General features: G+C 48.6%; 96 protein-coding genes (2 of these 96 cut by a window edge). 77 read left to right on the plus strand and 19 right to left on the minus strand.

The window, feature by feature from the left end; all coding sequences use genetic code 11:
* The 7 genes from IEX98_RS19625 to IEX98_RS19655 all read left to right on the plus strand — a co-directional run.
* A protein-coding gene (locus IEX98_RS19625; protein WP_188890896.1) for a hypothetical protein crosses the window boundary here: on the plus strand, window positions 1-520 show its 3' end. It extends 905 nt beyond the left edge of the window; 520 of the gene's 1425 nt are visible here — the last part of the coding sequence; the start codon falls outside the window, past its left edge; it ends in the stop codon at window positions 518-520.
* Between the two features lie 31 nt (window positions 521-551).
* A complete protein-coding gene (locus tag IEX98_RS19630) occupies window positions 552-1355 on the plus strand; it encodes a response regulator transcription factor (protein WP_188890897.1) in 804 nt (267 codons plus the stop codon).
* Window positions 1352-2761, plus strand: coding sequence for a sensor histidine kinase (locus IEX98_RS19635; RefSeq protein WP_188890898.1), 1410 nt, complete (start codon window positions 1352-1354; stop codon window positions 2759-2761). Before IEX98_RS19630 ends, IEX98_RS19635 begins: the two co-directional genes overlap by 4 nt.
* A 352-nt stretch (window positions 2762-3113) precedes the next feature.
* Window positions 3114-3935 carry an alpha/beta hydrolase gene (locus IEX98_RS19640; RefSeq protein ID WP_188890899.1) on the plus strand — a complete coding sequence of 274 codons (822 nt, stop codon included), beginning with the start codon at window positions 3114-3116 and terminating at the stop codon, window positions 3933-3935.
* A 141-nt stretch (window positions 3936-4076) separates the two neighbouring features.
* Entirely contained in the window at window positions 4077-5177 is a 1101-nt protein-coding gene (locus tag IEX98_RS19645; RefSeq protein ID WP_229692275.1) for a DUF3048 domain-containing protein, read from the plus strand.
* A 262-nt stretch (window positions 5178-5439) separates the two neighbouring features.
* Window positions 5440-6051, plus strand: a complete 612-nt coding sequence (locus IEX98_RS19650) for a DUF47 domain-containing protein (RefSeq protein ID WP_188890900.1) — start codon at window positions 5440-5442, stop codon at window positions 6049-6051.
* Between the two features lie 30 nt (window positions 6052-6081).
* Window positions 6082-7077 carry an inorganic phosphate transporter gene (locus IEX98_RS19655; protein ID WP_374705366.1) on the plus strand — a complete coding sequence of 332 codons (996 nt, stop codon included), beginning with the start codon at window positions 6082-6084 and terminating at the stop codon, window positions 7075-7077.
* Between the two features lie 920 nt (window positions 7078-7997).
* Here IEX98_RS19655 and IEX98_RS19660 read toward each other — a convergent pair.
* Window positions 7998-8543, minus strand: a complete 546-nt coding sequence (locus tag IEX98_RS19660; protein WP_188890901.1) for a hypothetical protein — start codon at window positions 8541-8543, stop codon at window positions 7998-8000.
* 225 nt (window positions 8544-8768) lie between these two features.
* Here IEX98_RS19660 and IEX98_RS19665 point away from each other — a divergent pair, with 225 nt between their 5' ends.
* The 4 genes from IEX98_RS19665 to rlmD all read left to right on the plus strand — a co-directional run bounded on the left by IEX98_RS19665 (window position 8769) and on the right by rlmD (window position 12483).
* Window positions 8769-9059: a YerC/YecD family TrpR-related protein gene (locus IEX98_RS19665; RefSeq protein ID WP_042167158.1), complete on the plus strand. Its 291-nt coding sequence runs from the start codon at window positions 8769-8771 to the stop codon at window positions 9057-9059.
* Between the two features lie 4 nt (window positions 9060-9063).
* On the plus strand, window positions 9064-9861 hold the full coding sequence (locus IEX98_RS19670) for a sirohydrochlorin chelatase (RefSeq protein ID WP_188890902.1): 798 nt from the start codon (window positions 9064-9066) through the stop codon (window positions 9859-9861).
* A gap of 15 nt (window positions 9862-9876) precedes the next feature.
* Window positions 9877-10791 (plus strand): diacylglycerol kinase, encoded by a 915-nt coding sequence (locus IEX98_RS19675; RefSeq protein ID WP_188890903.1) that lies wholly within the window; start codon window positions 9877-9879, stop codon window positions 10789-10791.
* Window positions 10792-10920: 129 nt separating this feature from the next.
* Window positions 10921-12483: a 23S rRNA (uracil(1939)-C(5))-methyltransferase RlmD gene (gene rlmD, locus IEX98_RS19680; RefSeq protein WP_188890904.1), complete on the plus strand. Its 1563-nt coding sequence runs from the start codon at window positions 10921-10923 to the stop codon at window positions 12481-12483.
* 340 nt (window positions 12484-12823) lie between these two features.
* Here the strand turns inward: rlmD and IEX98_RS19685 are convergent, their stop codons facing one another.
* Entirely contained in the window at window positions 12824-13579 is a 756-nt protein-coding gene (locus IEX98_RS19685) for an SDR family NAD(P)-dependent oxidoreductase (protein WP_188890905.1), read from the minus strand.
* Window positions 13580-13796: 217 nt separating this feature from the next.
* Here IEX98_RS19685 and IEX98_RS19690 point away from each other — a divergent pair, with 217 nt between their 5' ends.
* The 3 genes from IEX98_RS19690 (at window position 13797) to IEX98_RS19700 (ending at window position 16901) form a co-directional block, all read left to right on the plus strand.
* Window positions 13797-14684, plus strand: coding sequence for an AraC family transcriptional regulator (locus IEX98_RS19690; protein WP_188890906.1), 888 nt, complete (start codon window positions 13797-13799; stop codon window positions 14682-14684).
* Window positions 14685-14943: 259 nt separating this feature from the next.
* Entirely contained in the window at window positions 14944-16311 is a 1368-nt protein-coding gene (locus IEX98_RS19695; RefSeq protein WP_188890907.1) for a thioester domain-containing protein, read from the plus strand.
* A gap of 41 nt (window positions 16312-16352) precedes the next feature.
* The gene (locus IEX98_RS19700; protein WP_188890908.1) at window positions 16353-16901 is read left to right on the plus strand and encodes a hypothetical protein; all 549 of its coding nucleotides are present in this window, start codon (window positions 16353-16355) and stop codon (window positions 16899-16901) included.
* Between the two features lie 172 nt (window positions 16902-17073).
* Here IEX98_RS19700 and IEX98_RS19705 read toward each other — a convergent pair whose 3' ends face one another.
* Entirely contained in the window at window positions 17074-17538 is a 465-nt protein-coding gene (locus tag IEX98_RS19705) for a nuclear transport factor 2 family protein (protein ID WP_188890909.1), read from the minus strand.
* A gap of 231 nt (window positions 17539-17769) precedes the next feature.
* Between IEX98_RS19705 and IEX98_RS19710 the strand changes: the two genes are divergently transcribed.
* The 27 genes from IEX98_RS19710 (at window position 17770) to IEX98_RS19835 (ending at window position 48575) form a co-directional block, all read left to right on the plus strand.
* Window positions 17770-18660, plus strand: a complete 891-nt coding sequence (locus IEX98_RS19710) for a helix-turn-helix domain-containing protein (RefSeq protein WP_188890910.1) — start codon at window positions 17770-17772, stop codon at window positions 18658-18660.
* Window positions 18661-18731: 71 nt separating this feature from the next.
* Complete coding sequence (locus IEX98_RS19715) at window positions 18732-19607, plus strand: methyltransferase domain-containing protein (protein WP_188890911.1); 876 nt, start codon at window positions 18732-18734, stop codon at window positions 19605-19607.
* A 105-nt stretch (window positions 19608-19712) separates the two neighbouring features.
* Complete coding sequence (locus tag IEX98_RS19720) at window positions 19713-20117, plus strand: CPCC family cysteine-rich protein (RefSeq protein ID WP_188890912.1); 405 nt, start codon at window positions 19713-19715, stop codon at window positions 20115-20117.
* Between the two features lie 159 nt (window positions 20118-20276).
* On the plus strand, window positions 20277-20693 hold the full coding sequence (locus IEX98_RS19725) for a MerR family transcriptional regulator (protein WP_188890913.1): 417 nt from the start codon (window positions 20277-20279) through the stop codon (window positions 20691-20693).
* Entirely contained in the window at window positions 20690-21202 is a 513-nt protein-coding gene (locus tag IEX98_RS19730; protein ID WP_188890914.1) for a hypothetical protein, read from the plus strand. The genes IEX98_RS19725 and IEX98_RS19730 overlap by 4 nt, the downstream gene beginning before the upstream one ends.
* Before the next feature lie 25 nt (window positions 21203-21227).
* Complete coding sequence (locus IEX98_RS19735; protein ID WP_188890915.1) at window positions 21228-21401, plus strand: hypothetical protein; 174 nt, start codon at window positions 21228-21230, stop codon at window positions 21399-21401.
* A gap of 7 nt (window positions 21402-21408) precedes the next feature.
* On the plus strand, window positions 21409-21948 hold the full coding sequence (locus tag IEX98_RS19740) for a GNAT family N-acetyltransferase (RefSeq protein WP_188890916.1): 540 nt from the start codon (window positions 21409-21411) through the stop codon (window positions 21946-21948).
* Window positions 21949-22208: 260 nt separating this feature from the next.
* Window positions 22209-27176, plus strand: coding sequence for an S-layer homology domain-containing protein (locus IEX98_RS19745; protein WP_188890917.1), 4968 nt, complete (start codon window positions 22209-22211; stop codon window positions 27174-27176).
* A gap of 108 nt (window positions 27177-27284) precedes the next feature.
* Complete coding sequence (locus tag IEX98_RS19750; RefSeq protein ID WP_188890918.1) at window positions 27285-27707, plus strand: NUDIX domain-containing protein; 423 nt, start codon at window positions 27285-27287, stop codon at window positions 27705-27707.
* Window positions 27708-28247: 540 nt separating this feature from the next.
* Window positions 28248-28493 (plus strand): hypothetical protein, encoded by a 246-nt coding sequence (locus IEX98_RS29255; RefSeq protein ID WP_229692276.1) that lies wholly within the window; start codon window positions 28248-28250, stop codon window positions 28491-28493.
* The gene (locus IEX98_RS29260) at window positions 28484-28840 is read left to right on the plus strand and encodes a DUF7832 domain-containing protein (protein WP_445376015.1); all 357 of its coding nucleotides are present in this window, start codon (window positions 28484-28486) and stop codon (window positions 28838-28840) included. The genes IEX98_RS29255 and IEX98_RS29260 overlap by 10 nt, the downstream gene beginning before the upstream one ends.
* Window positions 28841-28913: 73 nt before the next feature.
* Complete coding sequence (locus IEX98_RS19760) at window positions 28914-29849, plus strand: AraC family transcriptional regulator (protein WP_188890919.1); 936 nt, start codon at window positions 28914-28916, stop codon at window positions 29847-29849.
* A complete protein-coding gene (locus IEX98_RS19765) occupies window positions 29846-30418 on the plus strand; it encodes a GNAT family N-acetyltransferase (protein WP_188890920.1) in 573 nt (190 codons plus the stop codon). Before IEX98_RS19760 ends, IEX98_RS19765 begins: the two co-directional genes overlap by 4 nt.
* Window positions 30419-30432: 14 nt before the next feature.
* Window positions 30433-31140, plus strand: coding sequence for a DNA alkylation repair protein (locus tag IEX98_RS19770; RefSeq protein ID WP_188890921.1), 708 nt, complete (start codon window positions 30433-30435; stop codon window positions 31138-31140).
* Between the two features lie 364 nt (window positions 31141-31504).
* Entirely contained in the window at window positions 31505-32788 is a 1284-nt protein-coding gene (locus IEX98_RS19775; protein ID WP_188890922.1) for an ABC transporter substrate-binding protein, read from the plus strand.
* Between the two features lie 111 nt (window positions 32789-32899).
* Window positions 32900-33787: a carbohydrate ABC transporter permease gene (locus IEX98_RS19780; protein ID WP_188890923.1), complete on the plus strand. Its 888-nt coding sequence runs from the start codon at window positions 32900-32902 to the stop codon at window positions 33785-33787.
* A gap of 5 nt (window positions 33788-33792) precedes the next feature.
* The gene (locus tag IEX98_RS19785; protein ID WP_188891021.1) at window positions 33793-34617 is read left to right on the plus strand and encodes a carbohydrate ABC transporter permease; all 825 of its coding nucleotides are present in this window, start codon (window positions 33793-33795) and stop codon (window positions 34615-34617) included.
* Window positions 34618-34654: 37 nt separating this feature from the next.
* Window positions 34655-36472: a cache domain-containing sensor histidine kinase gene (locus tag IEX98_RS19790; RefSeq protein ID WP_188890924.1), complete on the plus strand. Its 1818-nt coding sequence runs from the start codon at window positions 34655-34657 to the stop codon at window positions 36470-36472.
* 2 nt (window positions 36473-36474) lie between these two features.
* Window positions 36475-37245: a response regulator transcription factor gene (locus tag IEX98_RS19795; RefSeq protein WP_188890925.1), complete on the plus strand. Its 771-nt coding sequence runs from the start codon at window positions 36475-36477 to the stop codon at window positions 37243-37245.
* An 11-nt stretch (window positions 37246-37256) separates the two neighbouring features.
* Entirely contained in the window at window positions 37257-39038 is a 1782-nt protein-coding gene (locus IEX98_RS19800; RefSeq protein WP_188890926.1) for a glycoside hydrolase family 35 protein, read from the plus strand.
* Window positions 39039-39065: 27 nt separating this feature from the next.
* A complete protein-coding gene (locus IEX98_RS19805; protein WP_188890927.1) occupies window positions 39066-40214 on the plus strand; it encodes a Gfo/Idh/MocA family protein in 1149 nt (382 codons plus the stop codon).
* A gap of 17 nt (window positions 40215-40231) precedes the next feature.
* Window positions 40232-41389, plus strand: a complete 1158-nt coding sequence (locus IEX98_RS19810) for a trans-sulfuration enzyme family protein (RefSeq protein WP_188890928.1) — start codon at window positions 40232-40234, stop codon at window positions 41387-41389.
* Window positions 41390-41403: 14 nt separating this feature from the next.
* Window positions 41404-43092, plus strand: coding sequence for a DUF4091 domain-containing protein (locus IEX98_RS19815; RefSeq protein WP_188890929.1), 1689 nt, complete (start codon window positions 41404-41406; stop codon window positions 43090-43092).
* 197 nt (window positions 43093-43289) lie between these two features.
* A complete protein-coding gene (locus tag IEX98_RS19820; protein ID WP_188890930.1) occupies window positions 43290-44303 on the plus strand; it encodes an aldo/keto reductase in 1014 nt (337 codons plus the stop codon).
* A 128-nt stretch (window positions 44304-44431) separates the two neighbouring features.
* A complete protein-coding gene (locus IEX98_RS19825; RefSeq protein WP_188890931.1) occupies window positions 44432-44845 on the plus strand; it encodes a MerR family transcriptional regulator in 414 nt (137 codons plus the stop codon).
* Window positions 44846-44882: 37 nt separating this feature from the next.
* Window positions 44883-45284: an RDD family protein gene (locus IEX98_RS29570; protein ID WP_188890932.1), complete on the plus strand. Its 402-nt coding sequence runs from the start codon at window positions 44883-44885 to the stop codon at window positions 45282-45284.
* 186 nt (window positions 45285-45470) lie between these two features.
* The gene (locus tag IEX98_RS19835; RefSeq protein ID WP_308421812.1) at window positions 45471-48575 is read left to right on the plus strand and encodes an ATP-binding protein; all 3105 of its coding nucleotides are present in this window, start codon (window positions 45471-45473) and stop codon (window positions 48573-48575) included.
* 66 nt (window positions 48576-48641) lie between these two features.
* Here IEX98_RS19835 and IEX98_RS19840 read toward each other — a convergent pair whose 3' ends face one another.
* The gene (locus IEX98_RS19840) at window positions 48642-49130 is read right to left on the minus strand and encodes a DedA family protein (RefSeq protein WP_188890933.1); all 489 of its coding nucleotides are present in this window, start codon (window positions 49128-49130) and stop codon (window positions 48642-48644) included.
* A 268-nt stretch (window positions 49131-49398) separates the two neighbouring features.
* Here IEX98_RS19840 and IEX98_RS19845 point away from each other — a divergent pair, with 268 nt between their 5' ends.
* The 4 genes from IEX98_RS19845 (at window position 49399) to IEX98_RS19860 (ending at window position 52194) form a co-directional block, all read left to right on the plus strand.
* Window positions 49399-49950: a hypothetical protein gene (locus IEX98_RS19845; RefSeq protein ID WP_188890934.1), complete on the plus strand. Its 552-nt coding sequence runs from the start codon at window positions 49399-49401 to the stop codon at window positions 49948-49950.
* A gap of 148 nt (window positions 49951-50098) precedes the next feature.
* The gene (locus IEX98_RS19850) at window positions 50099-50599 is read left to right on the plus strand and encodes a hypothetical protein (protein WP_188890935.1); all 501 of its coding nucleotides are present in this window, start codon (window positions 50099-50101) and stop codon (window positions 50597-50599) included.
* Between the two features lie 24 nt (window positions 50600-50623).
* On the plus strand, window positions 50624-51196 hold the full coding sequence (locus IEX98_RS19855) for a hypothetical protein (RefSeq protein ID WP_188890936.1): 573 nt from the start codon (window positions 50624-50626) through the stop codon (window positions 51194-51196).
* A gap of 131 nt (window positions 51197-51327) precedes the next feature.
* A complete protein-coding gene (locus tag IEX98_RS19860; RefSeq protein ID WP_188890937.1) occupies window positions 51328-52194 on the plus strand; it encodes a phosphotransferase in 867 nt (288 codons plus the stop codon).
* Window positions 52195-52285: 91 nt separating this feature from the next.
* Here IEX98_RS19860 and IEX98_RS19865 read toward each other — a convergent pair whose 3' ends face one another.
* Window positions 52286-53023, minus strand: a complete 738-nt coding sequence (locus IEX98_RS19865) for a GNAT family N-acetyltransferase (RefSeq protein ID WP_188890938.1) — start codon at window positions 53021-53023, stop codon at window positions 52286-52288.
* A gap of 219 nt (window positions 53024-53242) precedes the next feature.
* Here IEX98_RS19865 and IEX98_RS19870 point away from each other — a divergent pair, with 219 nt between their 5' ends.
* From IEX98_RS19870 to IEX98_RS19905, 8 genes are all read left to right on the plus strand, one after another.
* A complete protein-coding gene (locus IEX98_RS19870) occupies window positions 53243-55210 on the plus strand; it encodes a serine hydrolase domain-containing protein (RefSeq protein WP_188890939.1) in 1968 nt (655 codons plus the stop codon).
* A 54-nt stretch (window positions 55211-55264) separates the two neighbouring features.
* Entirely contained in the window at window positions 55265-55939 is a 675-nt protein-coding gene (locus tag IEX98_RS19875) for a response regulator transcription factor (protein WP_188890940.1), read from the plus strand.
* Window positions 55936-57288 carry a HAMP domain-containing sensor histidine kinase gene (locus IEX98_RS19880; RefSeq protein ID WP_188890941.1) on the plus strand — a complete coding sequence of 451 codons (1353 nt, stop codon included), beginning with the start codon at window positions 55936-55938 and terminating at the stop codon, window positions 57286-57288. Before IEX98_RS19875 ends, IEX98_RS19880 begins: the two co-directional genes overlap by 4 nt.
* 270 nt (window positions 57289-57558) lie before the next feature.
* Complete coding sequence (locus IEX98_RS19885; RefSeq protein ID WP_188891023.1) at window positions 57559-58236, plus strand: response regulator transcription factor; 678 nt, start codon at window positions 57559-57561, stop codon at window positions 58234-58236.
* A complete protein-coding gene (locus IEX98_RS19890) occupies window positions 58233-59984 on the plus strand; it encodes a sensor histidine kinase (RefSeq protein ID WP_188890942.1) in 1752 nt (583 codons plus the stop codon). Before IEX98_RS19885 ends, IEX98_RS19890 begins: the two co-directional genes overlap by 4 nt.
* Window positions 59977-60504 (plus strand): hypothetical protein, encoded by a 528-nt coding sequence (locus IEX98_RS19895; protein WP_188890943.1) that lies wholly within the window; start codon window positions 59977-59979, stop codon window positions 60502-60504. The genes IEX98_RS19890 and IEX98_RS19895 overlap by 8 nt, the downstream gene beginning before the upstream one ends.
* Before the next feature lie 421 nt (window positions 60505-60925).
* Window positions 60926-61327, plus strand: a complete 402-nt coding sequence (locus IEX98_RS19900; RefSeq protein ID WP_188890944.1) for an iron chaperone — start codon at window positions 60926-60928, stop codon at window positions 61325-61327.
* 168 nt (window positions 61328-61495) lie between these two features.
* Window positions 61496-64564 (plus strand): discoidin domain-containing protein, encoded by a 3069-nt coding sequence (locus tag IEX98_RS19905; RefSeq protein ID WP_229692278.1) that lies wholly within the window; start codon window positions 61496-61498, stop codon window positions 64562-64564.
* A 66-nt stretch (window positions 64565-64630) separates the two neighbouring features.
* On the opposite strand, the gene IEX98_RS19910 is transcribed toward IEX98_RS19905, so the two are convergent.
* Both IEX98_RS19910 and IEX98_RS19915 read right to left on the minus strand, forming a co-directional pair.
* Window positions 64631-68575 carry a glycosyl hydrolase family 18 protein gene (locus IEX98_RS19910; protein ID WP_229692279.1) on the minus strand — a complete coding sequence of 1315 codons (3945 nt, stop codon included), beginning with the start codon at window positions 68573-68575 and terminating at the stop codon, window positions 64631-64633.
* A 286-nt stretch (window positions 68576-68861) separates the two neighbouring features.
* A complete protein-coding gene (locus IEX98_RS19915; RefSeq protein WP_188890945.1) occupies window positions 68862-69824 on the minus strand; it encodes a LysR family transcriptional regulator in 963 nt (320 codons plus the stop codon).
* A gap of 207 nt (window positions 69825-70031) precedes the next feature.
* Here IEX98_RS19915 and IEX98_RS19920 point away from each other — a divergent pair, with 207 nt between their 5' ends.
* Window positions 70032-71258, plus strand: a complete 1227-nt coding sequence (locus IEX98_RS19920; protein WP_188890946.1) for an APC family permease — start codon at window positions 70032-70034, stop codon at window positions 71256-71258.
* A 74-nt stretch (window positions 71259-71332) separates the two neighbouring features.
* Window positions 71333-71860, plus strand: coding sequence for an orotate phosphoribosyltransferase (gene pyrE / locus IEX98_RS19925; protein ID WP_188890947.1), 528 nt, complete (start codon window positions 71333-71335; stop codon window positions 71858-71860).
* 125 nt (window positions 71861-71985) lie between these two features.
* On the opposite strand, the gene IEX98_RS19930 is transcribed toward pyrE, so the two are convergent.
* Together IEX98_RS19930 and IEX98_RS19935 are read right to left on the minus strand one after the other, a co-directional pair.
* Entirely contained in the window at window positions 71986-72273 is a 288-nt protein-coding gene (locus tag IEX98_RS19930; protein WP_188890948.1) for a hypothetical protein, read from the minus strand.
* 1191 nt (window positions 72274-73464) lie between these two features.
* Window positions 73465-74331 (minus strand): helix-turn-helix domain-containing protein, encoded by an 867-nt coding sequence (locus tag IEX98_RS19935; protein WP_188890949.1) that lies wholly within the window; start codon window positions 74329-74331, stop codon window positions 73465-73467.
* A gap of 200 nt (window positions 74332-74531) precedes the next feature.
* On the opposite strand from IEX98_RS19935, the gene IEX98_RS19940 reads away from it, so the two are divergent.
* Together IEX98_RS19940 and IEX98_RS19945 are read left to right on the plus strand one after the other, a co-directional pair.
* Window positions 74532-76850, plus strand: coding sequence for a glycoside hydrolase family 95 protein (locus IEX98_RS19940; protein WP_308421813.1), 2319 nt, complete (start codon window positions 74532-74534; stop codon window positions 76848-76850).
* A gap of 182 nt (window positions 76851-77032) precedes the next feature.
* Entirely contained in the window at window positions 77033-80098 is a 3066-nt protein-coding gene (locus IEX98_RS19945) for a CBM35 domain-containing protein (protein ID WP_188890951.1), read from the plus strand.
* Between the two features lie 83 nt (window positions 80099-80181).
* Here the strand turns inward: IEX98_RS19945 and IEX98_RS19950 are convergent, their stop codons facing one another.
* Window positions 80182-81927 (minus strand): sensor histidine kinase, encoded by a 1746-nt coding sequence (locus IEX98_RS19950; protein ID WP_188890952.1) that lies wholly within the window; start codon window positions 81925-81927, stop codon window positions 80182-80184.
* A 17-nt stretch (window positions 81928-81944) separates the two neighbouring features.
* Window positions 81945-83537: a response regulator gene (locus IEX98_RS19955; protein ID WP_188890953.1), complete on the minus strand. Its 1593-nt coding sequence runs from the start codon at window positions 83535-83537 to the stop codon at window positions 81945-81947.
* A gap of 211 nt (window positions 83538-83748) precedes the next feature.
* Here IEX98_RS19955 and IEX98_RS19960 point away from each other — a divergent pair, with 211 nt between their 5' ends.
* The 11 genes from IEX98_RS19960 (at window position 83749) to IEX98_RS20010 (ending at window position 98017) form a co-directional block, all read left to right on the plus strand.
* Complete coding sequence (locus IEX98_RS19960) at window positions 83749-84732, plus strand: ABC transporter permease (protein WP_052350648.1); 984 nt, start codon at window positions 83749-83751, stop codon at window positions 84730-84732.
* A 26-nt stretch (window positions 84733-84758) separates the two neighbouring features.
* Window positions 84759-85646, plus strand: coding sequence for a carbohydrate ABC transporter permease (locus tag IEX98_RS19965; protein ID WP_188890954.1), 888 nt, complete (start codon window positions 84759-84761; stop codon window positions 85644-85646).
* 109 nt (window positions 85647-85755) lie between these two features.
* Window positions 85756-87387, plus strand: coding sequence for an ABC transporter substrate-binding protein (locus IEX98_RS19970; RefSeq protein WP_188890955.1), 1632 nt, complete (start codon window positions 85756-85758; stop codon window positions 87385-87387).
* Window positions 87388-87503: 116 nt separating this feature from the next.
* The gene (locus IEX98_RS19975; protein ID WP_188890956.1) at window positions 87504-89558 is read left to right on the plus strand and encodes an alpha-galactosidase; all 2055 of its coding nucleotides are present in this window, start codon (window positions 87504-87506) and stop codon (window positions 89556-89558) included.
* Between the two features lie 213 nt (window positions 89559-89771).
* A complete protein-coding gene (locus IEX98_RS19980) occupies window positions 89772-91487 on the plus strand; it encodes a sensor histidine kinase (RefSeq protein WP_188890957.1) in 1716 nt (571 codons plus the stop codon).
* Between the two features lie 2 nt (window positions 91488-91489).
* A complete protein-coding gene (locus tag IEX98_RS19985; protein ID WP_188890958.1) occupies window positions 91490-92548 on the plus strand; it encodes a response regulator transcription factor in 1059 nt (352 codons plus the stop codon).
* A 201-nt stretch (window positions 92549-92749) separates the two neighbouring features.
* Window positions 92750-94402 carry an extracellular solute-binding protein gene (locus IEX98_RS19990; protein ID WP_188890959.1) on the plus strand — a complete coding sequence of 551 codons (1653 nt, stop codon included), beginning with the start codon at window positions 92750-92752 and terminating at the stop codon, window positions 94400-94402.
* 73 nt (window positions 94403-94475) lie between these two features.
* The gene (locus tag IEX98_RS19995) at window positions 94476-95375 is read left to right on the plus strand and encodes an ABC transporter permease (protein ID WP_188890960.1); all 900 of its coding nucleotides are present in this window, start codon (window positions 94476-94478) and stop codon (window positions 95373-95375) included.
* 15 nt (window positions 95376-95390) lie between these two features.
* A complete protein-coding gene (locus IEX98_RS20000; protein ID WP_188890961.1) occupies window positions 95391-96275 on the plus strand; it encodes a carbohydrate ABC transporter permease in 885 nt (294 codons plus the stop codon).
* Window positions 96276-96323: 48 nt separating this feature from the next.
* Window positions 96324-97634: an alpha-glucosidase/alpha-galactosidase gene (locus IEX98_RS20005; protein WP_188890962.1), complete on the plus strand. Its 1311-nt coding sequence runs from the start codon at window positions 96324-96326 to the stop codon at window positions 97632-97634.
* A gap of 173 nt (window positions 97635-97807) precedes the next feature.
* Window positions 97808-98017 (plus strand): hypothetical protein, encoded by a 210-nt coding sequence (locus IEX98_RS20010; RefSeq protein ID WP_188890963.1) that lies wholly within the window; start codon window positions 97808-97810, stop codon window positions 98015-98017.
* A gap of 23 nt (window positions 98018-98040) precedes the next feature.
* Here the strand turns inward: IEX98_RS20010 and IEX98_RS20015 are convergent, their stop codons facing one another.
* On the minus strand, window positions 98041-98538 hold the full coding sequence (locus IEX98_RS20015; protein WP_188890964.1) for a DinB family protein: 498 nt from the start codon (window positions 98536-98538) through the stop codon (window positions 98041-98043).
* A gap of 181 nt (window positions 98539-98719) precedes the next feature.
* Complete coding sequence (locus IEX98_RS20020) at window positions 98720-98959, minus strand: alpha/beta fold hydrolase (protein ID WP_308421814.1); 240 nt, start codon at window positions 98957-98959, stop codon at window positions 98720-98722.
* 589 nt (window positions 98960-99548) lie between these two features.
* Between IEX98_RS20020 and IEX98_RS29265 the strand changes: the two genes are divergently transcribed.
* Window positions 99549-99860: a LysR substrate-binding domain-containing protein gene (locus IEX98_RS29265; protein WP_229692291.1), complete on the plus strand. Its 312-nt coding sequence runs from the start codon at window positions 99549-99551 to the stop codon at window positions 99858-99860.
* Between the two features lie 35 nt (window positions 99861-99895).
* Here IEX98_RS29265 and IEX98_RS20030 read toward each other — a convergent pair whose 3' ends face one another.
* From IEX98_RS20030 to IEX98_RS20050, 5 genes are all read right to left on the minus strand, one after another.
* A complete protein-coding gene (locus tag IEX98_RS20030; protein ID WP_229692280.1) occupies window positions 99896-101671 on the minus strand; it encodes an ABC transporter substrate-binding protein in 1776 nt (591 codons plus the stop codon).
* 193 nt (window positions 101672-101864) lie between these two features.
* Complete coding sequence (locus tag IEX98_RS20035; RefSeq protein WP_188890965.1) at window positions 101865-104789, minus strand: S-layer homology domain-containing protein; 2925 nt, start codon at window positions 104787-104789, stop codon at window positions 101865-101867.
* A gap of 103 nt (window positions 104790-104892) precedes the next feature.
* Window positions 104893-105846, minus strand: coding sequence for a DNA-3-methyladenine glycosylase family protein (locus tag IEX98_RS20040; protein WP_188890966.1), 954 nt, complete (start codon window positions 105844-105846; stop codon window positions 104893-104895).
* Window positions 105847-105964: 118 nt separating this feature from the next.
* Window positions 105965-106768 (minus strand): CPBP family intramembrane glutamic endopeptidase, encoded by an 804-nt coding sequence (locus IEX98_RS20045; RefSeq protein WP_188890967.1) that lies wholly within the window; start codon window positions 106766-106768, stop codon window positions 105965-105967.
* Window positions 106765-107292 (minus strand): PadR family transcriptional regulator, encoded by a 528-nt coding sequence (locus tag IEX98_RS20050; protein WP_188890968.1) that lies wholly within the window; start codon window positions 107290-107292, stop codon window positions 106765-106767. The genes IEX98_RS20045 and IEX98_RS20050 overlap by 4 nt, the downstream gene beginning before the upstream one ends.
* 151 nt (window positions 107293-107443) lie before the next feature.
* Here IEX98_RS20050 and IEX98_RS20055 point away from each other — a divergent pair, with 151 nt between their 5' ends.
* Window positions 107444-107791: a hypothetical protein gene (locus tag IEX98_RS20055; protein ID WP_188890969.1), complete on the plus strand. Its 348-nt coding sequence runs from the start codon at window positions 107444-107446 to the stop codon at window positions 107789-107791.
* 75 nt (window positions 107792-107866) lie between these two features.
* Here IEX98_RS20055 and ahlS read toward each other — a convergent pair whose 3' ends face one another.
* On the minus strand, window positions 107867-108715 hold the full coding sequence (gene ahlS, locus IEX98_RS20060) for an AhlS family quorum-quenching N-acyl homoserine lactonase (RefSeq protein ID WP_188890970.1): 849 nt from the start codon (window positions 108713-108715) through the stop codon (window positions 107867-107869).
* 125 nt (window positions 108716-108840) lie between these two features.
* On the opposite strand from ahlS, the gene IEX98_RS20065 reads away from it, so the two are divergent.
* From IEX98_RS20065 to IEX98_RS20095, 7 genes are all read left to right on the plus strand, one after another.
* Window positions 108841-109236: a winged helix-turn-helix transcriptional regulator gene (locus IEX98_RS20065; protein ID WP_188890971.1), complete on the plus strand. Its 396-nt coding sequence runs from the start codon at window positions 108841-108843 to the stop codon at window positions 109234-109236.
* Window positions 109237-109505: 269 nt separating this feature from the next.
* Window positions 109506-110402 (plus strand): carbohydrate ABC transporter permease, encoded by an 897-nt coding sequence (locus tag IEX98_RS20070; RefSeq protein WP_229692281.1) that lies wholly within the window; start codon window positions 109506-109508, stop codon window positions 110400-110402.
* The gene (locus IEX98_RS20075) at window positions 110399-111271 is read left to right on the plus strand and encodes a carbohydrate ABC transporter permease (RefSeq protein ID WP_188890972.1); all 873 of its coding nucleotides are present in this window, start codon (window positions 110399-110401) and stop codon (window positions 111269-111271) included. The genes IEX98_RS20070 and IEX98_RS20075 overlap by 4 nt, the downstream gene beginning before the upstream one ends.
* 47 nt (window positions 111272-111318) lie before the next feature.
* Window positions 111319-112662: an ABC transporter substrate-binding protein gene (locus IEX98_RS20080; protein WP_188890973.1), complete on the plus strand. Its 1344-nt coding sequence runs from the start codon at window positions 111319-111321 to the stop codon at window positions 112660-112662.
* Between the two features lie 125 nt (window positions 112663-112787).
* Window positions 112788-113783, plus strand: coding sequence for a LacI family DNA-binding transcriptional regulator (locus IEX98_RS20085; RefSeq protein ID WP_188890974.1), 996 nt, complete (start codon window positions 112788-112790; stop codon window positions 113781-113783).
* 214 nt (window positions 113784-113997) lie between these two features.
* Entirely contained in the window at window positions 113998-114921 is a 924-nt protein-coding gene (locus IEX98_RS20090; protein WP_188890975.1) for a carbohydrate ABC transporter permease, read from the plus strand.
* 16 nt (window positions 114922-114937) lie between these two features.
* Window positions 114938-115343, plus strand: partial view of a carbohydrate ABC transporter permease gene (locus IEX98_RS20095; protein WP_229692282.1) — the 5' portion only. The gene runs 446 nt beyond the window's last position; the window shows 406 of its 852 coding nt (coding positions 1-406); it begins with the start codon at window positions 114938-114940; its stop codon lies off the right edge, out of view.

A 115343-nucleotide genomic window follows, 5' to 3' on the forward strand; every position in this document is an offset into this window, starting at 1 on the left:
GGATATAAACGGCGATGGAATTATCGAACTGATGCTTCCGAGACCGGCACCTGGTCAAGATGATTTATCTTATGCCGAAACGAAATGGATTAACGAATGGATGCAATGGGATGGTAAAGATGCCTTCCATAAGATGCTGGAGGAATATAGCGACTACAGCTACCAAATGCGTTTCCAAATTCCAAAGGCGTGGATGGGTCACTATACTGTCCGCGCTCCGGATAAAGGGGATAGCTACGCGATTGCTGCTTTTGAATATTGGAACGAGGAACAAGCCTATAAGGCAAAGCTGGCTGACATCTATGCGATCCCTCTTAAGAAACGGGAGGCATTCGAAGCGGACTGGAAGGCGAAGGGGCGAAGCTATTCCGTTCTGAAAGTAAAAGACGGCTTAGTCTATGCCGCCTCATTCGCAGACCCGCCGGAATCGATGTCCGAAGCGGATAAAGCAGTCTTTCTGACGATGAGGCTGGAGGACGGAAAGGCTGGCGAGTTGTTGCGAGTAATGGAAGAAGACTAGTTGTTCGATATAAACAAAAAGCAGGTGTGTCATGCGAATCTTATTGCTGGAGGACGAGGAAGCAATCCGCGGCTTCGTACGCATTAACTTAAAACGCAACGATATGGACGTCATTGAGGCAGATCATGGGGAGGCGGCTCTGGCATTGGCGGCAAATGAAGGGCCGTTCGATATTGCCCTGCTGGATGTCATGCTGCCGACAATTAGCGGTTTTGAGGTGTGTGAGCAGCTGCGCCGCCTTTATCCCGGCATGGGCATTATTATGTTGACGGCCAAATCCCAGGAAGAGGATAAAATATACGGACTGGAGCTGGGAGCTGACGATTATGTTCAAAAACCGTTCAGTCCGGGGGAATTAATCGCGAGAATAAAATCGCTTTATCGGAGAATGAAGCCTGTGGAAAGCTCTACGGCGGTTGTCCCGCTGGAAGGGGCAACAGAAGAAGGTCAGGCCAAGCCCACTGCCTTGCTGCCAGGGGCGGATACGGCTGCCGAGACGGCAGCGGCAGCGGTTCAAGCCGATAATGAACTTGTTCGCGGGCGCTTCCGGCTCACGTTTGCCGACCGCAAGCTGTGGAAGCATGAGGATGAAATCATCCTGACTCCGACGGAATGGACGCTGGTTAAGCTGCTGATGGAGCGGCAAGGCCGGAATGTGAGCAGGGATGACATTTTGACCGAGGTATGGGGACGCTATTATGTAGGCGACTTGAAGGTCGTCGATGTGAATATTCGCCGGATACGGCAAAAAATCGAGGACAATCCATCAGAGCCGGTCTTCATCGAGACGGTATGGGGACTTGGCTATCGATGGAATCGGAGCGATCGTCCATGAACAGCCTGAAAACAAGAATCGTATGGAGCTACCTGCTTCTAATCGTTCTCGTTGTATGTGTGCTTGGAGGCTTGTTCCTGACTTTAATATGGAATTATTACTATGGGAGCGCGCAAAGTTCGGTGAAGCAAAGGGCGATATATGCGCTGACGCAGCATAGCCGTTCGTTGGCTTCGTTGAAGGTTCACGACCAAGCTGATTATATGCTGCAATATATGGCTGAAGGAGATGTTCGCCTCCAGCTTCTCGACAATAATGGCAAAGTGGCTATCGACTCTGACGGTTTTGCCGAACAGGTGCAATATACGACCCCTGATGTGAAAACGGCGATGGACGGCTATAATGGCACTTGGCAGGGAGAGGACCCTTATTACAGGGAACGGGTAACCTCGGTTACGATTCCCATCTATAACGATACAAGAGTCGTCTCGCTGCTCCGCTATTCAGCTTCGGTCGAGCGGATTGACGATATGGTCACGCGGTTGACGCAGATGACCGCCATCGTCGGGGCTGGAGTCGTTCTGTTGTTTCTGGGTCTTAGTCTGTGGATGACGCAGCGGATCGTTCGTCCGATTCAGGAGCTAACGCGTGCGGCGCGTTATATGGCTGACGGAGATTGGACACGCCGCGCGGTCAAACGCAACAATGACGAAATCGGACAACTCGCCGAGACGTTTAACGTGATGGTCGTGGAGCTGAACAAGCGGGAAAAGCTGAAGAATGATTTCATCTCTTCAATCTCGCATGAGCTGAGAACACCGCTTACCTCGATTAAAGGATGGAGCGAGACGTTGAAGGGGAGCGAATCGGCGGTTGACGAGGAGACTTCGCTTGGGTTGAACATCATCAGCCGTGAAACGGATCGGTTGACAGGGCTGGTCGAGGATTTGCTCGACTTCTCGAAGCTGGCGGCAGGGAATATCGAGCTGCAGCCGGAAGTGCTCGATTTGAATAGTCCAGTGAGGGAAATGGTCCATCAGCTTGGGGTACGCGAGGAACAAACTGGCGTGAAGCTGATCGCAACCTTTGGCAAAAGTCCGATCTTCGTCTACGGGGATGCGAATCGCTTGAAGCAGGTCATTATTAATTTGATCGATAATGCATTCAAATTTACTTCAAGCGGAGGGTCAGTCCGAATCGCTACGACTACGTTTACCGATAAGGAAAACGAGAAGGCGTATGCGCAATTGACCGTTGCAGATACCGGAAGCGGGATTAGCGGGGAAGACTTGCCTCATGTAACGGAGAAGTTCTATAAGGCGAACACGGGACATGGAGGAAGCGGGCTGGGACTTGCAATATGCAAAGAAATCGCCGAGCTCCACGGCGGCGAATTGTTGATAGACAGCGAACGCGGAGCCGGAACGATCGTAACGGTAAAGCTGCCGGTTGTGAAAGAAGATTAACTTATTGGTTCGGTAAAGCTGGGACATGCTATTCTTTGTAGAACAGCATATCCCGGTTAATCATCACGTACAATACCGCGATGATTGCGCCGGCAATGAGCATGACGGACAGCCAATGATGGGTCAGCCACTCGATCCATAGGGGCATAAGACAGGTCACTCCTTTTCTTACAGGATAGGTGTGGCTTTAGTATGTCCAAAGTAAGAAATCTTGATCGACCTGTTGACAGCAGGTTTAGAGGAATGCTATTATGAGGTCAATTAATCATAGTATTCGGGTAGGAATTATAAATATTCACAGGCAGCATTAGTTTAGTTACCCACGGGTTGCGGGCTACGGGAGGTTATCGGAATGGAAAAACAATTGATACTGCGTCATGACGGTCTGGAGCTGGCAGCTACGCTTCATTATCCGAAGGACGGCGCTGGCAAAGAAAATGCCAAAAAACAAGCAATCATTATCAGCCATGGCTTCGTAGGCAGCCGCGTCGGTGTCGACCGGTTGTTCGTGAAGACAGCTAGAGCGTTGGCAGCCGAAGGCTCTTATGTTCTCCGCTTTGATTATGGCGGCTGCGGCGAAAGCAATGGAGATTATGGCGCGCTTGGATTTGAGAGTATGATCGACCAGACGCGTACCGCCATTGATTATATCTCCTCGATGGATTGCGTAGACCCGCAGCGGATCGTGCTTCTCGGTCATAGTCTGGGCGGCGCGATTGCCCTTATGACTGCTGTAAGGGACAGAAGGGTGAAACGGCTTATTTTATGGTCGCCCGTCGCCTATCCGTTTAACGATATCGTCCGCATTGTCGGCCGTGCCGGCTACGACGAAGCTGTTCAGCAAGGCGATACGGATTACTCGGGTTTTACACTTCAACCTGTATTCTTCGACTCGCTGCTGCAGCATCAGCCGTTCCAAGCCGCTACGAAATTTGGAGGCGAGGTACTTCTTGTACACGGTACAAGCGACGAACTTATTCCAGTGGATTACAGCTTCCTGTACCAGAAGGTGTTCTGGACGCGCAGCGAAGGACTCTGCGACAAAGAAATTATTTTTCAAGCGAATCACACGTACTCGAACCGCAAGCATCAGGAGGAAGCAATTCGGGTAAGCTCGAACTGGCTGGCTGGACTCGACCGGCAGCATCAGGAATGGCATCATTGGAGCATTTAATAAAAGCGAGACGGCGGTGCCAGCAGGCGCTGCTGTTTTTTTTGTCTCGTGTAGCAGACAATTATTTCTAAATGTGATTAAATGATAAATAGAATTAAAGCGCTACCGCGTGAATATGACGAATATAAGGCGGGAGAATGAATGAACAATCGAATGCAAGTTCTACGCAGGCTGACATCAGGAGCAGTAGTGGCTGCGATGATGGTATTGCTGCTCGCGGCATGCGGCCAAGGCGGCAAAGCTCCGAATCCGGATGTAGAAGTGACTGCAGATCCGACAGAGGCTCCAACGCCGGAATTGACACCTTCGCATCCTTTTACCGCTCCATTAACGGGTCTAGGCCGAGATACGGAAGCGGGCTCTCGTCCCATTGCGGTTATGATCAACAATTTGAAGCCTGCCCGTCCGCAGTCGGGATTAACCAATGCCGACATCGTATGGGAAGTGCTTGCAGAAGGCGGCATAACGCGGCTAATCGCGATTTTCCAAAGCACGGACAAGCTTACGGAATCCATTGGACCGATCCGCAGTATACGTCCTTATCTGATCGATATCGGAGAAAGCTATGGCGCAGTTCTTGCTCACGCAGGCGGGAGCAATGACGCCTATGCAATTTTGCAGCAGCAGAAGAAGCCTTATCTCGATGAAATCTCGAACGCAGGAAGCTATTTCTGGCGAAGCAAGGAGAGAAAAGCTCCGCATAACCTTTATTCCGATTTGGAGAAGCTTCGGAACGGTGCAGATAAGCGCGGTTATGCTAGCGACCGTTCGGTTCCTGTCTATACGTTCATTCCGAGCAGTCAGGACGGAGCCATTCCAGTATCAGCGGCAGCAAGCGCGGGTACAGATGCGACAAGTATTGAGATTGGCTTTACTTTGAAAAATTATAAAGTATCTTACGCTTATGATGCAGAAAGCGGTTTGTACCAGCGCTCCATCAATGGCGAGCCGCATATCGATATGAACAATAACGAGCAATTGAAAGCTGCTAATCTTGTTGTCTTAGGGGCAAGGCATAAAACGCTCGATAATGTGGGCCGGCTTGAAGTAGATCTCCATGCAGGAGGTTCTGCCATGCTGTTCCAGCAAGGCAAAGCGATCTCATGCGAATGGGTGCGCAGCAGCGACAATATGATTCGCATTCTGAAGGATGGAGCCGAGCTGCCATTTGTACCGGGCGTGACGTATTTCCATGTGGTGCCGAATACGCCGACTTTTGAGGATCATATCGTTTTTGGGTAAAATGATGCCATAACGGAAACACTCTTAACAGGTGAAGAGTGTTTCCAATTTGACGGGTTGGCGTTTCAACACGTCAATAGGAAAAAGCTGTAAGCACGCTCCTTCCGGGGCGTGTTTTTAATTTTTTGTAATGAAAAACGAAAAAAATAAAAGTTTTCATAAATCCTTTACATTCCCTTAACAAAACTAAAGTAAACTATGTTAAGATTATCTGGGCTCATTTCATGAAGCCTCAACATCCAGTCAGGTAAAGGGGATTACGATGTTTAAGAAAAAAGACATTTTCTTTAAAACGTTTGAGGAAATGGCAGACACCTTGGTTGAAGCAGTACAGTATTTTTCTAACGGTGTTTCTGACCTGTCGGATGTGACAGCTTTCGCTAAGGCGATGAAAGAATACGAAAGCAAATGCGACGTATACGTCCACACCATTCTCAAAGAACTGAACAAGACGTTCATTACCCCGATTGAGCGGGAAGATATAATGGCGCTCACGACGTCTCTCGACGATGTTCTCGACGGCATTGAAGCTTGCGCTTCGCGCTTCGAAATGTACTACGTTCATGAAAAGGACGAGTATATCACGTTGTTTGGCGATATTTTACTGCGCTCTGCAAATCAAATCAAAAAGGCAATCTACTTGCTGACGGAGAAAAAACTGCTTGCGATTCGCGAACCGAATATTGCGATTAACGAGCTGGAGAACCAAGCGGACGATTTGCTGCGCGTTGCGGTTAAGAGTCTGTTTGCGAATGTGAAAGATCCGATTGAACTGATTAAACGGAAAGAAATCTACGAAATGCTGGAGCAAACGACCGATTATTGCGAAGACGTAGCGAACACGTTGGAATCGATCATTATGCGCAACAGCTAACCAGATAGTAGAGAGTAGGAGTCAATTCAAATGGATTTAATGGTTCTATGTGTAGTCGTTATTCTTGCGCTGGGCTTTGACTTCATCAACGGCTTTCACGACACGGCAAATGCGATTGCTACGTCGGTATCGACGCGGGCGTTAAAGCCGCGCGTCGCCATTATGATGGCGGCTGTCATGAACTTTGTAGGCGCTTTGACCTTTACTGGCGTAGCGAAAACAATCGGCAGCGGCGTCGCCAATCCGGCTGAGCTTACCAACGGCGTTGAGATCGTCATTGCCGCACTAGTGTCCGCCATTGTATGGAATCTCATCACTTGGTGGTTCGGTATTCCTTCTTCCTCTTCCCATGCATTGATCGGCTCGCTTGCCGGAGCCGTTATTGCCGGAGCAGGTACGGACTCGATTAACAGCAGCGGATTGCTCGATATCGTCAAAGCGCTGCTAATATCTCCGCTTATCGCGTTTGCGGCAGGCTTTATCATCATGTGGATTCTGAAACGGATTTTTGCCCGTTCCAGCCCGCATCAGGTGAATAAAGGCTTCCGCTTCGGTCAGATCATCACAGCTGCATTCCAGTCGTTCTCGCACGGAACGAACGATGCGCAAAAGGCGATGGGTATCATCACTTTTGCATTGGTAGCAGCAGGGATTCAAGAAACGATGGACGTTCCGCTGTGGGTTAAGCTGTCCGCTGCGCTTGCAATGGCGCTGGGCACTTCGGTCGGCGGATGGAAAATCATTAAAACGATGGGCACGAAGATTTTCAAAATCGAGCCGATCAATGGCTTTGCCGCCGATATTGGCTCGGCCGCCGTTATTTTAACCGCGACATTGATTCATTTGCCGGTAAGTACGACGCATGTTATTACGTCTTCGATTCTGGGCGTGGGCAGTGCGAAACGCTTCTCCAGCGTTCGCTGGTCGGTCGCTGGCCGTATCTTCGTCGCTTGGATTATTACGATTCCGATTACTGTCTTTATGGCTTATGCTGTTTATTGGGTTATCGATAATGTGTTTTATTAATAGCTGATTGGAGGCTGCCGGGAGTTCCGGCAGTCTCTTTTATTTGTGGACTGCGTGGCTTGGGGGGCGCTGTGCGTTCCAAGTGAGCTGTGCGTTCCAAGTGAGCTGTGAGTTCTAGGTAGACTGCGCTTTTTTGGGCTGCTGCCAGTTCCGGGGTCGCTGCGCGTTTTGGTTCATGCCGTCGTTCTTGATTCCATTTTTCCCATCGCTTACACGATGATTAATGGATAGAACCTTCGAAAAGTCGTCCTGAACTCAAAACGCTCCGCTTACCCTAAGCGCACACAACAGAAGACCACACAAGAAGTACCGAACAGAACCAACCATAAAAAGCAGGACAATAGAACGCTACGGGCAATCCCAGATCCAACTGATACAGCATATATAATGTACAGCCTAGACACACCAACACCCAGCCAGCAGATCCAGCAAACCCAGCAAACCCAACAGATCCAGCAGATCCAGCAAACCCAGCAAACCCAGCAAACCCAGCAAACCCAGCAAACCCAGCAAGGACACCCAACACAATGAACACAACAGGTCATACAGGAAATACCAGCATATCGATACCCAACAGGGATAGGACAGATAGCACACGTTTCGCGAGTTGACTACAGCGAACCGTCTTCGCTAATTAGCGAAGAGAGGTTCGCAGATTTTACTTAAAAACGTACAGAGCAGGGCAGTGCTTGAGCATTAGCGAAGAGAATTTCGCTGTTGGAGAAGCAAGGTTCTCGAAGAGCGAAGTTTAGTTCGCTGTAGCCCTTTCCGCCATCAGTTTGCGTGGGCGCAGCGAATTTTGATTCGCTGTTTTGCGAATCAGGTTCGTTATGGGGATTGCCCATCATGCGAGTGGAAGAAGAAAAACGAAAAGACGCAAGCCAGTTGGCTTGCGTCCTTCATCGCGGAGCAGACGATTGTTACAGCTTCTTCTTCACTGACTTCCGTTTGCGCTGTCCCTTTGGGGCACCAGTACGTTTGCGTCTGCGCTTGCGCTTCTTTGGAATAAATTCATCGGACTCGTCGGAATCATCACTCGATTTCTTGAAGGAGCCCATCAGCACTTTGACCATCGGCGCCATTTGTGACACAGTGGACACGACCTTCTGCACCTTGGTGACGGTATTCAGGATGCCGTCGATGCCGCCGAGGCGGTCGACAAAGCCCTTGATGTCACCCAGCTTATCGAGGGAGAAGAGCCCCCCTTTTGCAGGAGCTTCGGTCTTTTCGACCAGTTCGGCGGCCGTTGCCGGAACGACGACGGGTGCCAGCGATTCCTGTATTTGAGCAGCCGAAGCGGGCGGGTCAATCTCCTGGGTCACGCCGAACGTCTTGGAGAGGCTTGATAAGCCTTCGCTCTTGTTGGTCAGCGCCTGGCGGTGATGGCCGCCGTGAGGCGAGTGCGGCGGATAGTAGTGCTGCGGATAACCGCCGCCGTTGTTGTTGCGGTAGTTCACGCGGATCACAACCCTTTTCTCATTGTATGTTCTGCTTAATAGCAGTCTATGGGATAGGCGAACATACGGATTGGACGATTGTCACGGGTCATGAATAAAAAATCGGGATAGCAGCCCTGTCTCCCTGATAAGAGACTCTTCCGTCCTGTAAAGCGTCGAAACGGTAATGCTTGAAAAAATGCCCTAAAAAAGTTACAATGTGAGCAATAACTTATAGGAAAGTAGTGGATTTGCATGCAGCTTAAAAAGCTTAACGATAAAGCGATCGACCAGTTGTTCGAAGCGGTACTAACGTTGAAATCGGTGGAGGAATGTTACGTCTTTTTTGACGATCTATGCACAATCAACGAAATCCAGTCGCTGTCTCAGCGGCTTGAGGTTGCGCGCATGCTCGGCAAAGGCAGCACCTACAACCAGATCGAGGCGGAAACCGGCGCTAGTACGGCTACGATCTCGCGGGTGAAGCGTTGTTTGAATTACGGCAACGACGGGTATAAAATGGCACTAGAGCGTTTGGGACGATAAAACCATGAAGCCTGGCATACTTGTTATTAGCCATGGCTCGCGGGAAGCGGAGTGGGTAAAGCTTGTAGATGAAGCGGTGGCTGCCGCCGTTTCAATGCCTTCTCTCACCGGTGTGCCGGTTTATTCGTCGTTTCTCGAAATTGTAGAGGGACGGCTCATACAAGACGGCATCGATGCGCTGGAAGCGCAAGGTGTAACGGAACTGTTCGTGCTTCCGTTATTTGTCTCGTCCGGCAGTACGCATGTTGATGAGATCGGGCAAGCCTTCGGACAGCCGCCGATATCGGAGCTGGAAGGTGACCTGGGAACCTTCCGCGTAATGCAAGCCAATATTCATATCGGTCAACCGATCGATGAGGACGAAGAAATTGTGGAACTGCTGCTGTCGAATATATGGCCTTTATCCGCATCTGCGGACCGTGAGACGCTGCTGTTAATCGGCCATGGCAGCAAGGAACCAGTATTTCACGAGCGATGGCAGCAAGGGCTGAACCGGCTTGCGGAACGGCTGCGAGAGCTTGGCGGCTTCGCACATGCGGCGACAGCCATGCTGCTGCCGGATCAGGCTGCGGAACGTATGAGGGAGCTTCAACAGAAAAGACCGGATGAAGCGGTAATTGTTGTGCCGCTATTTTTGAGTAAAGGATATTTTACGAATACCGTCATTCCGAAACGGCTGTCCGGACTGGACTATCGCTATAACGGTGAAGCGATGCTGCCGCATCCCGCTGTTGCGCGTTGGATAGAGAGACGGATTTCTACCTGGCTCGAGCAGCTTGGGGCAACGAAACGGTATTCGTAGTGGGGGCTTTATTTTATGGTGAATAAAAGAGCGAGATTAATTTATAACCCGACATCGGGACGGGAAGAGATGAAGCGCCGGCTGCCGGATATTCTGCAAAAGCTAGATCAGGCGGGTATAGAAGCGAGCTGCCATGCGACAACAGGCGAAGGCGACGCGACACTAGCGGCTGCTGAAGCCGTAGAGCGTGGTTACGACATGATTATAGCGGCCGGAGGTGATGGCACGCTTTATGAAGTCATCAATGGTTTGGCGGAAAAGCCTAACTTGCCGCCGCTCGGCATTTTGCCTTTAGGCACGACGAATGATTTTGCCCGCGCGATGGGAATCCCCCGGCATTGGGAATATGCCTGCGATCTGATCATTCAGCAGTATACGCGGCCGATCGATGTGGGGAAGGCAAATAATCGTTATTTCATTAATATTGCCGGCGGCGGATCGCTGACGGAGCTGACTTATGACGTTCCAAGCAAGCTGAAGACGATGATCGGGCAGTTGGCCTATTATATGAAGGGGCTGGAGAAAATGACCCGTCTTCGCCCGACGCAGCTTAGCTTCGAGGCGGCAGGCGTTGGGGGATTTGACGGGGAGTTTATGCTGTTCCTCATCTGCAACAGCAATTCGGTTGGCGGGTTTGAGAAGCTCGCACCGGATTCCAAGGTGGATGACGGATTATTTGATGTCATTTTGCTGAAAAAATGCAATTTGGCGGAATTTATCCGGCTAGCGACGATGGCGCTGCGTGGCGAGCATTTGAATGATTCGCATTTCATTCATTTTCGGACGAGTGAGTTGAAGGTAACGACACCTGATTATGTACAGATTAATCTGGACGGGGAATATGGCGGCCGACTGCCGTTTACATTCTCGGTGTTGCCGTCGCACTTGCAGATCTTCACCGATGAGACAGGCATATCGACGTACCGTTAATTGAGCGTGATGAATAAACCTTTGTAGGCAGGCTGCGCCGGGTGGCGATTGGCTGCTTATGGAGGTTTATTTCTTTTTGGAGATGGATTACACTAGAGGGATAAAGCATGAGGAACGGAGATTGTTGGGATGAACAGAAGAGGCAATAATGGCAGAGGACAAGCAGGCGGCGGAGCTCGAAGACAGACGGGGAGCGGCGGCAGAGCTGGTGTCGGGAACGGAACCGGGAATAAGAGCGGGACGAATGTAAAGGACAAAATCCGTGAAGATGCGCCGTTTCAGAAAAATGAAGAGGTAACGGTCGATATTATCGGATTGACCCATGACGGCGAAGGTGTCGGACGAGCGGACGGATTTACCTTGTTCATCCAAGGTGCTTTGCCTGGCGAACGAGTGCGGGCGAAAGTCATGAAAGTGAAGAAACAATATGGCTACGCTCGGCTAGAGGAGCTGCTGACGGAGAGCAGCGACCGTGTTGAGCCGCCTTGCGATATTTTCGACAAGTGCGGGGGCTGCCAGCTGCAGCACTTCGATTACCCGGCTCAGTTGGAGTGGAAAAGACAGCATGTGATCGATTCATTGGAGCGGATCGGCAAGCTGCAGGTAGCGGGAGGAAAAGCTGCTGCTGCGGGTGGTGAAGATCGCGCATCTAGCGAGGGAATAATCGTGCATCCTACCGTGGGAATGGCAGAGCCTTGGCGCTACCGGAATAAAGCGCAGGTGCCTGTTGGTGCAAGCGGCGGAGCTGGCGGCGAACTGATCGCTGGCTTTTATGCGCGAGGCAGTCATCGGATTATTGATATGGACGACTGTCTGATTCAGCATGACCGCAATGACGAGGTCGTGCGTGTCGTGAAGACGATCGGTCGAGACCTTGGTGTATCGGCTTATGATGAAGAAAGCGGAAAAGGACTGCTTCGCCATGTGATGGCGCGGACAGGTTTTATCACCGGTGAAATTATGGTTGTGCTTGTCACAAACGGTACGAAGCTTCCGCAGGCGGAGGAATGGATCAAGCGAATCCGTGAGGCGCTTCCGGCTGTGAAGAGTATTGTGCAGAATGTGAACAAGAAGGATACGAACGTCGTTTTTGGCGACGAGACGCGTGTATTATGGGGCAGTGAGGTCATCTATGATGAGCTCGACGGCATCCGTTTCGCAATCTCCGCACGATCATTCTACCAGGTGAACCCGGCGCAAACGGTAGAGCTGTACCGCAAAGCAGTAGAGTACGCGGGACTGACTGGCACGGAGTCAGTTATCGATGCTTATTGCGGAATCGGCACGATTTCGTTGTTCCTAGCGCGCCAAGCAGGTCATGTGTACGGTGTTGAGATTGTGCCGGAAGCGATTGAGGATGCGAAGCGAAATGCGGAGCTGAACGGCATCGCAAACGCTGCGTTCGAAGCAGGTCCGGCGGAGGTTGTCATTCCTCGCTGGCGCAAGGAAGGCATCGTCGCCGATGTCATCGTCGTTGACCCCCCGCGCAAGGGCTGTGATCCGGCGCTGCTTGATACGATTCTGGCAATGAAGCCGGAGCGCGTCGTCTACGTGAGCTGCAACCCGTCGACGCTAGCGCGTGATCTGCGCGTGCTGGAGGACGGCGGTTACCGGACGGCGGAAGTGACGCCGGTCGATATGTTCCCGTGGACCGTTCATGTGGAGAGCTGTGTGTTGCTCATAAGAGAATAGCAAGAGCCGCATTTACCTGCATAAAAGTCGAGGTCATTACGCCTGATGAAACATTCCTGGCGCTCACCGATAACGGAACAAAGATGCTGGATAACTCGCTTGTCCCAGTCGCCTATGAAGCCGGGAAAAGGCAAGCGCAATATGAAAGCAACCGGATTCGTGGCTTCTGGAGTCATTGAGAGCCCAGCGATGCAATGTCGAGTAGATGGCGTCATAATGTAAAATAGCGGCGTAGGGGCAGTTCCCTTACGCCGCTATTTTTCTGGATTAATTCATATACTTTCCAACCAATTGGGTACCACAGCTTGATGATTGTTATCGGTTTTTCATAGGGAGGCTCTTAAAGCAAATGTCCGCCGGACACTTCAATATCCTGGGCTGTAACCCAGCCGAAATCGTTGGACAATACGTTCACAATGACCTTCGCCATATCTTCGGGCTGGCCGATTCTGCCAAATACAGATTGCTCAGCCAGCGGCTGAATGAATTCAGGATGTTTATCGAATACGCCATCGCCAAAATTGCTGTGTGTAGGACCAGGCGAAATGGCGTTGACCCGAATTTGCCGAGGTGCAAGTTCTTTGGCGATGTAGCGAGTCCAAGTTGAAAATGCTGCTTTTAACGAGCCATAGGCGGAGTAGCCAGGGAATGATTGGTTCTTGGACGAACTCGTGGTATTTATGATGGCTCCGCCATCATCCATGAATTCGACTAGTTGCTGTGTCAAAAAAATCGGTCCTTTGAAGTTCGTATTCAGAATCTTGTCGAAGTACTCTTCGCTCATTTCATTGAACATCATTGGCCCACCGACACCGCCATTATTCACTAAGTAATCAAAGGTTGTTCTGTTCCAAATGTCTTTGAGGCTCTGTTTCACTTCTACAACAAAAGCTTCGAAGGTTGATAGTTGAGTCAAATCCAGCTTTAGTGCCACTGCCCGAACTCCTTGATTGTTCTCAATTTCCTTAGCGACAGCTTCTGCCCTGTCTTTATAGGAATTATAGGTGAGAATGACGCTAATTCCGCGCTTGCCAAGCTCAAGAGCCGTCGCTTTTCCAATGCCGTTACTTCCGCCAGTTATAATAGCTATTTTCATAAGATCCTCCTTAATGATGTGTTCGATCTGATTTAATTTTAGTCGCATCTGCTGAAACAATATAGATCTAATAATGCCTTTTGATTGCCTAAAAGCGCCGCATTATTTTTCTGTGAACCTGGATTGTTCTTTATTTATGCTATATGTAGATCCTAAAAATGCCAGGGTGCTTCAGAGTTATGTTGAGGGGTAAGAAGTCATATGATAAAATAAGTACATGAATAAAGTCCTCGATGAAATCATTGATTTAATGAAAGGCGCAGGTACGCGACAAATTGAAACTGGAGTACCGGGGCTAAGTAAGATTAAGGGAGACATTCCGGCACATCAACTCGCAGCACTCTACGAGCCGATGATAGGCTTTACGGTTCAAGGAACAAAAATCCTTTCAATCGGGGAGCGTAGCATTAACCTGAATGGGCCATCCTATTTCGTGTTACCGGTACATGTTCCTGCAACGGCGAGTGTACATCCAGACCGCGATGGTCGTCCTTACATGTCCCTTGGTCTTAAGTTGAATCAGAATGTTCTTCAGAGTTTGTTAAGAGATCTTCCTGACAATTTAATACCAACCGCTTCAGAGCATTTCGTAGCTTGTGAAATGGATGTTGAATTGATGGAGGCATGGCTGCGCTTATTGCGATTATCGAAAACAACAAGAGATATTCCAGCTCTTGCACCGGTTTATGAGCGTGAAATCCTTTATCGCGTCCTAATGGGACCACAAGGATGGCATCTGAGGCAATTTGGTCTGCGGGAAAGCAATTTATCCAAGATTTCTCAGGTTGTAAATTGGTTTCGTAATAATTTTACGAAGCCAGTAGACATTGGCGAGATGGCATCGAAATCGGGTATGGCTATTAATACCTTTCATCGTCAGTTTAAAAGGGCAACGGGGTTAAGTCCTATTCAATTTCAAAAGCAATTAAGGCTCTTGGAGGCAAGAAACCTTATTGCATTCGAGGGCTATCCAGTTGCCAGTGCCGCATATCAAGTTGGCTATCAGAGTCCCTCACAGTTTAATCGAGAATACTCCCGCTTCTTCGGTTTATCTCCTGCTCGGGACACAGATAATCTAAGACGAATAGAAAGCATGAGGGATTAGATAGTTGGCTTCTTTTTTATACACTCCACACATGTGGAGAGTGCTGCGAGAACCGTATCATCGTTAGTGGTAAAGCAGAGAATTGAGCTAGGTATTTGGAATCGCGATTATGGCGAAATCCAGATTGTTCATTATATTTGTTAATTATTTTGAATAAAGCATTTAAAAAACATGACATCGATACCGATATAACTAAGAACAGAACACTTTTGAGATGTGTTCTGTTCTTTACTATGATTATAGAAGGGAGAGATCTCAAATGAATAACGTAAAAGTGAAGCTAGCCGTACTTCTAATTATTCTGCTAGGTTCAACATCATTTCAATTTGTCCAAGCAGCTCCTGCAGCCGTAGATAAGTTTGAGGTCGTAGATCATTGGTTTCCTGATGTGCGAATGTATCCTATTATTGTTTTAGCTGAATACAATAACGGAGTTTATGAGCGAAGGCCGAACGGAGCAGGTCTTCCTGCTGGCATTTTAGCTTATTGCTTTGATAGGTCAAGAGAATACCCCCTTACGAACGATCTTTTCGGATATCGTACCGGTGAAGAGTTCTATTCCCCACTTAAAGAAATGAGCAATTACCTTATTAAAGGAAAGGTGATTGATGGGGATAGGATAAGAGCGGTTCTGCTCAATGGTTTTCCGACGAAAAGTGTCGCAGACTTGCAAGCGACTACGGGCATTACCGGTTTGGACGAAGACATGGCCCTTTGGGCTACGCAATATGCCATTTGGCATTACACGAATGGAGCGGATTTGAATGAGTGGCGCAACCAGTATTATCCGCCAACACTAGCGGGAGAGGATTTGTATAATTACTACATCAGTCTAGATCCTATAGGGCCAACGTATACAGAAACGGATGTAGATGTATTTGATCAGAAATTATCATTTGATGCCAATGATAACCTTGTTGTATCGGTATCCTATAGAGCAACAGAAAAGAATTATGATGGAACTGTTATTTTGCCATCAGTCCAGCTTGATAGTGCTACGGCAGCTAGATATCCGAATGCGACTGTAGTTGAATCAACCTACAACAATGTAAGACCTGACAGCAGCACGATCACGATTACAGTCGCTAACGGCGATTATGATGCTTCGGCTTCAAAAGTAGATATTGGACTTCAATTTATGATGCGTCAATCGGTCAACGATGTGTTCATCACTTCGTCAGCAAGATATGTCGATGACACTCAAGATTTAGGTGCGGTCGCAGTCCATGTATTGGACGTGCAAAAAAATGTGCTGTTAAACTTTAATATTCCCGTGCAGTCAACACCGACGCCGACGCCAAAAGATGAACCAGAACGGGTAGAAGAAGCAACGCCAATGCCAATGCCAACGCCAACGCCGACGCCTAAAGAAGAACCTACGCCAATGCCAACAGAAGAACCAAAGCCGGTAGAGGAGCCAACACCAACGCCAGCGCCAGCAGAAGAACCAAAGCCAGTAGAAGAGCCAACACCAACACCATCTGAACCGACAATTGAAAAGGAAAAAATAAAAGTCCTTCCTAAAACAGGAGAGGCAAGTAAGGATTTATTTTATGCTGTAGGGACGGTATTTATTGCCGCCGCTTTATGGCTATTAAGAAGAAGAGACAGCGCGGGTAAAGGTTGAGAGTTTCACCACTTTGAAAAGCGAAAGGAAGGGATCTAAACATGAAAGAACCATCCGAACAGCTTATTGAAATGCTAGGTCATCCTTACAATCCCAAGAGTGTCCAAGCTTTGCTGCAGTCATTCGGCGTCAAACGAATGCCAAAGCCAAACAGTTATTTCAACGACGATATTATCTGGTCTCCGAAATCATCGATACGCATAGATATTTATCGCCCGCCAAAAATAAATGATTTGACTGGACTCCAATATACAAATCAAGATGAATGGATTATTGGTGCCATACATTTTCTCGCGCCTGGGTCGGATGACAGAATTAAAGCTCCGTTTCCCGGAAACCTTCCCAAGGGAATCACAATGAGCTCAACACCAGATGATTCAATAGAAGCATATGATAGACCTCAATTGGATGAACAATGCGAGTGGCCTGGATTTTCCGGTCGAATCTTAGCATGGCGCAAGCCGGGCATAAATATTGCAATTAAATATGAGGACAGTGAGACTGGCAGCAGGATGATAAGCTACCAAGCTTGTTTAATTGGCTGTATAGGTGCTTGGCGAAACGATAATCCGGAGGTTTTTGCTCCTTAATTTTAGGTTCGAAAAGTGAAGAAGCGATAGGAGATAGAGGCTCTGCGCGGTAAATATTTTACTCACCTCTATTGAGTCGAGTGGAAGCAGGTATTGTACCTGCCTCCACTCGATTTTTTTCATAGGGGAAACGGAAGGTTAATCGATCTTGGCGTCTTAGGGCAAAATAGTTTTAGCTATTTAGAGGCTTAGTCTCAACCCAGGCAACCTTGAGATCTCTTCCTTTGAAAAACCATACGTTATTGATTTTAATGAATTCGTCGTAATAACGGATAGCGGCTACCATCAAATTTTTGTTATCGCCGTCGATCGTTAAATGCTCGGCGAAGCAATAGGTGATCCCAGTTGCAGTATCGCCAGATAAGGTAATCTTGCTTTGACCATTGAAGTGCATGGTGGAAGTATACGTATTTAAATTTTCGAAAATAGGAGCTAATTCCTCCCGGCTATTCACGATCTGTGAAGGCTCAGCCTGGCGTTCATCCATATAAACTCTGAACAGCGTATCTTCCGTAAACAGTGCCATTTGACCTTGGGCATCTCTCGTGTCCGCACAAAATGCATAGGCATCAATAAGCTCGCGTATTGCATGACGGTCAGCAATTTCTTCAAGGGATAGTTTTTGTACAGCTTCCATATTATCCTCACCTTTTTTCATCATTTTTATTTGCAGCCGTTTTTTACAAGCTATATGCTGCATCTAACTTATTATCAATCGTAACCGGATTGAGTCCTTAAAGCTTTGTTATGAAGCTCATTTTGTTTGTCAATTCGGGTCATTCTCAATATGGGAGGGTTACCCTGCTGGATGGATTGGATTGCCATAGTGACTTCGTGTTATCTTTGATTCAGATAAGGAGTGAGACGAATGGGGTCCATAATTAGTAAAGCTGTGAAAATGCCTCAGAGTCTGCCCAGTGTTGGCATGCTGAAGATGAAAGGATTATCGGTCATGGGATCATGCGCCTATTCCGATATTAAGACCGGACGAATGTATTTGCAGGAGCATGTTCTGCTGGTTGTTTTGGAAGGGGTCTATATTGTCAGACACGGTGATGAGGAATATCCGGTAAGAAAGAACGAAATGGTGCTTTTACATAAAGGGATCGTCATTGATTATGAGAAGTACGGGGAAGAGGATTCGAGTCATGTATTGGATTACATGATGTTCTTTCTGAAGGATGAGCTGCTTCATGAGTTTATGAAGATATCCAATTTTCCGTCCTCTAAGCTTGAAAAGCCCATCCCAGCTGCTGTGCATTCGGTCAATGAGCGGCTGTTAAGCTATGTTGCATCACTCAAGCCTTATTTTGAACAGCCGGAGGGCGTTCAAGACGAACTCATTAAGCTGAAAATGCTGGAGCTGCTATTTGATATATTGGATGCAGACGAAGGGTTAATGAACCAAATTTTGCAACTGAGACAGCAACGTCCCACAAATATTGTAGAGGTAGTGGAGAAGAATCTGCTAAACCCTGTATCGCTGGAGGACTTGGCCTATTTGTCTGGCAGAAGCTTGTCGACCTTCAAACGGGAATTCCGGAAAATCTACAATGAGCCTGCCTTTCAATGGATTCGGAACCGCCGGCTGGAGAAGGCAAAGGAGCTATTAACCCATTCCGGAATATCCATAACGGATATCAGTTTGGCTACAGGCTTCGAGAACGTCTCGCATTTCTCAAAGGTCTGGAAGAAGAAGTATGGGGTTTCTCCGTCGGCAATGAGGAACCGTAGTGCTGCCGAATTGGTGGAGGGTTAATCGGTCAGACAGTGGTAAAAGACAGCAATAAATTATACATCATTCCATTTGCAAATAAGGGGTGCAGCGTTATGGGGGAATATTATTGGGACACGCAAATTGAATATCTGCGTAATTCCAGAGACTTATTTTACAATGATGATTACATCGAATTTTTAGTGAAGTCCGTTTGGAAAATTGAAGCTCCTGTACATTTGGTTGATTTCGGATGCGGGTATGGCTATTTAGGGTTAAAGCTGCTTCCGCTATTGCCAGAGGGTTCAACGTATACAGATTTAGGCGGTAAGCTTCTGGATGAAGCGCGAGCGATATTCGCTCAACTCCCCTATCAGACAGAATTTCTGCAAGGTGATATTCAGGAGATTGGACTGGAGAGAAAGTATGATCTAGCCATTTGCCATGCCTTTTTACTTCATGTACCGAATCCAAAGATGATATTGCAGAAGATGGTGGATTGCGTTGTGGATACAGGAAAAGTCATTACTTTCGAGCCTCACTGGATAGCAAACGCATCCAACTTTTACTTGCATGGACATGAACAGTCGGATTTTTTTCAGTTAGGATTGCTGCAAAAGCTCTATGAACAAGATGCCGCTCGGTGCTGCAAAGATGGCAACATAGGCATGAAGATACCTGTATATTTGAGTCAATTAGGTTTGAAGGATATCGAATGCAGAGTTTCCGATAAAGTGAATTTTCTTCATCCCCATATGGAGGCCGATAGTAAAAATAGAATGTATAACCGTTTAGCTGAGAGCGGTTATGCAGCGGCTCCTGGTGAGGAGAGGGATGTCTATATTAGCGGTCTTATAGAACGCGTTGCTTCTCAAGAAGAAGCTGTAATTCAGTACGAGAATGAACTGCTGCTTTCGAAGGAATTTCACATTGAATCGTACCTGACGTATGCTTCTAATATGAAGATTACTTTTGGCAGCGTGGTTAGGTAACAAGAAAGGAAGAACATCGATTGCTTAGCTCCTTAGATGAGGGGCTGTTTTTCTTTTAGAAAGGAAAAGTATACTAGTATTAATTATAAATGGGACGGTGGAAGTATGAATGAGATTGCAAGCAGTAACCGAGTTAGTTGTCCTTGTTGCGGATACTTGACACTAGTAGAAAGAGGGGGCTTTGAAATCTGTTGTTTATGTAAGTGGGAAGATGATGGCCAAGATGATCCAGATGCAGATGAAGTACGGGGTGGTTCTTTAACTGAGGCAAGGAATAATTTTAAAGTGAATTATACAATGTATAGCGATGAAAGAAACATTCTGAGTCAGTCAGAAACAGAGATATCGACGAAGAAAGCTCTAATGACTGAATTCGATAAGCTGAAAACGGCTGACGATAATTCAGCTGAACCTATATGGGATAAAATCAATTCTCTTGAAGAGGCACTAGCAGATATCGTCTATGAAAGTGCAATACAATATAGTGACAACGTAGAGAAAAATCAATAAACTTGCTCTAACATGATTGGAAAAGTGGAACGCAGGCTGCCAAAGCCAGACGTTCCGTTTTTTAGCTCATTTAAATTGACAATCGACTTTAGTTACAGTAAGCTGTTTTATATACAGTTAACTGTAACTTATGCAGTTTAGTGTAAACGGAGGTGTGTTATGCAGAGTTATACCGCCAAGCAAGTAGCTGAAGTGCTCCAACAGGATGATCCACGTATGAATTTGCGAACGGTGAGGTATTACACACAAATTGGTATGCTGCCACCCCTGGAACTAGTCGGTAATAAAAGGGTATACACGGACAATCACATCAATTACTTCCGTGCAATTATCACCCTATCAAGAACCGGTGAATCTTTAGCTTCCATTCAAGAAACATTACAGAAGCTTTCAATGGCAGACATTGAAAAAATCAGTCAACAGCTAGCTTTATATGAAACAAGCCGAGTGATTGAAAATGAAACGCTGAAAATAACAGATGATGTCATCCTAACGATAAGTCCCCGGATCTCTGCTGAGTTAAAGCAGAAAGTTATTGATTCCGTCTCACAGGTGTTAAGAGGTGAGAATCAATGAGACTTGATTTTAAGCTAGCTAAATCATTGATGGAGAACGAAGAAGGAATGAACCACATATGGATACAGATTTTTAGGGAAGAAGGGTCTGTTTCTCAAACGAACCAAATAGAGATTCAACTTCCGCAAGGAATATATCGCTCCTGTAATCTTAATGGTTATGCTGAGAATGCTTGGCAACAAATTGTCCTCGACTCCAAGGATAATGAGGTTATATTTGCAATCTTCACCCAAGAAGCAATTGCCTGTGGTGATGTGAACATTTCTGTGACTTTGACATCAGGTGAGAAGATGTTGAACCGAGAAATACCTATACGGTTGGTAAATGAAGATGAGATGGATTTGGTCGAGATTAATGAACAAGTCACAGAACGAGTGAAACAGCTAACTCGCGCAAAAGATACTTCATCAGGTGAAGATACAAATATCATCCTTATTCAACCTAGAGTTCTGGAAATAAGACACAATGATTTCTCTTACCTTGAACAGAAATACCGTGTTGATTGCTAAGAAATCAGTTGGAGGCGGTAGATTCGTGGATAATGAGCAAATTGAATATACGGTAGAATATCAAGATAATTACGGTGTAATGTACTTCGAAAATGTGAAGGCAAATAACGTTGCCGAAGCAAAGATGCAGATTAGTCAAAGACTCCCTGACGTGGTTATTAGGGCGATTACGGTAGTGTCAAAAGAAAATGGAGAATAAACAGCCTATGAATATTTTCAATAAGATTACTACAGATCGGTTAATCATCCGAACACTTGAAATGGCAGACCGGGATGCCTTTTATAATTATCGTTCGATGCCTGAGGTCTACAAGTATCAATCCTGGAAACCAGAGAACATTGGCGACAGTGAAGCGTTTATCCTTGCGAATATGGCTGTTGTCCCAAATACAAGTGATACATGGCTGCAAGTAGCTGTCTGCCTGAAGGATGGTCCGCTTATCGGTGATATCGGCATTCATTTTATGGAAGATGATTTTCAGGCTGAAGTAGGCTATACCTTCGCTCCAGATTTCCAAGGCAAGGGGTATGCCTCCGAGGGAGTTCGGGCTGTGATCGATTACTTGTTTGCCGGACTTGGGAAACATCGAATTACAGGCTCAGTAGATCCGGACAATATGAAGTCGATAAGACTGCTTGAAAATCTGGGCTTTAGAAAAGAAGCTCATTTTATTAAAAGCTATCGAATGAAAGATCAGTGGTATGATGATTGCGTTTATGCTATTTTGGCAGAAGAGTGGAAGTGATCGATGTGAAAATAACCCTCAATTTCGTCTAACGGCGGGATGAGGGTTATTTTTATATCCTTCCGATAGGAAGGGTGCTGCAAGAGAAACTTTATTAAAAGAATATTTTTTGAGTCGTTACTCTTGTTATGAGCAGGAATTCTCTTTTATCTTGTCGAATCTTTGTCGAATGATGCTATAAATTTACATTTTCGAGTTTTTTACAATTGAAAGCGAGGCTAATAAAGATGTATCCATTAATGAAAGAGTTCCCGAGGAAAATGACAGCTTTCATCCTGGTACTGATTTTGGTGTTGTCTTATTTTCCGGTATATCCTGCTGAAGCTGCTCCCCTTGGAACAGTGACGTTTACGTCAGCAGCGGGATTTAGCGGCAGTACGATTACTGCGGGACAGGGAGGCTCAACTGCGATTCCAGGCATGACGCTGCAAATTATAAGCGGTGATGGATACGACTGGACTTATGAACAGCCTTATTCAAGGTACGCTGTCGCTGCAGGTTATGACGATAACCTTTCTGCTAGTTTGATGACGATAAAAAGCAGTAATCCTGCCACCAATTTTGATTTTCAGTCTTTTTTTGTAGCCGATTCGGGTGGTGGACCTATTACAGTAACCGGGTATGATAATGGTATTTCTACCGGATCGGTAAATCTGGATACGACTCAAAACGACTATGAGAATACGTTCTCTCAGAGCAACGGGTTGACGGCATCAATATTTCAAAATGTCGATGAGATCCGCATTACTCCTCAAAATGAGGATATGTGGATTGCCCTAAATGATATACAAATCGGGAGTCCTATTCCTGTGGCACCATTGATTACAAGTCAGCCAAGCAATTCGACGATTTCTGCAGGCGCAAATACGACGTTCTCAGTGACAGCAACGAATGCGACGGGATACCAGTGGCAGGTAAATCAAGGAGCCGGCTTTACGAATATTGCGAATGGCGCATCGTACAGCGGAGCGACGACAGCAACACTCACGATTACGGGAGCAACCGCAGGAATGAATGGCTACCAGTATCGTGTGGTTGCAACCGGAGATGCAACACCTAACGCCTTATCAAACAGCGTGACGCTAACGGTGAACTCGCCGCCGTCGATTACGGCGCAGCCAAGCAGCTCGACGATCTCTGCAGGTGCAAATACGACGTTCGCAGTGACAGCATCGAATGCGACGGGATACCAGTGGCAGGTAAATCAAGGAGCGGGTTTTATGAATATTGCGAATGTCGCTCCGTATAGCGGAGCGACGACAGCAACACTGACGATTACGGGAGCAACCGCAGGAATGAACGGCTACCAGTATCGTGTAGTTGTCACCGGAGCGGCAACACCTAATGCGGTATCGAACAGCGCGACGCTAACGGTGAACTTGCCGCCGTCGATTACGGCGCAGCCAAGCAGCTCGGCGATTTCTACAGGTGCAAATACGACGTTCGCAGTGACAGCAACAAATGCGACTGGATACCAATGGCAAGTGGATCAAGGAGCGGGCTTTATGAATATTGCGAATGGCGCGCCATACAGCGGAGCCACAACGGCAACACTGACGATTACAGGAGCAACCGCAGGAATGAACGGCTACCTATATCGTGTAGTTGTTACTGGAGCGGCAACACCTAACGCAGTGTCGAACAACGCGGCTCTTACGGTAAATTCGCCGCCTTCGATAACGTCGCAGCCAAGTAGCTCGACGATTTCAACAGGCGGAAACACGGCTTTTTCAGTGACAGCAACGAATGCAACTGGATACCAATGGCAAGTGGATCAAGGAGCGGGCTTTATGAATATTGCGAATGGCGCGCCATACAGCGGAGCCACAACGGCAACACTGACGATTACAGGAGCAACCGCAGGAATGAACGGCTACCTATATCGCGTAGTTGTTACTGGAGCGGCAACACCTAACGCAGTGTCGAACAACGCGGCTCTTACGGTAAATTCGCCGCCGTCGATAACGTCGCAGCCAAGCAGCTCGACGATTTCAGCAGGCGGAAACACGGCTTTTTCAGTGACAGCAACCAATGCGACTGGATACCAATGGCAAGTGGATCAAGGAGCGGGCTTTACAAATATTACGAATGGCGCACAATATGGCGGAGCAACGACAGCGACGCTGACGATCACGGGAGCAACGGCAGGAATGAACGGTTATGTGTATCGTGTTATTGCTACTGGAGTTGCAACACCTGCTGCGGTGTCGAACAGTGTGATGCTAACGGTGAACTCACCGCCGTCGATAACGTCGCAGCCAAGCAACTCGACGATTACCGCGGGAGGCAACACGACCTTCTCGGTATCGGCAGCGAATGTTACGGGTTACCAATGGCAGGTGGATCAAGGAGCGGGCTTTACGAATATTTCGAATGGTGCTCCATACAGCGGAGCAACGACAGCAACGCTGACGATAACCGGAGCAAGCGCAGGAATGAGCGGTTATCTGTATCGCGTAGTAGTTACTGGAGCAGCAACACCAGCTGCAACGTCAAACAATGCGGTGCTAACGGTGAACACGCCGCCATCAATTACGAGTCAGCCAAGCAGCTCGACGATTTCAGCAGGCGGAAACACGGCTTTTTCAGTGACAGCAACCAATGCGACTGGTTACCAATGGCAGGTGGATGAAGGAGCGGGCTTTACGAATATTTCGAACGGTGCTCCATATAGCGGAGCAACGACAGCGACGCTGACGATCACGGGAGCAACGGCAGGAATGAACGGCTACCTGTATCGTGTAGTAGTTACTGGAGCAGCAACACCAACTGCAACGTCAAACAATGCGGTGCTAACGGTGAACACGCCGCCATCAATTACGTCGCAGCCAAGCAACTCGACGATTACCGCGGGAGCAAACACAACCTTCTCGGTATCGGCAGCAAATGCTACCGGTTACCAATGGCAGGTGGATGAAGGAGCGGGCTTTACGAATATTTCAAACGGTGCTTCATATAGCGGAGCAACGACAGCAACGCTGACAATCACGGGAGCAACGGCAGGAATGAACGGTTATGTGTATCGTGTTATTGCTACTGGAGTTGCAGCACCTGCTGCGGTGTCGAACAGTGCGACGCTAACGGTGAACACGCCGCCGTCGATAACGTCGCAGCCAAGCAACTCGACGATATCAGCAGGTGCGAACACGACGTTCTCAGTGACAGCAACGAATGCGACTGGATATCAGTGGCAGGTGGATGAAGGAGCGGGCTTTACGAATATTGCGAATGGCGCACCGTACAGCGGAGCGACAACGGCAACGCTGACGATTACGGGAGCAACGGCAGGAATGAACGGCTACCTGTATCGTGTAGTTGCAACCGGAGCAGCAACACCTAACGCGGTGTCAAACAGCGCGACGCTTACGGTAAACACGGTGCCTGATGCGCCGATAGTTACAAGTATCGTTGCAGGAGATAAGCAAGTTCATCTCGTATGGAATTCCGTAGCTGATTCGACCGGATATAAAATCTATCAGAGTGATATTTCCGGCGCTTATGGAGCTGAAGTTGCTACTGTTGGTCACTCGGTTCAACAAAAGGACATTACCGGATTAACAAATGGAACAACTTATTATTTTATAGTGAAAGCAGTCAATTCGGTAGGAGACAGCGATACTTCTAATGAAGTGAGCGCAAAACCAGTGTCGGTTCCTGCAGCACCAACGAATATAACGGCGGTCGCCGGTGACGGGCAAGCAACGATTACATTCCAAGCCCCAGCTAATAATGGCGGTAGTGCCATTACGGGTTATGAAGTTACGGCTTCTCCCGGAAATACAGTAATAACGGGTACTGCAAGTCCGATTACGTTCACGGGCTTGAGCAATGGGACAGTTTATACGTTTACCGTAAAGGCTATTAACGAGGCTGGTAGCGGGGCAGCATCCGGTGAATCCAATGCCGTCACTCCGAAAGTGCCGTCCAACAATAGCAATAGCGGCAGCTCAGGTCCATCGGCTCCGGTAAGTGATGATCAGGATATCGATGCATCTGTTAATGGCAAGGGAGAGCGTATCGGAACAGCGACAACGAAGAAAGTAAACGGGCAAACCGTAACCACAGTTGCTATCGATCAGAAAAAATTGCAAGCCAGACTCGAGTCAGAAGGCATAAAAGCACGAATGATTATTCGTCTTAATGCGAAACCGGATGTCTTTAATATCGAGCTGAATGGTCAAATGATCAAAGATATGGAGAGTAAACGGGGTACTATTGAGATTCAAACAACGGCTTCCAGTTATGTACTTGATGCTGAACAAATTGATTTGGATGCCTTATCCGAGAGACTTGGAAAGCCATCGGCTTTGCAAGACGTGAAAATACGGATTGAAATCGCTGCGCCAACAACGGAAACAATGAGAATCGTGGACATTGCGGCAGCCAAAGAAAATTTTAAACTTGTCGTACCACCTGTTAACTTTACGATCAAAGCCGAATATGCAGGCTCAATTGTTGAAGTATCCAAGTTTAACACTTATGTAGAGCGTTCCATTGCTCTGCCGAATGGAGTAGACGGCAGCAAAATTACAACAGGCGTTGTTATTGAGGCCGATGGTTCAGTTCGGCACGTGCCGACTAAAGTTATCACAAAGGAAAGCAAACACTATGCCGTAATTAACAGCCTTACCAACAGCACATATGCGGTTATCTGGCATCCGCTTGAATTTCAAGATGTAGCGAACCATTGGGCTAAAAATGCAGTCAATAATATGGGATCGCGTATGGTCATTGATGGTGTAGGGGATGGAAAGTTTAATCCAGATCGGGATATTACACGCGCCGAATTTACAGCTATATTGGTTCGGGGATTGGGATTAAAGCTGGAAAGTGAAGTAAGCTCCTTTTCGGATGTGAATGCGTCAGCCTGGTATAGCAGCGCAATTAATACGGCATATGCTTATAAGCTGATTAACGGTTTTGAAGACGGAACCTTCCGTCCTGACGACAAAATCACGCGTGAAGAAGCGACGGTTATCATCGCAAAAGCGATGCAGATTACAGGGTTGAAGCAGAAGCTAAACACGACATCAATAGAAGAAAGCTTGCGTGCATTCACGGATCGAAGCGAAGCTTCAGAATGGGCGAGAAGCAGCATCGCTGATAGCTTGCAAGCGGTTATAATTACCGGCAGAAGCGCTACGGTGCTCGCTCCAAAAGCTCTCATAACAAGAGCTGAGGTAGCTGTTATTATAGAACGTTTGCTTCAAAAATCAGATCTGATATAGTTTATACAAAATGAAGGAGGTTGCCCGTAAAAAGCACATTTGCTTAGTCGGGTAACTTTCTTTTTTTAAAGAGACTAGCGAAGGCCCATTCTAGAGGAGGCAGGCGGCATGTTCATCGTAAACGTAGAAGGTGCAGTCATTCGAGAAGATAAGTGGCTTGTCATTACACGTAGTATGAAAGAAGAGCATGCGGGAGGAACGCTTTCTCTTGTTGGAGGGAAAGTAGAGGTTGAAGGGAACGGACTAGAAATACTAGAACAGACTGTAAAGCGAGAGCTGTACGAAGAGGTCGGTATCGAAATAAAAGATACAGTTACTTTTGTATACAGCTCTTCGTTTGTGACAGAGGATGGAAACAACGTTATAAATATGGTTTTCCTATGCGAATATGATAGAGGCACTGCACATAGCAAGAGTCCCGATGAGGTGGAAGCCGTTCATTGGATGACCTTTGATGAAATCATGAATCATCCCCTAGCGCCACCTTGGACAAAAGAAAGCATAAGAAGAGCGGCGTTGATCGTTACATAACGACAAGCACCAATATGAAAAGTAAAGGTAGTGGCTGTATTGCCACTGCTTTTTTGTATTGAATCCAAAGGAAAACCATGGGAATTGTGGAATATATCTATAAAACCAGTAAACGGAGGTGTTCTAATGGTAAAACGATATTTATATTACTTTGGATGGACGGTTGGATTTTTCTGCGTGCTGTATCTAGCAAACAGGTCTTTTCAGTACTTTGATACGAGATATGAAGCAACATTCAATCTTCCTTATAACTTATGGATCTGGGGTACCATTCCTATTTTAGCGGGTATCTATTTTTCTTTTTACAAAGGTATTCCAAAAGGTGTTGCAATAAACTCTTCTCAGCTTGTTATACTTATTTTAAGCTTTATAGTCTCGATCTACCCTTTTCTAACCTTTTACTTAGGAGTGCCTGTTGTACCGTTTGTTTTTATTGGATTATATAGTTACTATGGATATTTTCTTGTTTCTTTTTTATTTGGTTTTTCTCTCTCCAACACTTTTTTGAAATGGTGATTTTGCAAAATTCGAGGTGATCTGGTGAACAAAATAGAGATCGTATTGACCAAACAGGGAAAGACTTTTAAGGATTACCGGCATTTAACGATTACGGAAGGAAGAGAAATCTGCATTGTTAATTTTATTAAAGGCCGGCTATATCCCGACAAGAAGACGATGAACCCGACCTACGAGTCATATCCCGTCAAGCAGGATGCAATTATGAAGGTGATTTCCCTCCTCAACTGGATGATTTCCAAGCCTATGTTCCGACGGGTATGTTCATAACCTGGTTGGTTAAGAATGATTTGATCAGCAAACAAAGCCGCAAAGAAGATGTGTCTGAAATCGAGCTGGTCAAAAAGAACGAAATGACAGGTGCTCAAATTTATCGTCGAAATTGGGATGGCGTGTTGAGCTCGAAGGAGTTGTCGGATGAAGCAGATGCGTTCGCCCGTGAATATCTCAATATTCACAACGACATCTATACGGCTGTTGATTTCACGAACTTACTGGCCGCTGACTTGCCGACGATTTACCATGTAGAAGATTCCATTGATAACTATCATAAAATAGAGCCGATCATTACGAAGCGCTATCAGGACTGGATGAGTCGCAACAAATCTAATAGTTAAGCTATCCAGACTTTTTATTTTCGATGTATAATTTTGGTAGTCTAATACAAAGGGTAACTGGAGAATGCGATAAATGGATAATAACTATAAGGATAGAATTGAAATCGTCATTCAATACATTAAGGAAAATAGTAGTCAAAAACTCAATCTTGATAGATTGGCTGATGTTTCGAATTTTTCGAAGTATCATTTTACAAGAATATTTACTTCTATAGTTGGTGTGACTCCAGTTGCATTTTTAAATCGAGAGCGTTTACAAAAAGCTGTATATTTGTTAACTGAAACAAACAAGACGATTCTGGATATTTCTATTCAATGCGGTTTCGAGTCGGTATCTACCTTCAATGCGGTTTTTAAAAAGCATTATGGGAAGACCCCAGGTGTCGTTAGAAATCGTATAAGGAAAGATAGCAATATTTCATCCTTTTTTAGCAATAAGCAAGAAGAGTTATTTCCTTATGAGAACTACAATAGAAATGGGAAAAACAATATCTTGCGGAGGGCTTGGGAGAATATGATCACTATTAAGCAGCTTCCAGAATATGAAGTGGCGTACGTTAGGCATGTCGGAAGTTATTTGCATACTTATGTTGCTTGGGATAAGTTAGGACGCTGGGCAAGCGATCAGGGACTTACACCCGAAAACCATCATTTTATCGGAATATCCTTGGATGATGGAAACTTCGTAGAAGAATTAGCTTGTCGATATGATGCTTGTGTGACATTGCCAAGTGGATATGAAAGACAGCAGTCTAATACGCAGGTAGAGTTTAAAACACTATCTGGCGGAATGTATGCTGTATACTCCTACTATGACACCATTGATAAATTCGTTCTCGCCTATCAGAACGTATTCAGCCTTTGGTTGCCGAACAGCGAGTATGATGCCGACGATAGACCATGTCTGGAATTTTGTATGAATGATCCTGCTAAGGATAAGGAAGGGAAATGCAAAGTTGATTTATATGTACCAATCAAAAAAATGAAAATCGAAGCGGTGAAGGCATGATCGTAGAGGCAGTTTTTGTACAGTTTCCGATTCTCCAATCTAATGTTCTGCTATTGAAGAAGATAGAGGATCATCATCTTGACGAAGTGTTCGAAATCTATAACAATGACACTGTATTTGAATACTGCGGCATTATTCCCAAACATAATAAAGACACCGTGAAGAACATGATTGGCCATTTCGAGAGAGACTATAACAAACAGTCCAGAGTGAAGTGGGGGATATTTGTCGTTGCCGAGCCAGAACGGCTGCTGGGCATTATTGAAGCGATGGACTTTAACCAGAAGGTAAATGCCGTGACGATTGGCTATTTTTTATCCGAAGCGCAGTGGGGTAAAGGGATCGCTACGGAAGCATTAAAGATATTACTCCAGTTTTTGTTCGACGATGTCAACGTCAACAGAATTCAGGCTGAGGTGATGCCTGCCAATGAGAATTCCAAGAAGGTATTGCTCAAGAATGGCTTCATTAAAGAAGGAACATTAAGGCAATCCGCACTATGGGCGGGGAAAGGTATTGTCGATTTAGAAATATACAGTATTCTTGAAGAAGACTATGTAAGAGGATAAGGAAGTGTTTAGCAATGGATTTAGAAATGGTCATGCAAGAGCTTGAGGCGCTCGGTAAGGAGCGAACCAAAAAAATTTACGAATCCAATGGCGCACATGAACCGCTTTTTGGTGTGGCTACAGGCCAAATGAAGCCAATCTTCAGAAAAACAAAAATAAACCAGCCGCTGGCAGAGCAGCTTTACGCGACCGGTAATTATGACGCGATGTATTTTGCCGGGATCATCGCAGACCCGAAAGGGATGACGGCAGCGGATTATGACCGTTGGATTGACGGGGCTTATTTTTATATGATATCCGATTATGTCGTTGCCGTTACGTTGGCGGAAGCGGACATTGCGCAGGAAGTAGCGGACAAGTGGATCGCGAGCGGCGAAGAGTTGAAGATGTCGGCGGGCTGGAGCTGCTATTGCTGGCTGTTAGGAAATCGGAAGGATGAAGAGTTTTCCGAAAGCAAGCTGGCGAATATGCTTGAAATGGTGAAGGATACGATTCATGATTCGCCGGAACGGACGAAATATGCAATGAATAATTTTGTATACACGGTAGGGGTTTCCTATGTGAAGCTCCATGATCAGGCGATGCAGACGGCGAAGGAAATAGGTCCGGTAGAGGTTAATCGGGACAAGAAAAAAAGCAGTGTTTTGATCGCATCCGAGCGTATTCAGAAGGCGGTAGATAAAGGGGATATAGGTTTCAAGCGTAAGCATGTAAGATGTTAGATAACATCCCCCCCATTAATACTAACCTTATTGGAGGTTAGTATTTTTTTTGCCTTCACCAGGTATGCCCCTCATCGGTGCAGGTTGAATTTATGCATGTTTATCAACAATACGCACACGCTATCAAAAAGAGTTTAAACAATCTTTAATGTTAGTTTATATAACATAAACATCACGCTAATTTAACGAAATTTTAAAGTTGTGAAAATGTAAACGAAACCAATCTCAGAATCTGGGATCTAAAATTTCCGAAAACAAAATATAGCCAATAAAAACAAAACAAGACCATTTGAACGTTATGTAATTTAACATAATATTGGGTTAGGCAAACAAGGCCGAATTGAAATGGGGAGGAAATAAAGAGATGAAGAAAACAGCAAAGATAACGCTTGTATTATCCATGTGCATGATGTTGTTGGCCGCTTGCGGCGGCAAAGGCAATGATACCAACGCCACGCCAACCGCTTCTCCTGATTCAAGCGAAACCGCTTCCACTGACGGAGAATTGAAAGGTACAATCACGTGGGCTACACACCGTACCGAGCTGGTTGACACGGATCTGAAAAGATACGTAGAAAAGTTTGAAGCGAAATACCCAGGCACCACGGTGAAAATCGAAGGTCTGAAGGATTACGAGCAAACGATTCGTGTACGGATGGCGGGCAATGAATTGCCTGACGTGTTGTCCCTGGTCGAAACGACAAAGGCTGATTTGCCTACCTTTTATGAGCCATTGGACGATCTCGGTCTGAACGACAACATTTACTTCAAGGACTATAACTCCTATGAAGGCAAGCTGTACGGCATTACGCAACAAACGGCGATCAATGGCCTTGTATATAACAAAAAGGCTTTTGAGAAAGCGGGCATTACCGCACCGCCAAAAACATTGGATGAGCTGTTCACCGTTGCAGAGAAGCTGAAGGCGGCAGGCATCGTTCCAATGGCGACGGCCTTCAAAGATGGTTGGACCCTGCAATACTGGACGGATCCGGCTGAATTCATCTACGGAAGCACGAGCCTGCGCAACGATAAGCTCAATACAGACACGCCGTTCACTGTAGACGGACCTTATGGCCAAGGCTTGGGCATTCTTAAGCAGCTCTATGATAAAGGCTACCTGGAGAAAGACATCTACTCCGCAAGCTGGGATCAAACACAGAAGGACATTGCAACTGGCAAAACAGCGATGATGTACATCGGCAACTGGTTCTTCTCCAACCTTATTGCGGCAGGATTGCCGTCTGAGGATATCGGATTCGCTCCGCTTCCTTTTGACAACAGCGGACAGTTCAAAGGCATGATGCGTAATGACTGGGCTTATGCGGTCAGCGCGCAAAGCAAAAACAAGCCGCTTGCTAAAGCTTTCGTTAAATTTATGCTGGAAGAGTCCGGAGACGAAGCGGATCATATGATTATTTCTCCGCTTAAAGATAAGAAGCAGGATCTTCCGCAATTGACGGAGTTTATGAGCTACAATCCTACGATGTTGGAAGCTCAATCTGTAGATACGAAAGTAACGACGGCAGAAAACAAAATGCAATTCAATGTGTTTAAGTTCATCCAAGAATCAACGGTAGGCAACCTTCAAACGGTATTCGATGGCTACAATAAGAAATGGAAAGCAGCCAAAGAAGCTACTAAATAAAGCTGCAGTACTATCAATAGTCTTGCTATGACCGACAAAATGGATGGCTGGTCTCCCCGGATTATCCATTTTGTCGTCCTTATTTTTTATCGGTAAGAGAGGGGAGAGACAATGATCAACAAACTTAGCTACAGTAAGCAAAAAGGCATTCTGATCATTTCGTTTCTAATTGTTCCATTATTGTTACTTTGTTTATTTTCTCTATATCCGGCGGTTTATCTTGTCTATTTAAGCTTTATGAACTGGGATGGGTACAGCCCGGTTAAAACCTTTGCAGGCTTTGCCAATTACAAGGATGTGTTTGCCAACAAAGAGATCTGGCAGGCCTTCTCACATAACTTCGTCTATTTGGGCTGGGGGCTTCTGCAGAACGTAGGCGGTCTGGTATTCGCACTAATGCTCAACTCCAAGCTTCGCGGGCGTAACGGTTATCGGGTTATGCTGTTTATGCCTTATATTATGAACGGCGTTGCCGTCGCTTATATGTTCAACTATGTATTCAATTCCGAATATGGCTCGCTGAATACGTTGTTGCATAGTGTAGGACTTGATTCGCTAGCGATTAGCTGGTTTGGATCTCCCAAAATCGTCAACCATGTTCTAGGCTTCATTACGCTCTGGAAGTTCCTCGGACTTAATATGGTCATTTATTTAGCGGCTTTGCAGTCGGTGCCTTCAGACATTATTGAAGCGGCTCGTATTGATGGAGCATCCCGGATGCAAACGATTTTCCATGTTATTCTTCCTAATATGGTAAGAGTCATTGAATTGAATCTGTTCCTGACGATTATCGGTACGCTGGAAATCTTCGATCTTCCGTTCTTGTTAACGAAAGGCGGACCGCTTGGTGCAAGTGATACGTTCCTTACGAAGACGGTCGAGATGGCATTCAAATTCAATAACTTCGGCATGGCTTCCGCAATGAGCCTTACCTTGATTGCCGCCGTTATTGTCATTTTAAGCGTGCAAAGATTGGTTACCCGGAGGTGGTCAGATTGAGAACAATGCGATTCCAGCCGTTATCATTCCTCAAGCATATCTTTATATGGATCGCCATTGCTGTGATCATTTTCCCGCCTTATGTTCTCGTAATGAACGCGTTCAAGGATAAGCAGGAATTTACACAGACGAGCGTTTTTAAGATGCCGAACAGCTTTCTGAATTTTGATAACTTCATAGATGTACTGCAGCGGGCCCATTTGGACAAAGCGTATATGAATACAATCACGATCATCGTTATTGCGGTTATCGGCAATATTTTGCTCGGAACTATGGTAGCTTTCGTTCTAGGCCGCTTCGATTTCAAGTTGAAAAAGGCGGTAATGGGCGCTTATATCGCGGTGTCGTTTGTTCCGACGATTACGACGCAAGTTGCTACCTTTACAGTGATTAATAATCTGCATCTCTATAACACAATCTGGGCTTCTATCGTTCTGCACTTCGGGACGAATGTTCTGCAGATCTTCATCTACTTGCAATTCATTCGCAATATTCCGAAGGAACTGGATGAGGCTGCAATGATGGAAGGCGCATCTTTGTTCAGAATCTATCGCACCATTATTTTCCCATTGCTTACGCCGGCAACGGCAACGATTGCGATTATTAAGACGATCGATATCTACAACGATATGTTCATTCCTTATCTGTACATGCCATCCAGAAGCTTGGTTGTGGTCTCCACAAGTCTGATGAATTTCTCCTCAGAGCGCAGTACAGAATGGGAGTTAATGTCAGCAGCGATTCTGATGATTATGGTGCCAATCGTTGTTCTTTATTTATTCTTCCAGAAGTACGTGTTTGCCGGAATTGTAAGCGGTGCTGTAAAATAACTGTACTTGCAATCTCGGACAACTAGGGGGAACGGGCATGAGAAAAAGGATTAACGGAAGCGTATTCCAAAGGGTGGCTGAGCGGTCATGGATCATCTTTGCCAACCTGAATATGCAGCAGAAGCTGCTAATCGTATTCCTTTTTCTTGTCTGTCTTCCTGTTGTAATGGTCAGTTATGCATCCTCCTATTACTATTCGCGGTCGATAAAGGACAATACGATCGCTTATGCGACGGAAACGACGACCAAAATGCTGTTGAGGCTCGATGATTATGTGACGGATCTCTATAATATGTCAGCAATGCCGCTCTACAACAAAGAGTTTCTAGAGATGCTGGCCGATCCCAATATCGAGCTGCAAAAAAGCAAATCGATTTATACCTATATCGAGAATTTAAACAAAATTAAGCCGGAGACGATGTCGGTCTACGTTTTTGATAATTACGGCAGAGTGTATTACAACATTAAATCCTTGTCGACTCGTAACAATCTGGATGAGATTAAGGATGTGTGGGCGCAGATTGCCGCGCGTGGCAGCGGTCGGCCCCAGCTTGTCAGCACGAAAGAAATCTCGACGTACCAAGATTCGTATTACGCGTTCTCGGTAATCAGACAGCTTAAGCAGACAACGGATATGAGTCCTATCGGCTATATCGTTTTTGATACGAATATCACTGCGATAAACCGGCAGATGCAGGACTTTGATCAGGTCACCAAAGGGAAGACGATCCTCGTCGATGAGAGCAACATGGTTGTGTTCGATAGTGAGGGCAAGCTGACTACTAAAAATTTGTCGAACGATGAGTCCCTTCGGTTAGCTGCGGCAGACAGAGGTTCTTTTCCGATTGAGGTAGAAGGCAAATCTTATATTTGTACGTATGCCAAGTCCTCTCTGACCAATTGGAAAATGTTCGTCTATATTCCGGTAGAAGAAGCGACGCGGCAGGCGGCGGTAACGCGTAATATTACGCTCATTACGACTGGCGTGTTTGTTACGATCGCTTTATTGTTTGCTATCGCGATTTCCTATGCGCTTACGCGGCCGCTTATCAAGATTAAGACGCTGATGCAGGAAGTGCAAACAGGCAATCTGGATGTGAGCTTTAATCAGAAATATCGGGATGAGGTCGGGATGCTAGGCCGGCATTTCAATATTATGGTCAATCGGGTCAGGGAACTGCTCGAGGAGGTTAAGTGGACGCAAAGCCGTAAGAAGGAAGCCGAATACGCAGCGCTGCAGAGTCAGATCAATCCGCATTTCATCTATAACACGCTTGAAACGATACGAATGAAAGCGGAAATGAATGATGATGAGGAAGTCGCTGACATGACGTTTACGTTAGGGAAGCTGCTTCGCTATGGTGTCAACCATGAGGAACAGCGTGTCACCGTCGGCCAAGAGCTCGGTCATTTGAACAATTATATGCTGCTGCAAAATACGCGATTTGCGAATAAGTTTCAGCTGATTAATGACATTCCGGCTGCAGATTATGACATTCCCTGCATCAAGCTGATGTTCCAGCCGATCGTCGAGAATGCGGTTCATTACGCCTTCAAGAATAGGCTTGGGGAAGGCATGATCCGTCTCTCTGTCCTTCATGAGGGAGAGGATGTCGTCTTTACCGTTGAGGACAACGGAAGCGGAATGGATGCGCAGAGACTCAAGGCGATAAGGGATCATATGGCGGGAACCCGTGAGCTTCCTCCAGGCAAGGGCATTGGACTTCGTAACGTGAATGACCGCATCAAACTCCAATACGGGGAATTGTATGGCTTGCATCTAGAGAGCAGTGAGAGTAAGGGCACCCGAGTTATGATCAGGCTGCCCGACAAGCGGTTGCGGGAGGAGGGGTAGTTATGCTTAAGGTGATGGTTGTGGATGATGAGGAACAGATTCGTCAAGGCATTGTGAAGATTCTAACCCGGTATCAGGGAGAACTGGAAATAGCCGGTCAGCATGCGAATGGTCTTGAAGCGCTGCTTCAAATCTCAAGCATGGAGCCCGGTGATCTGGACCTGATTCTTACCGATATCGAGATGCCGATGATGAACGGGCTTGATTTCATTGCGCAAGCCAAAAGCAAGCTGCCCGATCTTTGTGTCATTATGCTTAGCGGCTACAATGACTTCGAGTACGCGCGCCGGGCGATGAGGGCAGGAGCGACAGATTACTTGCTGAAGCCGATGGACAAGGTGGAAGTGTTCCGGCTGCTTGCCCAATGCGAGGAGAAGAAGCATGCTGCACTCCAGCATAACCAGACGAAAGAAGCTGCGCTGCCAGCCTCAGCGCCCGCAACCGAGAAAACGATCGTAGAACGCATTCGGAAGCTGCTGGGGAAAGAGTACAGCAGAGATATTGATTTGAAATATATTTCTGGCGAAATCGGCCTAAGTTCAAGTTATATAAGCAAGGTATTCAGCCGGGAGACGGGTGAGACGATTACGGATTGCTTAAACGGCATCCGGATTGCGAAAGCCAAGCAGTTTTTGCGGGATCATCCGAATTTGAAAGTATACGAGATTGCTCATAGTGTCGGTTACGGCGATAAAATTTATTTTCAGAAGCTGTTTAAACGAATGGTTGGCGTCACTCCGCTTGAGTATCGCGGGGGTGCGCTGGACGGTTAGGGGAGAGAAGGATGGCTTCTTTTGAAATTCAAGGAAACGAGTTTGTATATGATGGCAAGCCTTTTCGAATCATTAGCGGCGCCATGCATTATTTCCGGATCGTTCCCGAATATTGGGAGGATCGGCTAATTAAGCTGAAAGCTTGCGGTTTTAACACGGTAGAAACCTACATCGCATGGAATCTGCATGAGCCGAAGGAAGGACAATTCCATTTCGAAGGGATTGCCGATCTCGAACGTTTCATCCGATTGGCGGATGAGCTGGGGCTATTCGTTATCGTTCGTCCAAGTCCGTATATTTGTGCGGAATGGGAGTTCGGAGGGCTGCCGTCATGGCTGCTTGCCGATTCGGATATGAGATTGCGCTGCAGTCATCAGCCCTTCCTGGAAAAAGTTGATGCTTACTACGATGTGCTTCTGCCGAAACTGAAGCCACTGTTATGTACTTCCGGTGGTCCAATCATCGCGCTGCAGGTAGAGAATGAATATGGCAGCTATGGGAATGACAAACGCTATTTGGAATACTTGCGGCAAGGCATGATCAACCGGGGGATGGATGTGCTGCTGTTCACCTCAGACGGCTCGGAGGACTATATGCTTCAAGGCGGGACGCTTCCAAGCACGCTGGCTACACTTAATTTCGGCTCCAAGCCGGAGCAGGCTTTCGAGAAGCTGCTTCAAGTTCAGCCGGACAAACCGCTTGTATGTATGGAGTACTGGAATGGATGGTTTGATCATTGGGGAGATGAGCATCATGTCCGGGGTTACGATGATGTGAAGGATGTGCTGGACCGGATTTTGCGTATGGGCGCTTCCGTCAATTTCTACATGTTCCACGGCGGAACCAACTTTGGCTTTTACAACGGGGCCAACCATATTGATTTCTATGAACCGACGGTAACCAGCTACGATTACAATGCGCTATTGTCCGAGTCAGGGGATATTACAGACAAGTACTTGGCAATCCGCGAGGTTATCGCGCAATATGCTGACGTTTCGGACGAACACTTACCGCCGCCTTCGGTGAAGAGGGCTTATGGAGAAGTGCAGCTCACAGAACGGGCCATGCTGTTCCCTTCTTTTGATCAAATAAGCTCACCTATTCAAAGTGTTGTTCCAGAAACGATGGAGCGGCTGGGTCAGGATTACGGATTTATCTGGTATGAGACGGAGCTGTCTGGTCCGCAACCGAACTGTGAAATTATGCTTCAGGACGTTCATGACCGGGCACTGATTTATGTCGACGGAATCTATCAAGGCGTGGTTGAGCGCTGGCATGAGGGCGACCCCATTACGGTTAATGTTCCTCCTTCTGGAGCTAAGCTCGGTATTCTTGTTGAGAACATGGGCAGGATTAACTACGGCGCACGGATGAGAGACGTTAAAGGGATTACCGAAGGTGTGAAGGCAGGAGCTCGCCTATATAATCAATTTTTATTTAACTGGACGATTCGTTGCTTGCCCTTGGACGATCTTTCGGGTATTCAGTATGAGCAAATTTCAGCTGCCACAGATGATAAGGCGTCAGAATATAGCGGATCTCCGGCTTTTTATAAAGGGACCTTTGAAGTGCATGAAGCCGCAGATACATTCCTGAAGCTGGAGGGTTGGGTAAAGGGTGCCGTTTTCGTCAATGGATTTAACCTGGGGCGCTATTGGGAGAAGGGGCCGCAGAAGACGCTTTATGTACCTGGTCCGTTGCTGCGCGAAGGTGGTAACGAGATTGTAATCTTTGAATTGCAGGGGACGAAGAAGCCTGTCGTCAGCCTGCAAGATTATCCGGAGTTAGGTTAACCGTCCGAGTCAGGGGAGAGATCACATATGAAAATCGGAATTATCGGATACGGAACGCGGATGCATTATTTTCTCGATCGGTTGCTCGAGCTTGACCGGGGCGTGTCTGTAGCGGCGGTTGCTGACATTGAGCCGGAGAAAGCGAAAGCCTTGCTGCTCACCAAAGAGATCGAAGAGGATACCGTTCGTTTCTATACGGATGCGGATGAGATGCTGGAGCGGGAGGAACTGGACGGGGTTATGATTGGAACCCGTTGTACGCTTCATGCGGCAATGGCGGCTAAGGTGATGAAACGTAATTTGCCGTTGTTTTTGGAAAAGCCCGTTGGTGTCACAGCGTCAGATTTGGCTCAGCTTCAGCAAGCCGATTCAGAATCCTCCTCAGAGGTGGTCGTTTCATTCCCGCTTAGAAGCACGCCTCTGGCTCAATTGGCCAAAGAGATTATCGATTCAGGGCGGCTGGGTTCAATCGAGCATGTTCAGGCGGTTAATAACGTCCCTTACGGCAGCGTTTATTATCACAGCTGGTACAGGGATGAAGCGGAAGCGCATGGATTGTTCCTGCAGAAGGCAACCCATGACCTTGATTGCTTGAACTATTTGATTGGTCTTCGCCCGATTACGGTTGCGGCTATGGAGTCCAAACGAGTGTTCACAGGCGATAAGCCCGCGCAGCTTCGCTGCGGCGATTGCGGGGAGTTTCATACTTGTCCCGAAAGCCCGTACGTGCTGCAGAAGTTTAGCCAAGAAGAGGTTACAGGTGATCTGTGCGCCTTCGGCGTAGACACGGGCAACCATGATTCTGGCAGCGTGCTTGTCCGATATGAGACCGGGATTCATGCTGTGTATTCGCAAAATTTCTATTCCAGAAAATCAGCAGCTTTACGGGGAGCTAGATTGATTGGATATAAGGGCACACTGGAATTCGACTGGTACCAGGATGAAGTGAAAGTTCATATGCATCATACGCCGAGGGTGGATCGCTACAAGCTGGAGGCAGCCAAGCTGCCGCACTTTGGGGGCGATGCAGCTCTGGCGTTGAATTTTATCGGTGTGATGCAAGGCACAGAAAAGTCGCGCACGCCTCTATCCACAGGAATTTCCAGCGCGCTCATGTGCTTGAAGGCGGAAGCGGCTGCGCAGTCGGATAGCTATCAAACTATAGATCTGACATAAGGAAGGGGTCATGCCAAGTGGGTGAACGACGCATACAGCATTCGCTTGTGACACATGATGAGCACGATGACAGACATTACGGAGCCGTTCATGTTCCGGTCTATGACAGCAGTCTTTTCACGTTCCCTTCCGTCGCCAAGATGGATCGTGCAGATGAGGAAGGCAGCTACACGTATTCACGCGGCAACAACCCTACCGTCAATGAATTGGAGCGCAAGCTGGCTCTGCTGGAAGGCGGGGAGCGGGCGAGATGCTTCGCTACAGGGATGGGGGCGATATCGGCGGCCGTTCTTTCGGTAGTACGTGCCGGGGACCACATCGTATGCGTGAATCAAGTCTATGGGCCTGCAAAGAGACTGATGGGTGAATATTTGCAGCGTTATGGAGTGGAGACCGATTTTGTCGACGGTTCGGATCTGATGGCTATTGAGGCGGCTATTCGTCCTAATACGAAGCTGCTCTATTTGGAAAGTCCTTCAAGCCTGCTGTTCGAGCTGCAAAATCTTAAGGCTTGTGCAGAGTTGGCTCGCAGACAAGGCATTCGGACGATCATCGACAATACGTGGGCTACCCCATGCTATCAGAATCCGTTAAAATACGGCATCGATATGGTAGTCCATTCGCTTACCAAATATGCAGGCGGCCACAGCGATGCGATGGGTGGTGTCGTCATCGGCAGCGAACAATTAATCGGGGAGCTGGACCGCAATGAGCTGGTGCTGCTCGGGGCGGTTATGCAGCCGCAAGTTGCTGCTTTGGTCGTAAGGGGACTAAGAACTTTGCCGCTGCGGATGGAGCGGCATCAGAACGGGGCTATGGCTGTAGCGGCGTATTTGGCGTCTCTGCCTTTCCTTGATCGCGTTCGTTACCCGGGTCTTCCTTCTCATCCGCAGCATCAATTGGCGGAGGAGCAGATGTCCGGTTATGGAGGTTTGCTTTCCTTCGAGGCAGGTTTAGACCGAGAGAAGCTTATTCGATTTATTGATCAGCTGACCTATTTCAGAATCGGCTTTAGCTGGGGAGGCTATGAGAGCCTCGTGTCGCTGCAAGAAAGAATCGTTGATCCTCCTGGTCGTAATGTTCCTGTTGTGAGATTATATATCGGGCTAGAAGAGCCCGGAGATTTAATACGCGATTTAACGGCAGCCTTTCAAAGCGCCGGATTTCATGATTAAAGGGAGCGAAGCGAATGACTCTTGAGGATGGTCTATTCGAAATCCAGTGCTTAAGTTCGCTGGCGAAGGTGTTCCCGGATGAAGAGCTGCGGGAGCCGCGCTGCGGGGAAGGGACTGCCTTGCTGGGCGAAGTCTACTCCTTTCAGGTGGCTTACCGCAGCTTGAAGCAATCAAGACCGTTTCCTATGGAGGTCAGAGTAATTTCTCCAGAACTTAGCGGGCTTATAGCGTTGCGCAGAGTGGGCTTGGCACCATCAGAGCTTCCGGGATATGCAGATGCGGATGAGCATGTGCTGCGAATGAGTCCGGGGTTATATCCGGACCCGTTGTATCCGCTTGAACCGGATAATAGCGTTCAGGTATTTCCGAATCAATGGCGCTCGCTTTGGATCGAAATTGCATTGGATACAAAAGTAAAGCCAGGCATGCATGCCATAGATATTCAGTTCCTCACTCAAGAAGGCGAAGCTGCGGGAAGCGAGAGCTTTAGATTGCATGTTATTCCTGTTCTCTTGCCGGAGCAGGAGCTCATTCACACGGAATGGTTCTATGCCGATTGCCTTGCGACCCAATATGAAACGGAAGTGTTCAGCGAGCCGCATTGGCAGTTGATCGAGTCCTATGCAGCGACGGCTTCCCGTCACGGAGTGAACATGCTGTTGACGCCGTTATTCACCCCGCCTCTCGATACGAAGATCGGGGGAGAGCGGCCGACCGTACAGCTAGTCGATGTGAGCCGCTTGAACGGGATCTATTCCTTCGGATTTGATCGGCTAAAGAGATGGATTGAGATGTGCGACAGGAATGGCATTCGCTATATTGAATTTTCTCACCTGTTCACGCAATGGGGCGCTAAACATGCTCCAAAAATTATCGTGTTGGAAGACGGTAACGAAACTCCTTTATTCGGCTGGCACACGGATGCAACGGGAGAAGAATACGGGCAGTTTCTGGACGCGTTTTTACCCGCATTGATAGCGTTTATACATTCCCACGGTTTGGAGAAGCGCTGCTTCTTCCATGTATCGGATGAGCCTACTGAGGAGCATCTGGAGTCATACCGTTCGGCAAGCGAGAAGGTACGGAAGCATACGAAGGGCTTCCCGGTCATTGACGCGTTGTCGAATTTCGAGTTTTATGAGAAGGGGATGGTCAGCCACCCTATTCCCTCCAACGATCATATTGAGGCTTTCCTGGATGCTGGAGTTTCTGAATTATGGACTTATTATTGCTGCGTGCAATATAAGGAGGTAGCCAACCGCTTCTTCCATATGCCTTCCGCTAGAAACCGGATACTTGGTACGCAATTGTATAAGTTTAATATGAAGGGCTTTTTGCATTGGGGCTATAATTTCTGGAATTCGCAATACTCGCTTAGAGCGATTAATCCTTACGAGATAACGGATGCGGACGGGGCTTTTCCTTCGGGAGATGCGTTCCTTGTATACCCAGGCGCAAGCGGGCCGGTCGAATCCATCCGGCTTAAGGTCATGTTCGAAGCTTTGCAGGATTTGCGTGCATTAAAGCTGCTTGAAGAGTTGACGGGCAAAGAGGAAACGCTGCGAATGCTTGAAGAGGGATTGGATGGAGCGTTGACCTTTAAGACTTATCCGAGGCAGGCGCAATGGCTGCTCGCCAAGCGCGAGCAAATTAACAAGGCGATCTATGAGAAAACAATCGATCGGGGACCAGTAGTTGGTTAGTACGATTGAGTGAAAAGGAAATAGTTACAGAAAGCACCGGTTCGCAGCCAAATTAGAGGCTGTGGGCGCGGTGCTTATGTGCGCTTATTATGGATGCTGCCCTCCTGGCATCTTGCTTCAAATAACCTGCTTGACGTGGAGTTAAGTCCACGTATTAAGCTACTGGAGCAAGGACAAAGTAAAGGGAGGAAACAGCTATGAAATATCGAATTCTAGGAGCAACAGGTATTTCGGTTAGTGAAATCACACTAGGGACGATGATGTTAGGTGCTATGGGGAATACGGATCATGACGATTCGATACGCATCATTCATAAAGCATTGGATGAAGGTATTAACTTTATCGACACGGCCGACGTTTATTCCATGGGGGAGTCGGAGGAGATTGTTGGCAAGGCGCTCAAGGGGCGTCGTGACCATGTCATATTGGCAACGAAATTTGGCTTTCCGATGGGTTCAGATGTGAATCAGCAAGGCGGATCTGCGCGATGGATTAAGCGTGCGGTGGAAGATAGTCTTCGCCGGCTTGGCACAGACTACATTGATTTGTACCAGATTCACCGCCCGGATTATTATACAGATATTAACGAGACCTTGTCGGCGCTTTCCGACTTGATCCACGAGGGCAAAGTGCGGGCGATCGGGTCGTCGACATTTCCTGCGGAAGCCATCGTCGAAGCCCAGTGGGCAGCGCAGCAGGGAGGCCACCATCGTTTTCTGACGGAACAACCGATGTATTCGATCTTTACAAGAAAGCTGGAAGGCGCTGTACTGCCAACCGCTCAGCGTTACAGGATGGGCGTGCTGACCTATAGTCCGCTGAACGGCGGATGGCTGTCCGGGCGTATGGAACCCCATGCAAGCCACCGGGCTAAGGGCAGACCGTCGATGTACGACGCGACCAATCCTGTTCTTCAGCCTAAAGTTGATGCCTTAAGAAAAATTACAGCGCTCGCGGAGGAAGCGGGCATCCCGCTGCCGCATCTCGCTCTTGCGTTTGTCCGCTCGCATTCCGCTGTGAGCTCCGTCATTATCGGCCCTCGCAAGATGGAACAACTGGAGAGTCTTCTAAGCGGAGCGGATGTTGACCTTAGCGATGAGATTCTAGACCGCATTGATGAGATTGTCCCTCCGGGTACGGACATCAATCCAGCAGACAACTATGCCGCCGATCATCCGGCCCTTGCCAATAAGCGGCTGCGCCGCAGATAAACGGCAAACGAAGCAATAAGAGCATGAGCGAGCTGCACGACCATTGTGAATGAGTTAGACGGTGGGTGCAGCTCTTTTATCTATTTAGAGGTAAAATATGAAATAGCAGATGGAGAAGGAGGATAAAGATGCCTAAACTCGCAATCGCTGAAGTTTCTCACAAATCGGGACTCAGTTATGATACCATACGTTACTATGAGAAAATTGGATTGATCCCGAGGGCAAAGCGTAAGGAGAATGGCCAACTGGAGTTCGATGAGAACGTTGTGGATCGGTTATACTTCATTAACTGTCTGAAACGGACAGACATGCCCCTTAAGGAAATTCAGCAGTATATGAATTCGGTAAATGAACAGGATACAGACAGCTGTTATGCTATGCTGAAAGAACATAAACGAAACATCGAGCTGCAGGTAGACGAAATCAACGAAACGTTGAAAATCATCAATTATAAACTAGATAATTTCGAGCGTTTGAAAAATTCTCAACACACAGCGGCACTTGCACATGCCAATGATAACGGCTTGGATGCTTTGCATTGAATAGGATTCAGGGGAGAGTAAATGGGGGAATTATGTTTTGATTAGAAGATTAGCCGCGATTTTAATAGATAGTATGATCATACTTTTGCCTATAACCCCGATCTTTATATATTTTGTAGTTACACATAATCATATGGATGATTTGTTGGGGATGAATGATATACTTCGGATCCTAATTTCTATTAGTCCTATAATTATTTATCAGATAGTATGTGAATTGCTGTTCAAACGTTCATTTGGAAAAATGATCATGGGATTACGTATAGTAAGTTTAGACGGCGGGGAATTAAAATTTTGGCAAATCATTTTACGGAATGTGATGAGAATAGTGGATCATGGATTATTCATGGGCGTCATTCTAATTTTTATAACGAAAAAGAAACAAAGATTAGGCGACCTTCTAGCTCGAACTGTCGTAGTATCTGATAACAGTAAATAGTAAAAACAACGCCGCAGAGTCAGTTCTCTGGGGCTTTTTCATTGTCTTCGCTGCCATTTCCATTAAGTAAGTTGGACAAGAAATCTAATCATACAAGGACATGAATCCGATAACTTAAGGTAGAGTAATATTTCCAAATATTTATAGTTTTTGATGGGGAGAAAGTAGAGCTAAGGAGTCCGTACATTGTCCAATAAGCTAAATAGAATGGAAAAAGGAAAAATCTTTTTAATAATAGGTCTGTTTACAATCGTTCTTATCGGAGCAAGAGTGGTTTGGATTTACTCGTTTCAAGCGACGGATCAATCGCTGGCTGCGAACGGACAGCTCGATTTACGGCATTGGGATGCTTCTAAAGGGGGGACGGTCAGATTGGATGGGGAGTGGTCGTTTTATCCTCATGCTTGGCTGATCGGGAAGGAACATGATAATAAATCAGTGGTTGAAGCTTCTTCCGATGCCCAATTCATTCAAGTGCCAGGAAAGTGGAATGATTCCATAGAGGCGGAGAATCCGACTCCCTATGGTTTCGGTACATATCACTTGCAAATTCTGGTTGACCCAGCTAAGGAACTAACCTACAGCATTCGCGTTCCGAGCGTTCGAAGCTCATCGGAGCTGTATGTGAATGGACGTTTGCTGAATCAAACGGGAAAGCCTGCATCGAATAAGGAAGCGTATAAAGCATGGAATATACCGTATACGGCTTCTTTTACGGCGAATGATAGTGGAGTAATCGAGCTTGTGATTCAGGCTGCCAATTATGAGGACCCCCGAGGGAGCGGCATTATCCGGTCTATAAAGTTCGGGGCAGAGGCGGCGGTTGCCAAGGAGACACAATTGTCTGTACTGATGCAGCAACTGGTTGCCATCGTTTTTCTCATGCATGGCGTTTATGCTCTTATATTATTTCTGGCAGGAACCAGGGATCGGAGATTGCTATATTTCTCTCTGCTGGTCGTTAGTGCGATGCTCATAACGCTGCTAGGCAGCGATGAGAAGATCCTGCATTATTGGATTCCGCTTAATTATGATTGGGGATTTAAGCTCGTTCATCTATTAATGATTACCGGAGCTTACGCTTTGTTGCAAAGCGTAATGCACCAGCTGCCTAATCGTTTGCGAAAAGTATATCCGTTTTGTATCGTATTTTTCATAGCCGCTATATTGTGGGCGGTAGTTATGCCTGTCCACTATGTTGTCATGGTGCAGTTTTTGTATGTGTTAGCTTTTGCTGCTGCGGTTCTGATCACCCTAATGTCCATGATCCTCACCTCCATTAAGGAAATAGGAGATAATTTATTATTGCTTCTAGCACTTCTTGCTTTCACGAGCAATTTTGTATGGTGGATATTTTTCCTTGCGACTGGTATTAAAGTGGTCTATTATCCGTTCGATTTGATCGTGTCGACAACCTGTTTGTCGTCCGTCTGGTTCAGGCATTATTTTTTTGTCTACTCGGAGACTCGAAAGCTCGCCGCAAAGCTTCAAGAAACGGACAAGGTGAAGGATCAGTTTTTGGCCAACACGTCGCATGAACTGAAAAATCCGCTTCACGGTATAATCAACATTTCACAGGCTGTTCTGGAGAGGGAGCAGCACTCGCTCAATGAAAAAAGCATCACAGATTTAGGCACTGTTCTATCCGTGGGCCGCCGGATGTCGATCGTATTAAACGACCTTCTAGATGTGATGCGTCTCAAAGAAAACGCGCCACGGCTGCAACTGCGAAGCTTTTCGATCCATACTATCGCAAGCGGCGTATTTGAGATGCTTCAATATATGACGGAAGGCAAGCCGGTACGGCTGGTAAATCACATTCCGGAACAGTTCCCGCAAGTCTATGCCGATGAAAATCGAGTTATCCAAATTGTATTCAATTTGCTGCATAATGCGATCAAATACACGAATGACGGAGAAGTATCCATTCGCAGTCATGTGAAGAATGGCAGAGCTCATATTACGGTTGCGGATACGGGCATCGGAATGAATGAGGATATGATCAGACGAGTATTCGAGCCTTATGAGCAAGTCCACTCCGATAAGACGATGATCGAGGGCGGATTTGGCCTAGGGCTAAGCATCAGCAAGCAGCTAGTGGAACTGCATGGCGGTTCGATGAAGGTACGCTCTATTCCCGGTGAAGGCTCAGCGTTCACTTTTACTTTACAGCTATCCAAAAGGGCTGAGGGAGAGCAAACAAAGCCCGATGTAATCTCGGCGGGAATAACGGAGTCAGCCGCTGCCGCTGCTCCGCTTGAATCGGTCGTTGAGCAACAAACCCTATTGGGTGATAGGCCTAGAATCATTGTTGTGGACGATGATCCGCTTAATCTGAAAGTAATTGAAGCTATTCTTTCTGAAGAACTGTACGATATCACGACAGTCACGAGCGGTAAGCAAGTATTGGCTCTGCTGGATGCTAAAGAATGGGATTTAGTCATTTCAGACGTCATGATGCCGCAGATGTCGGGCTATGAGCTGTCACGTACAATTCGCAAACGGCTTTCGATAACGGAATTGCCGATACTTTTCCTGACAGCAAGGACTCAGACGGAAGATATTGCGAATGCTTTTTTAGCGGGGGCAAACGATTATGTCACAAAGCCGGTAGAGGCGCTTGAATTAAGATCCCGGGTGAAGGCATTAACCGAGATTCGGCAAACAGTACGAGAGAGGCTGCGAATGGAAGCTGCTTGGCTTCAAGCGCAAATTCAACCTCATTTCCTATTCAATACTTTGAACGCGGTAGCGGCTTTGAGCGAGATCGATACGGAGCGGATGCGTGATCTGATCGAAGCATTCAGCAATCACTTGAGAGATAAATTTAAACTTGAGCATATGGACGAGCTTGCCCCAATTGAAGATGAACTTAGTATTGTCCGTTCGTATCTCTATATTGAGAAGGAAAGATTCGATGAGAAGCTGAATGTGACCTGGGAGATTGATGAGAGCAGTGGGGTGAAGATTCCGATGCTAACGATTCAGCCGCTTGTTGAGAATGCAATTAGACATGGTATTATGAAGCGTTCGCGCGGAGGCAATATTCATATCCGTTTGACGAATTACGATACCTATGCAGAAATCGCAGTCACCGATGACGGGGTAGGCATGGATGAACATACGCTGCAGCAGGTTCTTGTCAAACAATCAGACCATGCCACGGGAATCGGTCTGCTGAATACAGACCTTCGATTAAAGCGGCAATATGGGAGAGGGCTTCAAATTAAAAGCGTGCCTGGGGAAGGGACGTCGATTTCTTTTAGAGTAGATAAAAAAGATGAGGTATAGGGGGTAAACAGGAGGGCTGCTCATTACTTTAAGAGCAGCCCTTTTTGAGGTGTTCAAAACTGAAATCTAAAAGACCGCACGATGACCGAAGTACCCCACACTAATAAAGATGCAGCACCAGATGAACGCGCCTATCGCTGCAATAACGACATAATGACGGAATTTGATGCCGATTACCCCTGCCATGTAACAGGTCAAATGCCGAACGCCTGGGATATAGTAGCCGAAAACGATGGTCCAAGGCCCGTATTTCTTAAACCACTTTTCCACCTTTTCTAATCTCTGGGGTGTCAGTCGAATCCACTTCCCATATTTCAGCAATAAAGGCTTGCCCACTTTATTTCCTAAGAAGAAGGAGAATAACATCCCTGTCATCGTTCCTAGAAATGCTACCACGATGGAATCACAAAGGTTCAACACGTGGGTTGATGAAAGATAACCAATTAGAATCATTAACATTTCATCGGGAACTGGCAGTCCAACGATTCCTAAAGTGAGTAAGCCGTAAATCGCATAATAGCCGTACTGTGCGATAATTAATTCTAGATTGTCCATGCCTTGCCTCCGTTGCGTTAGCGACTATGTATGGTGCGGAAAGTGAATGGTTTGTAGATATCTTATAGTATAAAGTATTTTGTTAATATTGGCATTAAGGCTAGTTTAAATCCAGTTTAATTTTGACGTTTTTTTATTACATGAATTCAATAATGTACTACTGCGGAAACTTGGTGGTTCAAATTTTTTTTATTTTTCTTCAAAATCCCATCAGAAAAACCGATAAATGTTAATGAATTAAAATTGAGAGAAAAGGGAGAATCTTACTTTGAGTAAACGCAATAAAAATTTAGTTTTGATTGGATTGGCTTTTGCCATGTTGTTGGTTTTTTCCGGGTGTGCGAGCAAAAAAACAGATGAAGAAAAACTTGCTGACGCTATTCAAGAAGCGCTTAAAGACTCATCTAAAAATGAGAATGCTTCAAAAGATCCTGATACGCTGGAGTCCCATTTAAAAGAAATCAGCCATTTTCTTACTTCGGATATTTGGAACGATGGCTTTGTAAACATCAGTTGGTTCATCGGAAGCGGTACTAATAGTACAGGCGATAAAATGGATATCGACTTTACAATTGAACGCCTGGGCAAAGCGATGGAGAAAAAAGCCGAATATGATACTTATATTCAGGGACTGGATGCGAGTAATGATGGTCTAAAGCAAGTATGGACCAAGCTTTCGAATGAAATCGATGTTCTCTATAACAAGCTTAAGGAGAAGACTCCTGTAGCTGAAGATTCAAGTTACGAATTTGATACTGGATTGTTTGAGCAATATAGAGATGCATTTAAGAAAGATATAGAAGCGCTGACGTCTAACTAGATAAAACCATGGCAAATCAAACAAACCACCGCTTACATGAAATAATGTAGGTAGTGGTTTGTTTTTGTATAGAACGTTAAATAATAGATTGAAAAATATTCCAAAACATTTAAGATAGACATAGTGTTATTAATGTGGAGGAACATTGATGAAAAGCAATTCCTATAATGATATTGAGAGATATCGTGTAATATCCCATTTTAAAGTTGAAAAACTGGTTATCACTTGTTTTGTTATTAGTGTTATGGTGTCGGTATGTATCAGTGCATTCTTTGCTTTAAGTGAGGAAAGGGACTTAGTACTATCATTTATATTTTATTTACTGTACACATTTCCTACGGTCTTTCTGTTAGGCGGGACCTCTTCATTCCTCATAGAACATAAACTTAGAATACCGCTGATAGTTAAGCAAAATAGGATACTAAAATATATTTATAAATTATTTCTGTACATGCTAGCGGGTTCTATAGGTATAAATATATTTTGGACAGTCATAACTCTTCAAATACCGAGCTTTACAACACTGAAAGAGTTTTTTCTTTTAAATGATCTAGGTATCATTGGCGGATTAATATACTATCATTTCCTATTGTTGTTCCAAGTCATTGGCGGCGTTATTGAAAAGAAAAGTGGAATGGAGAATAATTAATGCGTTAATACAGGGGGAACATAATTGAAGCAATTTTTAAAAACCTCTTTAGTAGTCGTTCTTGTTCTAATTGCTTGTATTTCCGCTCCTTGGCTTTTGCTGTATCTAGGTCTTTCAGCGGGAGAGGACCCGCCTAAACCTGCTTATTCATACGGAGAATTTCCTTTTTATTTGGAATATGAAATCAATGGTCATAGCGTGATTGTAGAGGATAAAGTCATTGTTAGAAATGCTGGAATTGGTCTTAGTGAAGGGACCGGCAAGTATATCAAGTGGAAGCAAACCTTGGCAAGCGGAAATAAGGAAATTGTATTATTTGAGGACGGAGAGGCAGAAAAATTGATTTTTGCAATTAGAGATAGAAATTATCACTTGGAGGAGAATCAAGAGGGAAATAAGTACGATTCGAGGCCTGATATATATAGAAAAGCGAGAAAAGAAAACATGCGATCTTTTGAAGTCATGACCGAGAGAGAATTATTCAAGTACTATAAGATCAAATTGATAAAATTCGAATATGGTGAACCTTTGAAAAAAAAGACTTGCGGAATAAACGAACATCAATGTCTTCAAAGTTTCATTAGGTCTGAAAAATAAAATAGTGAATTTTATATGTTTCGCGGCGCTGAATACATCGTATTTGTTAGTATTTGGTTCAATATTGATCTTCTATTTTTACACTGCTTTTCAAGCGCTGATGGGAATTTAAATATATTCGGAGGGATATTATGAATTCTAAAACCAATGAATTATCCGATTTAATACAAGCAACAGTGAAGAAGTTTATTTCTGCATCGGCTGCTGTAATTGAAATCGAAAGTTCTCCGCTGCATCTAGGCTTCCAAGCGGTTGATCTATCCCGGTATCAAGTGCTGATCGAAGATGAAGGAACAAGGAGAAGCGTCTCACTCATTACCAAGATGGCGAGCCGTACGGAACGTCGAGTCCTTCACCGATTGTTTTCGCAGGCAGCTAACGTCCCCTTTAGCCATACCATTGATATGAACTCCGAACATCGAGCCCTTCTATGCATTCAGAATGTGGATGAAAATACGGATTATCAGAACTTGAATCTCGAGCTCCTTCAAAAAAAGGAAGTGGCAGCTTTAGCCTACATCCATCAGTCGAATCTAGGGTACAAGGAACAGCTCTCATGGCTTCCAGCGGCAACTCGTGAACATGCTGAGGAAATGCTAAATACGCGCTGGAGCCCCTCTTGGGAAAAGGCCAAACAAAACGAACAATTCGTCGAAGCATTTGGCGCGTATATTCCAGAGGTTGAAGCCATTGCTGTCCATGCAGCTGCTGAACTGGAGGTTATCCTGAACGGTGAAAGCTTGCATACGTTAATCCATAATGATCTTAATCCGGGTAATGTACTCGTCCATAATAATGATGATGTTTTTTTCATTGATTGGGAGGAAGCGAGATACGGTTCCCTTTACCTGGATGTTCCGTTAAGGCTCGAATTAGACCAAGCAAGAGAGTACCTTGAATTATTGTCTTCGTATGGAGTGGAGCTTCCCAGCGCAAAATTTGAGTCACAGTATAAAATCGCGTTTCATGGCATGGAACCTGGGAGCGTGGACCGATGATTTGCGAGCCAAGGAAGGGCTCATTAAATATTTGAAAATGGCAACTTCATAAGCCTCTTGCCGTCATCTCCAACTTTATCTTCATTTTCATCTACGCCTTAACCCGGTACCAATATTGATACATGTCGGAATATCCGATTTTTGAATAAAGCCGCAAGGCAGGCTCATTATTTGCAAGGACTTGCAAATGACTGTAGGCTGCCCCTTTTTCTTTTCCCCACTGCAGCAAGTGCAGAATCATCTGCTCTCCATAACCCCGATTGCGGAACTGAACATCGGTCACAATATCGAATAACCCGATATAGTCCCGCTCGATTACGCCAAGGCCGCAAGCGACGACCTGCCCCTCAGCAAATAACGATATGAATCCCTTCGTCGTATTTATATTGGACAGCATCCGTTCCATCACACTCTTATAGTTTTCAGGAGTTTGGCTAAGTCTGAAAAAATGCCCGAGCCATTCTGCAGTCAACGTTTCATCTATTCGAGCTTGATGCTGATCAGGCTGTTTAACCCCATCGAGCTTAACAGCTTTGACAATTGAACGATCAAATGTGATGTAGCCCTTTTCCTCTAGCACTTGATCTAAGTGTGCCGGATGGACGAAGGGTGAAATTCTATAAATCGCAGGGAGAGAGTGGGCCGCATACATTTGCTCGCATTGCTCGATTTTTTCATCCAGCTCGAGGGTTGAATAATGAATAGGGTTAATAGAGTTGGCCCGTTTCGTATAGCCGTTAGCAAAGCGCAGCACCCACCCGTCATAGAGCAAAGTGGACAAGGGCTGCCAGTTGTTCAGACATAATTCTTCAATCGTTTTACTGTCCATGGAAGAGTCTCCTTATTGTTATTTTGAATAATAATACTTTAATATGAATAAATATACAACAATCTTTTACGGTTGTTGACTGCCCTAATCCTATTCAGTGATCATTTTTTCTTGAAAACACGGCTTAATTCATTCTGCGTTCACATGTTTGTGATAAGCTCTGCCATGTAATTAAGGAGTTCATTATTCACAAAATATACTGAATGCTGGAGGCTTATCATGTCATCCTTGATGAAGGAAATGTACGCGAAAACAATTTTACTGGCGCTGTTAATCACAGTGCTGGGCACAAGCTTGCTAGGGAGCCAGACCCCTGCGTCTGCTGCGGAACAAACCGCAACGACGGCAATAACGTCGGAGCTGGAGGGCGCAGCTGACATCAACGACAGCACGAAGCTGGCCGCTTTCATTGACGGCATTATGAATGTACAAATTGAAAACTACAAAATCCCTGGTGCGGTCATCGCCATTGTCAAAGACGGGAAAACGGTGCTTGCGAAAGGTTATGGACATGCCGATATTGAAAAAGGTAAACCTATCGATCCAGACACCAGCCTGTTCCGCATCGCCTCAACAACGAAGCTGTTTACATGGACGGCTGTCATGCAGCTGGTCGAGCAAGGCAAAATCGATCTCGATGCCGACATTAACTCCTATCTGAAATCGATGAAAGTCCCTGACACGTATTCGCAGCCGATTACGATGCGCCATCTGATGACGCATACGGCCGGCTTTGAAGAAGGCGGCGTCGGCTACCAGATTACGACCGATCCGGCCAAGCTGCCGGGCTCAATTTCGGAGACGCTAACCAAGCATAGGCTGGCACGGGTAAACCCTCCCGGTGAGATGATGTCCTATTCCAACTATGGTACGGCGCTGGCGGGACTTATCGTCGAAGAAGTGAGCGGAATGCCTTATAATGACTATATACAGAAAAATATTTTCGACACGCTCGATATGAAATACGCTTCCGTTCAAGAACCTGTCCAGACTGCGTTAAAACCGTATGAGGTGACTGGCTACGCGCGCGAGAACGGCAGCTATGTGACTCAACCGCCTACGTTCGAAGGAGGCTTCCGCCCTGCGGGATCAGGGTCCGTGTCGGCAATCGATATGACCCATTTCATGATCGCCCATCTTCAGAACGGACGTTATGGCGACAAGCAAATTTTGAAGCCGGAAACAGCTGAGCTGATGCACTCCCCTGCATTTATATTCCACAAAGGCATGCCGGCGATGGACCTTGGATTCTATGAGTTGAAAATAAACGGGCTGCGCATTATTTCGCATGGCGGCGCAGATCCGTTGTTCACGACGGAACTCCATCTCATTCCTGAGAAGCAATTCGGTATTTTCTTATCCTATAGCGGCGGCGAAGGGTCGCTTGCTGCAATGGGCTTGACGAAGGCGCTGCTGGACCGCTACTATCCGGCTCCGGAAGTGAATCTGCCTCCTATGAGCTTAACTCCGGATGAGTCTTTGCAAAAGTATGCGGGCTCGTACCAATTCGTACGCCGCAATCATACCGCTATCGATAAGTTTTACAGCTTTCTGGCGAAAATGAGCATTGGTGTTGCCGGCAACCGATTGACGATCGGCAGCGGATCTGAGCAGCAGACTTTCGCTCCGATAGGCGATGATTTATTTCAAAATGAAGAAGGCAATCTAATCGCCTTCCGTACGGATGAATCCGGGAAAGTGACTCACCTATTCATCGATTTCTTGTCATCCGAGCCGCTTGAGCGGGCGCCGTTAATCAATCAGACGAAGCTTTGGTTCCCATTGCTGGGTCTTTCGCTAGCGCTGTTCCTTACCGTGTTGATCGGCTTCATCTATCGCCGGCGCGACATCAAAGCGATGCCAGCTATGCAAAAGTGGGCAGTCCGGCTGTCGGCTGTTACGGCTGGCTGGGCAATCGCAACGAGTCTCGGAACGTTTGTCATCGTGCTGAACATGGGACTGGTGGACCGATTAAGCCGTATTACGTCTTCGTTAAACATCTTCCTGTTCATGCCTGTCATTCTTATCATACTGACGGTGGCGCTCCTTACGTTTAGCGTATTGGCATGGAAAAACAACTATTGGACGCTGTTTAAGCGCGTTCACTACACCTTAATAGCACTAGCTTCTGTCGTCATGTGTTCGTTCTTCTATTATTGGAATCTGTTAGGCTGGCAATTTGGATAATGCAATAAGCCTCCACTCAGGAGGAATTTAACTCATAGTGGAGGCGTAATTCCGATGGCAAAAATTCTGATCGCGGATGACGATGCGCGGATTCGCGAGCTGATTGCTTTATTTTTACGAAATGAAGGATTCGAGCTAGTGGAAGCGAAGGATGGTGCGGAAGCGCTGGAGATTGTAGAGAATGACGGGGTCGATATGGTCATACTCGACATTATGATGCCCCATCTAGATGGCTGGGAGTTGTGCAGGGAAATTCGGCGTATCGACTCCAACATTCCGCTCTTGATGGTCACCGCCAAAGGGGAATCCACGCATAAGGTAAAAGGATTTCAACTCGGAACGGACGACTATTTAACGAAGCCGTTTGATCCGATGGAGCTGGTCATGCGGGTGAAGGCGCTGCTCAAGCGCTACCAGATCGTCTCTTCTCAGACTGTACAACTTGGCGGAATCATCCTGAATCGTCTTAACTATCAAGTCATCCGCGGAGATGAGACGTTTACTTTGCCGCTCAAGGAATTTGAGTTATTGTTTAAGCTGGCGAACCATCCTGGCCAGATTTTTACCCGGGAGCAGCTCATTACCCACATATGGGGAAAAAACTACGAGGGCGACGACCGGACCGTCGATGTTCATATAAAGCGGCTGCGGGAGAGGTTCGCGGGCGATACGCATCATTTTCAGATTGAAACGGCCCGCAGCTTGGGCTACAGGCTCGTCATTTCATGATCAAAACGTTGTACGTCCGTATCGTTGTCACCTTTCTGGCCGTTATTCTATTCAGTCTGCTGACCTCTTTTCTTGCCGGCATGTTTCTGTTTCAGAAAGAAATCAATCATGCCGGGCAGAACGATATGCTCGCCGCCGGCAGGGAGATGATTGAGCTGTACGAGCAGACAAAACCTGCAGATCGGGGCAGATACCTTGCACGTATGGCGAAGGTGTCCACTTACCGGATTCACCTGTATGACACTTCCAGCAAAGTAACGATCTATGGCCCTAGCCACTCGGAAAATGCGGTCATTACGCCGGAGGCCATTCAGCAGGTACTGCTAGGGAAAGCGTACCGTTCCCCTGTGGAACAGGGGCTGACGTTTGTTGGTCTTCCATTCCCGTTCGACGGGGAACAGCATGCTATGTTTATGCAATTTACCTCGCAGAATGAGAATGTATTCAACCGGATGCTGCTGCTCATCTTGCTGTTAGGACTGTTGATCGGCAGTCTGTGCATCATCGTCGCGGCACGTTATTTGGTGAAGCCGCTCCAGACGCTGACGCAAGCGACGAAACGGCTCGCCAAGGGCGATTTCGATATCGAGATCAAGACGAAACGGGCGGATGAGGTTGGCGTCTTGACGCAGGGTTTTAACGAAATGGCTAGCGAGCTAAAGCAGCTGGAGCAGATGCGGCAGGACTTTGTCTCCAACGTCTCCCATGAAATTCAGACGCCGCTCACGTCGATTACCGGTTTTGCGATGGCGATGAAGAACAGCAGCCTTGTGGCGGAGAGTGACCGGAACTATTATTTGGATATCATTATTTCCGAGAGCGGGCGGCTGTCCCGTCTAAGCGACAACTTGCTGAAGCTGGCATCGCTCGATTCGGAGCACCATCCGTTCGAAGCGGTGCCATACAATCTTGTGGAGCAGATCAAGCAGGTTGTCGTTACCTGCGAGCCGCAATGGTCGGCGAAGGGGATAAGGATCGATCTGGATACGGCGGATTCGGTCAAAATAACGGCGGACCGCGATCAGCTTAATCAGGTATGGATGAATTTGCTCGGCAATAGCATTAAGTTCACGCCCGAAGGCGGACATATCGACATTGGGATTAAGCGGTTCGATAATGAAATATTGTTCTCGATTACCGATACGGGGATCGGTGTTCCGCCAGAGCAGCTCGAAATGGTGTTCGAGCGGTTCTACAAGACCGATCCTGCAAGGAATCGGAGCGTTGGCGGCAACGGCCTTGGTCTTGCCATTGCGAAGAAGATTATCGCGCTTCATGATGGAAGCATTGAAATGAAAAGCCGGGTTGGAGAAGGCACAACCGTGAAGGTCCGGCTGCCGGTCCGATAACGGATAATTAAAAGTGGTAAGAAGCTCAAGCGGGAATAACCGCTTGGGCTTTTTTTAATTTGAAACGAGATGCGCTCCCTAGCGTTTATGAAAAGTCCTTGTTGCGTGCATAAGGAATACACACGAAGGACACAGGAGATCTTTATACTGGGTCTTGTTCCTGCAGATGAGGAGCGATTGCAGGATTTCGAACCTGTTGTGATAACATGGAGGAAATATGGCGGATGCCAGGCAGAAATGTACAGGCGGGATGCGGGGTGTATGGCAGGAATGCGAAAAATATTGCTAGTTGAAGACGATACGCTGATGCGTGAATTTATAACCGACTATTTTCGGAAGGAACAATGGGAAGTGTATGAGGCTGAGAATGGGAAAATCGCGCTGGAGCTGTTCGAGCAGGTATCAGTCGATCTCATCGTTCTCGATATTATGATGCCCGAAATGGATGGCTGGTCGGTATGCAGACGTATTCGCGAGAAATCGGCGGTGCCGATTATTATGATTACAGCCAGAGCTGAGGATGATGATCAAGTAATGGGGTTTGAGCTTGGCGCCGACGAATACGTGACGAAGCCGCTGAGTCCGCGTGTATTGGTCGCACGAGCTACCGCTTTGATGAAACGGACGGAAGGAACGATTGGACGTGATGATGAACGACTCGTCTATGGCGAGCTAACGGTCAACAGAGCGGCGCATACGGTAGCGGTTGCCGGTACAGCGATTCTTTTGTCCCCTAAAGAGTATGACTTGCTTCTGTTTCTGATTAAGCATTACGGAAGAGTGCTGTCCCGTGAGCATATATTGGATGCGGTCTGGGGATATGAATATTTGGGAGACTTGCGTACGGTAGACACGCATATCAAAAAATTAAGAGCCAAGCTTGGGGACGAAGGCCGCTATATTTGCACGGTCATTCGATCCGGCTATAAGTTTGAGATGGAAGCATGAGAAAACAAGGTGTCGTTCTCAAATTGTTCGTTGTCACTTCAGTCTTGATTTTAATCGTATTCTCATTCGTTATGCTGGCTGAGGGCGTTTTCTTTGAACGATTTTACCGGTCTTCCAAGATCCATACGCTAGAGCGGAATATGAATCATTTTGCGGAGCAGTTCAAGCTGGCTGATGCGGATAAACAGAGAGTTTCGCGTCAGTTGGGGACTTTTATGAATCAGAACGATGCCAGCACCGCCATTGTGAATAGCCGTTTTGAACGGATGGTCATTGCTCCCTACTATTTGGTGCTGCAAGTAGACGGCAAGGCCATCACGGTGCAAATTCCGACGGATGGCATGACGATCGAGGATATTCCCCACGGTATTCAAGCTGGCGACCATTTGGTAGTAGACGGGATATTTATGGACGAAGCGGATACGATCATGCACCCCGTTACGATAAGCCGGGAAAGCTCGGCGCTGGGACAGGGGCTGGTGCGTGTGGAGGGCCGGGTAACAGATTTTATACTGCCTGAAAAACGATCCTACAATCCGATTTATCAGGATGGTCTTATTGACGATGCCCTTCGGGAATGGCAGCCGGCAGTGGAATCCAGCCGCACGCTTTTACACAAAAACGGGTTCGTGCATGCGGAGTGGAGAGACAACTGGAGCGGTGTTCAATATGTAGTTCTTCTGAAGTCTTTATCGGAGGACGGAAGCCGTTATTTATTTGTGATGGCCTCGCTGCAGCCAGTGGGGGAAGCCGTTGCGATTCTAAAGCAATATTTCATCTATCTGGCGCCTATTATTCTGCTGCTTGTCGTCTTGTTGTCTTTCATCTATTCGCGGATCGTGTCTCGTCCGTTAGTGAGCTTAAGCCGCTCGGCAGCGCGGCTTGCCCAGCTGGATTTCACCGTGCAGCCTGAAATTCATTCCAAGGATGAATTCGGTGAGCTATCGCGACATATGGTCGAGCTGTCCCGCAATTTGGATGCGGCTTTAAAGGAGTTAACTCAGGCTAATGTGCAATTGCAGGCGGATGTAGAGGAGAAGCAGCGGTCTGAGCAGCTTCGGAAGGAGCTGGTGGCTAACATTTCCCATGAATTGAAGACCCCGCTTGGTATTGTGAAAGGGTTCGCGGAAGGTCTTCAGGATGGAGTAGCCGGCGATAAAAAAGACCGTTATCTGGCTCTAATCGTGAATGAAACGGACCGGATGAACGCTTTGATTATGGATATGCTGGAGCTTTCCAAATACGAGGTGAAAGCCGTTCGGCTGCAGCTCCGGGACTTTTCTTTGGGTGTGCTGATTCAAGGGGCGGCTGAATCCTTCTCCGGGCAGCTGGAGAGTAAGCAGCTTCGTATTCACATAGACAAAGACGATGAAGATGAGCTGCTCGTAACAGCAGATCCGGTTCGGATTGAACAGGTGGTTTCGAACTTATTGAGCAATGCGATTCGCCATGCGACGGAGAACAGCGTCATTACAGTTACGATAGAACGGACTGCGGCCGGAGGGATCAACACGGTTATCGCAAATGCAGGCCCGCCTATAGCAGAGGAAGATCTGGATCGGATATGGGAGCAATTTTACCGGGCGGAACGCTCCCGTGACCGTAAATCCGGCGGAACCGGATTAGGGCTGGCGATCGTCAAACATATTATGGAGCTTCACGAAAGTCATTTTGGTGTAATGAATACCAAAGAAGGCGTTGCCTTTTATTTCACATTACAAGAAAGCAGGGGAAAACATCATGAATAAACCGAAATATCTTTTTGCAGCTACAGCGCTTGCCGCACTGCTGATCGTTAGCGCATGTGGTGCCAACAACCAATCTGGAACGTTCAACACGCCAGACACGACGCAGACACAAACGGACAAACCAAATACGGATACGGAGACAGCAGAACCAACGGATAAGCCGGATAAAGCGGGTAGCGGAGCGGATGAAGGCGATCAGGAAATCCTGATCATTATCGATCAGACGCCAAGACCGAGCGAGGGAAACAGCTTCGATTTTTCTGTTAGCAAGCGCCCGGAGGGCTATGCCCTGGCTGAAATGCAATGGGTCTCTGACAAAAGCACGGTGAAAAATACGATCGCCGAAGCGATTGAACATGGCGGAAACGGCGAAGACGGCTTCTACATTAGCGGGAACGGGCAGTTCATGGGCTTTTTCTACCCGGATGAGATGAAAGGCGAGGAAGGCCAGGCAATCTTTATTTTCAAAAACGAGCAAGGCAAAGAGCTGACGTGGAAAAAGAAAATTACGTTGAACTAGAAAGTTAAGTTTGGGGAAGCTCAGCCGGGTGCGGCGGGTAAGGCTGTCGAGGGATCTCGATAGTCTTTTTTTATGTAATTTACCGATAACTGAGCTGGCTTGGCTCACAGTACAGAGCAACGAATCAAAATGTAAATCTGCAGGTTGTCAGCCGGTTTTTCGGCGATTTATCGCATCAAAATGCAAAAGTGCATTTTGATTGGCCCAAAAGAGCCCCTTTGAGCAAAATCGAGCGATTTCAAATGTACTTTTGCATTTTGAACACTGTTTTAGGCTGTTTTAAGCAAATCAGCATGCACTTTTGCATTTTGTTTCTTGTTTGGCGTACGGAGGCTAGTCCAAACTTGCTAATCGCCCAACACTCGAATACAGTTTATAATTATCATAACCATACCATTACGAATCACGAAGGGAGCCCATTATGGAGTCCAACAAAACGACGTACGAATCCACCGACGCTTATATCGCTCAATTCTCGCCGGAGGTGCAGGCCATTCTTCAGCAGGTTAGACAAGTCATCAAGGAAGCTGCGCCTGAAGCGACAGAGAAGATCAGCTATGCGATGCCGACGTTTGTACTACACGGAAATTTGGTCCATTTTGCCGCGTTCAAGCATCATATCGGATTTTACCCCGGCGCAGGCGGTATTGCATCGTTCCAAGAGCAGCTGTCCCTCTATAAAGGCGCGAAAGGGTCGGTCCAGTTCCCGATAGACAAGCCTATGCCGCTGGAGCTTATTCGTGAGATCGTTAAATACAGAGTAGCGGATAACATCGAACGGGCAGCCAACAAGGCCGCTAACAAAAAGAAAAGCGAAAAGTAGCATCATCAAGCCATCAGTCAGTCAGTTGGTCAGCCAGCTAGCCTTACAAAAATTTGAACGCAGGATGGACAATTTTTTGAATTGTTAGGGACGGTTCCGCCATGCAAGATTAGATTAGGAGATATTTAACAGTATCTCCAATCTATTGTTGCGGGAGGGAATTAAGGAATGATGCAGGAATCAAGGAAAATGATTCAAGCCATGCTCGTTTTTGTACTGGTACTAGCAGGCTTGGTGCCTTCGGCAGCTCCAGCCGCGGCATCGGCAGTCACAATCTCTCAGACAGGCACAATTGTAAGCGCTACCAACGGAAGTTTGACTCTCACTTATGATTTAGCGAATGGCAAAGGCAATTTCTCGGCTGGGAGTACAGTCATTTTGTCGGACTTTTATTCCGATTACAGTGTGGCGGGAAGCAGCACTCGAATCAGTTCGACTGACCCGGCGACGAGAACGGCTAGCTGGGCGGCGACAGGGAACGATGGATATGGATCGAACGGCCAGCGGCTGACGATCACGAATCAGCTGAACTCCGGTTCAACGATCATTCTTCGGATCTCGATGTACGAGGACAAGTCCTATATCTTAACAGACATGACGGTGAACAACGGGACAAGCCAAAGCATAGACTTCCTGGAGCCGATTGCCGCTAACAATCTGAACATCGGAGCGGGCTCGGACAAGCGGATCTATACGACGCCGTATACGAACAACTATGATTTTGGCGTAGCTCCGGTCAATGATTTTGGCAAAAGCCAAAACGGCTACGACCGCCCTTATGGATCAGAAGAATCGTGGTCGGCCTTTAATGGTACCAGCTATTGGGTAGCCTCGGTGTTTGATAACACGAATAAACATGGCGTTGTTGCAGGAGCAGCGACCACATTCAATTGGAAAAGCATGCAGTATTTGAGCCAGGCCGCAACGGCCAATGGCCCGTTGACCGGTTTTTCGGTCTATAACGCAGGCGGGCAGCAAAGCGGCACCTCAGTAAGCTCGGATCAATTTTTCCTTGGATACTTTGATGATTACCAGCAAGGTCTGGAGACGTTTGGCCGTACCTATGCCATCGCAGAGCCTAAGCTGGAATGGAATGATGATGTGCCGATTGGCTTCAACACCTGGTATGCGTATTACGCTTACCCGACAGCTGACGCGATGTTCCCAATGACCGATTATTTCGAGGAGCATCTGAAGCCGCTTGGCTACAACTATATGAATCTGGATTGCTGCTATCAAGGGGTTGAGAATAAGACGGATTTGGAAAATCTCGATGATTTCGTCGCCTATGTGCATGGAAAAGGAATGAAGGCCGGGACGTATTCCGCGCCATTCGCCATCTTCGATGAGTTGACGGCGACCGTTCCTACAACGTCTTATACGTTTGGGGAAATTGCGCTTAAGGATGCCAGCGGCAATCCGATAAAATCCTATATTAATACGTATATCGTAGACGCTACTCATCCGGGCGGACAAGCTTATATCGCCTGGATTATGGATACCTATCATGTGAAGCCGGGTTTTGACTATGTGAAGCTCGATTTCATCGATCTGGGCATGTATGACGGCAAGTTTTACGACACGACGAAAAACGGCATGCAAGCTTACCGGATCGGCATGCAAATCATGCGTGATGCGCTGCTCGCCGCCCCTCAAGACATTTACATCAATGAATCGATAGCTCCGCTGCTGCCTTCGGGGTATGCGCATGGCAGAAGAACAGGCGTGGATACGACGATTGGCCTTGAATCCTATCCAGGCATCGAGCGCCAAGCATTTAATGCCGCCGCCTCGTGGTGGACGAACGATACGTTGTACGCGTACAACGATGTTGACATGATTTTTCCAGAGAGCGTTATTAACGGGTTTGATAAAATCACTTTGAATGAAGGCACGCTTCTCTCGACGGCAATTGCGCTTGGAGGAGGCCATTGGCTGATTGGCGACAACGTTCCGTTTATTTCCGAGGACCGGATGGCGATTTTGCGCAACGCAGGACTGCTTGATCTGGTCAAAAAAGGCGGCGCAGCCAAGCCTGTGAAAATGTCCAATTTCTATCACAAGCTGGAGCATTCGCCGATAGCCATCTATTTAACGGATACCAATGGCGACCGTATCGTCGGCCTGTCCAACTGGGATATGAACAATTCCGCGCCGGTCTCGCTGACATTCTCTGATCTTGGGTTAAACGCCAGCACGAACTACACGCTGACCGAGATCTACAGCAGTACGAAAATCGGGCAATATACGGGAAGCTACTCTCGCACATTGAAGCCGGGCGAATCGATCATCGTACGAATCTCCGAGCAGCCTTCGTCGCTGCCAACGGCGCCGGTCAATCTTGCGCTGGGCAAAACAGCTTCTGCGTCCTCTATCTGGTCCAGCGGCTACGATGCGGCCAAGGCTATTGACGGGTCAGTCAGCACGCGATGGAGCGGGGCAAGCGGTACGGCAAATGATCAATGGCTGGAGGTTAATTTGGGTGCCGCGACTAACGTTAACCGGGTTGCAGTCAGCGAATACGGCTCCGGCAACCAAAGCTTCCAGATCGATACGTATACGCTGCAGTATTGGAACGGTTCGGCTTATGTGAACTTAACGAAAGGGTTTACGCTCGGAGACCGCCGTGTATTCGATTTCCCGACGGTAAACACTTCAAAAATCAGGCTGTACATCAACAAGGCCCGATTCATTCCATCCATTCAGGAAATCGAGATCTATAACGTACCGGGCAATACCGGATACCGGATCGATCAGGACAATAGCGGTTCCTCGTATTCGACTTATTCGGATATTCGCGACGTTATTCAGCGGATGCAGACTTTTACACTAACGCAATCCGAGCTGCCGAAAATGGACGTCTACTTGTATGAGAGCTACGTCAATAAAGTGCCTGAGGATAATTACTATTTAGATATTGTCGAGCTGGACGCCAGTCATAATCCAGTGAAGAAGCTGTTCAGCGCCGCGCTGCAGCCTAACAATATCCCGGGAGCGGCTACGCCATATGCCATCTATCCGCGCTTGACGGGTCTGGATACGAGCAAGCAATACGGATTGATTTTGCGTTCGCCGGGTTCGCTGGAGGACGGCTCTACCAATAACAAATACGGCTTTGCCTACAGCGACAGCAATACGTATGCCGGAGGCTTCGAACGGCTGTCGACAGACGGCGGCTTGACCTGGACGACGGAAAACGCAGGCAACCGCGATCTGATCTTCACTATTTACAAATAACAGGCAGTGTAAAAAGAGGAGCAGCCGGCGGCTGCTCCTCTTTGGGTTATACCAGTCTAATCATCCTTATACTTTATCCAGCTTATAAGTTTCCAGTACACGGATGACGATAACGGCCGCTTCAGCCCGGGTAAGGCTGGAGAGCGGGTCGAACTTCTTACCGGATTTACCGATCATGAGGCCTTGCTTGACGACAAGCGCGGTTGCGGATTTCGCATAAGGCGCAATGCTTCCGGCATCCGTGAATCCGGCAAGCACGCTGTCATCCGCTTTGGCGTCTACTTTCAGATAGGCCAGCAGATTTGCAAGAAGCACCGCGATGTTCTGACGACTGATGCTGGCATCAGGATCAAATTGGGTAGCAGAATTGCCTTGAACGAGCCCGAGCTGCTTCGCTGCGGCAATATCGCCTGCGTACGGAGAATCGGCGGCAACATCCTCAAATGGAGCGGCTCCGTAAGCCGGTAAAATACCAAGCCCCTTCACAATCATGGACGTAAATTCGGCACGGGTAATGCTCTTATCCACTCCGAATGCCTCGGCGGTAATGCCATCCAGCAGCAGCTTGGCTGCGGCACGGTTAACGGCTTTCTTCGCCCATTCCGCTTTAACATCGCTGTATGCGATATCTGACTGAATGACAGTGTAAATGCTGTTGCCGTTGCGAATGAGCTCGGCGGTAACGGTGCCGTCGCTGTTTTTCGTGAAGAGTGTAGGTACCGGACGGAATTCATTGGAGTCCGGGAGGTAGACGACACCGGTAGCTTTGGATGGATCAAGGCTTCCGCTAAGGGTGAACAATCGGCTGAAGGCATGCGATCCAAATGCCGTTACCTCTTCAAATTGTCCATTAGCGGCTTTCTTCAGAATCTTGAAATCAAGCGCTGGTACGAGCAGCTTCACCCCATCTGCCACAGCCAGCTTCTGAATCGCTTCGGCAGTCTTGGCATCAGGAGACGTAATGACGATGCGAATGTCTGCATCGAGATGAATTGCGTGCACCGGAATGGCGTACGTGACACCATTTAGAATGACCGACAGCTTCGCGTCTTCGCCTTTAGCGGCTATAGCCGCAACAACTTCTTTAGGCAGTGTAATCTCCGCCTGTTTGGCTTCCTTGGCTGCAGAGATGATGAATGATGAAGTGTCGGCTGCTCCGATGGCTTTCACTGCGGCATCTTTCTTAATCTGAAGGTGCCAAGTATCTCCGGATTTGCTGATTTCAGCCTCCAGCTCGTTTTTAGCTGTTGCAACGACAGGGGGAGCGGATGATCCCGAAGAAGAACTGAAACCGGAAGTGCGAACAGCGAGCGGAGCGCTGAACGGCGATACTTCAGTAATTTGCCCGTCTGTTTCTGCAATAGCGAGTACAGTAAAGGTATAGTCCGTGCTTGGCGTCAGCTCTGTCACAATGCCTTGCGTACTATCTGTCGTGACAAGGAAACGGTTATTGACATATACCTCGTAAGCAGCCGCGCCTTCCACTTCATTCCACTTGAGTTCAATCGAGCTAGTACCGCTGTTAACCTTAACTAATTGCTGAGGTGCGGCAAGCGCGTTCGGATTGACGATGCCAGTAATCGGCAAGTCCTTAACGAGTTGTGTAGTCAGCGTCCGATTCTCGTCATTGCTGATTTCCCAGCTCATTACGCCGCCCAAATCGAGCGTTTTGACAAGGGATGCTGCGTACATCATCGATGTTTCGTCATTGTAAGTAATGAACGTGCCTGTATCTTCGTTGAATAAATAAGGAACCTTCGCGGATTCATTCCAATAACGGACGTATCCGTTTTTGCCAATAAAGCTGTTCTCCAAATCATCAAAATCGTAGAACCCGTTTTCCCACTTGCCTACCGGAATTCCCGTACACGTCTGGTACTCTCCAGGTTCAGGACAACCTTCCCAGCCTTTTCCGTAATAAGGCACGCCAAGCAGCAGCTTATGAGGCGGAACGCCGCCGTTCAGATGGCCAAGTGCGCCGCCTCTGACGTTGTTGCGTTCAGCGGATGCTTTCGGATGTGTCTCATCATAGTACAGCGGGGAGTTGTGGTGGGCAAGAAGCTCCCAGTTGCCGCTGTAATCGTAAGCCATAATATTAATGAAATCGAGGTATTGCACCGAGTTTGCCAGATCGGCATTCGGTATGAAGGAATCGGCTTGCTGTGAAGCGATCGTCAGCAAATAATATTTGCCGTCTTCCGAGCCTGCCGCGTCCAGAGCTTCCCGAACGGTTTTCATCAATGCGGTAAAGTTGACGTTGTCTTCAGGACGGTGGCTGTTGCCATCCTCGCCGCCTTCAACCGGATACTCCCAGTCGATGTCAACGCCATCCAGATCATAAGCCCGCAGGAACTTCACGACAGAGCCGGAGAACGAGAGGCGCGTCTCCTCCGTTGCGGCCATATCCGAGAAGTGGTCGGAGAAGGACCAGCCGCCTACGGAAACCAGCATTTTAAGATGAGGATTGGAATCCTTAAGGGTAGAGAAGGTTTGGAAGTTGGTTAAGTCGATCGACTGGTCTCCAACGACCATTTCACCATCGTGGACATATCGATCCTGCAGCGGCACCTTGTCGGTCTGACATTCTACGCCGTTCGAGCCGGCTTTCATCCAGCAAAGGTCGGCAAATGCGTAGTTAATGTGCGTTACCTTAGACAAATCAATATCGGTTGGCTTGAAATTGCGGGCATAGCCTGACCAAGCGGTGTAATACGTTACGTTGTTGTAGCTGCTGCCCGGTACAGTTGATACGGAGCCGCTCAGCGATGATTCCCAAAGGCTGTTTTTCGCTTTGGCAGTAAACGTATAGCTTTGGCCTGCGGTCAGGCCGTTTACGGTATAGCGGTTCGTGTTGCTGCTGCCTATAAGAACGCCATCCTGATAAATATCATAGCTGCTGGCTCCAGGTGTTGGCGCCCAGCCAAGCGCTGCCGTCGTACGGTTTGACGATACGACTTGCAGATCGCGTGGAGCATCCAGTTGTCCCCATGTGAGGGTAACTGCATTGCTCTTCTCCGAGGCTTTGACCCCGTCGTCATTGGCGAGCTGCGCTCCAACCAGGAAAGTCAGCGTTGCGCCGCTGCTGATCTCTTCGGGTGTCAAATTATACGTCAAGCGGTTGGAACCGTCCCAGATACCGCCTTTATAGCCTCCGTTGATCCAATATTCATAGCCGTTGGCTGTCGGGCTGCCCTCCCAGCCCAGCGTAACGCTTGATTCCGTGAGACTAATTACCTTCAAATTTTGCGGCGGCATAAGCGGCAGAGGCTCATACTCGGTTAAATCCTCTGTCGTCGTGAAGGTGACGACATTGCTTTTGAGCTCTGGAGTCAACTGCGGCCATTGAATGCCGTCGGGACCAATTAAGAAGGAGTAGGTCGTTTCCGGATTTAAGCCGCCTACAGTTGCTAATTGTGTGTTTCCGTAAAATTTATAGTTGCCGTTCGTATCCCAAATCCAGTAGTCGTCAATCCCGGTGGCGTTAACCCATTTCAGCTTGACGCTGTTATGTGTGACACTGACAACTTCCAGATTCGTGGCTCCGGCCGTCGGGCCCGGAGTCACGACCACTTCTCCGTCCTTTGTTGTAAATTCAATGATGTTGCTCTTATGAATGACTTCAGGAAGCGGGCGTTCATACCAAGTGATATAAAATTTGTAGGTGGTGTTAGGGGTTAGCTCAGTCAGCACTTTCTCACCGCTATTCCCCCATGTGAAGTAGCTTTCGCTGGTGTCGCTTTTCACCCAAATATCAATATCGTTTTTGTCAGGGTTCAGATCCCATTTGATCGTAGCACCTGTTGTTGTGACGGAATCTTCAACAACCCTCAGGTTTTGCGGTGCTTCAGGGTCTTGTGCTTCTACTTCCACAGGCTCTTCGCTTTGCTCCTCGGGAGCTGTTTCTTCTGCATACGAGACCGTTGCGCTGAGCAGCGGGCTAAAGGCCAGCGCCAGCACGAGAAACGCGATTAACAACGGCTTCATGTTCTTGTTGCGAGACATCCAATACATTCAATCACCTCTTCTTATAAAATGTAGGGCTAGTCACGCTCCCCTCTATCATGGGTGGAAGCGATATGGAACGGAAGGTGAAATTCATACGATAAATGGGATAAAATTTTACAAAAATGTAATATTGTCGAAATCTGTTGTCGCTTCGTCAGAGGAGGTGGCGGAGATGCTCGAATGGCGGAAGTGCCGTGAAGGAAGGGCATGACAAAGAGGGTGCACCATTATGGGCAGCACCCTGTTAACGCACTATTTTCATACGGTTATCTGTTAGGAGTTGTTAGTTGGATTAGCAATGAGACTGTGCTTCCCGTCTTACTTTCTCCGTGTAGACGATCGCAGTTTCAATCGAATCCTTCAACTGCTCGATGAAGGCTTCCGTTTCCGGGCTAAGCGATCTGTTCTTCAGTTTAATCCATCCCAGCCGCATTTTATCGCCATAGTCCTCCAGCGGAATGGACATAATGCGTCCATCCATAAACTCCTCCACTAGCAGACCGCTTCCCGTCGAGACGACGTCGGTGTTGCAGACGACATTGACGGCAGTAGCCCGGTCATTGACGACGATCGTCCGATTAGGTTTTCTAGCGGGAATCAAATTAAACTCCTCTGAAAAGTCGATCGATTCACCCTGCTTATGCTCGAATGCCATATAGATAAAGTCATTCAAATCTTCGGCTCTCAAAGTGTCTCTCCCCGCTAAAGGATGTCCCTTTCTCACATAGACGCACGGTTGAATTTTACGCAGCAGATGAAATTCGATATTTCGTGTACCTAGAAAACGTTTAATGATTTTCTCTGTCAAATTGGATGTGAAGATGACGCCGATATCCGAGACGGAGGCTGATACATCTTCGATGACTTTATCCATGCTCGTTTCTCTGATTGTGAAGTTAAAGCGCGGATTATCGATCTGGTTCACCAGCCGGACGAAGGCATCCACTGCAAACGGGTAGCGCTGCGTCGATACGGAAAACTGTGCTTCCGGCTCTACCTGATTCGAAGTGTACAAGCTCTCGATATAGGATTTGCGCTCCAGCAGCGAATTGGCATAGCTCAGAAACTGTCTGCCCTCAGGCGTCAACTCCACCCCTTGATTGCTGCGGCTAAAAATCGAGATATTCAGCTCCGCCTCGAGCTCTTTCAGCGCACTGCTGATGCTGGATTGCGAGACAAACAGTTTGGCGGCCGCCTTATTGATGGACCCGCAGCGGGCGATTTCTGCTACATATTTCATTTGCTGAAAAGTCATGATCCAGCCTCCTATGAATGGTCTTACTATTGTATCGCCAAAGCTGACAAAGAGCCAATTCGTTATCGGTTGAATCGATAGCAAAAGGTATTTTTTATGTTTTAACACATCGTATTTTATCACGGTATACTTGAGAAATGGAATGAACTAGAAAAGGTTCAATAGAGTTAATTGAGGCTTAGAAGCAGGCAGGGAGAGGCACACAGCATGAAACAGAACAAAATGGGTCCAGTCGCCCTCAGCGGATTGATTATAGGACCGATACTCGGTTCCGGTATTTTAATTCTTCCCCCCATCGTTTACGGCATAGCGAAGGAATGGGCGATTTTGGCGTGGCTGGCGATCATCTTGATCAGCTTTGTGGTCGCGTTTATTTTCGGGTATATCAGCATTCAATTTCCGGGCGACGGGGGAGCGACGAATGCGGTTGAGCATGTATTTGGCCCCTATGCCAAACGGCTGGCTGCTTTTTATCTCATTATAGGGGTGACGTTTGGCGCATCGGCGGTGCTGCTGACGGCGGGCGAATATATAGCTAAGCTTGGGGGCGTTTCACCTTTGACCGTGAGCTTCATCCTGCTGCCGATATGTATTGCGTTGTTGCTGGCGAGGGTTCATTTTCTGGGAAAAGTCGCTTTTGTCATGTCGATTGTGGCAGCTGCTGTACTGTTTCTGGGCGGGGCAAAAAGCTTGCTGGATCATCCCGAGCCGCTTGTCATGACAAGCAGCTTTGATCCTTCGGCCTTTGGCTATGCGCTGCTGATTCTGTTCTGGGCCATCTTCGGCTGGGAGATTATCGGGAATTACAGCGGCGATGTGAGAGAGCCGAAAAAAACGATCCGCAGAGCAATCTGGATCAGCATTGCAGCAATCTCCGCAGTTGATCTCGTCGTTGCTGCTGCAATTCAGCGGACGGCTGTCAGCGATGGAGAGTTGACGATTACGTCGATTATCCACTCGCTGTTTGGAGGGATGAGTCCGCTCATCATGGCAGCACTGGCCTTATTCCTATGCGGCTCTACCTATTTTCTATATGCGGGCGGCATTGCTAGACTTGTTGCTTCCTTGGCGGCGGAGAAGGTGCTTCCAGCTTTTCTGGGCAAGCGATCACGCCATAACGTTCCGGTGGTTGGGGTTCTCGTCATATTTGTGCTGAATGTGGCTGTACTGCTGGCTGTCCGTGCGGGATTGTTTGATCTGGAAGCGCTGGTTGCCTTCGCGAACAGCTTTCTGACGATTAACGCGCTAATTGGCATCGTTGCGGGAATCGTACTGATCCCGAGCAAATTCATTAAGATTAGCGGGAGCATGCTCGCCCTTTTCTTTGTAGGGATGCTGTTTTTCCACTCTTCGCCGATGTCTTTGACGCTGATCGGAATTCTAGCTGTCTATTATTTATATAGGCATTTTTCTTCAAGAGTTAGACTTACGTGAGTTCTTTTGGTATCGTGGATTATGATGTCATTATTGGTAAATTATGATCTGCAATACGAAGGGAGCTTTGATTAATGGAGAAGATAGAGCTGGCAGAAGAGATTTATAAGGCTTCGCATCTAACGGGGACATTCCGTTTACGGTCAGGCAAGCAATCCGATCATTATTTTGACAAGTACTTATTCGAGTCTAATCCCAGGCTGCTCGCGGCAATTGCCGACAAGCTCGCTCCGTTGGTCCCTCCGGGTACGGAGGTGTTGGCTGGCCTTGAGATGGGCGGCATTCCTGTAGCGACTGCGCTGTCTTTAAAGACGGGCATACCTGCAGCATTCGTGCGGAAGAAAGCGAAGGAATACGGGACCTGCAAGCTTGCAGAAGGGATTGAGATTGCAGGCAAAAACGTCTGTATCATTGAGGATGTCGTAACGACCGGCGGCCAAATTTTGCTTAGTGCGGAGGATTTGAAGCAGCATGGAGCGAATGTGCAGGCGGTCGTCAGCGTCATTGAGAGAGAAGCGGCAGGCAGAGCCAACCTGGAGCAGGCGGGCCTCGCCTTTTATTCTCTATTAACGATGGACGAGCTGCTGGCCGCTGTGAAATAGATTTTGAGGGAGATGAGTCGCCTGCGGGCGGCTCTTTTTTTATGGCTTGTTGCCGGGGCTTGGATGACGAGCGATTGGATGAGCTGATCCCATGAACTCGCTATTAATTGAAACGAAACGCCTTGTTATTGCGATTTCTCTGTTTGTTTGGTTAATAGACGAAGTTCGTGGCGAAGCGACTCCAGCTCATTGTCGACATGGGTGATGAATTTGAGCAGCGTGATGCCGAGCAGCGTGAAGACAAGTCCGCTCACCGGGAACACGACTCTCTTAACCGTTATTTTCATGAATACATAGTCTGAAGTGTCAGAGGAAAAGGTTTTCGGCATGTATTGCCATAACCCGTAGATCATAAGCAGGACGCCTGTCGTGAGAATGAGCACGGATAAATATCTGATTGGTTTGAAGTACATGATGCGTCGACCTCCAGTTAGTTGAAACTCGTCATTTATACGCTATATAAGCGGGGGGAGTTGCGGAAGCTGCTCTCGTGCGGAGAGGGATGCAGTGATAAGCGGCAGAGGGAGTAGCGGGTCACGGGAAAGACGTATGGAAGCAAGTGGCTGCATTGGTAAGAGGGCGGCAGATGGAGAATAGAAGGAGTAAGTAGCACCTAGGGCAGAAAGAGCAGAAAGAATAGAGCAAAATGAGGAAAGTGAGTAGAGCAGCAGAAGTAGCATAAGAAGCAAAAGTAGCAAAATTAGCAAAAGTAGCAGAAGTAGCAGAAGTTGCATAAGAAGCAGAAGTAGCATAACGAGTAGATAAAGTGGCAGGAACGGAAGGTAACATAATTGAGTAGTTTAATGGCTAGAAAGCTAATCAAAATGTAAATGTACATTTCGATTACTCCCCAAAGGGGCTAAATGGGCATCAAAATGTAAAAGTACATTTTGCAGAAGTGAAAATGGCTATTTTCCCTCGTTTTTGCTCAATCAAACTGCACTATTGCATTTTGAGCCTCGATATTGGCCGAAAAGCCGTAATCAGCCTGCACTTTTACATTTTGAATAGCGGATGAGGGGATGCGAGTGTAGCATTGGGTACCGTTTGAGGAACACACTATCTGTGGTGAGCAGAGGTTCAAGAATAAACAAAGAGAGCCACGGTTTACCCGCGGACACTAAACTACGAACCAACAAATCGACAACCCTCGGCAAATCTTAAGCAGTATGAACTAGAAGCCTACATATTAAAAATCTAATTAGCGAAGCGGGTTCGCAAATCAACGAAGCAATTTTCGCTATGCTGGCGAAATTGAAGATGCTGAGCTAGTACAGCGAACCTATTTTCGCTAATCGCGAACCTACGTTCATGAGTAGCGAAGCTAGCTTCGCTCTGGCAGGAACATGAACCCAAAGCCTCTGTGGAGCGAACCTGTCTTCGTAAAATAGCGAAGCAGGTTCGCTCCAACCAACATTTGAGCGAGTTAATCTCAGAAAAACGCACGATACTCAGCCGATTGCGAAATGAGCAGCTCTCTTTGCGTTGAGCAGCAGGCAGCACCGCAGTACCTGGCAGCACATCACCGCAGCACCTATCAGCACCGACGCACCTGCCAGCACCTCGACATCACCGCCCCCGGCCAGCGTAACACGCCCCCCCTCTTAATTGTCCGGCGACGGTTGAAACCGGAAAGCCCGCGGGCTTACGCCGTGGAAAGCGCTGAAGTGGCGGGTGAACGGATGGATGGAGGTGTATCCGAGCCGTTCGGAAATGGCGGTTACGGAGAAATTCGTTTCCACCAGCAGATGGGCCGCCCGTTTCATTAGAAGCCTGTGGCGGTATGCGTTGGGTGTAAACCCGGTTTCCCGCAGAAACAGCGAATGGAAGTAAGAGCGCTTCAATCCGCACATCGCTGCCCATTCCTCTACCGAGGTTCGCATCTCGGGACGCTCGTTCAATTGCGCCAGCAGCTTGACGATGCGGAAGTCGCTGGGCTGATGAGTGTGAATGACGTTGTACCAGCTCAGCATCCAGGCATACAGCAGGCTGTTAACGAGCTCTGCGTGGTAATAGCGCGTATCGTCAAACTGCTTGGCAAGCGTAACGAAGGAGTCGAACAGCCAAGGATAAGGCTGGAGCGAGAAGCGGCTGGGCAGCGAGTCCAGCTCCGGGCATGGTTCGGCGACAGAACGGGTGTCAAAGGCAAACGGCTCCGGCGCGTGAATAAACATCCGGTTGAGCGACACGGGGCCCGGAGCCCCTTCCCACATATCGCAGTATAAATTATAAGAGGACAAGGGTTGTCCCTTCGCAACATGAAAAGCATGAGGCTCGCCCGGACGCAAAAAGATAAGCGTCCGGCGGTCAATCGGATACATCTTCCCGTTGACTTCCATCTCGCCTGGCCCGTCCACGAATAGATGGAACGCATAGACATTGCACACACGCAGCCTCTCGTTTAAGCCGCCTTCATAGAGGTAACGCATGGAATCGCCGACGTAGGGCTTTAATTCATTCAGTGGTTTCATTTTCGGTATCCCTGCCTTTGCTTCGCTTAACCACTACATAGGTAAATTATTTATAAAAGTTTACCGGACTAATCGTCAACTAATTGGACTAGCGAACAAATACGTCTTTTTTTATCAATGTTACAATAATGGCGCGATTTACGAAAGGGCTTTCACTGTTAGGGTGAACGTTCGAGCCATCACCGGAGAGGATGATTACGATGAAAATGACATATACGCAGTCTGCAGCAGGCTGGAAGCAAGGGCTTCCGCTCGGAAACGGACAGCTTGGAGCTGTAGTGCACGGCGGCATTGATAGCGAGACATGGAATATGACAGAGGTGACCTTCTGGTCAGGCAAGCCGGAGCGTTTCGGCGGATCGCCGGATGCAAGAGAGAAGCTGACGGAAATGCGCGAATCCTTCTTCAGCGGTGATTACGTCAAAGGAGACAAGCTGGCGGAGCAAGCATTGGAGCCGAAGAAGGGCAATTTCGGCACAAACCTGTCGTTATGCGACATTCTTATTAGCTATGGAGACGAAGGCAGCGAGCTGGTTCGTGAGCTGGATTTGGAACGGGCAGTTGCAACGGTATCGTACCGCAGCAGCGCAGGAGCGGCAATCCGCCGGGAAACGTTCGCAACGCATGCGGATGGAGTGCTCGTATCCCGCATTAAGGGCGACCGTGCAGGAAGCGTGTCGTTGAAGCTCCATATGCAGGGAAGAACGAATACATTCGATGCTTGGCTGGAGGAAGAGGGCAAGCTGGTGTTCCGCACTCAGGCGACGGAGGACATTCATAGCGACGGAACTTGCGGAGTCTGGAGCGAAGGCGGAGTAAAGGTTGCCGTCACAGGCGGAAAGCTGAGCGGAGCGGAGGGGGAGATCAGCGTCCAAGAAGCGGACGAGGTCATCATTTATTTTGCCGTTGCCACCGATTATGACCGTAAGGACGACAGCTGGAAATCTGAAAGCACGGAGCGGCTGGCTACTGCCCAAGCTAAAGGCTTTGACCGGCTGCTGGCGGATCATTTAACGGATTATCAAGCGCTTTATAGCCGCGTTAGTCTCGATCTTGGAGAGACGGCTGAATTTGCTTCGCTTCCGACGGATGAGCGGGTACGCCGCCTGCGGGCTGGCGAACTGGGCGACACCGGACTTATCGCTTTGTTTTACCAGTACGGACGTTACTTGACCATTGCCGGATCACGGGGCGATTCCAGACTGCCGCTGCATTTGCAAGGAATATGGAATGATGGTGAAGCCAATGCGATGGCATGGAGCTGTGACTATCATCTTGATGTCAATACGGAGATGAACTATTATCCGACGGAAATTAGCAACTTGGCGGAATGTCACGTCCCGCTTATGAACTATATCGAGAAGCTGGCTGAAGCGGGCCGGTCAGCCGCTGAAGATTTTTACGGCTGCGAGGGCTGGGTCGCGCATGTATTCTCCAATGCATGGGGATTTGCATCGCCAGGCTGGGGAAGGTCATGGGGGATGAACGTGACGGGCGGCCTCTGGATTGCGACTCATCTGAAGGAGCATTACGAATATGGCAAGGACCGTGAATTTCTATCGCGGCAAGCCTATCCGGTCATGAAGGAAGCAGCGCTGTTCTTCCTTGATTATATGGTCATTCATCCGAAGTACGGCTGGCTTGTAACGGGGCCGTCGAATTCCCCGGAGAACAGCTTCTATCCGGGACCGACGGAGCAAGGTGAGCAGCAGCTTTCCATGGGCTCGACGATGGATCAGATGCTGGTGCGCGACTTGTTCGTCTTCTGCCTGGAGTCGGCAGAGCTGCTAGAAGCCGATCCAGAGCTGCAAGCCCGGCTGAGAACGGCGATTGAGCAGCTGCCGCCGCTTCAAGTCGGCAAACGCGGCCAACTGCAGGAATGGCTGGAGGACTACGCAGAGGCGCAGCCGCAGCACCGGCATTTCTCCCATATGTACGGCATCTATCCGGGCAACCAGATTACGCCGGAGCATACGCCAGAGCTAAGCGCTGCGATGCGGCAAACGCTGCTTGGACGCATGCTGGTCGACGAGCTGGAGGATATTGAATTTACGGCAGCGTTGTTCGCCTTAGGCTTCTCCAGGCTGCATGACGGCAATCAGGCTGTGAAGCATGTCCGGCATTTGATCGGAGAGCTTTGCTTCGACAACCTGCTCTCGTACTCGAAACCAGGCGTAGCTGGCGCAGAGACGAATATTTTCGTCATCGACGGCAACTTCGGCGGAACGGCTGCAATCGCAGATATGCTCCTGCAAAGCCATGCCGGCACCATCAATCTGCTGCCTGCTTTGCCGGCAGACTGGTCCAATGGGTCTTACGAAGGATTACGGGCAAAAGGCAATGCCGAGGCATCAGTCGTATGGAGTAATGGCAGCTTGACTGAAGCGATCATTACGGCGCACTCCGATCTGGAGACGGTCGTCAAATGCGGCGGCAGCCAGGTTAGTCTGCAACTGGAAGCAGGCAAGCGTTACCGGTTAGACGGTCAATTAAAGCTTATTGAGGTAGAAGCTGCATAACGAACGAGCATCCAAGCCGCCAAAGTGGAGCCGCACCAGAGGGTGCCAAGCTCAAACTTTGGCGGTTTGTCGTATCGTTCGTTAAATATTGGGATTGTTACAGCCCCTTCTCTGATTTACATTAAAAATGCATTTTGAAAGCGCTTCATAAATTTTAAATAGCGAACAGGAGGCATGAAGTAATGAGAAGAAAACAATGGGCATTGTCCGGCAGAGGATTGTTCCTCTTGCTGACGGCAGTGCTGCTTGTCCAGACGGCTTTTTTCGGCCCGGGTCAATCCGGACGTGAAATCCATGCGGCAAGTGCAGACACGGAGGCAGCAATAGCAGTAGAGGCGGCAGCCGGAAGCTATTCGTATGAAGCCGAAGCGACGGCGAACACGTTGTCTGGCAAAGCAGAGGTTAAAGCTTGCGGGGAAGCAACTGGCTGCTCCGGCAGCCAAGCGGTTGGCGGGCTATGGGGCGGTTCGTCGTTGACATTTAATGACGTGACTGTTGAAAAGGCCGGCGTATATACACTGACGGTACATTATATTTCTGGCGACCCTAGGTCGTTTGGCGTAAGCGTTAACGGCGGTACGAAGGATCACTACGATCTGCCGAAGACGGCAGACTGGGATACGCTTGGCGTTTACGAACTTGAAGTGGAACTGAAAGCGGGAGCGAATACGATCCGCTTGGACGATGAGGGCGGCTATTCGCCGGATATCGACCGGATCGACTTGCGCTTATCTGACAGCGGCGGTCCTGGCGGCCCGGTTACAGGTACCGTCTATGAGGCAGAAGCTTCCGTCAACGTGCTGACAGGCAATGCTGCGATAAGCGGCTGCTCAGCGGCGACTGGCTGCTCTGGCGGCCGCAAGGTCGGCAATTTGTGGGGCGGCTCTACGCTGCAATTCCGCGATATTATGGCGGAAAAAGCTGGCGTGTACAAGCTTAGCGTCTACTATATTTCCGGCGACCCTCGCCCGGTATCGATCGCCGTCAACGACGGCGTATCGGAAAACTATGCGCTGCCCAAAACGGAAAACTGGGACACGCTTGGCGTATTCACGCTGGAAATCGAATTGAAAGCAGGAGCGAACACGATTACATTCAACGATGACGGAGGCTGGTCGCCGGATATCGATAAGCTGGAGATCGCTGCTGCCGGAGGCGGGGGCGAAGATCCGGGTCCGGTGGATAACATCGGCGTAATCGGCAAAGCGCTCGATTCGGACAAGTACGGCTCCATTAAAGTAACGAAGCATGAGAAAGGGGCAACCTTTGTCTCCCGCTCCTACAGCATTACGTTCAATACGGAGTCTGGTCTGGCTGCATATGCTTGGAACGGCAAAACGCTTGTGAAGGGCGCGTACGCCAGTGCTCAGCTTGAAGACAAGCTGCTCGACAGCCGTCAATACAGCGAGCACAGCTTTAAGCTGAACAATGTGGAGAAAATTAAGGACGGGCATGGCAAGGGCGTCCGCATTACGGTCGAGAACCGCAGCGAAGGCTTGCCTGTGATGAAGCAAATCTATCAGCTGTATGAGGATCAGCCTTACTTCCTCGTATCGCAGCAGGTAGTCAGCAGCGGTGCGGCGGTTAGCTCCAACGATATGGCTCCGCTCGTCGTGAACGCTAGCGGCGGTGTTGATATCGGCACAGGCGGAGACAACCGTGTACTGATCACGCCGTTCGACAACGACATGTGGTCGCGTTATCAAGCCCGGACGATCAATACGGCGCTGAATAACAACAACTACATCAGTTCGGAGATGACAGCGATCTATGACAACACCAGCCGCAGTGGTCTTGTTATCGGCTCGGTTACGCATGACGTGTGGAAAACCGGCATCTACTGGAGCGGCTCGAACGATAAACTGAATAAGCTGAAAGTATACGGCGGCTTCACGTCGCTCACTTCGACGCATGACACGATCGATCACGGCAAAGTGTCAGGCAACACGATTACATCTCCGCAAATCGCGGTCGGTTATTACACCGATTACCGTGACGGGCTGGAGAACTATGGCGAAGCGAATGCAGCCGTTGCTCCGCCGCTGAAGTTCCAGAAAGGCGTACCTTCCGGCGTACCGGTCGGCTGGAACAGCTGGGGCGCCTATGAAAGCTCGCTCAGCTACGACAAAGTTGTAGAGGTATCCAATTTCTTTAAAGCTAACCTGCAAAAATCGTTTACGAACAAAGGCACTGTATACATTAATATGGACTCGTATTGGGACAACCTGAGCGAGCAGCAGCTTCGCGATGTGGTAAAGGTTATTCGTAAAAACGGGCAAAAAGCAGGCATTTACTATGGCCCATTCGTCTATTGGGGCGACAATATGTCGCAGCCGGTAGAAGGGACTAACGGCAAGTATACGTACGGCGACATCGTGCTTCGCGATGCGGCGGGCAACATTTTGCCGAAGGTGGACGGCGCCTATGCGATCGATCCGACACATCCCGGCTCGCAGCAGCGCGTCGAATACGTGTTCAAGAAGTTCCTGGATTATGGCTTTGAATATATTAAAATCGACTTCCTGACTCACGGCTCGTTCGAAGGCAAGCATTTCGATCCGAAGGTGCAGACAGGTATTCAAGCGTACAACCAAGGAATGGCGCATATCAATAAGACGCTGGGCGGCAAAATGTTCATCAGCGCCTCAATCGCGCCGATGTTCCCAAGCCAATATGCACATGCGAGACGCATTTCCTGCGATATCGACGGTACGCTCGGCCGCACGGAATACCAGCTTAACAACCTGACTTACGGCTGGTGGCAGAACGGAACGATATATGGTTACACCGATCCGGACTATATGACGCTGGCTAAAGGCGGCTCGTACAATGCAGCACAGACACGGGTCAACGCCGCAGGGATATCCGGCACGGTGTACATGAACTCCGATGACGTTAGCAATGTGGAGACGCAGAAGCTGATGAAGTCGCTGCTGACGAATAAAAGCGTGAACGACATTGCCCTGATCGGCGAAGCGTTCCGTCCGGTTGAAGGCAACACGGGAACGGCTGCAGCTGACGTATTCGTCCTGCAGGACAAGAAGGACTACTATCTCGCAGTATTCAACTATACGAATGAAGCGGCAGTGAAGACGGTTGACCTGAAGCGGGCGCTTGGCGTTACTGCGACTGCTAAGGTCGAGCTGACAGACGTGTGGACAGGGACGAAGGTTGAAGTGAAGGACAGCCTCCAAGTGAATCTGGAAGGCGCACAATCCAAGCTTTATAAGATTAAGGTGAAAAAGTAATAGAAGCAGCACATCAAACAGCCAGCAAACCGGAACCCGGTATGCTGGCTGTTTCTCTTACCAATATCGATGATTACAATGCTTTATTTCCCCGGAATACGAATCGTAACCGTCGTACCGATACCCAGACGACTGTAGATCGAGACACCGTAGGAGTCGCCGAACAGCAGCTTGATCCGGCTATCGACGTTTCGGACGCCGTACCCGGACAAAGTATCTTCGCTTTGCGGCAGGTCGCGTCCGTTCGGCATCCGCATACCCATGCCGTCGTCGATCACTTTAAGCAAGATATCCTGCCCGTCGCGGCAGGCTCGAATAATAATATTGATGCCATGCTCATGATCCCAGATCGCATGGTTGATGCAATTTTCCACAAAAGGCTGCAGCGTGAGCTTCACGATTAGACACGGCAGTACGGATTCATCGATGTCATAGTGAACCCGCAGCAGATTGGCGAATCGCACTTGCTGGATCGAGACGTAATAGCGGGTCAGCTGAATTTCCTCATGCACCGAAAGCGTGTTTTTTCCTTTATTGAGTGAGATGCGGTAAAACTTCGCCAGATCGGTCACCATTTTGTTCATGCGCGGATCTGCGTTCCGAATGGCGAGCGAAGAGATCGAAGCGAGCGAGTTGTATAGAAAATGCGGGTTAATCTGGGCTTGCAGCACGTTCAGCTCTGCCTCCCGCTTATCGATTTCCTTCATATAGACATCCGAGATCAGCGTGCTGAGCCGCTGGCCCATTCTTCGCAGCGCATTGCCGATTTGGCCGATTTCGTCACGCCCCAGCGGCCGGATATCGGTGAGTTCGAACTCTTCTTTCTCGATGCGCCGCATCATGCCGACAAGTGTCTCTACCCGCTTGGTGAATAGTCTTGCGGTGACATAGATCAGAATCGCCATGACGGCAAGGCTGGCTATCGCGTAGATCAGTATGCGCTTGGCGGTTAGATTTGCTTTGGACAGGAAGCTGCTGTACGGAATGACCGAGACGCTCTTCCAGCCGTATTTGGTCGTATTGTAGACGACGAGCACCATTTCACCGTTATAGGTGCTGTCGAACTGACCGTTCATCTCCTCCGGAAACTTGTCCGGCAAGGCGATAGGCTGGTTTAGCAGCGTTTTATCTCTAGCGGACATGACGATTCCTTCCTCATTAATAATCAGCACCGTTTTGTCTTCCGATTCCTTCTCCATAAGACGAAATATATCGGATTCCAGGATGTTGATCGTCAGTACACCGTATGGATTGTTCATGCTGCTTATATTCAGCATTCGCGACAACGTGAACATCGGCGGCTGATCGGGCTCCGGCGGCGTCGTAACGAAGCGCACGTCGCCGTAGCTGTCCCGCAGCGATTTATACGCCAAGGAGTTGCGGAAATTCTCGCCCATTCGCTTAATGAACATGCCGTCTGTAGGCAGTGTTTCATTGTTGATGAAGATCGTCATGGAATGAATGTCCGGATTCGTCGTCAGCATGTTGACGAAGGAATTGTTGATATATTTGTATGCATCGACGAATAGCGCCGGGTCCACCGAATAATCATTCGTCAAATAGGCACGCATCGTGGAATCTAGATATAGCGTGGCGGAAAGCTTCGTATACGTATCCAGCTTATTCTCCAGGTTCGAATTGATTTGCGCAACGGTAGAGCCTGTATTCGCCACCATCTGGGCGGACAACTCCCCGCGAATGGTCGTATAGGAATATAAGGCGAAGAAGAGCAGGGGGAGAATGCCCCCAAGCAGGAACATGATGAACAGCTTCTCCCGGAGCCGCCAATTGTTTAAAGGGTTGCTGAGCCAAGCGGCCAGTTTTCTCATACGTTGATCACTCCAGCCTAAAGTTGCATTTTACGGTATTCGTTTGGCGTGCTCCCTTTATGCTTCTGAAAAACCGAACAGAAATAGGAGACATTCTCATAGCCGACCTGATGGGCAATTTCGCGCACCTTCAGCGAACGGTTTTTGAGCAGCTCCGACGCATGGTTCATACGGACGCGGGTCAAATAATCGAGTATCGTCTCGCCTGTCTTTTCCTTAAATATAGTCCGTACATAGTTCGGCGACAGGTAGACCTCTTTCGCAATATCCTCCACCGTAATCGGAAGATGATAACGCTCGGCAATCAGCTTCGTAATCTGGCCGGCGACGGACTGATAGCGGTCAGCATCGCGTGCTCCTGCAGCCTTCAGCAGCTCCGTGCAGAAGCATTGTGCGTAAGCATGGTAATGGGCGATCGTCGGCAGCAGCGACAGCTCCTTCCAATGATCGGCGAGCAACTGTTCGCGAAGCGGGCCGGCCATTAATGAAGTGAAATGCTGCTCAAGCGCCGTGAGCAGTTGAATGACCGCTCGAACGGCGAAGTTGCGTTCGACCCGCTCCTGCCGCATAACGGCAAACCAGTCATTCAGCGTTTGTCCGGCCCGCTCAGCGTCGGTGCTCTGAATGGCAGCGATCAGCGCTGCCACGGTTTGCTCCACAGGCATGTCGGTCTGCTTCACCGCTTCCGGACTGCCTGGCATGATGACGGAGCCGGCTTGCCGGTACAGTTTTTCATCATTGCAGCGCTGAGACTGCTCGAACGCCTCTTTTAGCAGATGGAATCCTTTGTGTGGTCCGGATAGGCCAATAGTCACGAAAGCTTCGCCTTCCACCGTTACGGTCAGCAGCTCTTCCCGAAGCAGCTCCCAATAGGCAGGGTCCCATTGCTGCGGTTTTCCTTGAAACAGGACAAACAGCGTATTAATCCCGGTCTCCAGCACAATTGCAGCATCCAGCCGCTGTCTGAGCAAGTCCCGCGCAGCTTCAGCCGCATCAGCTACCAGCGCTCCCGATGGCGCGGGCAGCACTTTGTCCTCCTCTGCCGTTTTACCGCGTAAAGCAGGAGGCTCGAACGTCATGTAAGCGGCTCCAAAAGATTGATGGGCAGAAAAGCCGGATGCGCTTTTTTCCCATTGGCGAATCCATTCCAGCCGGCGCTCCTCCATAGGCTCGCGGACGATGCGGAGGAGCAGTTTCTCCAGCCGCCAGCCGCCGCCTTCGCTGGCAAGCTGTTCCTCTTCGCATTTCTTTTTCACTTTCTCCAACAGTACAAGCAGCTCTTCCATATCGATCGGCTTCAGCAGGTAGCCTGCCGCTTCGATATTGAGGGCGGACTTAATATATTGAAACTCATTATGTCCGCTTAGATAAATGATCTTGACGCTTTTGTCGATCTGCTTCGCCCGTCGTCCGAACTCCAGCCCGTCCATAATCGGCATGCGCACATCCGTTACGATAATATCCGGCTTTAGCTCCGTGAGCTTGCTGAGAGCTTCCTTGCCGTTGCGGGCAGTCCCGACAACCTGAATGCCAATCTGCTCCCAAGGAACGTATTGCTCCATCATCTCCAGCTCGATTGCTTCATCATCTACCAGCAGCACAGTGTACATGTCGGCACCCGCCTTTTCTAGAAGAAATATAACTCTATGATGTCTTTTCTTTAGTGTAACGGTAATGCCACTATTCAACAATGGAGCAAAAGTAAGTGTGTGCGTTTGGAATATGAATCGTTAGATCTTATTATAGAACGGCTATTTTGCCCGGCCTATAATGAGAACACGAAGCAAATGAAAACGCAATCAATTCACGGGAGGCAACACGATGAACATGCAACCTAAAGCGCAACCTCAAGGAAGCGGGACGCTGGCCGTCAAGCGGAATAGAGGCGGACTGCTGGACAGATTGAAAGAGCAGCGGCTGCTTTATGTACTGATGCTGCCCGCGATCATCCTGACCTTGATGTTCTCCTACGTACCGATGTTCGGGCTGTATATGGCGTTCATTAATTATCAGCCAGGCGGCGGAACGTTTTTCGAGCAATTTTTCACGACGGATTTTGTAGGGCTGCAATGGTTCGAGTATTTCTTCACGAACGGCGACTTTGTAAGAATCATGCGCAATACGCTGGCACAAAGCTTCCTGTCGCTGCTGTTCGGTTTCCCAATGCCGATCATTCTGGCGCTCATGATCAATGAAATGAGAAACGGCTGGTTCAAACGGACGTTCCAGACGGTCTCTTACATGCCGCATTTCATCTCTTGGGTTATCGCAGCGAACATTATCATTACGATGCTCTCGTCGGGCGGGGTAATCAACAACATCCTGACCGGCCTGCATATTATCGATGAGCCGATTCAGTTCATGCAGAAGGGACCGCTTTTCTGGTGGATCATCGCATTATCGAACGCTTGGAAGGACATGGGCTTCAACGCCATTATGTATTTGGCCGCTATTTCCGCAATCAACCCAGAGCTTTACGAGGTGGCGAAGGTCGACGGCGCGAGCCGCTTGAAGCAGATGCTGCACATTACACTGCCATCCATCAAGCCGACCATTATCATTTTGGCCATCCTTGCAGTTGGCGGTATTTTGAACGCTGGCTTCGACCAGCAGTACCTGCTCCAGAACAATACAGTTATGCAATACTCGGAAGTCATCGATACGTACACGTACAAATACGGTCTGCAAAACGGCATGTTCTCATACGGTGCTGCCGTCGGTTTGTTCAAATCGGTCGTGGCGTTCATACTCGTCATCAGCGTCAACCAGATGGCTAAAAAAATGGAAGAACAGTCACTGTTCTAGAACAAAACGGAAGAGGAGAACACGCCATGGTGAAAGACAAAAAAGATTTTCTCTTTATGACCGTCGTTTACGCGTTTATCGTTGCGATATTTATTGTTACGTTCTATCCGTTCTGGAATATCTTCATTATTTCTTTGAACAGCGCAGAGGATACGCTGCGGGGCCATTTATATTTGTGGCCGAGGGAATTCAGCTTAGCGAGCTATAAGCAAATTTTGACGGATAGCGAAATATGGATGGCGATTCGGATTACACTGCTTCGGACGCTCATCGGCACGCCGCTTGCAGTCATCACGATCAGCATGCTATCCTTTTCACTCAGTAAAAAAGAGCTCGTCGCAGGCCGTTTCTGGACGCTGTACTTCGTCTTCACGATGTACTTCGGCGGCGGACTTATTCCTTACTATATGGTGCTCAAAAGCTATCATCTGATCGACAATTTCATGGTCTTCGTCGTTCCGGGCTTAATGAACGTGTTCTATATGATCATCGTTCGGACCTTTATGCAAGGACTGCCGCAGGAGCTGGATGAATCGGCGAAGATAGACGGTGCGAATTACATCCAAATCTTCTTCCGCATCATTCTTCCGCTGACGACGCCGGTACTGGCGACAATCGGATTGTTTACGGCAATCAGCCACTGGAATTCCTGGTTCGATTCGTACGTGTTCACTTACAATCCAGATTTGAAAACGCTGCAAGCGGTACTCGTCAAAATTTTGAATCAGTACCAAACGGGCTCCATGGTCGGCGACGCGCAAGCAATGGCCAATTCGGCCAAACGTATGGCGGTATCTCCGGATACAATCCGGATGGCCGCGACGATGGTCGCAACGCTGCCGATTATTATGGTATACCCGTTCCTGCAAAAATATTTTGTGAAAGGCATGACGCTGGGCGCGGTTAAGAGCTAATCCGCCCGGCAGGCTTTTAGATTACTTGCGGGAGGTGTTGCGGTCGGCCGGATGAATGCCGAACAGTCTTTTCGATAAGCATACGATTATGAATAAGGGGGATTTTTGGATGAACGCAAAAAAATGGATGCTGTCGCTGCTGACAGCCGTAATGTTGATTTCCTTATTGTCTGCTTGTGCTTCGAATTCATCAAATAAACCGAGCAACACCAGCACGGATAAGCCAAACAGCGGTACGGACGGCGGCACGAAAGAGCCAAGCACGGACCCGATCAAGATTACGTTTTTTGATAAAAACACAGGAGATAAATTCGATAATGCCATCGCGAAAGAAATTACAAAACGTACTGGCGTAACGATTGAAATCCAACAGCCAACGGGTAATCCGACGGAAAAACTGAATCTCATGCTGGCGAGCGAAGACTTGCCGGATATGATTATGTTCGACCGCTCCAGCGACCTGGTTGCGAAATACATTGAAGCGAAGGCTATCATTCCGCTGAATGATCTGATCAGTCAATATGGCCCGGATGTAACGAAAATGTATGGCGACGTACTTAACAAAACGCGTTACAAAGACGGCAACAACTACTATCTGTCCAACTGGTACGGACTTGAGCATGAGCCGGTGTTCGGCTTCAACATGCGCAAAGATATCGTGAAGGAGCTTGCACCGGATAAAGCGGAAGGCGGCGTTCCATTCACACAAAGCGAGTTCAAGCAGCTGCTTGTTGATTTCAAAGCGAAATATCCGCAAATCGACGGCAAGAACACAATCGCTCTGACGATGGACGGCGAGAACTGGGGCGGAACGATCGGCACGTTCAAAGGCATGTTCGGCCTGTCGGGCTACTACGAGCATGACGGCAAGCTTCAATATGATGTGAAAGATCCGAAATACAAAGATATGATTCTGTATATGAACGATCTGTACCGCGCTGGTCTGATGGACAAAGAGTGGGCGATCAACAAACGCCAGGTATGGGAGCAAAAAATCGCGACGGGCACGATTCTCTCGTCGACAGGCGCATACTGGGATTTGGGCAACTCCAACACGATCATCAAGAAAGACAAAGGCGAAGAATCGCAGCTGTTCGCTTATAAGGTTGTTGCAGACGGCGTAGATCCTTCGAAAACGACATTCGGCGGCCGCAGCTCCTTGGGCTGGGATGCCATTTCGATCACGAAGAAAAACAAAAATCCGGAACGCACGATGCAACTCATTAACTTCCTTGCAAGTGAAGAAGGCCAATACTTGCTCATGTGGGGTATTGAAGGCACGCACTGGGATATGAAAGACGGCAAGCATGTACCGCGTCCGGAAACATTGCAAGCATTCAAAGACGACTGGGCTGCTTACACGAAAGAAACAGGCATTCGCAAATGGACTTGGTTTATTAAAAACGGACCAGGTGCAGACGGTACGCCATACGACCTTCCAGGCCGTTACGAGCGTTCTCCTGTCGACCAAATGGCGATCAAAAACTTGTCCGACACGGTGTATGACACAGCGATCTTTGACGGCTTGAACCCGCAAGGCGGAACGCCGGAAGCGTTGAACGAGCAAAAAATCAACGATATTACGAAGCAAGCTTTGACTAAGGCAATCATGGCTCCTTCTGCTGAAGAAGCAAGCTCGATTTTTGACAAAATGCTTTCTGATATGAAAGCTGCAGGCGACGAAAAAGTCGAAGCGGTATACTCGAGCAACTACGCAGCACGCAAAGAGCTGTGGAACTAATCGCATAACCAGATTTGCCGAGGAGGCCAGCTGAGCTGGCCTTTTCCTTTCATTGGATAATAGAGCACGGTACAATGAGTATGTGAACCAATAGGAGAATGGGAGCGGATGAAATCATGACGACCGATATTGGACAATTCAAGCTGGAGCAAGCATCCGGGACGTTTGCAGCGGACAATGGCTTGCTAAAAGTGACGGCGAATACAGAAGACGGCACGCTGGCGCTTGCCTGGAGGGACGGACAAACGATGACGGGGCTTTATGCGGAAGCCCGTGTGGGCGCAGAAATCGCCCGTTCTAGCTACTATGGCTCGCATACGGTGCCGGAAGCTTCAGTACAGGCGATCGAGGACGGCTTTGGGGAAGGGCTGCGGTTCAGCTTTGAGCATACGGAGCCTGGCAAGCCGGTGCTGCGGCAGCTGATCCGCTTGTACAAGGATCTGCCTTACGCGTTGATTGAGCTGGAAGCTGAAGGCGAGCAGGAATGGGAGACGAATGAACTGACTCCGCTTGCCTCCTATTTGAACGACGATGGCTTGCTTGATTTCGGAGACGGCTCCAAAGAAGAGATCCGCTCCCTGTTTATTCCATACGACAATGACAAGTGGGTACGGTTCGGTTCCCACGCCAATCCTGCCAGCGTACGCAGCTATGAGGTGACGGCTATCTACCGGGCGGAATCCCGCCGCGGCTTCGTTATTGGCTCGGTGACGCATGATATTTGGAAAACGTCTATCGACGTGGAAGGCACTTTCTCCGAAGCGATCGGCCGTCTGCGGGTACTTGCTGGCGCAGCCGATCTCCAAACCCGCGACACCGTTCCGCATGGCTCGCTGCGCGGCACTTCGATCAAATCGCCGACGATCTTTGTAGGCGCTTTCGCTGACTACCGTGAAGGCATGGAAGCCTATAGTGGAGCCAATGCGGTCATCCAGCCTGCGCTGACGTGGTCCGGCGGCGTTCCCGTTGGCTGGAACAGCTGGTCGGCCGTCATGGCAAAGCTTGATTATGATGTCTACACGCATACCTCCGATTTTTTTGCCAAGGAGATTCAAGGGAACGGCTTCGCAGATCAGGATGGCAGTCTTTACGTCAATTTCGATGCCTGCTCGCATAATTTGAAAGAAGGCGAGATTGAGGATGCCGTACGCCGCGTCAAGGCTAATGGTCAGAAGCCTGGAACATACTACACGCCGTTTGCGTTCTGGGGAAGCGACCCGGATACGCCGGTGGAAGGTACAGACGGTGCGGTTCTTTATCGGGAGATTTTGCTGAAGGATGCCGCAGGCAAACCGCTGCCGAAGCTGGATGGCGCGTTCCCGATCGATCCGTCGCATCCGGAAGCGATCGCGCGCATTATGCGCAATCTGGATGAAGTCACTTCAATGGGCTTTGAGTATTTGAAAATGGATTTCCTGGCGCATGGCGCGATGGAAGGCGTGCATTACGACCCTTCGATCCGTACCGGCATTCAAGCCTATAACTACGGAATGGCGGCTATTGCGGAAGCGCTTAGCCCGGAACGTCTGGGCCGTCCGTTTCTGATCAATCTGTCGATTGCACCGCTGTTCCCGCACGGCTATGCGCATAGCAGACGCGTCTCCTGCGATGCATTCGGCACGATTGCCGATACGGAATATATGCTGAACGCGCTCACGTACGGCTGGTGGATCAGCGACAACTTGTACCGCTTCAACGATCCGGATCATATCGTCCTGTACAAGAGCGACAACCAGCGTTCGATCTCCGAGCATGAAGGGCGCAGCCGCTTGAACTCGGGCGTGATTTCCGGCACATCGCTGCTGCTCGGCGACGACTACCGGATGGAGGAGGCGGCCAGCCGTGCGAAGGCATGGATGACCAATAAAGAAGTGATGGCGCTGGCGAAGCGCGGCGAGACGTTCCGTCCGGCGGAAGGCCGCAGCGGTACAGGCGGCGAGGATCTCTACTCGCTGGCAGGAGACGGCGGCACTTACGTTGCGGTCTTCAACTTCGATGTGGAGAAAGGAAAGTCGAAGTCAATCGACTTATCCCGCGTCGGCATCGACTGGGCGAAAGCTTTAACGGTTCGCGATCTGTGGAGCGGCGAGTCCTACAGCCTGCAGCCGGGTGCAGCAGAGCATGTTCTGGCGCTGGAGCCTGCCGAATCGAAACTGCTATTTTACATCTAGTAATATAAGCGATAGCCCTATTCATACGAAGAGACGGTTTCTTCCGGTCGGCAATGGCTGGATGGAACCGTTTCTTTTTTTATTTTTATAACCCCGGAAACTGTATTATAATACAACCATCTTTACTCAATGTACGAATGTAAGCGATTAACTGCTGTCTCTCCGCGCTCGGAGAGAAGGGGCAAGGCAGTCTGCAAGGCAGGGGGGTCAGACATGCAAGACAGGATGAACGCTGTGCAATCTGGAAAAATAGTACCGCATACTTTAAAGGGCCGGCTGGCTCTCGTTCTCGTACTGGCTACGGCTATTCCGATCGTATTGATCGGGCTGGTGTCGTACTATTGGATTTACGATATTCAGATCGGCCGCATCGGACAAGATATACAGAATCAGGTGGAACGGGAACAGCAGGAAATGGAGAAGCGGCTCGACGAGCTGGGCCGTGTATCGCAGCTGCTTGTCGGCGAAGGCGGGATCGGACAGGACGTCATGACGTTTATTTCCTCCAAGGACGCTTATGAGAAAACAAAGCTTTACGATAAAATTTTACAATCGACCTCGAATATTAATTTTGCGAATCCAAGTCTCGGCGTCATGCTCTATTATGCTCCGACCTACAAGGATCCCTTTTTGTTTGCCAATATGAAGGTGGAGCAGGAGCTGCTGCTGCATCCGGGACAAACGATGTATTCCAAAAATAAGTTTGCCTATTATGGCCCCCATCCTTCCGTCCGCGTCTATAACAAAGTGCTTGTGCTTTCGCTTTGGCGGGAAGTGGAGAATGAGGAGGGCGTGCCGCTGTCCATCTATATCGAGCGGGATATTTCCGACTTGATGATCGCAAGCCGTCCGGGAGATATACTCGTCAGCAGCTCGGGACAGGTGCTGTACAGTCATAATGAATCGGCTTACAAAATCGGCGACGTATACGGCAAGCCGCCTGAAGAGACGAAAGCTTTTGCCGCAACTAGCCGAAACGGCTGGACCTATATTCATTTTGTTCCGCTGAGCGAGTACAACGGGGAAATCAATGTATGGTTTTATCAGTTTATTGCGATCGCGCTGCTCTCGCTGCTTATCGGAATTTTGCTGGCCTGGTTTATTTGGAAAATGGTCTACGGACCGATTCGGGTCATCAATCGCGAGATTCATCATTTTCAGATCGGGCAGGGGAATGATTCGCGCAAACTGGCGACAACGGGAACGGTCGAGTTCGATAACGTATTGAACAACTTTGACAATATGAAAAACCGGATTATGGAGCTCATCGCAGACATTGAGGAGAAGGAGAAGCGCAAAGGCCAACTGGAGGTGGAGAAGCTTCTTGTGCAGATCAATCCGCATTTTTTGCATAATACGCTCAATACGGTGCAATGGCTGGCGCGGATGAACGGGCAGAAGGATATTGCGAATCTCGTCGCTGTATTCACAAGGGTGCTGCATTATAATTTGGGGAAGAAGAGCATCATCGTGACCGTGCGGGACGAGGTGCAGGCGCTGCGCGACTACATCGAGCTGCAAAGCATCCGGTATGACCATAAGTTTCAGGTTCACGTAAATGCGGAGGAAGACGCGGATGACATCGCTATTCCGCGGTTTATTATGCAGCCGCTGGTGGAAAACGCCTTGTATCATGCCTTTGACAATGAAGAGGGGCAGATTGAGGTCACGATCCGGCTGGCTCCGGGGGGCCGTATGCAAATTATTGTCCAGGACAACGGGCAGGGCATACCGCCGGAGCGGATGCATGAGCTGTTCGAGCTGGATGAGCAGCGGCAGCGAAGCGGTCTCGGCATCGGACTGCGCTATGTGAAGAAGATGCTGGAAGTGTATTACGGCTCCGAGGCGCAATTCTCCGTTCATAGCGCACCGGGAGAAGGAACGACGATCACGATTGACATGCCGGATCAGGTGAAGGTGGAGGAATAGCGATGATTCAAGCCTATATCGTAGATGATGAGAGTCTGGTTCGCAAAGGCTTGAAGATGATTTTTCCGTGGGAGAAATACGGAATTGAAATTATCGGAGAAGCAGCTTCCGGCGAGCGGGCAAAGCTCTATCTGCAGGAGCATCCCAATACGGTGCAATTGCTCGTGACGGACATTACGATGCCGGGCATGACGGGACTGGAGCTGATGCACTGGGTCAGGGAATTCGACGCTTCGATCAAGATGGTCGTCTTAACCTGCCATCAGGATTTCGACTATATTCAGGAGGCGCTGCGCATCGGAGCGATTGACTATATCGTCAAGACGCAGCTGGAAACCCAAGATCTCGATGAGCTGCTGGAACGGATTGCTGTTAAGGTGGCAGAAGACAAATCCGGGGCGGCGGCACAGACCGGGATGGGTGCGACGACAGCGGCGTGGACGCGTGAGGCTTTCGAGAAAGGCTGGCTCCATCCGCTATGGGTATGGGAGGACGATGCGTTTCAGTTGATGCTGAGCATGCTCGCCGATGAGTCCGCTTTGATGCCGGAGGAATGGGCGGCGCAGGCTTTGCACAAATGGCAGCAGCTGTTCCCGCAATTTCTCGGCTGGGAACCGTTGCCGAGCGAAGCTCCAGTGCTGAGAGCATGGCTGACTGATACCCGATCGAGGCTTCAGCAGTGGCTGCGGCAATCCGCTTATTCGGAAGAGATGATACACGGCATCTTGAAGGCGCTTGCCTATATGGACGCTCAGGCGATCGAAACTCTGTCGCAAAGCGATATTTGCGCGCAGGTGAACATTAGCAAAAGTTATTTCAGCCGGAGCTTTAAAGATATTTTGCGGATCTCGTTCGTCCGCTATGTTCAGATTCGGAGCATCGAGGAAGCGAAAAGGATGTTGTCCACGACCAACCATCCGGTCTATTGGATCGCCGAGCAGTGCGGATTTACCGATACACGATATTTCGGCAAAATGTTTAAGGAAATGACGGGCCTGCTGCCTACGCAATACAGGCAAAGCCAGCATGCAGACGCTAACTCTGACCCGTCATCTATATGAAAACCGCTCCTCTTATTTGGTCACAGTAAGAGGGGCGGTTTTTTTGTTGTAAAGGTATGTTATTTTTGAACGAAAGCTATACTTGGACAAAAACATCGCAGGTGCTCAGCAAAAAATCCGCACACGGCGTGGCGGGTGCCGTTGCTATAATTAAACCAGAAAGAAAGTGCTTACAATCCACTTGAAAGAGAGCGATACAACATGCGGATGAAAAGATGGGGTTTATTAGCTTGTACGCTGCTGGTCACGGCGCTTCTCACGAACGCTTGCAGCAGTGGAGGCAATAATGCAAAGAAGCCAGAAGGGGAAAGCGGCAACGGCAATCAGACCGTTGATACGAGCCCGCTTGGCAAGTATGATCCGCCGATCGAGGTGACGGCTGTCCGGCCAATCTCGGAAGGAATGGAATATAAGTCGGGAGAGTCGCTGGACAACAATGCTTGGTCGAGAGCGTACGAGGCTGACCTTGGCATCAAGATCAAATACCTCTGGACGACGCCTGATGCCCAATATGCGCAGAAGATCAACATCGCCATCGCATCGGACGATATGCCCAACATCGCTGAGGTGAATGCTGCGCAGTTGAAACGGCTGATCGAGGACGACCAGTTGCAGGATCTCACGTCGGTCTATGAGCAGTATGCTTCGCCGCTGACTAAGAAGATTTTGTCTGAGGATGGCGGCAATGCCATTAAGTCTTCGACCTTCGACGGCAAAATGTATGCCATTCCAAAAATGGGCTCCGGCATCGGCCAGTCCCAAGTGCTGTGGATACGGACGGATTGGCTGAAAAAGCTCAATCTGGAAGAGCCGAAGACGATGCAGGACGTGCTGGCTATTGCTGAAGCGTTCGCCAAGAAGGACCCGGACGGCAATGGAGCTGCCGATACGTACGGTCTGGGCGTCAACAAGGATCTATGGGGCTTTTATGCCGGGCTGGAAGGCTTCTTTAACGGCTTCCACGCTTATCCGAACATTTGGGTCAAGGATGCGTCCGGCAAGCTGGTTTACGGAAGCGTACAGCCGGAAATGAAGCAGGCGCTGCAAAAGCTGCAGGAAATGTACGCTACTGGCGTACTGAATAAGGAATTCGGAACGCGTGACGCATCCAAGGTGAACGAGGATGCCAACGCGGGCAAGGTCGGCATGTTCTTCGGCTTCTTCTGGAACAGCGGCTGGCTGCAGGACGGCAAGACGAACAATCCGGACATGGAGTGGAAGGCGATCGAAATTCCTTCCATCGACGGAGAAGCGGCGAAATCGCAAGTGCCGTTTGCCATCAGCACGTATTACACCGTCAAGAAGGGCAGCGCACATCCGGAAGCGGCTGTAAAAATGCTGAATCTGGCGCTGGAGAAAATATACGGCGAAACGGCGGAGCCTGAAATCTACAACGTCGATAAAGACGGCATGTCCGCATTCAGCTACACGCTGCTCTATGGCGAAGCGCCGCGCAAAAACCTTGACGCGATGCTTCATATCAAGAGCGCGCTGGAGGCGAATGATCCATCCTCGCTTAATTTGGAGGAGAAGGGCTACTACGACAACATCATGAACTACCGTGGCGGCGATCGCGCTTTCTGGAGCGCAGAGAAGATGTACGGACCGGAAGGCTCGTTAAGCGTACTTGATGCCTTCATGCAAAAAGGGCTGACGATGGACAATCAATTTTTCGGTGCGCCAACGCAAACGATGGTGGATCGTGAGGGTACCTTGCAGAAGCAGCAGGTTCAGACGTTCACGAGCATCATCATGGGCGGATCGATCGACCAATTCGATGCCTTTGTATCGACCTGGAACAAGCAGGGCGGAGAGCAAATGACGAAGGAAGTCAATGACTGGAGTCAAAACTAAAGAATAAGTCTGGCAGAGAGAAGGAAGCCATTCCTTCTCTCCATTAAATCATGCTGGTGAAGTGGAGGAGCAGATGGACAATAGAAGATTTTTACGTGAGATACCCTTTCACCTCATGCTGCTGCCGGGCATATTGATCGTACTTGTCTATAATTACATTCCGATGGCAGGCATTGTCGTCGCGTTCAAACGGTTTGTACCGTCCAAGGGCATGTTCGGCTCGCCGTGGATCGGATGGGATAATTTTCAGTACCTGCTCAATATGCCGGATATTTATCAAGTGCTTTGGAACACGATTTATATATCGCTGATGAAAATCATTGCTGGCGTTATCGCGCCTGTGCTGTTCGCCTTGCTGCTCAACGAAGCCAGAAACCGGCTTGTCAAACGGAGCGTGCAGACGATTGTCTATTTCCCGCATTTTTTATCCTGGATCATTTTGGGCGGTATTTTCATCGACATTTTGTCGCCGTCTACCGGGATCGTCAATCATTTTCTCACCTGGCTTGGTCTGGACCCGATCTACTTTTTAGGACATAACAGCTGGTTTCCCGTCACGCTGGTAGGCACGGAAGTTTGGAAAGGATTCGGTTACGGCTCCATCGTCTATCTGGCTGCGCTAACCGGCATCAATCCAACCTTGTACGAAGCTGCTGTGATGGACGGAGCGGGACGCTGGAAGCAGACGCTTCACGTTACGCTGCCGGGACTGATTCCGATGATTATGCTGATGACGATTTTGAGCTTAGGAAATGTATTGAATGCAGGCTTCGACCAAGTATTCAATTTATATAGCCCTCAGGTGTACCAGTCGGGCGATATTATCGATACGCTCGTCTACCGCATCGGGGTGCAGGACGCGCAATACGGGGTAGCGACGGCAGTTGGTTTGTTCAAGTCGGTCGTGTCCTTCCTTTTCATCGGCATCTCCTACGGGCTCGCCACGCGTTATTCGGACTACCGTATTTTTTAAGAGAGGAGACTGCATATGTTCAGGAAAGCTACAATGGGCCGAAAGGTGTTTGTTGTGGGCAATTATGCCATCCTTATTGGCGCAGCGCTTATCTGCCTGCTTCCGATCATTAATATTCTAGCCATATCCTTTAGTTCAAGCTCGGCGGTCGGCTCGGGCAGAGTGCAGTTTTGGCCCGTCGAATTTACGCTCAAATCCTATGCTTTCGTGCTGGAGAAGCCGGAATTTATGACCTCCTTCATCATTGCTGTGAAGCGGGTGCTGGTCGGCGTACCGATTAACATGCTGCTGACAATACTCATCGCCTATCCGTTGTCCAAGGAAAAGCAGCAGTTCAAATGGAGAGGCGTGTACGTCTGGTTTTTCGTCATCACGATGCTGTTCAGCGGCGGACTGATTCCATGGTACTTGACGATTAAAGCGACCGGCTTAATCGATTCCTTCTGGGCGCTCATTATTCCGGGGGCGGTACCGATTTTTAACGTCATTTTATTGCTTAACTTTTTCCGTTCCTTGCCTAAGGAAATCGAAGAAGCGGCGTTTATGGACGGGGCAACGCAGTGGAAGGTGCTTTGGAAAATATTCGTTCCATTGTCTGCACCGGCCATCGCGACATTGGTGTTGTTCTGTATCGTGACGCATTGGAACTCCTGGTTTGAAGGACTGATGCTCATGAACGATCCAAGCCATTACCCGCTGCAATCGTATTTGCAGACGGTCATCGTGAACCGGGATATGTCGCTTGCGACGTCAACGGATTGGAAAGCGTTAGCGCTCGTCTCCGACCGGACGACGAAAGCGGCGCAGGTATTTGTAGCTACGGTTCCGGTGCTGTGCGTCTATCCTTTTTTGCAGAAATATTTTACCGAAGGCATCGTAATGGGCAGTGTCAAAGGATAATCAGCATTCTATCAATCTAATTCATATCAGAAAGCGGAGGCTATCATCATGGCGGCTAAAATTGTATTTATTGGAGCAGGCAGCATTATTTTCGTTAAAAACTTAATCGGGGATTGCTTGTTGACCCCTGCGCTGAGAGACGCGCATATCGCGCTGCTGGATATTGACAAGGAAAAGCTGCGCTTGTCCGAGCAAATGCTCAAGCAGTTGAACAACAACATCAACGAAGGCAGAGCGGATATTAAAGCATACGACGATCAGCGCGAAGCGCTTAGAGACGCCGACTTTGTCATCAATGCGATTCATGTGGGCGGCTACGACCCTTGCGTGATCAACGATTTTGAGATTCCGTTGAAGTACGGTCTGAAGCAAAGCTATGCCGATACACTTGGCATGGGCGGTATTTTCCGGGGGCTGCGTACGATCCCTGTTATGCTCCAGATCGCGAAAGACATGGAGGAAGTATGTCCGGATGCTTGGCTCTTGAACTATACGAATCCGATGGCGATCGTGACCGGTGCTATTCAGAAGGCAACAAGCATTAAGACAGTTGGCCTGTGTCACAGCGTGCAAATTTGCGTCCGCGATCTGTTCGAGGGACTGGGCATGGATCATACGAACGTGAAGTCCAAAATCGCAGGCATCAATCACCAGGCATGGCTGCTTGAGGTTCACCGCGACGGCGAGGATCTGTACCCGGAAGTGAAGCGCAGAGCGCTGGAGCGGCAGGCAGCGGAGCAGCATGATGATAAAGTCCGTTACGAGATTATGAATCAATTCGGCTATTATGTGACGGAATCGACGCAGCATACAGCGGAGTACGTTCCTTATTTTATTAAAAATGCGTATCCGGAGCTGCTGGATGAATACGGCGTTCATACGATGATGTACAAAAACTGGGGACAATCGCAAGCGGACTACTGGCAAAAGGCGATGGAAGAGCTGCTGGGCAACAAAGGGCTGTCGCATGAGCGTACGCATGAATACGCGTCCTATATTATGGAATCGATTCTGACGGACAAAATCTACAAGATCGGCGCCAATGTGATGAACAACGGGCTGATTACGAATCTGCCGGACGGCGTTAATGTTGAGGTTCCTTGCCTTGTGGACGGCAGCGGCATTACGCCTTGCTACATCGGAGACTTGCCGCCACAGCTGGCTGCACTGAACCGTACCAATATTAATGTGCAGGATCTGACGATCGAAGCTTCATTGACGGGCAACAAGGAGCATGTGTACCACGCAGCCTTGCTGGACCCGCATACATCGGCCGAGCTGAGCATCGCGGATATCCGCAGCATGGTAGACGAGCTGCTTGAAGCGAACCGCAGCTACTTGCCGCAGTTTGAAATCTAGTCTAGTTCAATCATAGAGCTAAAGCAGGCCGCTCTTTCAATCATCGCGATTGGAGGAGCGGCCTTTTTTTCTTGTAAAAGGGGAAATACGATCATCAACGTCTACACTTTTTCATCCCCTTTTTCTGCCGGATAATGAACGCAGAGCGGGAATATCCGAAAGGGGAAATGGCGATGAGGGATCATTACTATGCGGCTGAGAAGCTTGCCGGGTATAGACAAGCGGAGCTCGAGGAGCTGGCGCACAAAGCGGCACTCATTCAGGAGAGCAGAACGGCCGCTTGCCCGTGCGCAGCCTGTGTGCAGCAAGAGGCAGCGGCTCGGGGCACGGGATGGCGGCGCAGACTGGGGGTGCTGATTGCTCGCTTGTTGGGGAAGAGGTGAAGCGGCGGCCGCACCCCTAACCTTCAAAGCGGTGGCAAGACTCCTAATTGTGCCCAGCCTTCCTTGGAGGGACCATATACTGCAGGTATAGACAGCCCAGCTTGCCGCATCAGGACGGTAACCTGACCTCGATGATGAACGATATGTTTGATCAATCCCATGAAGATCGTCGCGTTGGACTCTATTCTTCCGAACGCTTTTTGGGTTTGCTTCAACGTTTCGTCCGTCCAATTCTCTTGAAGTGCATGGACGACATGAGCGCTTACCGCATGAAAGACCTCCGCAATCTCTTTTGAGGACGGCACTTCATTCGAAGCTGACACTTTCGGTACGGGGACTCCGAACTCAGTTAAATATTCAGGAATATTCGTAACCATATGCCAAGCAATTCTTCCGAGCGTACGCCCCTCCAGATATACCTGCTGCAAAAGCGATTCATCTGTCAACTCGTCCAATACTCTCTGGGTTAACACGGCCTCGTTCTTCCATTCGGCAATCAAATCTTCAACTGTGGTATACATCTTCTCATCCCTTTCCTGGACAAAATTCATTGGAAACTTTGTCCCGGTTTCTATTCTTATTACTTGCTATTCTGGCTAAGAAACTCGTTTGCGGCATGGAAATAACCGTTTAAATCATCGGCGTGGACACCGTGACCGCATTGTTCGAACACTATAAGCTTAGTATTAGGTCTTCGCTCTTTCATTGATAAGCGTTCAATCCGCCCAAGGAATGCCCTAGGATAGTAACAGGTCGCCCTCCAAGCTCCGACCTGACGAGGTTCAGGAGATCATTCACATAATCATCTCTTGCGTATTCCTTGCCTGGAGAATGATCGCTCCAACCGTGCCCTCGTTGATCCAGAGAAATAACCCGCCAATCTTGGAATCGCACGGCCAACTCTGAAAAGGATCTAGCACTCGCCATATACCCATGCAGCATGATAAGCGCGTTCGCTTTCACCGCCAAAATCAAGGTAGGAAAGCCGAAGATTTCCCGAGTGAAAAAATTTCCTTGTGGCGGATCGGTTATGTCCGGAATTCAACATGTAATTGATTCTCCTCTCTAATCAACGGTTCTCCCTCGAATCCATCTTAATCGCAAATAGTGACAACTCTTGTCATAGTTAAACTAATTATTTTCAGCTGCTGAGAGGCAAATTACGGATTTCTAGCTTTCGTTGTTGTTGTCCGTGCAACCCGGCCAACACGGCGGCTATCGCCATAAAGATTAAGCATGCTGCATAGGGCTGTGAGGGACATGACGCTGAAGAAGTGCCGTTGTCATCAGCGGTGGTGTAATAAAGGATGCCAACCCGATTGTAATTGCACCCAAAGCCGTGAAAAAGTTGACTATAGAAGTTAGCGGCAGCAGAGCGATCGCAGAGAGGGTTCGGAACGGCGAACTGGACTTCGGCGTTTGCTCGGCTCCAACGGCGAATCCAACACTGGAGTTTGAGCCTTGATCGAGGAACGATTAGGGATTATGTTAAACACGAATCAACCATTGGCCGGTCGGGATTCCGACTTGTATTTACCGGGAGCTCTGGGAAACGGCATTTTGTCCAACCGGACAAAATGATTTTTCTTGCATTGAGGTTGGGAGCTTATTTGTGATTCAACAAATGATTAAAGCAGACTTCGGCGTCGGAGTTGTTCCAATGTACTCGGGTCTGGAACAGGCGGGCTCTGTAGTCATCAGACCCTTCGCCGATTTGAATCCTGTTGTCACAATAGGCTTCGTTTATAAAAATAAAAACTTCCTGGGGAAGGTATCATTGTTGCTAATGGATGCCATTAGGGGAAACCTTGAACCGAATTCAGAGCTGCAGCTAGCTTTTTGATTCCTCGGTTCTCAGAAGGGTTTTAGTAGTTTTTTTCAGGTCCGCCATATTTCTTTGAAGTCAATCCAGCCATGCGAGTTGATGCCTACCCCTCGATAAGAAGGGGAGAAGTAGGACTGGAAGCGCGAATGAAGGAGAAACAGGGCATGTGCATCGTCCCTCAGACGGGTCTCAATGTCGGTTAAGAGCCGCCAGCGCTCGGCAGAGCTGTCACAGTTCAGCGCCTGATCGACATGCTCCCTGACGTATTCATGCCAGTCCGGCGTTTGAAATTGTTTCGTGAAGCTGCCCGCTTGCTCATAATTTTCAATCATGCAGATTTCTTCCTCGGGAAAGACGACGGCATGAAGGATGATATCCATCTCGTTCATGACCGGGATTTCCTGAATATGGTCCATCTGCTCATAGCGGATATGAAGCGGAATGCCGACGACGGCGCATTGCTGCTGAACCCATTCCGCATCCTGCAGATGTTTGCCATAGGTGCCGAGCGACAATGGCGTGCCATCGTAATCGGCGAGAAGCCGTCTAGCTTCCTCCAGATCGTATCGATACAGTTCTGTTTCTGCTTGCTCATCATGGAAAAAACCTCTGGCGATATGGAGCCGGTAGCCGCCCAGCTCGCGCAGCATTTGACTCCGGTTCAGGATAAGATCCACGGCTCGGCGGAAGTCAGCCGATTGATGCTGTCCCGGCTTATTCATATTCCAGGACAGCAGGCTGGTGCAGCAATGCTTAGATACGGTGCTTTGCCAGCTCTCTAAGTCGTCCTCCTGCTTGCCGGGGTCGTAGAGCAGCTGCTGCCAAAGCGCCTGATCGGCTGATGCAGAGCTTGGTATAAAGACGATATGGACGCTGTCCAGATGCGGCCGGCCTTGGTAATAGCGGGCATTGGCATGCAAGACGAATCGTTCGTCTGTCCATTCCGCTAGCTGGAAAGGGCCGGTTCCGATTGGCTGCTTCCAGAACTGCTTCTCGTTCTCGCCCGCATAATCCAGCGGCAGAATCGATAGCGCGTTCAGACACAGAAAGCGCGGGAAAATCCGATTCGGCTTGGCGAGCTTGAAACGAACCGTTCGCGGGGATGCGGCTTCTACGCCAATAAGGAAGCGGAGCGGCCAGCTGTTGCGTTTGCCCGTCTGCATTCGCTTGAAGGTAAAAACGACATCCTCAGCGCCGAGCTCCTTTCCGTTGTGAAAAAACACGCCTTTGCGCAGATGGAATGTCCATAGGGTTGCATCCTCGCTGGAATCCCAAGTATGGGCGATTTGCGGGAGGATACGGTCTTCCGCCGCATCGTAGCGTACGAGCGGGTCGAAGAGCTGCTGTACCATATGTGATTCCAAGCTGTAGAAACATTCCGAAGGGTCCAGCGTCAATATCGGCTGGGACAGAGGGAGGCGCAGTGTATCCACCGTCTCATTCCCTTCCCCGCGGCTTTTGCCGAAGCCGAAGCTGCCGGAGAGCCATTCCGTGAAGCTTTCGATCGCCTGCGTCCCTGCATCATATCGCTGCAAAAGCTCAAACGCTTGCTTGTATTCTTCCTTTTCCGCGTATTGGCGGGACAGCTCGATTAAAATATGGGTTTTGCCAGCGAGAAAAGCAAGCTTGGAGCGATTTCCTCTTCCGCGTCCTGCTTGCCAAGTAATTAAGCCGGCGTCCGTTAGCTTGCGCAAGACGAGCTTCGCGTTGCGGGGCGTGCAATGCAGCGCATCGGCGACTTGCTCTAGAGTGACTTCGCGGGGAACCTCAAGCTGCTCATGGGAATTTAATTGATGGGCTAGCATGATGAAATGCTCAAAGGGCTGCATCCGTCCGGCCTCCAGTTCTTCTTTATGTCAGGTCCGTTTTCTATTTATTTTACAGCCACCCCGGCATTCTTTCCATCCGAATCAGATAGGAGGTCCGTTGCTGGTCATTGAATTAAAAATGCACCTGCCGCAAGGTGGACGAGGCTTGAAGCCTTCCTCCTTGCAGCAGATGCATCTAGTGTGAAGCTAGCAATTAGTTTGTTTTGCGCGAAGCTTCTTCGATATGTCCGAAAGCCCAATGGGAGGACGGCACATCCGTCCATGTTGGCTTAGTGGAAGCCGGAAGCGGCTCTCTGCCCAGTACACGGTTGAATATAGCAACGGCTTCCGCCCGGGTTAATGCTTGGTTCGGCTTGAAGGAGCCGTCCGGCATGCCAGTCATCATGCCCGCTTGGATGACAAGACGTATTGAGCTCTCTGCCCAGTGGCCTTGAACATCTTTCGCTGCTGCTGTATTGCCTTCGTTAGTAAGCTTCAGCCAGCGGCTTACAATGACCGCCATTTCAGCACGAGTCAGCTCGGCATTTGGCTTGAACGTGCCGTCTGAGAAGCCCTTCATTAAGCCGGAGGTTTGAATAAGCGAGACGGCTTGGAAGGCCCAATGTCCCGAAGCTACATCTGAGAAGATTACAGGTGCAACAGTGTTATCCTCCCCGGCACCGATTCGCGACAGCATCGCGGCGATTTCGGCGCGGCTAACGCTTTTCTCCGGTCTGAAGGAGCCGTTAGCGTATCCGTTAATATAAGAACTGTGCTGCTTCTGATACAACGACCAGTTGCTCAAATGAAGGATCGTAAAGGTGCTGAACTTCGTAACGTTAAATTGCAGATGGGTTTGTCCTGCCGCATCGGTTACGATTTCCGGCTTAATGACGACCCGTTCGCCATCGCTATGCTCAATGAAGATGGCAAGGTTGTCCAGCCATTGCTGGCGCTCTTTCTCATTAGCAGGAATCTGTGCAGCTGGCAGCGGCAATGACAGGCTTACGGCACGGGATGACAGATTGGTCTCAATCGTCATCGGACGTCCAATGACTTGAAGGCTGCCGTCACCGAGCACTGTTTTGACCGCTTCTTCTTTAACCGCACGTTCTTTAACCTGATCCTGATCCGCCTGATTCTTAATTGGAATGATGCGGAAGTACGTATCACGGGTCAGACCTGTCAGCGAGTTGTAAGGAATGATCAGGCTCACACCCGCCGTGTGAATCTCCAGATTAATATGTCCTTCTGCCAGCTGCTGCACAGCTCCGGCAGGGAGGTTCACGTTAACTTGGACCACTTCGTCCTTCGTATCGGGGATAACGACACGAGCGGTATGAAGGCCTGCTGCTGTGAGCTTCTCCACAATTTCACGGGCGTTGCCGGCAGACAGCGTAACCTCGTCTTTTTTCTTTCCATCAGCCCCAGTGGTACGAATGATAGTTGCGGCTGAGATTTGGTTGTTGTCGCCGCCATCTACTGGAACTGAAATCTGCTCTGTCTGGCTGGACGGAGTGGAGCTTCCCCCCGTTCCTCCAGGAGCCGGAGTCGGTTCTGGAGTTGGTGTCGGAGTCGGTTCGGAGCTAGGCTCCGGCGTTGGCTCTGTACTAGGTTCCGGAGTCGGTTCGGAGCTAGGCTCCGGTGTTGGCTCCGTACTAGGCTCTGGAGACGGCTCTGGAATTCTAGGCTGATTGTATACTTTAATCTCTTGAAGATCAGGCCCCAAGCTGCCGTCTTCTCCTACTGCATGGATCACGATCTGAATGTAGCGCTGCGTGATCGCTTCGGGAAAAGAAACCGAATCTGTCGTATAACCGTCGTAGGGTCCTTCCGTATGGGTAACGGGAGCTGCGTAAATCGTGCCCGGGATGGTTGCGAACGGTCCGTTCGGGCTGTCGCTGACCTTTACTTCATAGGATTGCAGGTAGACGGAATCGGTAACGAGGATTTCGTTATAAAGCGCGTTTTCTCCCATATCGAGCGTAATCGTCCATGGCGCATCAGTTGGACTGCCAGTCCAGCCTGTATGGAGCGAATCGTCGGTCAACTGAGTAATTTCACCACTGATAGTTCCCTTGTCGACTGTAACCGGAACACCGTAGGCCAGGTTGGAGCTGTCTTCATTAACAATGACGGTCCGCGTCACTGCAACAGCTTGATTGCCAGCTGCATCAGTTGCAGAATAGGTAATCGTATACATGCCTGGCACCGTTGTATCGATAGCTGGCAACGGAGCGCCGTTCAAGCTGTAAGTGACTGCCGCTGTCAGATCGTTATCGACATTATCGGTTACCGTTACGCCAGAATCATGGAAGGCTGTCCCGTTTCTGACCAGAACGGTTGAAGAGCCGATAAGTGTAATGACCGGTTTTACTGTATCGAGAACTTGTTCATCAAGCTCGGGGAATTGACTGACCGACGAGCCGTAAGCTTTATACGCTTTGCCGTTTGGCAAGTAAGCGATGCCGCTTGGTTGAAGCTGAGCGTTCTTAAATAGCTCAAATTTGGAGGCATCTACGGCCCCAGCCGTTAAATGCTCGCTGGCAATACGAAAGATCTTGTTGCTTCTATCGTCAATAGCGTATAGATTGCCTGCGGGGCTTATCGTTATTCCTTTTACCGGTGACGAGAGGCCACTGATGACCGTCGTTGCGGCCGATGCTCCCGATGCCAGCTTGTAGATGCCTTTGGTCGTGTAGTCTGTGAAATAAAGGTTGTCTGCTGCGTCGAAAGCTAGGCCATATACAAAATTAAATCCCGTATTGTAGTAGGGGGTCGCGCTATTTGCAGGGAGGGGGAAATTGGTGAGTGCGCTGCTGCTGATTTTATAAATATTTTGATCATAGTTGTCCGTTGTGAAGAACAGATCTCCGGCCTCGTTAAGGGCAACCGTCATAATATAGCCTCTGTTCAGCACTTTCGTGACTTCACCTGTCTCGACCGAAATGCGAAAAATTCCGCCCGGTTCCCGCTGTGCTGCATAAATATAGCCGTCATGGTAAGCAAGTGCCCTTGCGTCTTGAAGCGCAGCACTAATAAATGCGCTTGGAGTCGGGGGAACTGCCCAAGCTTTGGCAGCAGGAAAGCTGGCAAGCAGAAGCATTAATGCCATTAATAAAGATAAAGAACGTTTCATATGAGAGTTCCTTTCCTATTCAAAGTTGTGAAATAGTTCCGGCTCTATTTTATTAAAACGCTCTGAACCAATTCTGAGCAATTTCGACATAAAGGTGCTTTATTTAATACAGCAGCCTCCATAAATAAAAGGTGGCATAGGATTGCCAGCCTGTCCAATTGGCAGACAGCTTCACGATTTCCTCTTTCGTAGGCTTCCGGTCGATGCCAAGCACATGCTTGATTGCATTATGCAGGCCAACGTCATCGATTGGAAAGGCGGAAGGCGTCCGCAGGCAGCGCATTAACACATAGTTGGCGGTCCATGGCCCGATACCGCGAATGCTGACGAGCATTTTTTCCGCTTGCTTCAAATCTCCGGCGCCAAGCAGCTTCTCCTTTGTTAGCTGCCCGCTTGAGACGAGGCCGGCTACACCGATCAAGTATTCGCTTTTCTTCGTTGTCATCTTCAGCTCGGTCAGCTCTTCTACCGGCAATGCGGCAATATCCTTAGGAGATGGGAACAGCCAGTAGCATTCCCCGTTATATTCAAGCGATCGTCCGTACCGCTCGACGAACCGCCGCTTCAGCGTGTAGGCGAACGGAAGGTTGATTTGCTGACCGATAATGCCCCAGCAAAGCGCTTCGAATAAATCGGGTATGCCAATCGTACGCAGGCCGTGGTGCGTTCTAATCGGCAGCTCCAGCAGCGGGTCCTTGCTTGCCATATGGTAGAAGGGTGCCAGATCGGTATCCAGGTCAAACCACTCTCTCGTGTAGAGGGCCACCGCATCTCGTACTAGCTCAGACGGCGGCTCTTCGGGCGCAAGAAACCTTACGCTCAGCCTGCCGGGCTGTTCCTCGAATACCTCGACAACGACGGACAAGGAGCTGTCCCCTTCGGTTTCTCCATCTACCGGTATGGCTTTGCGGATTCGTCCGTCTACTACCCGGTGCATACATTCGCCTGCAGCACGCGCTAAATAACTCACATTTTGTGTAAAGCTGAAAGGCTCGGGAAGCGGCAAATAGAGTTCCCTGCCATCCGGCGAGACTGTATATGAAAGGCTATTGTTCATCTTGATCCTCTTCTCTGCGAACATTCTTATATAGTAGTTTTACCATAAAAAAAGCTTTCGCAGTTTCGAAATCTTGCGATCCTATTATGGGATAGAGCAGTCTGTGAGCAGCTTCTGATTATTCAGCAGCGAGTTGTGTATGCATTCTGTTCGCATCAGAGCTGGAAACCGCTTCTGGCTTTTTGAACGAAATACTTTTTCGGCCGGTGATCAAGTGATATACCACGCAGACGGCAAGGATGAGAAGGACGAAATAGTCGTAGAGATGAGTGGCCGGTGTGTGGCCCGTGAAATTGAGAAAGTTATGCAAGCCGTGAAAGACGATGCCCGGCCAAATCGTGCGATGCTTCACAACGAGCAAGGCGAGCAGCAGTCCCAGCAGAAAGGCGTAAGCGACTTGCAGCAAAGTATCTTCGGCCGATTGCCCGCCCAGTGCTTGCAGAGCGTGAGTCACGCCGAAGAAGAAGCTGGAGACGATGACGGTGAAGCCCGTTCCTTTGGACAGTAGCACCCGCAGCATAATGCCGCGAAAGAGCGATTCTTCGACAAAGCCGACCAGCAACAGCTGGGATAGGAGCATGTAGGCGAAAAAAGAGAACGGAGCAGCTTCAAAGCCGCGGTTGGCAATGAGCAGAACGGCAAGAATAAGCAGCAGCGGCGCAAAGTCCAGCCATTGTCTGGCTGTAAGCTTGGTTAAACCGCCGCTAAAGAAATATTGCCGTCCCCGTTTTTTCACGGAAAAGAAACATATAAGGAATACAGCAATCGGGATAAAGCCGAGAAATGGAGCAAGAGGGTGGGTCCATTCAGCAATCGAAGCGTATGCACTGCCTCCGGCAATGAAAACAATGAGCGCCAGTTCGATGAGAACAATCGTGAGATAAGGTCTTTTCCACTTCAATTCATTCAAGTTTTCCATCATTGCCATTCTCCCTTTTCGATCATTTTACTGAAGAAATCATGCTCCATCCGAAAAAACTGCAAGCCATAATGCATGACAGATACCCGGTAGTAATAGTCGTCTTTGTTAGGAATCTGCTCCAGCTCCTTTGATACGATGCCTTGAACGGCTTCCATCTGGGCGATGCCGCTTCGCAAGGTGTGCTGGAAAGCCCGCAAGTTTTGCAACCGGGTGGATTCATCTAAATAGTCATAGAAAAATAGTTTGAGCAAATGCTCCCGTTTATTTGCCTGCAGCGGCTCACGCAGCCAGTTCATGAAATAGCTCCGGCCTTGCTCGGTAATCGCGTACAGCTTTTTGTTCTTGCTGTCATTTGTTTCTTCTTCAATTAAGTGTCCGGCGGAGACGAGCCGCTTGAGAGCGGGATAAAGACTTCCGTAGCTCATTTTGATAAAAAGGCTAACCGATTGCTCCGCTATTTTTTTAATATCATAGCCGCTCATTTTGCCCTGCATCAGTATGCCTAGGCTAACCGTTTCAACCACTTTAGAACGCCCCTAACATATATCGATTTGATATATCAATTTGATATATGTAATTTAGCATTTTTTGGATTTGTCGTCAACGGTTTTTTTGGAAATCGTCTTAAATCGGCGCCGGCGGCATAAATTGGCTAAAAAAGGAGAGTGAGCGTTAGTGGACAAGGCCGTGAGGCGGTATTATCAGTTGAAGCAAAAGCAAAAAGAGCTGGAGCAGGAGCTCGGCGAGCTGCGGGCCGAAATATTGAATCATTGCGAAGAGCAGCAATTATCCGAGCTGGAGACGAAGGGCTATCGGGTGAAGCTCGTCTTGCAGGAGCGGAAGGAATATGACGACGATAAGCTGTATGAGGCACTCCCCGATCCGGAAGTCTGGCGCCTGCTATCGAAGGCCGATGCCTCCAAGGTCGCGAGTCTTGTAAAGCTGAACGTCGTTCCCGAGGAAAGGCTTAAAGACACCTATTCGTTGAAGCGCGTATCACTGCTGCATGTAGACAAGAAATAATGCCCATAGCAAAGCCCCTTTTTCAGGTGTAGGACTTGCTCTGCCGAAAAAGGGGCTTTATTCACTTGTAAGGCATTATTCGTAATAGCCTTCGGTTGATTTACGTAATTGGCTGAATTGATTGCCGTCATGTCCGAACCAAACTTGCGAGCTTGTCCGATGAGCCAGCGTGCGGATTTTTTCAACCGAATTCCTGTAACCGACGGAGTCATAAATAACCCCTGGCGGTTTAACAGGCGGTCCATAGCTCTCTGCTGTGTAAATCGTATCCGAAGCGAGGATAATTCCGCCTGTTTCCGGCATTTCGATATGCAAACCCAGCATGCCCCAAGCGTGACCGCTGCCGCAGTTAATGATTTGGATGCCCTCAGCCAGATTCAGATGATCTTCATGCCGCTTGACCGTCCTCCATTGCAGCTGGTTCTTGATCCAAGCATCGATGTCTGCCCATACGTAAGCTCCTTCCTTTTCATTGCGGGCATAGCTTTGCAGCGCACCGTTCAGCTCATCCTCGTGGACGATAATTGTAGCGTTCGTGAACATCTCTAAGCATCCGGCATGATCCATGTGCAAATGAGAAGCAATGACGTACTTGATTTCTTCAGGCCTTACACGGAGCTGTTCAAGCCGGTTATGCAAGTAACATTCCTCGCCAGCGACCCAAGGGAACGATTTCTGGGTGGCTTCGGACCACCGGCCCTCAAAGCCCATCGAATTCGGATTGCAGGCGGTATCGAATAAAATTTTCCCTTCCGGATGGTCGATCAATACGGTGTAAATTGGGAATTCTACAAATTCCGCGGGGGCGTTAGGGTTACTTATCGTTGCTGGATTATGCATAGCAATCAGCCAGTTTTTGTCCATGCTCATACGCCCGTTGTCCAGCACATACAGCTTTGGACGAGGTTTAATAATCGTTGACATGCGAAGCGGCCTCCCTTGTATTTGACGATGATATAGCCATACAATAATGCATAAACTAAAACTGCGTAAGTAGGCACTTTAAGGTGTACAGGGAACTTTAAAGTGCATAGGAGGGAGAATTGAAAATGACAGCTTCTGCTAAAACCAAACAACCCGACATCTCGCTCGCCGTATGCGGCTACAGCAAAGTAATTGAAATTATATCCAATAAATGGACAGCGCTCGTGATCTATGCCATAGAAAACGGAAGTATACGTTACGGTGAAATCGAGAGAAGAATTGCAGGTATTTCCAAAAAAATGCTGACGCAAACGCTGCGAAAGCTTGAGCGTGATGGCATTGTTCAGCGTCATATTACGCCGTCCGTGCCCCCGATGGTCGAATATTCGCTTACGCTTCTAGGCCAGACTTTGCTGCGCCCGATGAGGGAGCTGCGGCAATGGGGAAGAGACAATTATATGCATGTCGAGGCGGCAAGAATGCAGTATGATTTTACGTACAACAAAGATTCTATGGATTAGCGGTAATGAAGGGAGTCGCATTCATATCTGGTTGAATGCGATTCCAACCGTGGAGGAAAAAGTAAAAAATCCCCTTGTCAATCGAACAGAATTCATATTATAATGATCACAAAGTTTAACCGCTTTAACTTTCGCGAAAGTTAGAACATTGCAGTAACCGTATTCATAATCGAAGAAATTGGTATTATTTTTTTATTCTATAAGTTAAAGCGCTTAAACTTATGGGATAAAGCAGGACACCTACCCGTACGAAGAAGGGGGACCCTTGAGTGAGGTCAACGAAAGAAAGCCGGCGTGAGGGAAGGAATTTTTATTTTTTCATTTCACCATGGTTAATTGGATTTGTCTTATTTGCACTATTCCCGGTCATGGCTTCTCTTTACTACAGCTTCACGGAATATGATATCATCCACGCGCCGAAGTTTATCGGAGCAGGCAACTATCAGGAGCTTTTCCAAGACGAGCAGTTCTGGAATTCGATCAAGGTAACGTTGAAGTACACGTTCATCAGCGTACCGTTAACACTTCTGCTTTCTTTGTTTTTCGCGATTCTAATCAATCAGAAAATTCCATTTCGCGGTTTTTTCCGGACGGCGATGTACTTTCCGAGCATGATTTCCGGTGTATCCATGGCATTGCTGTGGTTCTGGGTATTTAATCCGCAAGCCGGGCTGTTCAACTACGTGCTTTCTATTTTCGGAGTAGAGCCAATCGCTTGGTTTCTCGATGAGAATTATGCCATTTGGGCGCTGATCATCATGTCGTTCTGGGGAATGGGAGCAGGCATGCTTATTTTCCTGGCCGGACTGCAGGGTGTACCAAGCAGCTTGCTGGAGGCTGCAAAACTGGATGGCGCAGGACGGCTTCGTTCCTTCTGGAACGTAACGCTGCCGCTGATCTCGCCGGTATTTCTGTTTCAGCTCATTATGGGCTTGATCGAATCCTTCCAAGTGTTTACGCAAGCGTACACGATTACACAAGGCGGTCCGAACTACTCGACTTGGTTCTACGTTTATAACATCTACGTCAATGCGTTCAAAAACTTCCGTTACGGCTATGCATCGGCGATGTCGTGGATTCTTCTGATCGCGGTCATGATTATAACTTACGCCATTATGAAGCTGTCGAACCGTTACGTTTACTACGAAGGAGGGAGCGAACGATGAGCCAGCCTGCATACGCCGGTCAACCGAAGAAAAAAACAAAACTCGACATCGCCCCGATTATCGGGTTCATTATTTTGTTAGCTGTTACGATCGCCATGATCTTGCCTTTTGGCTTTATGATATCGACCTCATTGAAGACGACGAAGGAAATGCTCGTCTTTCCTCCGACCGTTATTCCGGAGCAATTCGCTTGGGGAAATTTCAAAGAGCTGTTCATTAATGACGAGATTAAATTCGGCAGGCAGTATGGCAACAGTCTGATCGTTTCTATTGCTACTGTTATCGGTACGGTGCTTTCCTCTTCCTTCGTCGCATTTGGCTTCGCCAGATACCGGGCTAAAGGAAGCCAGCTGATGTTCATGCTGGTGCTGGGCACGCTTATGCTGCCTTATCCGGCGATTATGATTCCGCAATTTTTGCTATTTACGAAGCTGGGGCTTCATGACTCGCTTCTCCCATTAATACTGCCAGCGTTTTTCGGTTCCGCTTACATGATCTTTTTGCTGCGGCAGTTTTTCTCCAATCTTCCCAATGAGATTTATGATGCGGGAAGAATCGACGGCTGCCGGGAGATCGGCCTGTATTGGAAGCTGACGCTTCCGCTCGCAGGTCCAGTGCTTGCTACGGTTGCGATCTTTTCCTTTATCTGGAGCTGGAATGATTTGCTTGCACCGGTTCTTTATCTGGATTCGCAGGAAAACTTCACCCTTCCGATCGGGATGGCAGCCATGCTGTCGTCGAAGTTCCGGATTGCGCCTTGGAACCTGATGATGGCAGCCTCATTGCTGTCGGTTCTTCCGATTGTTGCGTTGTTCGCCGTCGCGCAAAAACGTTTTGTCGAAGGCATCGTGCTGACTGGCATCAAGTAAAGTCCACATAGAGCTTTAAGCCAATTAAAAAACAAGGGGGATACACAATGAACAAGAACAAAGGCAAGCTGTTGCTCGGTCTCATTCTCGTATTTTCGATGGTCATGTCCGCATGTACAGGCGGCGGCAAGGATGGCGGCAAAGACGGAGACATCGTGACGATTACGCATTACACAATCGATTCGCCGGACCGCACATTCGTGGAAAAGCTGATTCCAGACTTCGAGGCGAAGCACCCGAATATTAAGGTCAAAGTAACGAAAGCGCCTTACGAGCAATTCGACTCGAAGCTTCAATCGGCCATCGCAGCTAAAAACGCGCCTGACGTTACTTCGCACTGGGGCTATGGCGGCTTCATGGAATATTACAACAAAGGCATGCTGATGGATCTGTCGCCTTACCTGACGGACTTCAAAGCATCCGACTACAACATCCCGGAAGACGTTATGAACATTTACAAAGTAGACGGCAAAACATACGGCATTCCGGTCAACAGCTATGTAACCGTGATGCTCTATAATAAAGATTTGTTCGATAAAGCCGGCCTTCCGTATCCGCCATCGGATTACGAGGACAAAAGCTGGACATTCGACAAAATGGTGGAGTACGCAAAAGCGTTGACGGTAGACTCCAAAAACTTGAACGAAGCGCAATACGGCGTTGACTTCGGCTTTGGCGAACGCGATCAACGGCCGCAATACTTCGGCGGCAACGTCTATTCCGAGGATACATGGACGAATGGCGGCAAGCCTTCCGAGATTAATCTGACGAAACCGGAAGTTGTGGAAGCGTTCAAGAAGGTTTACGGCCTTATCTATGATCAAAAGGTTTCCCCGACACCTGCATTCTCGAAATCGGTATCCGGACAATTCGGCGATCCGTTCCTTTCCGGCAAAATCGGCATGTCCGTAGTTGGCTCGTGGAGCTTGGCTGCTTCCAGCGATTTCAGCTTCAACGTAGGCGTAGCTGCGGTGCCGCAAGGCCCGAACGAGAAAGTAAGAAGCGTTCTCTATGTCGATCCATTGTTCGTTCTGAAAGATTCCAAGCATCCGAAAGAGGCGCTGGAGTGGATTGAATATTTGGTTACGGCAGAAGTGCAAGAGAAGTCCATCGAGCTTAGCGGCGGCAACCCGCCGGTCAACCAGCAAGCGGCTGAGAAATATTACAGCAACTTCGAAGGCATTGATCCGGAGCAAATCAAGCAAGTATTCGACGGCGCTTATAAATACGGATTTGAATCTTACAACCATCTGATCTCCAACTATTCGCAAATCAACGAGTTGTTCATCAACGAGCTGGCTAGCGTGGAGAATGGAGATAAGAAGGTAGAAGATGCATTGCCGGCTATTGAGACGAAGCTTAAAGCACTGCTTGAGCGCTTGAACAAATAACGCAAGTCGAAATCGGGGGAGAAACGGGGTTTAATCCGGGTCTCTCCCGTCCTTGCCTATTTGCTGTTTTGGCTCAAATATGGTATTCGTTAATAAATACTTTTTTTATTACAGGAGCTAAAACGATGAAAGTCAGTATCTTTGATGTAGCCAAAAAGTCGGGCTTGTCGGTCGTAACGGTATCAAGAGTGCTGAATAATTCGTCTTCGGTTCGTCAGAAAAATAAAGAGAAAGTGCTGCAAGCGATGCGGGAGCTTGACTATCATCCCAACGCCTCCGCCCGAAGCCTTGCGCGGGGCAAGACGGGAATCATCGGTCTGACGCTGACGACGCTGCATGACTCTTTCTTCGATGCAGTCGTCAATGAAATTAATGACAGGCTGGCTGAGCATGGCTATTATTTGGCGCTATCGATTTCGAAGAGCTATGAGGATGCTTTTCACCGCTCCTTGTTTCAAGAGGATCGCGTAGACGGCGTCATCCTGCTCTCGCCATTTGATGAAGACGAATACGTAAGCGAGCTTAAGAAGAAGCAAATTCCGTTCATCATGATCGATAATTCGAAAAAAAATCCGCAAGTTACTTCTATTATCGTTGATAATTTCAGAGGCGGCTACGAGGCGACCAAGCACTTGATAGAGCTGGGTCATACGGAGATTGCCCATATTGCCGGGCCGGATCATTTCCTCAGCAGTAGGGAGCGGGAGCGCGGGTTTAAAGCTGCGCTGGAGGAAGCGGGCCTGCAGCCTTATTGCATAGAGCGCGGCACCTTCGAAATCTCGACCGGCTATCATATCACCAAGGATTGGATTGCCTCCGGTAAGCTGCCTCCTGCTGTCTTCGCAGGAGATGATAACATTGCACTCGGCATCATGGATGCCTGTCTCAACGAAGGCGTACGCATTCCGCGCGACATCTCGGTCGTGGGCTTCGACGATCAAATTCTAGCCTCCGAATTTCGTCCGCTGCTGACGACAATCAGACAGCCTGCGGACAAAATCGGCGCGATGGGCGTGGAACTGCTGCTTGCGGCAATCTCCAACACCAGCACGCGGAATGCGACGGTACAGATTGAGCCGGAGCTAATTGTCCGGGAATCGACAGCGCCGCCGCAAAAATAACTGCATCATCGTTTCGTTATATGTTTGTATAAGAGTTCCAGCCGCTTAGCGGCTGGAACTTTTTTTGCGTTCTGCTCAGTTTTGCAACAGCGTGCACAAGGTAGTCAATTTTTTTTCGAATTGGTCAAATCCGTTTCTTCCGGGAGCCGCTCTGAAACGGTTAAATAAGAAGTAGAAACGTTAGATACCAGCTTAGATGAAGAGGTGACTACACATGCAAGGAAACGAAGTTCAGCAGCAGCAGGCGCTGCCTAAGCTGAAGCGCAAGCAGCGGGAGGAAATCGCCGGCTATTTGCTGGCGGGGCCTATGCTGCTCGGATTGTTTATTTTCACCGTTATCCCGACGCTCATCTCCTTGGTGCTCAGCTTCACGGAATGGAGCTTTATCGCCGATCTTCAGAAGATGAAGTTTGTCGGCTTGAACAACTTCAAGCAGCTGTTCGATGATCAGGTATTTCTAACCTCGATGAGAAACAACTTGATTTTGCTGCTTGTCGTTCCGGTTCAATTGATCGTCTCGCTCGTGCTCGCCGTCGTCATTGAACGGTACGTGTATGGCAAAGGTTTATTTAAAGTGATGTTTTTCATGCCGTACATTTCAAGTATGGTTGCCGTCGCGATTGTGTTCCAGCTGCTGTTTCACCCGTCCTACGGTCCGGTGAATGAGACGCTTCGCTCGCTGGGCATCGCCAATCCGCCAAAGTGGCTTGCCGATCTTCATTACGCGCTGCCTTCGGTCATGATTATTCTGATCTGGGTCGGCATCGGCTTCTGTATGGTCGTCTATATGGCGGCGCTTAACGCCATTCCGAAGGATCTCTATGAATCGGCCGATATCGACGGGGCTGGCGTATGGACGAGATTCCGGCGCATTACGCTGCCGCTTGTAACGCCAACAACCTTCTTCCTGCTCGTTACCGGGCTAATCAGCTCTTTCAAATCGTTTGACGTCATTAAGGTGCTGACGGAAGGCGGGCCATCCTATTCTACCTCGGTCGTCACCTACTATTTGTACACGACGGCATTTGAGAATTTAAAGACGGGCTATGCCTCTTCCATCGCCTGGATGCTGTTCGGCTGCGTGCTGCTCATTACGCTCATCCAGCTGTACGGTCAGAAGAAGTGGGTTCACTATTAAGTACGGGGGACTGAATATGCCATCAACCATGAATGCGCGAATGAGAAGAAGGATAGGAAAAGCGGCGGTCACACTAGTTATGCTGATGCTTGGGATTGGCTTCCTGCTGCCCTTCATCTGGATGATTTCGGCCTCCGTAAAGCCCGAAATCGATGTATTTAAATACCCGATTCAATGGATTCCAACGAATTGGCAGTTTTTCGAAAATTATAGGGAGGTATGGGTTGGCGATCATCCATTTGCCCTGTATTATTGGAATTCGATCAAGGTGAGTATCGTGACGACAATCGTATCGGTGTTTGTGTCCGCGATGGCCGCCTTTGCATTCTCCCATGTCGAGTTCCGCGGAAGAAAGCTGCTGTTCGGAGTCGTGCTGATGACGTTCATGGTGCCAAGCTACTCCATCATGGTGCCTCAATTTA

Origin of the sequence: Paenibacillus radicis (ex Gao et al. 2016), from assembly GCF_014641555.1 — a bacterium.
Taxonomy (GTDB): Bacteria; Bacillota; Bacilli; order Paenibacillales; family Paenibacillaceae; genus Pristimantibacillus; species Pristimantibacillus radicis.

Bases quoted from the DNA above. Each gene is read 5' to 3' on its own strand.
- IEX98_RS19630 (WP_188890897.1), top strand. From the start codon at position 552: ATGCGAATCTTATTGCTGGAGGACGAGGAAGCAATCCGCGGCTTCGTA.
- IEX98_RS19635 (WP_188890898.1), top strand. From the start codon at position 1,352: ATGAACAGCCTGAAAACAAGAATCGTATGGAGCTACCTGCTTCTAATC.
- IEX98_RS19640 (WP_188890899.1), top strand. From the start codon at position 3,114: ATGGAAAAACAATTGATACTGCGTCATGACGGTCTGGAGCTGGCAGCT.
- IEX98_RS19645 (WP_229692275.1), top strand. From the start codon at position 4,077: ATGAACAATCGAATGCAAGTTCTACGCAGGCTGACATCAGGAGCAGTA.
- IEX98_RS19650 (WP_188890900.1), top strand. From the start codon at position 5,440: ATGTTTAAGAAAAAAGACATTTTCTTTAAAACGTTTGAGGAAATGGCA.
- IEX98_RS19655 (WP_374705366.1), top strand. From the start codon at position 6,082: ATGGATTTAATGGTTCTATGTGTAGTCGTTATTCTTGCGCTGGGCTTT.
- IEX98_RS19665 (WP_042167158.1), top strand. From the start codon at position 8,769: ATGCAGCTTAAAAAGCTTAACGATAAAGCGATCGACCAGTTGTTCGAA.
- IEX98_RS19670 (WP_188890902.1), top strand. From the start codon at position 9,064: ATGAAGCCTGGCATACTTGTTATTAGCCATGGCTCGCGGGAAGCGGAG.
- IEX98_RS19675 (WP_188890903.1), top strand. From the start codon at position 9,877: ATGGTGAATAAAAGAGCGAGATTAATTTATAACCCGACATCGGGACGG.
- rlmD (WP_188890904.1), top strand. From the start codon at position 10,921: ATGAACAGAAGAGGCAATAATGGCAGAGGACAAGCAGGCGGCGGAGCT.
- IEX98_RS19685 (WP_188890905.1), bottom strand. From the start codon at position 13,579: ATGAAAATAGCTATTATAACTGGCGGAAGTAACGGCATTGGAAAAGCG.
- IEX98_RS19690 (WP_188890906.1), top strand. From the start codon at position 13,797: ATGAATAAAGTCCTCGATGAAATCATTGATTTAATGAAAGGCGCAGGT.
- IEX98_RS19695 (WP_188890907.1), top strand. From the start codon at position 14,944: ATGAATAACGTAAAAGTGAAGCTAGCCGTACTTCTAATTATTCTGCTA.
- IEX98_RS19700 (WP_188890908.1), top strand. From the start codon at position 16,353: ATGAAAGAACCATCCGAACAGCTTATTGAAATGCTAGGTCATCCTTAC.
- IEX98_RS19705 (WP_188890909.1), bottom strand. From the start codon at position 17,538: ATGGAAGCTGTACAAAAACTATCCCTTGAAGAAATTGCTGACCGTCAT.
- IEX98_RS19710 (WP_188890910.1), top strand. From the start codon at position 17,770: ATGGGGTCCATAATTAGTAAAGCTGTGAAAATGCCTCAGAGTCTGCCC.
- IEX98_RS19715 (WP_188890911.1), top strand. From the start codon at position 18,732: ATGGGGGAATATTATTGGGACACGCAAATTGAATATCTGCGTAATTCC.
- IEX98_RS19720 (WP_188890912.1), top strand. From the start codon at position 19,713: ATGAATGAGATTGCAAGCAGTAACCGAGTTAGTTGTCCTTGTTGCGGA.
- IEX98_RS19725 (WP_188890913.1), top strand. From the start codon at position 20,277: ATGCAGAGTTATACCGCCAAGCAAGTAGCTGAAGTGCTCCAACAGGAT.
- IEX98_RS19730 (WP_188890914.1), top strand. From the start codon at position 20,690: ATGAGACTTGATTTTAAGCTAGCTAAATCATTGATGGAGAACGAAGAA.
- IEX98_RS19740 (WP_188890916.1), top strand. From the start codon at position 21,409: ATGAATATTTTCAATAAGATTACTACAGATCGGTTAATCATCCGAACA.
- IEX98_RS19745 (WP_188890917.1), top strand. From the start codon at position 22,209: ATGACAGCTTTCATCCTGGTACTGATTTTGGTGTTGTCTTATTTTCCG.
- IEX98_RS19750 (WP_188890918.1), top strand. From the start codon at position 27,285: ATGTTCATCGTAAACGTAGAAGGTGCAGTCATTCGAGAAGATAAGTGG.
- IEX98_RS29260 (WP_445376015.1), top strand. From the start codon at position 28,484: ATGTTCATAACCTGGTTGGTTAAGAATGATTTGATCAGCAAACAAAGC.
- IEX98_RS19760 (WP_188890919.1), top strand. From the start codon at position 28,914: ATGGATAATAACTATAAGGATAGAATTGAAATCGTCATTCAATACATT.
- IEX98_RS19765 (WP_188890920.1), top strand. From the start codon at position 29,846: ATGATCGTAGAGGCAGTTTTTGTACAGTTTCCGATTCTCCAATCTAAT.
- IEX98_RS19770 (WP_188890921.1), top strand. From the start codon at position 30,433: ATGGATTTAGAAATGGTCATGCAAGAGCTTGAGGCGCTCGGTAAGGAG.
- IEX98_RS19775 (WP_188890922.1), top strand. From the start codon at position 31,505: ATGAAGAAAACAGCAAAGATAACGCTTGTATTATCCATGTGCATGATG.
- IEX98_RS19780 (WP_188890923.1), top strand. From the start codon at position 32,900: ATGATCAACAAACTTAGCTACAGTAAGCAAAAAGGCATTCTGATCATT.
- IEX98_RS19785 (WP_188891021.1), top strand. From the start codon at position 33,793: ATGCGATTCCAGCCGTTATCATTCCTCAAGCATATCTTTATATGGATC.
- IEX98_RS19790 (WP_188890924.1), top strand. From the start codon at position 34,655: ATGAGAAAAAGGATTAACGGAAGCGTATTCCAAAGGGTGGCTGAGCGG.
- IEX98_RS19795 (WP_188890925.1), top strand. From the start codon at position 36,475: ATGCTTAAGGTGATGGTTGTGGATGATGAGGAACAGATTCGTCAAGGC.
- IEX98_RS19800 (WP_188890926.1), top strand. From the start codon at position 37,257: ATGGCTTCTTTTGAAATTCAAGGAAACGAGTTTGTATATGATGGCAAG.
- IEX98_RS19805 (WP_188890927.1), top strand. From the start codon at position 39,066: ATGAAAATCGGAATTATCGGATACGGAACGCGGATGCATTATTTTCTC.
- IEX98_RS19815 (WP_188890929.1), top strand. From the start codon at position 41,404: ATGACTCTTGAGGATGGTCTATTCGAAATCCAGTGCTTAAGTTCGCTG.
- IEX98_RS19820 (WP_188890930.1), top strand. From the start codon at position 43,290: ATGAAATATCGAATTCTAGGAGCAACAGGTATTTCGGTTAGTGAAATC.
- IEX98_RS19825 (WP_188890931.1), top strand. From the start codon at position 44,432: ATGCCTAAACTCGCAATCGCTGAAGTTTCTCACAAATCGGGACTCAGT.
- IEX98_RS19840 (WP_188890933.1), bottom strand. From the start codon at position 49,130: ATGGACAATCTAGAATTAATTATCGCACAGTACGGCTATTATGCGATT.
- IEX98_RS19850 (WP_188890935.1), top strand. From the start codon at position 50,099: ATGAAAAGCAATTCCTATAATGATATTGAGAGATATCGTGTAATATCC.
- IEX98_RS19860 (WP_188890937.1), top strand. From the start codon at position 51,328: ATGAATTCTAAAACCAATGAATTATCCGATTTAATACAAGCAACAGTG.
- IEX98_RS19865 (WP_188890938.1), bottom strand. From the start codon at position 53,023: ATGGACAGTAAAACGATTGAAGAATTATGTCTGAACAACTGGCAGCCC.
- IEX98_RS19870 (WP_188890939.1), top strand. From the start codon at position 53,243: ATGTCATCCTTGATGAAGGAAATGTACGCGAAAACAATTTTACTGGCG.
- IEX98_RS19875 (WP_188890940.1), top strand. From the start codon at position 55,265: ATGGCAAAAATTCTGATCGCGGATGACGATGCGCGGATTCGCGAGCTG.
- IEX98_RS19880 (WP_188890941.1), top strand. From the start codon at position 55,936: ATGATCAAAACGTTGTACGTCCGTATCGTTGTCACCTTTCTGGCCGTT.
- IEX98_RS19885 (WP_188891023.1), top strand. From the start codon at position 57,559: ATGCGAAAAATATTGCTAGTTGAAGACGATACGCTGATGCGTGAATTT.
- IEX98_RS19890 (WP_188890942.1), top strand. From the start codon at position 58,233: ATGAGAAAACAAGGTGTCGTTCTCAAATTGTTCGTTGTCACTTCAGTC.
- IEX98_RS19895 (WP_188890943.1), top strand. From the start codon at position 59,977: ATGAATAAACCGAAATATCTTTTTGCAGCTACAGCGCTTGCCGCACTG.
- IEX98_RS19900 (WP_188890944.1), top strand. From the start codon at position 60,926: ATGGAGTCCAACAAAACGACGTACGAATCCACCGACGCTTATATCGCT.
- IEX98_RS19905 (WP_229692278.1), top strand. From the start codon at position 61,496: ATGATGCAGGAATCAAGGAAAATGATTCAAGCCATGCTCGTTTTTGTA.
- IEX98_RS19910 (WP_229692279.1), bottom strand. From the start codon at position 68,575: ATGTATTGGATGTCTCGCAACAAGAACATGAAGCCGTTGTTAATCGCG.
- IEX98_RS19915 (WP_188890945.1), bottom strand. From the start codon at position 69,824: ATGACTTTTCAGCAAATGAAATATGTAGCAGAAATCGCCCGCTGCGGG.
- IEX98_RS19920 (WP_188890946.1), top strand. From the start codon at position 70,032: ATGAAACAGAACAAAATGGGTCCAGTCGCCCTCAGCGGATTGATTATA.
- pyrE (WP_188890947.1), top strand. From the start codon at position 71,333: ATGGAGAAGATAGAGCTGGCAGAAGAGATTTATAAGGCTTCGCATCTA.
- IEX98_RS19930 (WP_188890948.1), bottom strand. From the start codon at position 72,273: ATGTACTTCAAACCAATCAGATATTTATCCGTGCTCATTCTCACGACA.
- IEX98_RS19935 (WP_188890949.1), bottom strand. From the start codon at position 74,331: ATGAAACCACTGAATGAATTAAAGCCCTACGTCGGCGATTCCATGCGT.
- IEX98_RS19940 (WP_308421813.1), top strand. From the start codon at position 74,532: ATGAAAATGACATATACGCAGTCTGCAGCAGGCTGGAAGCAAGGGCTT.
- IEX98_RS19945 (WP_188890951.1), top strand. From the start codon at position 77,033: ATGAGAAGAAAACAATGGGCATTGTCCGGCAGAGGATTGTTCCTCTTG.
- IEX98_RS19950 (WP_188890952.1), bottom strand. From the start codon at position 81,927: ATGAGAAAACTGGCCGCTTGGCTCAGCAACCCTTTAAACAATTGGCGG.
- IEX98_RS19955 (WP_188890953.1), bottom strand. From the start codon at position 83,537: ATGTACACTGTGCTGCTGGTAGATGATGAAGCAATCGAGCTGGAGATG.
- IEX98_RS19960 (WP_052350648.1), top strand. From the start codon at position 83,749: ATGAACATGCAACCTAAAGCGCAACCTCAAGGAAGCGGGACGCTGGCC.
- IEX98_RS19965 (WP_188890954.1), top strand. From the start codon at position 84,759: ATGGTGAAAGACAAAAAAGATTTTCTCTTTATGACCGTCGTTTACGCG.
- IEX98_RS19970 (WP_188890955.1), top strand. From the start codon at position 85,756: ATGAACGCAAAAAAATGGATGCTGTCGCTGCTGACAGCCGTAATGTTG.
- IEX98_RS19975 (WP_188890956.1), top strand. From the start codon at position 87,504: ATGACGACCGATATTGGACAATTCAAGCTGGAGCAAGCATCCGGGACG.
- IEX98_RS19980 (WP_188890957.1), top strand. From the start codon at position 89,772: ATGCAAGACAGGATGAACGCTGTGCAATCTGGAAAAATAGTACCGCAT.
- IEX98_RS19985 (WP_188890958.1), top strand. From the start codon at position 91,490: ATGATTCAAGCCTATATCGTAGATGATGAGAGTCTGGTTCGCAAAGGC.
- IEX98_RS19990 (WP_188890959.1), top strand. From the start codon at position 92,750: ATGCGGATGAAAAGATGGGGTTTATTAGCTTGTACGCTGCTGGTCACG.
- IEX98_RS19995 (WP_188890960.1), top strand. From the start codon at position 94,476: ATGGACAATAGAAGATTTTTACGTGAGATACCCTTTCACCTCATGCTG.
- IEX98_RS20000 (WP_188890961.1), top strand. From the start codon at position 95,391: ATGTTCAGGAAAGCTACAATGGGCCGAAAGGTGTTTGTTGTGGGCAAT.
- IEX98_RS20005 (WP_188890962.1), top strand. From the start codon at position 96,324: ATGGCGGCTAAAATTGTATTTATTGGAGCAGGCAGCATTATTTTCGTT.
- IEX98_RS20010 (WP_188890963.1), top strand. From the start codon at position 97,808: ATGAGGGATCATTACTATGCGGCTGAGAAGCTTGCCGGGTATAGACAA.
- IEX98_RS20015 (WP_188890964.1), bottom strand. From the start codon at position 98,538: ATGTATACCACAGTTGAAGATTTGATTGCCGAATGGAAGAACGAGGCC.
- IEX98_RS20020 (WP_308421814.1), bottom strand. From the start codon at position 98,959: ATGCTGCATGGGTATATGGCGAGTGCTAGATCCTTTTCAGAGTTGGCC.
- IEX98_RS20030 (WP_229692280.1), bottom strand. From the start codon at position 101,671: ATGCAGCCCTTTGAGCATTTCATCATGCTAGCCCATCAATTAAATTCC.
- IEX98_RS20035 (WP_188890965.1), bottom strand. From the start codon at position 104,789: ATGAAACGTTCTTTATCTTTATTAATGGCATTAATGCTTCTGCTTGCC.
- IEX98_RS20040 (WP_188890966.1), bottom strand. From the start codon at position 105,846: ATGAACAATAGCCTTTCATATACAGTCTCGCCGGATGGCAGGGAACTC.
- IEX98_RS20045 (WP_188890967.1), bottom strand. From the start codon at position 106,768: ATGATGGAAAACTTGAATGAATTGAAGTGGAAAAGACCTTATCTCACG.
- ahlS (WP_188890970.1), bottom strand. From the start codon at position 108,715: ATGTCAACGATTATTAAACCTCGTCCAAAGCTGTATGTGCTGGACAAC.
- IEX98_RS20065 (WP_188890971.1), top strand. From the start codon at position 108,841: ATGACAGCTTCTGCTAAAACCAAACAACCCGACATCTCGCTCGCCGTA.
- IEX98_RS20075 (WP_188890972.1), top strand. From the start codon at position 110,399: ATGAGCCAGCCTGCATACGCCGGTCAACCGAAGAAAAAAACAAAACTC.
- IEX98_RS20080 (WP_188890973.1), top strand. From the start codon at position 111,319: ATGAACAAGAACAAAGGCAAGCTGTTGCTCGGTCTCATTCTCGTATTT.
- IEX98_RS20085 (WP_188890974.1), top strand. From the start codon at position 112,788: ATGAAAGTCAGTATCTTTGATGTAGCCAAAAAGTCGGGCTTGTCGGTC.
- IEX98_RS20090 (WP_188890975.1), top strand. From the start codon at position 113,998: ATGCAAGGAAACGAAGTTCAGCAGCAGCAGGCGCTGCCTAAGCTGAAG.